This is a genomic window from Variovorax sp. GW821-FHT09D07 (assembly GCF_059416345.1).
In genome coordinates this window covers 1-114,411 of sequence record NZ_JBWKOY010000005.1, presented here as the reverse complement: position 1 = coordinate 114,411, position 114,411 = coordinate 1, and the positions used below count along the sequence as shown (strand labels likewise).

The 114,411-nt window shown below is 69.3% G+C and carries 94 protein-coding genes (1 of these 94 only partly in view); 70 read left to right on the top strand and 24 right to left on the bottom strand.

All coding sequences use genetic code 11. The features are described from left to right. Window positions 1-907: the 3' portion of a tRNA adenosine(34) deaminase TadA gene (gene tadA / locus AC07OX_RS19275; RefSeq protein WP_495261581.1), read on the top strand. 209 nt of this gene lie to the left of the window's left edge; the window shows 907 of its 1,116 coding nt (coding positions 210-1,116); its start codon lies off the left edge, out of view; the stop codon is at window positions 905-907. After that, window positions 904-1,881 carry an LD-carboxypeptidase gene (locus tag AC07OX_RS19270; protein ID WP_495261580.1) on the top strand — a complete coding sequence of 326 codons (978 nt, stop codon included), beginning with the start codon at window positions 904-906 and terminating at the stop codon, window positions 1,879-1,881. The genes tadA and AC07OX_RS19270 overlap by 4 nt, the downstream gene beginning before the upstream one ends. Before the next feature lie 52 nt (window positions 1,882-1,933). On the opposite strand, the gene AC07OX_RS19265 is transcribed toward AC07OX_RS19270, so the two are convergent. Beyond that, window positions 1,934-2,269, bottom strand: coding sequence for a hypothetical protein (locus AC07OX_RS19265; protein WP_062480058.1), 336 nt, complete (start codon window positions 2,267-2,269; stop codon window positions 1,934-1,936). Window positions 2,270-2,600: 331 nt separating this feature from the next. Between AC07OX_RS19265 and AC07OX_RS19260 the strand changes: the two genes are divergently transcribed. The 3 genes from AC07OX_RS19260 to AC07OX_RS19250 all read left to right on the top strand — a co-directional run bounded on the left by AC07OX_RS19260 (window position 2,601) and on the right by AC07OX_RS19250 (window position 4,437). Continuing rightward, the gene (locus tag AC07OX_RS19260; protein WP_062480056.1) at window positions 2,601-3,548 is read left to right on the top strand and encodes an adenylate/guanylate cyclase domain-containing protein; all 948 of its coding nucleotides are present in this window, start codon (window positions 2,601-2,603) and stop codon (window positions 3,546-3,548) included. Window positions 3,549-3,670: 122 nt separating this feature from the next. Next, window positions 3,671-4,021 (top strand): hypothetical protein, encoded by a 351-nt coding sequence (locus tag AC07OX_RS19255; RefSeq protein ID WP_307583582.1) that lies wholly within the window; start codon window positions 3,671-3,673, stop codon window positions 4,019-4,021. A 185-nt stretch (window positions 4,022-4,206) separates the two neighbouring features. After that, entirely contained in the window at window positions 4,207-4,437 is a 231-nt protein-coding gene (locus AC07OX_RS19250) for a hypothetical protein (RefSeq protein WP_070060568.1), read from the top strand. A gap of 19 nt (window positions 4,438-4,456) precedes the next feature. Here AC07OX_RS19250 and AC07OX_RS19245 read toward each other — a convergent pair whose 3' ends face one another. The 5 genes from AC07OX_RS19245 to AC07OX_RS19225 all read right to left on the bottom strand — a co-directional run bounded on the left by AC07OX_RS19245 (window position 4,457) and on the right by AC07OX_RS19225 (window position 11,098). Continuing rightward, a complete protein-coding gene (locus tag AC07OX_RS19245) occupies window positions 4,457-4,816 on the bottom strand; it encodes a response regulator (protein WP_095745227.1) in 360 nt (119 codons plus the stop codon). 85 nt (window positions 4,817-4,901) lie between these two features. Further along, window positions 4,902-6,119 carry a hybrid sensor histidine kinase/response regulator gene (locus AC07OX_RS19240; RefSeq protein WP_095745228.1) on the bottom strand — a complete coding sequence of 406 codons (1,218 nt, stop codon included), beginning with the start codon at window positions 6,117-6,119 and terminating at the stop codon, window positions 4,902-4,904. After that, complete coding sequence (locus AC07OX_RS19235; RefSeq protein ID WP_062480044.1) at window positions 6,109-6,723, bottom strand: chemotaxis protein CheB; 615 nt, start codon at window positions 6,721-6,723, stop codon at window positions 6,109-6,111. Before AC07OX_RS19235 ends, AC07OX_RS19240 begins: the two co-directional genes overlap by 11 nt. Then, the gene (locus AC07OX_RS19230; RefSeq protein ID WP_062480071.1) at window positions 6,720-7,550 is read right to left on the bottom strand and encodes a CheR family methyltransferase; all 831 of its coding nucleotides are present in this window, start codon (window positions 7,548-7,550) and stop codon (window positions 6,720-6,722) included. Before AC07OX_RS19230 ends, AC07OX_RS19235 begins: the two co-directional genes overlap by 4 nt. A gap of 47 nt (window positions 7,551-7,597) precedes the next feature. Beyond that, a complete protein-coding gene (locus tag AC07OX_RS19225; protein WP_495261579.1) occupies window positions 7,598-11,098 on the bottom strand; it encodes a response regulator in 3,501 nt (1,166 codons plus the stop codon). A gap of 141 nt (window positions 11,099-11,239) precedes the next feature. On the opposite strand from AC07OX_RS19225, the gene AC07OX_RS19220 reads away from it, so the two are divergent. The 7 genes from AC07OX_RS19220 to bioD all read left to right on the top strand — a co-directional run bounded on the left by AC07OX_RS19220 (window position 11,240) and on the right by bioD (window position 18,879). Continuing rightward, the gene (locus tag AC07OX_RS19220; protein ID WP_495261578.1) at window positions 11,240-13,579 is read left to right on the top strand and encodes an ATP-dependent DNA helicase; all 2,340 of its coding nucleotides are present in this window, start codon (window positions 11,240-11,242) and stop codon (window positions 13,577-13,579) included. After that, a complete protein-coding gene (locus AC07OX_RS19215) occupies window positions 13,557-14,174 on the top strand; it encodes an alpha-ketoglutarate-dependent dioxygenase AlkB (protein ID WP_447743900.1) in 618 nt (205 codons plus the stop codon). The genes AC07OX_RS19220 and AC07OX_RS19215 overlap by 23 nt, the downstream gene beginning before the upstream one ends. Then, window positions 14,171-14,761, top strand: coding sequence for a DUF4304 domain-containing protein (locus AC07OX_RS19210; RefSeq protein WP_495261577.1), 591 nt, complete (start codon window positions 14,171-14,173; stop codon window positions 14,759-14,761). The genes AC07OX_RS19215 and AC07OX_RS19210 overlap by 4 nt, the downstream gene beginning before the upstream one ends. 114 nt (window positions 14,762-14,875) lie before the next feature. Beyond that, a complete protein-coding gene (locus tag AC07OX_RS19205; RefSeq protein ID WP_495261576.1) occupies window positions 14,876-15,187 on the top strand; it encodes a plasmid stabilization protein in 312 nt (103 codons plus the stop codon). A 299-nt stretch (window positions 15,188-15,486) separates the two neighbouring features. Further along, entirely contained in the window at window positions 15,487-16,911 is a 1,425-nt protein-coding gene (locus tag AC07OX_RS19200; protein ID WP_495261575.1) for an adenosylmethionine--8-amino-7-oxononanoate transaminase, read from the top strand. Then, entirely contained in the window at window positions 16,895-18,127 is a 1,233-nt protein-coding gene (gene bioF, locus AC07OX_RS19195) for an 8-amino-7-oxononanoate synthase (protein WP_495261574.1), read from the top strand. Before AC07OX_RS19200 ends, bioF begins: the two co-directional genes overlap by 17 nt. After that, window positions 18,124-18,879, top strand: a complete 756-nt coding sequence (gene bioD / locus AC07OX_RS19190; RefSeq protein WP_495261573.1) for a dethiobiotin synthase — start codon at window positions 18,124-18,126, stop codon at window positions 18,877-18,879. Before bioF ends, bioD begins: the two co-directional genes overlap by 4 nt. Here bioD and AC07OX_RS19185 read toward each other — a convergent pair. Next, window positions 18,862-19,914, bottom strand: a complete 1,053-nt coding sequence (locus AC07OX_RS19185; protein WP_354347019.1) for an aldo/keto reductase — start codon at window positions 19,912-19,914, stop codon at window positions 18,862-18,864. The genes bioD and AC07OX_RS19185 overlap by 18 nt on opposite strands. A 236-nt stretch (window positions 19,915-20,150) precedes the next feature. On the opposite strand from AC07OX_RS19185, the gene AC07OX_RS19180 reads away from it, so the two are divergent. Continuing rightward, window positions 20,151-21,134, top strand: coding sequence for an AraC family transcriptional regulator (locus tag AC07OX_RS19180; RefSeq protein ID WP_062482185.1), 984 nt, complete (start codon window positions 20,151-20,153; stop codon window positions 21,132-21,134). Window positions 21,135-21,295: 161 nt separating this feature from the next. Then, the gene (locus tag AC07OX_RS19175) at window positions 21,296-22,528 is read left to right on the top strand and encodes a class I SAM-dependent methyltransferase (RefSeq protein WP_495261572.1); all 1,233 of its coding nucleotides are present in this window, start codon (window positions 21,296-21,298) and stop codon (window positions 22,526-22,528) included. A 21-nt stretch (window positions 22,529-22,549) separates the two neighbouring features. Here AC07OX_RS19175 and AC07OX_RS19170 read toward each other — a convergent pair whose 3' ends face one another. Then, a complete protein-coding gene (locus tag AC07OX_RS19170; RefSeq protein WP_062482179.1) occupies window positions 22,550-22,756 on the bottom strand; it encodes a dodecin in 207 nt (68 codons plus the stop codon). Between the two features lie 176 nt (window positions 22,757-22,932). Between AC07OX_RS19170 and AC07OX_RS19165 the strand changes: the two genes are divergently transcribed. The 15 genes from AC07OX_RS19165 to AC07OX_RS19095 all read left to right on the top strand — a co-directional run bounded on the left by AC07OX_RS19165 (window position 22,933) and on the right by AC07OX_RS19095 (window position 40,027). Further along, on the top strand, window positions 22,933-23,133 hold the full coding sequence (locus tag AC07OX_RS19165; RefSeq protein ID WP_062482175.1) for a hypothetical protein: 201 nt from the start codon (window positions 22,933-22,935) through the stop codon (window positions 23,131-23,133). Between the two features lie 125 nt (window positions 23,134-23,258). After that, window positions 23,259-24,266 carry an LLM class flavin-dependent oxidoreductase gene (locus tag AC07OX_RS19160; RefSeq protein ID WP_495261571.1) on the top strand — a complete coding sequence of 336 codons (1,008 nt, stop codon included), beginning with the start codon at window positions 23,259-23,261 and terminating at the stop codon, window positions 24,264-24,266. Between the two features lie 34 nt (window positions 24,267-24,300). Then, window positions 24,301-25,641 carry an LLM class flavin-dependent oxidoreductase gene (locus tag AC07OX_RS19155; protein ID WP_495261570.1) on the top strand — a complete coding sequence of 447 codons (1,341 nt, stop codon included), beginning with the start codon at window positions 24,301-24,303 and terminating at the stop codon, window positions 25,639-25,641. Continuing rightward, the gene (locus AC07OX_RS19150) at window positions 25,641-26,861 is read left to right on the top strand and encodes a M20 aminoacylase family protein (protein ID WP_495261569.1); all 1,221 of its coding nucleotides are present in this window, start codon (window positions 25,641-25,643) and stop codon (window positions 26,859-26,861) included. Before AC07OX_RS19155 ends, AC07OX_RS19150 begins: the two co-directional genes overlap by 1 nt. Continuing rightward, window positions 26,858-27,394, top strand: coding sequence for a GNAT family N-acetyltransferase (locus tag AC07OX_RS19145; RefSeq protein WP_159271875.1), 537 nt, complete (start codon window positions 26,858-26,860; stop codon window positions 27,392-27,394). The genes AC07OX_RS19150 and AC07OX_RS19145 overlap by 4 nt, the downstream gene beginning before the upstream one ends. Continuing rightward, window positions 27,391-29,208 carry an amino acid ABC transporter permease/ATP-binding protein gene (locus AC07OX_RS19140; RefSeq protein WP_495261568.1) on the top strand — a complete coding sequence of 606 codons (1,818 nt, stop codon included), beginning with the start codon at window positions 27,391-27,393 and terminating at the stop codon, window positions 29,206-29,208. The genes AC07OX_RS19145 and AC07OX_RS19140 overlap by 4 nt, the downstream gene beginning before the upstream one ends. 38 nt (window positions 29,209-29,246) lie before the next feature. Beyond that, window positions 29,247-30,170, top strand: a complete 924-nt coding sequence (locus AC07OX_RS19135; RefSeq protein WP_495261567.1) for an ABC transporter substrate-binding protein — start codon at window positions 29,247-29,249, stop codon at window positions 30,168-30,170. A gap of 12 nt (window positions 30,171-30,182) precedes the next feature. Next, complete coding sequence (locus AC07OX_RS19130) at window positions 30,183-31,109, top strand: ABC transporter substrate-binding protein (RefSeq protein ID WP_495261566.1); 927 nt, start codon at window positions 30,183-30,185, stop codon at window positions 31,107-31,109. Between the two features lie 19 nt (window positions 31,110-31,128). Then, window positions 31,129-32,172: an LLM class flavin-dependent oxidoreductase gene (locus AC07OX_RS19125; protein WP_487847004.1), complete on the top strand. Its 1,044-nt coding sequence runs from the start codon at window positions 31,129-31,131 to the stop codon at window positions 32,170-32,172. Window positions 32,173-32,291: 119 nt separating this feature from the next. Further along, on the top strand, window positions 32,292-33,242 hold the full coding sequence (locus AC07OX_RS19120; RefSeq protein WP_495261565.1) for a sulfurtransferase: 951 nt from the start codon (window positions 32,292-32,294) through the stop codon (window positions 33,240-33,242). Window positions 33,243-33,369: 127 nt separating this feature from the next. Further along, window positions 33,370-34,581, top strand: a complete 1,212-nt coding sequence (locus AC07OX_RS19115) for a YeeE/YedE family protein (protein ID WP_495261564.1) — start codon at window positions 33,370-33,372, stop codon at window positions 34,579-34,581. 165 nt (window positions 34,582-34,746) lie between these two features. Next, complete coding sequence (locus AC07OX_RS19110) at window positions 34,747-36,336, top strand: ABC transporter substrate-binding protein (RefSeq protein WP_495261563.1); 1,590 nt, start codon at window positions 34,747-34,749, stop codon at window positions 36,334-36,336. 7 nt (window positions 36,337-36,343) lie between these two features. Beyond that, the gene (locus AC07OX_RS19105; protein ID WP_495261562.1) at window positions 36,344-37,309 is read left to right on the top strand and encodes an ABC transporter permease; all 966 of its coding nucleotides are present in this window, start codon (window positions 36,344-36,346) and stop codon (window positions 37,307-37,309) included. Between the two features lie 19 nt (window positions 37,310-37,328). Continuing rightward, window positions 37,329-38,270 carry an ABC transporter permease gene (locus AC07OX_RS19100; RefSeq protein WP_354346998.1) on the top strand — a complete coding sequence of 314 codons (942 nt, stop codon included), beginning with the start codon at window positions 37,329-37,331 and terminating at the stop codon, window positions 38,268-38,270. Continuing rightward, window positions 38,267-40,027 (top strand): dipeptide ABC transporter ATP-binding protein, encoded by a 1,761-nt coding sequence (locus AC07OX_RS19095; protein ID WP_495261561.1) that lies wholly within the window; start codon window positions 38,267-38,269, stop codon window positions 40,025-40,027. The genes AC07OX_RS19100 and AC07OX_RS19095 overlap by 4 nt, the downstream gene beginning before the upstream one ends. 7 nt (window positions 40,028-40,034) lie before the next feature. Here the strand turns inward: AC07OX_RS19095 and AC07OX_RS19090 are convergent, their stop codons facing one another. From AC07OX_RS19090 to AC07OX_RS19080, 3 genes are read right to left on the bottom strand one after another with little or no spacing between them, the layout of a single operon-like run. Continuing rightward, window positions 40,035-41,933 (bottom strand): esterase/lipase family protein, encoded by a 1,899-nt coding sequence (locus AC07OX_RS19090; protein ID WP_495261560.1) that lies wholly within the window; start codon window positions 41,931-41,933, stop codon window positions 40,035-40,037. Then, window positions 41,930-42,943 (bottom strand): Lnb N-terminal periplasmic domain-containing protein, encoded by a 1,014-nt coding sequence (locus AC07OX_RS19085; RefSeq protein ID WP_495261559.1) that lies wholly within the window; start codon window positions 42,941-42,943, stop codon window positions 41,930-41,932. Before AC07OX_RS19085 ends, AC07OX_RS19090 begins: the two co-directional genes overlap by 4 nt. A gap of 60 nt (window positions 42,944-43,003) precedes the next feature. Beyond that, window positions 43,004-45,697: a bifunctional acetate--CoA ligase family protein/GNAT family N-acetyltransferase gene (locus AC07OX_RS19080; RefSeq protein WP_495261558.1), complete on the bottom strand. Its 2,694-nt coding sequence runs from the start codon at window positions 45,695-45,697 to the stop codon at window positions 43,004-43,006. A gap of 319 nt (window positions 45,698-46,016) precedes the next feature. Here AC07OX_RS19080 and AC07OX_RS19075 point away from each other — a divergent pair, with 319 nt between their 5' ends. The 17 genes from AC07OX_RS19075 to AC07OX_RS18995 all read left to right on the top strand — a co-directional run bounded on the left by AC07OX_RS19075 (window position 46,017) and on the right by AC07OX_RS18995 (window position 75,993). Next, the gene (locus tag AC07OX_RS19075) at window positions 46,017-47,378 is read left to right on the top strand and encodes a homoserine dehydrogenase (RefSeq protein ID WP_495261557.1); all 1,362 of its coding nucleotides are present in this window, start codon (window positions 46,017-46,019) and stop codon (window positions 47,376-47,378) included. 115 nt (window positions 47,379-47,493) lie between these two features. Then, window positions 47,494-47,925: a type II secretion system major pseudopilin GspG gene (gene gspG, locus AC07OX_RS19070; protein WP_307638249.1), complete on the top strand. Its 432-nt coding sequence runs from the start codon at window positions 47,494-47,496 to the stop codon at window positions 47,923-47,925. 69 nt (window positions 47,926-47,994) lie between these two features. Beyond that, window positions 47,995-48,945 (top strand): type II secretion system minor pseudopilin GspK, encoded by a 951-nt coding sequence (gspK, locus tag AC07OX_RS19065; protein WP_495261556.1) that lies wholly within the window; start codon window positions 47,995-47,997, stop codon window positions 48,943-48,945. After that, a complete protein-coding gene (gene gspL / locus AC07OX_RS19060; RefSeq protein ID WP_495261555.1) occupies window positions 48,942-50,138 on the top strand; it encodes a type II secretion system protein GspL in 1,197 nt (398 codons plus the stop codon). Before gspK ends, gspL begins: the two co-directional genes overlap by 4 nt. Continuing rightward, on the top strand, window positions 50,135-50,740 hold the full coding sequence (locus tag AC07OX_RS19055) for a type II secretion system protein M (RefSeq protein ID WP_495261554.1): 606 nt from the start codon (window positions 50,135-50,137) through the stop codon (window positions 50,738-50,740). Before gspL ends, AC07OX_RS19055 begins: the two co-directional genes overlap by 4 nt. Next, window positions 50,737-53,343: a type II secretion system secretin GspD gene (gene gspD / locus AC07OX_RS19050; protein ID WP_495261553.1), complete on the top strand. Its 2,607-nt coding sequence runs from the start codon at window positions 50,737-50,739 to the stop codon at window positions 53,341-53,343. Before AC07OX_RS19055 ends, gspD begins: the two co-directional genes overlap by 4 nt. Further along, complete coding sequence (gspE, locus tag AC07OX_RS19045; RefSeq protein ID WP_495261552.1) at window positions 53,340-54,782, top strand: type II secretion system ATPase GspE; 1,443 nt, start codon at window positions 53,340-53,342, stop codon at window positions 54,780-54,782. Before gspD ends, gspE begins: the two co-directional genes overlap by 4 nt. Before the next feature lie 6 nt (window positions 54,783-54,788). Then, complete coding sequence (gene gspF / locus AC07OX_RS19040; protein WP_495261551.1) at window positions 54,789-55,994, top strand: type II secretion system inner membrane protein GspF; 1,206 nt, start codon at window positions 54,789-54,791, stop codon at window positions 55,992-55,994. Window positions 55,995-56,158: 164 nt separating this feature from the next. Beyond that, window positions 56,159-57,382: a substrate-binding domain-containing protein gene (locus AC07OX_RS19035; protein ID WP_495261550.1), complete on the top strand. Its 1,224-nt coding sequence runs from the start codon at window positions 56,159-56,161 to the stop codon at window positions 57,380-57,382. Between the two features lie 222 nt (window positions 57,383-57,604). After that, the gene (locus tag AC07OX_RS19030) at window positions 57,605-58,825 is read left to right on the top strand and encodes a substrate-binding domain-containing protein (protein WP_495261549.1); all 1,221 of its coding nucleotides are present in this window, start codon (window positions 57,605-57,607) and stop codon (window positions 58,823-58,825) included. Window positions 58,826-58,952: 127 nt separating this feature from the next. Further along, the gene (locus AC07OX_RS19025; protein WP_495261548.1) at window positions 58,953-59,678 is read left to right on the top strand and encodes an STN domain-containing protein; all 726 of its coding nucleotides are present in this window, start codon (window positions 58,953-58,955) and stop codon (window positions 59,676-59,678) included. Further along, the gene (locus AC07OX_RS19020) at window positions 59,675-60,223 is read left to right on the top strand and encodes an RNA polymerase sigma factor (RefSeq protein WP_493192360.1); all 549 of its coding nucleotides are present in this window, start codon (window positions 59,675-59,677) and stop codon (window positions 60,221-60,223) included. Before AC07OX_RS19025 ends, AC07OX_RS19020 begins: the two co-directional genes overlap by 4 nt. A gap of 11 nt (window positions 60,224-60,234) precedes the next feature. Continuing rightward, window positions 60,235-61,227, top strand: coding sequence for a FecR family protein (locus tag AC07OX_RS19015; protein ID WP_495261547.1), 993 nt, complete (start codon window positions 60,235-60,237; stop codon window positions 61,225-61,227). Window positions 61,228-61,295: 68 nt separating this feature from the next. Continuing rightward, window positions 61,296-61,637, top strand: a complete 342-nt coding sequence (locus AC07OX_RS19010) for a FecR/PupR family sigma factor regulator (protein ID WP_495261546.1) — start codon at window positions 61,296-61,298, stop codon at window positions 61,635-61,637. Further along, window positions 61,628-74,599 carry a filamentous hemagglutinin family protein gene (locus tag AC07OX_RS19005; RefSeq protein ID WP_495261545.1) on the top strand — a complete coding sequence of 4,324 codons (12,972 nt, stop codon included), beginning with the start codon at window positions 61,628-61,630 and terminating at the stop codon, window positions 74,597-74,599. The genes AC07OX_RS19010 and AC07OX_RS19005 overlap by 10 nt, the downstream gene beginning before the upstream one ends. A 126-nt stretch (window positions 74,600-74,725) precedes the next feature. After that, window positions 74,726-75,361 (top strand): RNA polymerase sigma factor, encoded by a 636-nt coding sequence (locus AC07OX_RS19000; RefSeq protein ID WP_447743973.1) that lies wholly within the window; start codon window positions 74,726-74,728, stop codon window positions 75,359-75,361. A gap of 14 nt (window positions 75,362-75,375) precedes the next feature. Further along, window positions 75,376-75,993: a transposase gene (locus AC07OX_RS18995; protein WP_495261544.1), complete on the top strand. Its 618-nt coding sequence runs from the start codon at window positions 75,376-75,378 to the stop codon at window positions 75,991-75,993. Between the two features lie 13 nt (window positions 75,994-76,006). Here the strand turns inward: AC07OX_RS18995 and AC07OX_RS18990 are convergent, their stop codons facing one another. Beyond that, the gene (locus tag AC07OX_RS18990; RefSeq protein WP_495261543.1) at window positions 76,007-76,438 is read right to left on the bottom strand and encodes a type II secretion system protein N; all 432 of its coding nucleotides are present in this window, start codon (window positions 76,436-76,438) and stop codon (window positions 76,007-76,009) included. Window positions 76,439-76,597: 159 nt separating this feature from the next. Between AC07OX_RS18990 and AC07OX_RS18985 the strand changes: the two genes are divergently transcribed. The 3 genes from AC07OX_RS18985 to AC07OX_RS18975 are packed head-to-tail and all read left to right on the top strand — an operon-like array spanning window position 76,598 to window position 78,067. Beyond that, window positions 76,598-77,086, top strand: coding sequence for a prepilin-type N-terminal cleavage/methylation domain-containing protein (locus tag AC07OX_RS18985; RefSeq protein WP_495261542.1), 489 nt, complete (start codon window positions 76,598-76,600; stop codon window positions 77,084-77,086). Beyond that, a complete protein-coding gene (gene gspI / locus AC07OX_RS18980) occupies window positions 77,076-77,441 on the top strand; it encodes a type II secretion system minor pseudopilin GspI (RefSeq protein ID WP_495261541.1) in 366 nt (121 codons plus the stop codon). The genes AC07OX_RS18985 and gspI overlap by 11 nt, the downstream gene beginning before the upstream one ends. Beyond that, window positions 77,438-78,067, top strand: coding sequence for a type II secretion system protein GspJ (locus AC07OX_RS18975; RefSeq protein WP_495261540.1), 630 nt, complete (start codon window positions 77,438-77,440; stop codon window positions 78,065-78,067). The genes gspI and AC07OX_RS18975 overlap by 4 nt, the downstream gene beginning before the upstream one ends. 6 nt (window positions 78,068-78,073) lie before the next feature. On the opposite strand, the gene AC07OX_RS18970 is transcribed toward AC07OX_RS18975, so the two are convergent. Genes AC07OX_RS18970 through AC07OX_RS18955 form a run of 4 tightly spaced genes read right to left on the bottom strand, consistent with a single transcriptional unit; the run spans window position 78,074 to window position 80,588 of the window. Further along, the gene (locus tag AC07OX_RS18970) at window positions 78,074-78,775 is read right to left on the bottom strand and encodes an MOSC domain-containing protein (RefSeq protein WP_495261539.1); all 702 of its coding nucleotides are present in this window, start codon (window positions 78,773-78,775) and stop codon (window positions 78,074-78,076) included. Then, a complete protein-coding gene (locus AC07OX_RS18965; protein WP_495261538.1) occupies window positions 78,772-79,464 on the bottom strand; it encodes a glutamine amidotransferase in 693 nt (230 codons plus the stop codon). The genes AC07OX_RS18970 and AC07OX_RS18965 overlap by 4 nt, the downstream gene beginning before the upstream one ends. A gap of 22 nt (window positions 79,465-79,486) precedes the next feature. Then, complete coding sequence (locus tag AC07OX_RS18960; protein WP_095745254.1) at window positions 79,487-80,038, bottom strand: redoxin family protein; 552 nt, start codon at window positions 80,036-80,038, stop codon at window positions 79,487-79,489. 1 nt (window position 80,039) lies between these two features. Beyond that, a complete protein-coding gene (locus AC07OX_RS18955; protein WP_495261537.1) occupies window positions 80,040-80,588 on the bottom strand; it encodes a carboxymuconolactone decarboxylase family protein in 549 nt (182 codons plus the stop codon). 95 nt (window positions 80,589-80,683) lie between these two features. Here AC07OX_RS18955 and AC07OX_RS18950 point away from each other — a divergent pair, with 95 nt between their 5' ends. Next, window positions 80,684-81,568: a cupin domain-containing protein gene (locus tag AC07OX_RS18950; protein WP_495261536.1), complete on the top strand. Its 885-nt coding sequence runs from the start codon at window positions 80,684-80,686 to the stop codon at window positions 81,566-81,568. 4 nt (window positions 81,569-81,572) lie between these two features. On the opposite strand, the gene AC07OX_RS18945 is transcribed toward AC07OX_RS18950, so the two are convergent. Both AC07OX_RS18945 and AC07OX_RS18940 read right to left on the bottom strand, forming a co-directional pair. After that, window positions 81,573-82,760 carry a M20 aminoacylase family protein gene (locus AC07OX_RS18945; RefSeq protein WP_495261535.1) on the bottom strand — a complete coding sequence of 396 codons (1,188 nt, stop codon included), beginning with the start codon at window positions 82,758-82,760 and terminating at the stop codon, window positions 81,573-81,575. Then, window positions 82,757-83,755 (bottom strand): tripartite tricarboxylate transporter substrate binding protein, encoded by a 999-nt coding sequence (locus AC07OX_RS18940; protein WP_062472854.1) that lies wholly within the window; start codon window positions 83,753-83,755, stop codon window positions 82,757-82,759. The genes AC07OX_RS18945 and AC07OX_RS18940 overlap by 4 nt, the downstream gene beginning before the upstream one ends. Window positions 83,756-83,886: 131 nt before the next feature. Here AC07OX_RS18940 and AC07OX_RS18935 point away from each other — a divergent pair, with 131 nt between their 5' ends. Further along, window positions 83,887-84,774: a LysR family transcriptional regulator gene (locus tag AC07OX_RS18935; RefSeq protein WP_095745258.1), complete on the top strand. Its 888-nt coding sequence runs from the start codon at window positions 83,887-83,889 to the stop codon at window positions 84,772-84,774. 12 nt (window positions 84,775-84,786) lie between these two features. Here the strand turns inward: AC07OX_RS18935 and AC07OX_RS18930 are convergent, their stop codons facing one another. Further along, on the bottom strand, window positions 84,787-87,105 hold the full coding sequence (locus AC07OX_RS18930) for an ATP-binding protein (RefSeq protein WP_495261534.1): 2,319 nt from the start codon (window positions 87,103-87,105) through the stop codon (window positions 84,787-84,789). Window positions 87,106-87,155: 50 nt separating this feature from the next. After that, the gene (locus tag AC07OX_RS18925) at window positions 87,156-87,833 is read right to left on the bottom strand and encodes a response regulator (protein WP_495261533.1); all 678 of its coding nucleotides are present in this window, start codon (window positions 87,831-87,833) and stop codon (window positions 87,156-87,158) included. A 394-nt stretch (window positions 87,834-88,227) separates the two neighbouring features. On the opposite strand from AC07OX_RS18925, the gene AC07OX_RS18920 reads away from it, so the two are divergent. From AC07OX_RS18920 to AC07OX_RS18895, 6 genes are all read left to right on the top strand, one after another. After that, window positions 88,228-88,890, top strand: coding sequence for a DUF1120 domain-containing protein (locus AC07OX_RS18920; protein WP_495261532.1), 663 nt, complete (start codon window positions 88,228-88,230; stop codon window positions 88,888-88,890). 135 nt (window positions 88,891-89,025) lie between these two features. Further along, window positions 89,026-89,688, top strand: coding sequence for a DUF1120 domain-containing protein (locus tag AC07OX_RS18915; protein WP_495261531.1), 663 nt, complete (start codon window positions 89,026-89,028; stop codon window positions 89,686-89,688). 263 nt (window positions 89,689-89,951) lie between these two features. Continuing rightward, window positions 89,952-90,668 (top strand): fimbria/pilus chaperone family protein, encoded by a 717-nt coding sequence (locus tag AC07OX_RS18910; protein ID WP_495261530.1) that lies wholly within the window; start codon window positions 89,952-89,954, stop codon window positions 90,666-90,668. 2 nt (window positions 90,669-90,670) lie between these two features. Continuing rightward, window positions 90,671-93,268 carry a fimbria/pilus outer membrane usher protein gene (locus AC07OX_RS18905; RefSeq protein WP_495261529.1) on the top strand — a complete coding sequence of 866 codons (2,598 nt, stop codon included), beginning with the start codon at window positions 90,671-90,673 and terminating at the stop codon, window positions 93,266-93,268. Window positions 93,269-93,291: 23 nt separating this feature from the next. Then, a complete protein-coding gene (locus AC07OX_RS18900; RefSeq protein WP_495261528.1) occupies window positions 93,292-93,837 on the top strand; it encodes a DUF1120 domain-containing protein in 546 nt (181 codons plus the stop codon). A gap of 87 nt (window positions 93,838-93,924) precedes the next feature. Continuing rightward, a complete protein-coding gene (locus AC07OX_RS18895; RefSeq protein ID WP_495261527.1) occupies window positions 93,925-94,797 on the top strand; it encodes a winged helix-turn-helix transcriptional regulator in 873 nt (290 codons plus the stop codon). Between the two features lie 16 nt (window positions 94,798-94,813). Here the strand turns inward: AC07OX_RS18895 and AC07OX_RS18890 are convergent, their stop codons facing one another. Beyond that, window positions 94,814-95,776, bottom strand: a complete 963-nt coding sequence (locus AC07OX_RS18890; protein WP_062472868.1) for a LysR family transcriptional regulator — start codon at window positions 95,774-95,776, stop codon at window positions 94,814-94,816. Between the two features lie 199 nt (window positions 95,777-95,975). Here AC07OX_RS18890 and AC07OX_RS18885 point away from each other — a divergent pair, with 199 nt between their 5' ends. From AC07OX_RS18885 to AC07OX_RS18850, 8 genes are all read left to right on the top strand, one after another. After that, the gene (locus AC07OX_RS18885) at window positions 95,976-97,307 is read left to right on the top strand and encodes an MFS transporter (RefSeq protein ID WP_070060608.1); all 1,332 of its coding nucleotides are present in this window, start codon (window positions 95,976-95,978) and stop codon (window positions 97,305-97,307) included. Window positions 97,308-97,357: 50 nt separating this feature from the next. Then, on the top strand, window positions 97,358-97,912 hold the full coding sequence (gene uraD / locus AC07OX_RS18880; protein ID WP_062472872.1) for a 2-oxo-4-hydroxy-4-carboxy-5-ureidoimidazoline decarboxylase: 555 nt from the start codon (window positions 97,358-97,360) through the stop codon (window positions 97,910-97,912). Beyond that, window positions 97,905-98,420 carry a hydroxyisourate hydrolase gene (locus AC07OX_RS18875; protein WP_495261526.1) on the top strand — a complete coding sequence of 172 codons (516 nt, stop codon included), beginning with the start codon at window positions 97,905-97,907 and terminating at the stop codon, window positions 98,418-98,420. Before uraD ends, AC07OX_RS18875 begins: the two co-directional genes overlap by 8 nt. Window positions 98,421-98,468: 48 nt before the next feature. Continuing rightward, window positions 98,469-98,804, top strand: a complete 336-nt coding sequence (uraH, locus tag AC07OX_RS18870) for a hydroxyisourate hydrolase (RefSeq protein ID WP_062472877.1) — start codon at window positions 98,469-98,471, stop codon at window positions 98,802-98,804. Window positions 98,805-98,823: 19 nt separating this feature from the next. Beyond that, a complete protein-coding gene (locus tag AC07OX_RS18865) occupies window positions 98,824-99,315 on the top strand; it encodes a nucleoside deaminase (RefSeq protein ID WP_070060610.1) in 492 nt (163 codons plus the stop codon). Between the two features lie 100 nt (window positions 99,316-99,415). Next, window positions 99,416-100,027, top strand: coding sequence for a TetR/AcrR family transcriptional regulator (locus tag AC07OX_RS18860; RefSeq protein ID WP_157755062.1), 612 nt, complete (start codon window positions 99,416-99,418; stop codon window positions 100,025-100,027). A 53-nt stretch (window positions 100,028-100,080) separates the two neighbouring features. After that, window positions 100,081-100,530 (top strand): nuclear transport factor 2 family protein, encoded by a 450-nt coding sequence (locus AC07OX_RS18855; RefSeq protein ID WP_495261525.1) that lies wholly within the window; start codon window positions 100,081-100,083, stop codon window positions 100,528-100,530. Window positions 100,531-100,630: 100 nt separating this feature from the next. Further along, window positions 100,631-102,328 (top strand): long-chain fatty acid--CoA ligase, encoded by a 1,698-nt coding sequence (locus AC07OX_RS18850; RefSeq protein WP_495261524.1) that lies wholly within the window; start codon window positions 100,631-100,633, stop codon window positions 102,326-102,328. Here the strand turns inward: AC07OX_RS18850 and AC07OX_RS18845 are convergent. Further along, on the bottom strand, window positions 102,320-103,258 hold the full coding sequence (locus AC07OX_RS18845; RefSeq protein ID WP_495261523.1) for a LysR family transcriptional regulator: 939 nt from the start codon (window positions 103,256-103,258) through the stop codon (window positions 102,320-102,322). The two genes, AC07OX_RS18850 and AC07OX_RS18845, sit on opposite strands and share 9 nt — an antisense overlap. 139 nt (window positions 103,259-103,397) lie before the next feature. Between AC07OX_RS18845 and AC07OX_RS18840 the strand changes: the two genes are divergently transcribed. Further along, on the top strand, window positions 103,398-103,805 hold the full coding sequence (locus AC07OX_RS18840; protein WP_492685657.1) for a RidA family protein: 408 nt from the start codon (window positions 103,398-103,400) through the stop codon (window positions 103,803-103,805). Between the two features lie 359 nt (window positions 103,806-104,164). Here AC07OX_RS18840 and AC07OX_RS18835 read toward each other — a convergent pair whose 3' ends face one another. Further along, entirely contained in the window at window positions 104,165-104,446 is a 282-nt protein-coding gene (locus AC07OX_RS18835) for a putative quinol monooxygenase (RefSeq protein WP_495261522.1), read from the bottom strand. Window positions 104,447-105,300: 854 nt separating this feature from the next. Here AC07OX_RS18835 and AC07OX_RS18830 point away from each other — a divergent pair. The 4 genes from AC07OX_RS18830 (at window position 105,301) to AC07OX_RS18815 (ending at window position 112,014) form a co-directional block, all read left to right on the top strand. Beyond that, complete coding sequence (locus tag AC07OX_RS18830) at window positions 105,301-107,322, top strand: hypothetical protein (protein WP_495261521.1); 2,022 nt, start codon at window positions 105,301-105,303, stop codon at window positions 107,320-107,322. Between the two features lie 95 nt (window positions 107,323-107,417). Continuing rightward, window positions 107,418-108,320, top strand: coding sequence for an ATP-binding protein (locus AC07OX_RS18825; RefSeq protein WP_495331130.1), 903 nt, complete (start codon window positions 107,418-107,420; stop codon window positions 108,318-108,320). A gap of 3 nt (window positions 108,321-108,323) precedes the next feature. Then, a complete protein-coding gene (locus AC07OX_RS18820; protein WP_495261519.1) occupies window positions 108,324-110,147 on the top strand; it encodes a hypothetical protein in 1,824 nt (607 codons plus the stop codon). Further along, entirely contained in the window at window positions 110,125-112,014 is a 1,890-nt protein-coding gene (locus AC07OX_RS18815) for a site-specific integrase (protein WP_495261518.1), read from the top strand. Before AC07OX_RS18820 ends, AC07OX_RS18815 begins: the two co-directional genes overlap by 23 nt. Before the next feature lie 348 nt (window positions 112,015-112,362). Here the strand turns inward: AC07OX_RS18815 and AC07OX_RS18810 are convergent. Beyond that, a partial coding sequence (locus tag AC07OX_RS18810; protein WP_495331128.1) for a YadA family autotransporter adhesin occupies window positions 112,363-114,411 on the bottom strand: 2,049 nt, incomplete at its 5' end.

Below are 114,411 nucleotides of genomic sequence, written 5' to 3'. Positions count from 1 at the left end.
CGCCGCGCTCGGCAACTACCGGCTCGACGGCTGCGAGCTGTTCGTCACGCTCGAGCCCTGCGCGATGTGCGCGGGCGCGATGCTGCATTCGCGGCTGGCGCGCGTGGTGTTCGGCGCCGCCGACCCCAAGACCGGCGCCGCAGGCTCGGTGCTCGATCTCTTCGCCGAGCCGAAGCTGAACCATCACACGCGCGTGCAGGGCGGGGTGCTGGCCGACGAGTGCAGCGCGCTGCTGCAGCGCTTCTTCCAGCAGCGCCGCAGCGTCGCGCGCGCGCAGGCAGAGCCGCTGCGCGACGATGCCCTGCGCACGCCTGCTGAACGCTTTGCCGCGCTCACCGATTTCGAGTTCGCGCCGCATCACATCCAGGACCTGTCGCTGCTGCAGGGCTGGCGCCTGCACTGGATTGACGAGACCGGTCCGACCGGCAGCGACGGCCGCGTGGCCGATTGCCTGTGCCTGCATGGCCCAGGCGAGTGGGGCTACTTCTTCCGCCACCTCGTCGGCACACCCGGCCTGCGCACGCTGGTGCCTGACCTTGTCGGCTTCGGCAAGAGCGACAAGCCTAAGCGCGAAGCCACGCACCGACTCGAATGGCACCGCGACGTGCTGCTGGCCTGGCTCGACCAGATCCATCCCGAACCGCTCGCGCTGGTGCACAGCGAGGCGGGCGGTGAACTGGCTGCATTGCTGCAAGTGGCAGCACCGAGCCGTTTCGTCGTGGGCCTCATTGCACCCGACAGCGGCATGCGTGCGAAGGACGCCTGGCGCGCGCCGTTCCCCGACCGGGGCTACGAAGCCGCGCTGCGCGCGCTCGGTCCGCGTGCCGCATCGGGCGGGCCCACGGCCGCACAGGCCGCCACCCTGGCCCGGCAGATCCGGGACGCAATGGGATACTCGACGACGTGACGTCCAAACATATCTACATCTATTCCCCCTCCAGTGCCATCCGCGACAAGGCCGCCTTCCGGCGTGGCGTGGCGCGGTTGAAGGCCCTGGGCCATGAAGTCGAAGTCGATGAAGCCGCGCTCTTGGCGCACCAGCGTTTCGCGGGCGACGACGCCACGCGGCTCGCCGCCATCTCGCGCGCGGCCGCCAGCGGCGCCGACGTGGCGCTGATCGCGCGCGGCGGCTACGGCCTCACGCGCATCCTCGACGCGCTGCCGTACAAGGCGCTGGCCAAGGCCATCGACAAGGGCACCGAGTTCGTCGGCTGCAGCGACTTCACGGCCCTGCAGAACGCACTGCTGGCCAAGAACGGCGCCGTCACCTGGTCGGGCCCCGCGGTCGGCGAAGACTTCGGCGCCGAAGGCGGCGCCGACGACATCATGGAAGCCTGCTTCGACGACCTGTTGAGCGGGCAGGGCGAAGGCACCGGCTGGCGCATGCCGGCGCGCGACGCCGAGCTCAAGGTCAAGCCGATCGAAGACGCCGTGCTCTGGGGCGGCAACCTCTGCGTGCTGACCAGCCTGCTCGGAACGCCGTACTTCCCGGTGGTCGACAAGGGCGTGCTCTTCATCGAAGACACCAACGAGCACCCGTACCGCGTTGAACGCATGCTCGACCAGCTGAAGCTCGCGGGTGTGCTGGCGCGCCAGAAGGCCGTCGTGTTCGGTCAGTTCACGGGCGTGCGCAACATCGCCGGCTACGACCGCGGCTTCGGCATGAACACGGTGATCGACCGGCTGCGTTCAAGCCTGAAGAAGGTGCAGGTCATTGCCGGCCTGCCGTTCGGGCACGTGCAGACCAAGGTGCTGCTGCCGGTGGGTGCGAAGGTGGCGCTGGCCGCCGAGGGGCGCGACGTGTTCCTGGTGTGGGGCCATCGGCATGGGCACCATGACCATGCTCACCACGGTCACGACCATCACGGCCACGACCATTGAGCCAGCACGCAGGCGGCCACCGGTGCCGCTGCGATGCCGGCCGATCAGGACATCACTGGTTGGTGAAACGCTGATGGACGCGCGGGCCCATCGAGCCGGGCAGGCCGCCCTTGAACATGCTGTTGATTTCTTTCATCTGGCGCCGCGCGGCCGATTCGCCGTCGATGGCGCTCAGCGCCACCATCACGTCCTGACGCAGATACCAGAGGGTCTCGACATCGACCGCAAAGCGCACGCGTTGGCTGACACGCTGGATCGATTGGCCACCGCGGCCCTGGAGCACCGACAGCATCGCCGTGCGGATGCGCCCGAGCTGACTTTCCGCAACCTGCCGCGAGCCCAGGCCGGGTACGTTCAGGAGCTGAAAAAGGCGGCGAAAGAGCAGCATGTCACGAAAAGCGTATTGCCGGGAGCTGAGACGGTCGCTACCTTAAGCCTCAGTTCGCCGGGACACAAGATGTGAAACACCGTTTCTTGTTTGCAAACAACAAGCTTTAGCGGTCTCTTTTGTTGTCATTTGAATTTTGAGCGCAAAAGTATTAAAAAACTTTGGCATTCATCTGCACGATGCGCCAAGCTGGCCCCGTCGATGCAGCGTCAACAAGAAGCTTCTGCGGATCGTTCCTTGCATGTGAAGGCGCATGTCGGGGAAACTTCTCGCAGGAGCGGCGAAAGGTCCAGAGCAACATAACCAGCGCTTGCCGCCAAGAAAAAACAGTATGGGTGTCAATTCCACAGTCGTTTTCGCGGACTTGACCGGAAGTACCAGGGTCTTCGAGGCCATGGGGAATGCACGTGCCACCGAGACCGTGACGCGGCTGACCCAATGGATCGGACGCGTGTGCGAGGCCCACGGCGGCCGGGTCGTGAAATCGCTGGGCGATGGCGTGTTCGCCATCTTCACCAGCGGCGCCGCCGCCACGCACGCGGTCATCGAATTGCAGCGCTACCACCAGAAGCGCCTGGCCGGCTGGCCCGTGCCGCTGCGCATGGCGCTGCAGATCGGCGTGGCCAGCGGCGACGTGGTCGAGGTCGAGGGCGACTGCTTCGGCGACGCCGTCAACCTGGCCTCGCGCCTGAGCGACCTGGCCGGGCCGGGCCAGATCTGGGTCACCGAGGCGGTGATCCAGCAACTGCACGAAGGCGCCGTGCAGCACCGCGACCTCGGGCCGATCAGCATCCGCGGGCGCACCGAGATGTCGATCGTCCACCGCATCGACTGGCAGGAAGACCTCACGAGCTTCCTCACCGTGCCGGCCGCGCTGCTGCCGGCGCGCCTGCCCGATTCCACCTTCGGCCGCATCGAACTCGCATGGCTCGACGTGCGCTCCATGTTCCGCATCGACCAGCTGCCCATTCACCTGGGCCGCGTGGGCGACGCGCAGTTCGTGGTCAACGACCCGCGCGTGTCGCGGCTGCATGCGCGCATCGAGGAGCGGCAGGGCAGTTGCGTGCTGATCGACGTCAGCACCTACGGCACCTGGGTGCGCTTCCACGGCAACGGCGGGCCGAGCCACGAGATCGCGCTGCGGCGCGACGAGTGCGTGCTGCACGGCCGCGGCGAGATCGGCCTGGGCGCGCCGCTGAGCGATTTCAGCGCGCCGACCATCGCCTTCAACACGACGGGCGACGACGTGATGCTGTCGCGCCGGGCCATCGTGAACTGAAGGCCGACTGGGAATCCCGTTCACGTTTGGCAACCAGCTGGTGCGCTTCGTGGTGCACCACGCAGGGACATGTGGCGTTGCAGGACCACGCCGGCGCCGTTCGCGCCAGGCCTGGAGCCACCATGCATTCCCCAAGTGATTCTTCCGTTTTCAGATGGGCCGCCGTTGCCGCGATCGCGGCCGGCGCGCTGCTCGCCACGGGTGCCGCCAGCGCGCGCACGAGCTGGTCGGTGCAGATCGGCACGCCCGGTGCGGTCTATGCGCCGCCGTACTACGTGCCGCCGCCCGTCTATGCGTACCCGGCCCCGATCTACTACGAGCCGCCACCGCCGCGGGCCTACTACCGCCCGCCGCCACCCGTGTACTACCGGCCGGCCCCGATCTACGTCCCGCCGCGCGGGCGCCTGTACTACGGTCCCGGCTATCCCTACCGTGCGCCGAACGATGACGACGACGATGACGACCGCGATTGACCCGCCGTCCGCAAGCTTGCAGGCATGCCAATTCTTGGCGTGAACTCTGACGAAAACGTCACATTCAGTCACATTTGTAAGATCAAAGAATTCATTTCATGCCTGCAGGAGGGTTCGGGCCTGGGGCATGACACTTGCCTCGGATCGTTCAACAGGCGCGCAGAGTGCCGAAGGAGCGACAAAAAATGCAGACCAGCGTTCGGCCTTTCACCGATGTCGAGGCCGCCATTGCGGCGGTGGAGGCCCTGGACGGCGAACTCCGTAAGTTCGAGCTGGCCGTGGGGGACAACCTCCAGGACAGCATCGGCCTGCAGATGGCGCAGATCACCGACCGTGCACTCGCACGCGGCTGGGAGCCCAGCGGCTTCATCCAGAAGGAAGGTTTTCGCCTCTACCGCTACCGCGCGATGCGCTGAAGGGCGACAGAAGGCCGGGTCAGCTGGGCGCGAGGATGCGCTCGAGCGCCCCGATGTCGATGGGCTTTTGCAGGTGGTGGTCGAACAGCACCTCGCCCGGCGCCGCATTCGCCGCGTCCCGCTCCGAAAAACCAGAAATCGCCACCAGCAGCCGCGGCGTGCCTTCGGCGGCGGTGGCACGCAGCCGGCGCGCCACCTCGGTGCCAGGGAAGTCGGGCAGGGTGAGATCGATCAGCGCCGCGTCGAAGCGCTCGCCGGCCGCCGCGTCCAGCGCCTGTTGCGCCGTGTAGGTGCAGCGGGCGGTGTGATCCTGCAGCGTCAGCAGCTCCCGCAGCAGGTCGGCCGCGGCCTCGTTGTCGTCGACGATCAGCACATTCACAGTTGTTTTCTCTCGGCATCCATTGATTGCGATCCCGCAGTATCGACGCTGTGCCTACCGGAATCCGTAACAGAGGCCTTGTTTGTTACTTCCCGCTGTCGGCCGAGGCGGGCGGCGGCTGCAGCGGCAGCTCGACGAAAAAGCGCGCGCCGTGGCCCGGCGTGCTCTCCACGCCGATGCGGCCCGCGTGCAGGCTCACGATCTTGTGCGTGATGTACAGCCCCAGGCCCAGGCCGGCCGCGTGCTTGCGGCTGACGTCGGTACGTTCGAACTGCTCGAAGATGCGCTGGTGGTCCTCGGGCGAGATGCCGATGCCCTGGTCGCGCACGCTCACGACCGCGTGGTCGCCGTCCTGGCGCACCGTCATCTCGACCGGCTTGCCGCCGCCGTAGCGCAGCGCGTTGGTCAGGAGGTTGGTCAGCACCTGTTCGATGCGGAACTCGTCCCACACGCCGCGCAGCGCGGGGGGCGCGTCCAGGCTGATGGTGCAGCCCGCGGCCTCGGCCTGGTGCCGCAGGTTGTCGACCACGGCGCGGGCCAGCTCGGCCAGGTCGACCGGCTTGGTCTGGATCGACAGCGCGTCGCGGCGCAGCCGCGTCACGTCGAGCATGTCGTCGATGAGCCGCACCATGTTGCGGATCTGCCGCTGGTCGCGCTCGATCATGGTGGGCAGCTTCTCGGGCGAAAAGCTGTCGAGCTTGCCCTTGGACAGGTGCAGCTGCCGCAGCTGCGCCTCCAGGTAGAGCGTGTTCAGCGGCGTGCGCAGCTCGTGCGACACCATCGACATGAAGTCGTCGCGCATGCGCACCGCGCGCTCCAGCTCGCGCTGCGTGTGCTGCAGCTGCTGCACCAGCTCTTCCTGCTTGCGGTGCGCGGCGGCCAGCGATTCCATTTCGTGGCGCAGCGCCTTGCGGTGCTGGTGCAGGTCGACGAACACGCTCACCTTGCTGACCACCGCGTGCGGATCGAGCGGCTTGTGCAGGAAGTCGACCGCGCCGCTTTCGTAGCCCTGGAAGGCGTAGTTCATCTCGCGCCCGGCGGCGCTCACGAAGATGATCGGGATGTGCCGCGTGCGCTCGGTGCCGCGCATCAGCTCGGCCAGCTCGAAGCCGTTCATGCCGGGCATCTGCACGTCGACGATGGCGAGCGCGAATTCGTGCTCCAGCAGCAGCGCCAGCGCGGCCTCGGCCGAACCGGCGCGGTACACCAGCCGCCCGGGCGCGCGAATCAGCGCCTCGAGCGCCAGCAGGTTCTCGGGCAGGTCGTCGACGATCAGCAGCTTGCTTTCGACCTCAATGGGCATGGGCGGGCTCCAGTAGCTGCAGCAGGATGCGCAGGTCGCGCAGCCGAAGCACGTGGTCGGGGGCGTGGCGCGCAATGGCGGCGAGGGGCATGGTGGGAACCAGGGCTTCTTTCGGGTCTTGCACGGCGGTGAGTCCGCCGGCGCGGTGGATGCGCAGCAGGCCTTCGGCGCCGTCCTCGTTGGCGCCGGTCATGAGAAAACCGGCCACCGACGGCCCGTAGGCGTCGGCGGCCGAGGCCATGAGCACGTCGATGGACGGGCGCGAGAACAGCACGGGCGGCTCGCAGCTCAGCGAGAAGCGCCGCCCGCGTTCGATCGACAGGTGGTAGCCCGGCGGCGCGAAGTACAGGCAGCCATCCACCAGCGGCATCTTGTCGAGCGCCTCGTGCACGGGAATCGGCAGGCGCTGCGCGAAGATCTCGGCCAGGTGGCTCTCGTGCGATTCGGGCAGGTGCAGCACCACCGCCATCGGAATGCGCCAGTTGGCCGGCAGGCCGTCGAGCACCGCACTGAGCGCGTCGATGCCGCCGGCCGAGGCGCCGAGCACCACGGCCTCGACGCGGCGAACCGGAAACGGACGGTGCTGCGTGCCGGCGCGCTTCATGCGACCTTGCGGTAGATGCGCTCGGCGCGCGCGTGGGCGTCGAAGCGGTCGGCGTAGCCCGAGAAGTCGATGCTCTCCTTGGAGCCCAGGCCGAGAAAACCGCGGTGCGACAGCGACTCGTGGAACAGCCCGAGCGCGCGGTCCTGCAGCTGGCGGTTGAAGTAGATCAGCACGTTGCGGCACGACACCAGCTGCGTCTCGGCGAACACGCTGTCGGTGGCCAGGCTGTGGTCGGCAAAGATCACGTCGGCGCAGAGCGACGGGTCGAAGCGCGCGGCCTCGTAGGCGGCGGTGTAGTAGTCGGAGAACGCGCTCAGGCCGCCCGCGCGCTGGTAGTTGGCCGTGTAGCCGCGGATGGCCTCGAGCGGAAAGATGCCCTGGCGCGCCTTTTCGAGCGAGGCCGGGTTGATGTCGGTGGCGTAGATCTGCGTGCGCTCGAGCAGGCCTTCCTCGCGCAGCAGGATGGCCAGTGAGAACACCTCTTCGCCCGTGCTGCAGCCCGCGACCCACACCTTGACGGAAGGGTAGGTGTGCAGGATCGGCACCACGTGCCGGCGCAGCGCCAGGAAGTAGGCCGGGTCGCGGAACATCTCGCTCACGGGAATCGTCAGGAACTGCAGCAGCTGGCCGAACAGCGCCGCGTCGCGCAGCACGCGGTCCTGCAGCGCCGAGATGCTGGGCAGCTCGAGCTGCTCCAGCGCATACAGCACGCGGCGCTTCTGCGAGGCCGTGGTGTAGTTGCGGAAGTCGTAGCTGTACTTGAGGTAGATCGCCTCCATCAGCAGGCGCAGCTCGATCTCGGTGTCGCTCAGCGGCTGGGGCTGCATGGGGGCGGTGGCCGGGTCCTGCAGCGCGGCGGGCAGGGGCTTGCGGGTCACAGGCGCTCCATCTTCGGCATCCACACGCGCAACAGCGAGAACAGGCGCTCCAGGTCGACCGGCTTGGCCAGGTAGTCGCTGGCGCCCGCGGCCAGGCACTGGTCGCGGTCGTCCTTCATGGCCTTGGCGGTGATGGCGATCACCGGCATCTTCGCGAAGCGCGGGTCGGCGCGCAGGCGGCGCGTGGCTTCCAGACCGTCCATCTCCGGCATCATCACGTCCATCAGCACGAGGTCGATCTCGCTGACCTGGTCCAGCCGCTCCAGCGCCTCGCGGCCGTTGCGCCCGATCTCGACCGTGGCGCCGCGCTGCTCCAGCGCGCTGGTGAGCGCGAAGATGTTGCGCACGTCGTCGTCCACCAGCAGGATGGTGCGGCCCTCGAAGATGCGGTCGCGCCCGCGCGCCGTCTTCAGCATGCCCTGGCGTTCGCTGGACAGCGAGGCCTCCACCTTGTGCAGGAACAGCGTCACCTCGTCGAGCAGACGTTCGGGCGAGCGCGCGCCCTTGATGATGATCGAGCGCGAGTAGCGCTGCAGCTCGGTTTCTTCGTCGCGCGTGAGGTTGCGCCCGGTGTAGACGATGACCGGCGGGAACGACACGATCTCTTCCGCCGCCATGGCCTTGAGCAGCTCGCTGCCCTGCATGTCGGGCAGCCGCAGGTCGGTGATCATGCAGTCGAACACGCGCGTGCGCAGCAGCGCCAGCGCCTCTTCGCCGGAGCCGACCGCGACGATCTCGATGTCGTCGTCGCCGATCAGCCTGATCACGCTCTCGCGCTGCAAGGCGTCGTCTTCCACCAGCAGCACGACCTTGACCTTCTGCGTGAGCTTTTCTTCCAGCCGGCCGAACACCTTGGTCAGCTCCTCGCGCGTGGCCGGCTTCAGCGCGAAGCCGATGGCGCCCATGTGCAGCGCGGCGGCCTGCGCGTTGTCGGCAGCCGAGACCACGTGGATCGGGATGTGGCGCGTGTGCGGCGAGTCCTTGAGCTTTTGCAGCACGTCCAGGCCGGTGCTGTCGGGCAGGCGCATGTCCAGCAGGATCGCGTCGGGCACGAACTGCGTGGCCAGCTCGAAGCCGTCGGCCGCACCGTGCGCCACCAGGCAGCGGTAGCCCAGCTCGTGCGCCAGGTCGTACAGGATGTGGGCGAACTGCGGCTCGTCCTCGATCACCAGCACGCGGCGCACCTGGTCGCGCGGGATCGAGCGGTCGTCCGCGAAGCGCGGGGCCGGCACCACGGGCGCCGGGGCAGGGGGCGCGAGCGGCGGCGGCGACAGCACGGCGGGTGCATGCGAGGGCGAGGCGCTCGACACCGACCGCAGCGTGCCCACCGGCACGGCCGGCGCCGGCATCGCCTGCGGCGCGCGCGGCGGCAGCTGCAGCGTGAAGGTGCTGCCCTGGCCGGCCTCGCTCTTCACCGTCAGCGAGCCGCCCAGCAGCTGCGTGAGGTCGCGCGAGATCGACAGGCCCAGCCCCGTGCCGCCGTAGCGCCGGCTGGTGGTGCCGTCGGCCTGGCGGAAGGCCTCGAAGATCAGCTCGTGCTGCTGCGGGTCGATGCCGATGCCCGAGTCGTGCACCGCAAAGGCCGCGCCGCCGTCGGCCGTGGCCGACACCGTGAGCGCCACCTCGCCGCGCTCGGTGAACTTGATCGCGTTCGACAGCAGGTTCTTCAGGATCTGCTCCACGCGCTGCCGGTCGGTGACCAGCAGGGCCGGCGCGTCGGGCCGCAGCTCCAGGCGGAACTCCAGGTTCTTGTCGGTCGCGAGCGGGCGGAAGGTGCTTTCCAGGCTCTGGGCCAGCTTGTCGAGCGGCACCTCCTCGGGCACCAGTTCGAGCTTGCCGGCCTCGACCTTGGCGATGTCCAGGATGTCGTTGATCAGCACCAGTAGGTCGTTGCCCGAGGCGTAGATCGATTCCGCGAACTTCACCTGCTCCAGCGACAGGTTGCCCTGCGGGTTGTCGCCCAGCAGCTTGGCCAGGATCAGCGCGCTGTTCAGTGGCGTGCGCAGCTCGTGCGACATGTTCGCGAGGAACTCCGACTTGTAGCGGCTGGCGCGCTGCAGTTCGTCGGCGCGGTCTTCCAGGTCGCGCTGCACGCGGCGCAGCGCGGTGTTGCGCTGGTCGAGTGCTTCGGTGCGCTCCGACAGCTGGCTGTTCGTCTGCTCCAGCTCGGCCTGCTGGTTCTCCAGCATGGCCTGCGAGGCGCGCAGGGCGCGCGACTGTTCTTCGAGCTCTTCATTGGCGGTGCGCAGCTCTTCCTGCTGCACCTGCAGTTCCTCGTTGAGCTGTTGCGTTTCGGCCAGCACGTCCTGCAGCTGCTCGCGGTAGCGCGCCGCCGCCAGCGAAGTGCCGATGTCGTCGGCCACGAGGTCGAACAGTTGCTCGCTGCGCGCGTCGGGCGTGCCCGGCAGGCCGAGTTCGAGCACGCCGTTGACGGCGCCGTCGGCCGCCACCGGCAGCAGCAGCACGGCCTTGGGCGCCATTTCGCCGAGGCCGGAGTTGACCTTCAGGTAGTCGGCCTGCACCGGGTCGATCAGCATGCGGCGCTGCTCGGCCGCCGCCTGGCCGACCAGGCTTTCGGTGGGGGAGAACACCTGCGGCGAGGCTTCGGCTTCGCTGGAGAAACCGTAGCTCGCGGCGCGGCGCAGCGGCCCGTGGCGTTCACGCACATAGAGGGCACCGACCGAGCTGCCGAGGTGGCGCGAGAAGAACGCCAGGATCTTGCGGCCCATGTCCGGCGCGCTGAGTTCGCCGACCAACTCGCCCACCAGCTCGGTCTGCGCATTGCGCAGCCAGGCCTCTTGCGACAGGCGCTCGGCGTGCGCCGCCTGTTCGCCCAGCACCACGTCGTAGCTGTCGGACAGCCGCATCAGCTGCCGACGCCCGAAGAACGCCACCAGGCCCGAGTACACCAGCGTGAAGAGAAGGAACAACCCGACCACCCACCAGCTCGTGCGGTTGGCTTCGGTGTTGCGCTGGAAGCGCAGCGTCTGCTCGGTGTCCATGAAGGCCGTGAACTCGGCGCGCAGGTCGTCGGTCAGGCGCTTGCCGCGGCCCAGCCGGACGGTGGCCTGCGGATCGATGCCGTTGCGCCGCGCCTCGATCATTTCCCGCGCGAAGTTCAGCCACGACTCCTGCAGACCGACGATGCGGTCGACACGCTCCACCTGCTGGCGGTTGTCCGACACCTGGCGGCGCAGCGCGTCGGTGTCGGCCTTCAGGCGCGGCAGGGCGGACTGGTAGGGCTCGAGAAAACTCTCCTCGCCGGTGATCAGGAAGCCGCGCATGCCCGTTTCCATGTCGATGGAACGGCGTTGCAGTTCGCTGGCGGCGCGCGTGACCTGGTCGGTGTGCTCGACCCAGCTCAGGCTCGTCAGCAGATACAGGATCAGCGCGACGAAGGCCACGGCGCCGATCAGTCCGCCCAGCAGCGGCAGCTTGAGGTTGCGGCTGAGCAGGCGGTCGAATTCGACGGGGTCGATCGCGGAGGGAGTTTTCATGAATGCATTTGTAAGCAAAACTTGTCAAGTCTTGCCGAAAAAGCTCATTTGACCTGTCGGAGAAGGCCTCGATACCGATTTGTGTGACGTATTGCCGCATTCGGCGCTCGCTATACTGTGATTTCATCCAGTATCGGCAGCATGCCTTCCGACCTCCATTCCGCTCCGTCAGCCGCCGTTTCGGCGGCGCACGTCGTGTCCGTCAAGGCCTTGTGCGCCTTCGGCGCGAAGGCGGGCGATCTCGACCTGCGCTTCGTGCCCGCGCCCAGCGCGCTCGAAGGCATGGCCGGCCACGCGCTGGTGCAGGCCCGGCGCGGTGGCGACTACCAGAGCGAGGTGCCGCTGGCCACCACCTGCGGCACGCTGCGCGTGCGCGGCCGGGCCGACGGCTACGACCCCGCGCAGGCGCGGGTGGAAGAAATCAAGACCTTTCGCGGCGACTTCGACGCCATCCGCGCCAACCACCGCGCGCTGCACTGGGCCCAGGTGCGCTGCTACGGCTGGATGCTGTGCGCGCAGGAAGGGCTCGAGCACCTGACCGTCGCGCTGGTCTACCTCGACCTGGCCAGCGGCGACGAGACGGTGCTCGAAGAGCAGCACACGCGCGACACCCTGCGCACCCACTTCGAGGCTCTGTGCGCCTGCTACAGCGACTGGGCGCAGCGCGAGGCCGCGCACCGCGGCGCGCTCGACGACGCGCTGGCGCAGCTCGAATTTCCCCATGCCGACTTCCGCACCGGCCAGCGCGAACTGGCCGAGGCGGTCTACCGCGCCGCCGTGGGCGGGCGCTGCCTGCTGGCGCAGGCGCCCACCGGCATCGGCAAGACGCTGGCCACGCTCTTTCCGCTGCTCAAGGCGCGCGCGGCGCACAAGCTCGACAAGGTGTTCTTCCTCACCGCGAAGACCTCCGGCCGGCCCGTGGCGCTCGACGCCTTGCGCGTGCTGGGGCAGGGCGGCGCGCACCGGCCGCGCGTGCTCGAACTCGCGGCCCGCGAGAAGGTCTGCGAGTACCCCGACCGCGCCTGCCACGGCGAGGCCTGCCCGCTGGCGCGCGGCTTCTACGACCGCCTGCCGGCCGCGCGCGCCGAGGCCGCGCAGGTGAGCTGGCTCGACCGCGAAGCGCTGCGGCGGGTCGCGCTCGCGCACGAGGTGTGCCCCTATTTCCTGGCGCAGGAAATGACGCACTGGAGCGACGTCGTCGTCGGCGACTACAACTACTACTTCGACGGCAGCGCCTTCCTCTTCGCCAGCATGAAGGACGCGAACTGGCGCGTGGCCGTGCTGGTCGACGAGGCCCACAACCTGCTGGAGCGCGCACGCGGCATGTACACCGCCAAGCTCGAAGGCGCGGCGCTCGAAGAAGCGCACCGCGCCGCACCCGCCGCCGTGCGCGGCCCGCTGGCGCGGCTGTTCCGCGAATGGGACACGCTGCAGCAGGCGCAGACCGCCGGCTACGACACCGCCGACGAGATCCCCGAGCGCTTTTTACGCACGCTGCAGGCCGCCAACACCGCGATGGCCGAGCACTTCGCCGCCACGCCCGATGCGGCGCAGGGGCCGCTGCAGCGCTTCTTCTTCGACGCGCTGCACTTCGCGCGGCTGGCCGAGGTCTTCGACGACCACTCGGTGTTCGAGCGCACGCTGGGCGCCACGCAGGAACAGCGCGGCCTGGCCATCCGCAACCTCGTGCCCGGGCCCTTCCTCGAAGGCCGCTTCGCGGACGCGGTGTCGGTCACCTGCTTCTCGGGCACGCTCGCGCCGTTCGCGTTCTACCGCGACGCGCTCGGCCTGCCCGAAGACACGGCGCTGCTCGACGTCGAATCGCCTTTTCGCGGCCAGCAGCTGCGCGTGGAGGTGGCGACCGGCGTTTCCACGCGCTTTCGCGACCGCGCCGGCTCGCTGCGCCATGTGACGGACATCATCGGTGCGCAGTTCGAACGCCTGCCCGGCAACTACCTGGCCTTCTTCAGCAGCTTCGACTACCTGGACAAGGCCTGCGCCGCGTTCTCGCTGCGCCACCCCGGCGTGCCCGTGTGGACGCAGACGCGCGGCATGCGCGAAACCGACCGCCACGATTTCGTGGCGCGCTTCGAAGAAGGCGGGCAGGGCATCGGCTTCGCCGTGCTCGGCGGTGCCTTCGGCGAGGGCATCGACCTGCCGGGCAGCCGGCTCATCGGCGCCTTCGTCGCCAGCCTGGGGCTGCCCCAGTACAACGAACTCAACGAGATCACGCGCGAGCGCATGCAGTCGCGCTTCGGCAAGGGCTACGAGTACACCTATCTCTACCCGGGCCTGCAGAAGGTGGTGCAGGCCGCCGGCCGCGTGATCCGCACCGAGGCCGACACGGGCGTGCTGCACCTGCTCGACGACCGCTTTGCGCGCGCCGAGATCCGCGAGCTGCTGCCGCGCTGGTGGCATGTGCAGCTGGCCGGGGAGGCCGGGCAGGCCGGGGAAAACGATGCGCGCCACCCGACGCCTTGAGCACGCCGGCCAGCCCGACCTGTTCGGCGAGGCGCCCGTGGCGGCCATCGAGGGCCTGCGCTACGAAGCCGGGTTCCTGTCGCGCGACGAGGAGGCCGGCCTGCTGCGCATCGTGCAGGGCCTGCCGCTGAAGGAGATGCGCTACAAGGAATACACGGCGCGCCGGCGCGGCACCAGCTTCGGCGGCAGCTACGACTTCGACACCAACCGCCTCAAGCCCGGCGCGCCGCTGCCCGAGGCGCTGCACCCGCTGCGCGCGAAGGCCGCCGCCTGGGCCGGCCTGGCGCCCGAAGACCTCACCCACGTGCTGATCGCCGAGTACCGCCCCGGCACGCCGCTGGGCTGGCACCGCGACGTGCCCGACTTCGAGGACATCGTGGGCGTCTCGCTGTGCGGCGACGCGGTGATGCAGTTCCGGCCCTACGTGCCGGGCGCGCCCGCGTCGGGGCCGGCCGCGCTCGATGTTCTCGTCGAGCCGCGCTCCGTGTACCTGCTGCGCGGACCGGCGCGCTGGGCATGGCAACATGCCATCGCCCCGACCGAGGGCCTGCGTTATTCGATCACCTTGCGTACCCGGAGACCCCGCGCGCCATGAACCGCACCACCTTCCTCAAGCTGCTCACGCACCACCTCTTTCCCGTGCTCAAGGCCGAAGGCTTCCAGGGTTCGGGCCAGACGCTGCGGCGCATCGACGGGCCGGTGATCCACGTGTTCAACGTGCACGGTGCGAGTGGCGGCAAGGCCTGCTACCTGAACCTCGGCGCGCACCTGGACTTCCTGCCGCCCGAGGGCGGAACGCCGGTGGCGCCCGAGGCGCTCGAAGAATCGCACTGCGTGTTCCGCGACCGCCTGGACCCACCGCCCGGCGCCGCGTTCGGATGGGCCTATGGCGAGACGAAAGAACAGGCCGAGGAAAACGTCGAATTCATCGTGAGCGAGTGGGAAGGACCGGGGCGTACTTTCTTCACACGGCATGGCAGCTATCCGCAGAGCTTCGAACAGATGCTGCGCGAGACCGACCCGCACCAGATCCATGCACGCAACGCCTTGCACTTCGCACGGATCGCGGTGCACCTGGGCGACCGCGCACGGGCACAGGCGCTGGTCGAGGCGGGGCTGGCGCGGGCGCCGGAACGGGCCACGGCCCTGAAGGCCGACCTCGCGAACGTGCTGTCGGCCTGAGCGCGCACGACAGACTGCGCTGACGCGCAGCGCCTGCCTCTTCCGACTCACGGCACCGCACGGGCGGCCAGCATGAAGGCTTCTTTCATCCCATTTGATTGAAGGAGCGCAGACATGCCAAGAGGCGACAAGTCGTCGTACACGGACAAGCAGAAGCGCAAGGCCGAGCACATCGAGGCAGGCTACGAGCACCGCGGCGTGGCCAAGGGCGAGGCCGAGCGCCGCGCCTGGGCCACGGTGAATGCCGAGAGCGGCGGCGGCAAGAAGAGCGGTTCGGGCCGCGGCCGGCCCGAGAACCATGCGCCGTCTCGCAAGGGTGGTCGCCTCGGAGGCGCCGCAGCGGCACACCGCACGGCCGCCGAACGTTCGGCATCCGCCAGGAAGGGCGCCGCCACGCGCAAGCGCAACGCCGAGAAGCGCGGCTGAAGCCGGTTGCGAATACCAGCCATATCTTCTGTCCGAAAAGCGGAATCCACCCACCGCACACCCTGAAAAGCGGACATTCCTTCGCCATCTGTGACGGCAGCCGGACAACTTGCATCGGCCCCGCGCCGACGCGGCCCCGCACGAAGTCGCCAGCTTGCGCGACGTTGGCCTGAACGCACGCGCTACGCCGCCCAACCTCGGTCATTCCGCCTTCTTCTTGCGCGCGTTCCGGGCGTTTGCCGGGGCACGTTCGCGTCGATACGATCCGCCGCCTTGCCCTCCCAGAAAGGAACGCGCGGGTGCCTCCCTCGAACGTTTTCTCCCCCACGACCGCGCCAGCCGTCGCAGGTGCCCACGCCGGCGCCAACGCCGACTGGCAACAGCGCAGCCGCCGCCACGTCTGGCACCCCTGCACCCAGAGCATCCGCCTCGAGGTCGCGCCGCCGCTGCCCATCGCGAGCGGCGAGGGCGTCTGGCTGACCGACCACGAAGGCCGGCGCTACCTCGACGCCACCAGCTCGTGGTGGGTCAACCTGTTCGGCCATGCGCACCCGGCGATCAATGCCGCGCTCAAGGCGCAGCTGGACACGCTGCCGCACGTGATGCTCGCCGGCTGCACGCACGCGCCGGCGGTCGAGCTGGCCGAGCGGCTGGCGGCGCTCACGGGCCATGCGCTGGGCCATTGCTTCTATGCCTCCGACGGCGCCTCGGCCGTGGAGATCGCGCTCAAGATGAGCTTCCACGCCTGGCGCAACGCGGGCCGCGCCGGCAAGCGCCGCTTCGTCGCGCTGCGCGGCGGCTACCACGGCGAGACGCTGGGCGCGCTGCACGTCACCGACGTGCCCGTGTTCCGCGATGCCTATGCGCCGCTGCTCGCCAGCGCGCACCTCGTGGCCTCGCCCGATGCGCGCGCCGCCCGGCCCGGTGAAGACGCCGCCGCGGTGGCGAACCGCGCCGCCGACGAGCTCGAGGCGCTGCTGGCCGCGCAACACGACAGCATCGCCGCCGTGATCGTCGAGCCGCTGGTGCAGTGCGCCACCGGCATGGCGATGCACGATCCGGCCTACCTGCGCCGCGTGCGCGCGCTGTGCGACTGCTTCGGCGTGCACCTGATCGCCGACGAGATCGCGGTCGGCTGCGGGCGCACCGGCACTTTCTTCGCGTGCGAGCAGGCCGGCATCTGGCCCGACTTCCTGTGCCTGTCGAAAGGCATCAGCGGTGGTTACCTGCCGCTGGCGCTGGTGATGACGCGCGAGGCCATCTACCAGGGCTTCGTCGACGACGACGCTACGCGCAGCTTTTTGCATTCGCATTCCTACACCGGCAACGCGCTGGCCTGCCGCGCGGCGCTCGCCACGCTCGATCTGTTCGAGCAGGAAGACGCGCTGGCCCGCAACCGGGACCGCGCCGCGCGCCTGCTGGCACGGCTGCGCGAGGGGCTCGCCGGCCAGCCGATCGACCACCTGCGCCAGCGCGGAATGATCACGGCCTTCGACGTGCGCGAGCCCGGCGCGCGCTTTGCCGAGCGCTTCCACCTCGCGGCGCGCGACCACGGCCTGCTGATGCGGCCCATCGGCGCCACCGTGTACCTGATGCCGCCGTACGCCATCGCCGACGACGAGATCGACCAGCTCGTGGACGGCACGCTCGCGACGCTCGAAGCCGTCACCACCGCATCCGGCGCCCGCGCCGACGAAGGAGCCCGCGATGCTGCGCTTGCTTGAACGCCTGCAGGACGAGATCACCGCGCTCGACGCGCGCTCGCTGCGCCGCCGCCGGCAGATCGCGGAGACCGCCTGCGCGCCCGAGCAAATCCTCACGCTGGCCGGCGCCGCTGCGCCGCGCACCATGCTCGGCTTCAGCAGCAACGACTACCTGGGCCTGGCCGCGCACCCCGCGCTGGCCGAGGCGCTGGCCGAAGGCGCGGCGCGCTACGGCACGGGCAGCGGCGGCTCGCACCTCATCCTGGGCCACTCGCGCGCCCATGCGCAGCTCGAGGAGCGGCTGGGCGAATGGATGGCGCCGCACATTCCCGAGGCGCGCAGCCTGTTCTTCTGCACCGGCTACATGGCCAACCTGGCGGTGCTGTCGGCGCTGGGCGACGGGGAGGCGGTGATCTTCTCGGAGACGCTGAACCACGCCTCGCTGATCGACGGCGCGCGGCTGGCCCGCGCCCGCGTGGAACGCTACCCGCACTGCGACCTGCAGGCGCTCGACGCGCAACTGGCGGCCTGCGACGCGCCGGTTAAGATCATCGTGAGCGACGCCGTCTTCAGCATGGACGGCCACATCGCCCCGGTCGCGGGCCTGCTCGCACTGGCCGAGCAGCACGACGCCTGGCTGGTGATCGACGACGCGCACGGCTTCGGCGTGCTCGGCGCCACCGGGCGCGGCGCGCTGCAGGCGCTGGCGCTGCGCTCCGAGCGGCTGGTGCTGATCGGCACGCTGGGCAAGGCGGCCGGCGTGTCGGGCGCCTTCGTGGCGGCGCACCGCACGGTGATCGACTTCCTGGTGCAGCGCGCGCGGCCCTACATCTTCACCACGGCCGCGCCGCCGGCGGTGGCGCATGCGCTGCTCACCAGCCTGGCGCTCATCGAGGGCGAGGAGGGCATGCGCCGCCGCGCCCAGCTGCGCGCCCGCATCACCCAGCTGCGCACCGGCCTCAGGCAGGTGCTGCCGGCCGACGGCAGCGCCTGGCTGGCCGATTCGCCGACCGCGATCCAGCCGCTCATCGTGGGCGACAACGCGCGCGCCATGCAGACCATGGAACGGCTCGACGCGCACGGTCTGCGCGTGGGCGCGATCCGTCCGCCCACGGTGCCTGCCGGCACCGCGCGGCTGCGCATCGCGCTGTCGGCCAGCCACACCGAGGCCGACGTGGCGCGGCTCATCGGCGCGCTGGGTGAGGCCCTGGCCGAACCGTGGCCGGAGGCGGCATGACGACGGCAGCCGCTGCGCAGCGCCGCTGGTTCGTCACCGGCACCGACACCGGCGTGGGCAAGACGCTGGTGAGCAGCGCCATGCTTGCGCTGCTGGCCGCCTCGGGCCTGCGCGCGGTCGGCATGAAGCCGGTGGCGGCGGGGCTCGATGCCATCGACGGCGAATGGCGCAACGAAGACGTCGAGCGCCTGCAGGCGGCCGGCAACGTCGACGCGCCGCTGGCCTGGCGCTGCCCCTACGTGCTGAAGGCGCCGATGTCGCCGCACCTGGCGGCGCGGGAAGAGGGCGTGCAGGTCGCGCTGCCCGTGCTGCTCGATGCCTTCGAGCGGCTGTCGGCGCAGGCCGATGCGGTGGTGGTGGAAGGCGTGGGCGGCTTCTGCGTGCCGCTGGGCGACGACCTGGACACGGCCGACCTCGCGGTGGCGCTGGGCCTGCCCGTGATCCTCGTGGTCGGGCTGCGGCTGGGCTGTCTCAACCATGCGCTGCTCACCGCCGAGGCGATCCGCGCGCGCGGGCTGGTGCTGGCCGGCTGGGTCGCGAGCGTGGTCGAGCCGCAGATGCTCTCGCCCGAAGGCAACCTGCAGACGCTGCGCGCCCGGCTCGGTGCGCCGCTGCTGGGCGTGGTGCCGCACCTGGCCGAGCCCTCGGCGGCGCGTGCCGCCGAACACCTCGACCTGCGCGCGCTGCGGGCCAGCGCGGCCCATGCCGCGCGTCGCACCGAGGCCCCGCTCGTGTCAGCCGCGACGGCCTGAATCGGCCAGCCGCTGGGCGCGCACGCCGCCCTGACGCGCCAGCATCCAGCCCGGGTACTCGGGCGCCAGCGCGCTGGCCTTGTCGATCGCCGCGAGCTCGTCGGCCGTGAGCCGCACCTCGGTGGCGGCGATGTTGTCGTCGAGCTGGTCGATGCGCTTGGCGCCGACGATCACGCTGGTCACCACCGGCTGGTGCAGCAGCCAGGCCAGGGCGATCTGTGCCACCGACACACCGCGCGGCTCGGCGAACTGGCGCATGAGGTCGATGCAGTCGTAGGCGCGCTCCACGTTCACCGGCGGAAAGTCGAAGCTCGCGCGGCGGCTGCCTTGCGCGGTGGCGGTGTGGCGGTCGACCTTGCCGCTGAGCAGGCCGCCGGCCAGCGGGCTCCAGACCATCAGGCCGAGCTGTTCGCTGCGCAGCATCGGCACCAGCTCGCGTTCCAGGTCGCGCCCGGCCACGGTGTAGTAGGCCTGCAGCGACTCGAAGCGCGCGAGCCGGTCGCGCTCGGCGATGCCCAGCGCCTTGGCGATCTGCCAGGCGGCCCAGTTCGACACGCCCACGTAGCGCACGTGGCCCTGGCGCACGAGGTCGTCGAGCGCGCGCACCGTTTCCTCGATGGGCGTGATCGGGTCGATGCCGTGGATCTGGTACAGGTCGATGTGGTCCAGCTGCAGCCGCTTCAGGCTGGCCTTCACGCCGTCCATGATGTGGTAGCGCGAGGCGCCGGCTGAGTTCACGCCCTTGCTGCCGGTTTCGCCCAGCACCTTGGTGGCGACCACCACGCGGTCGCGCGGCACCTTCAGGTTCTTCAGCGCCTGGCCGGTGATGGTTTCGGACAGGCCCTCGGAGTACACGTCGGCCGTGTCGAGGAAGTTGATGCCGGCGTCGAGCGAGCGGCCGATGAGGCCTTCGGCCTCGCCTTGCTGCAGCTGGCCGATGTGGTCCCAGATGCCTGGCGCGCCGCCGAAGGTCATCGTGCCGAGGCAGAGTTCGGAAACCAGGAGGCCGGTGCGGCCGAATTGGCGGTATTGCATCGAAAGTTGTCCTTTGGGTGGGGAGGGGCCGTCCGGCTGTCAGGAATGCCGGCGGTTGCGAAAAAGTATCCCGCCGGCGCGCCCCGGCGGGCGAGCGCGTTTCTGCAAAGTCTTTGCCTATTTCTCCAGACCTCGTGCGCAGGCCGTGCGAAGGAGAGGATGCGACGCTAAGCTGCGGGCAGCCCAATCCTCCATGGCCGCTACCGCGGCCGCTCCCCTTTGTCAGAGGCCTACCCATGTCTGATGAAACCCCCGACACCGCCACCGTCCTCGCCATGCCGATGCCGCTGGAACCCGAACTCGATGCCGCCCGCGAAGAGCTGGTGCAGCTCATCCGCCACATCACGCGCGGGCAGGACGGCACGGTCGAATGCGCCGTGCCCGGCCTGCAGGTGCACTGCATCAGCAAGCCCGACGGCCCCAAGCACGGCTTCGCGACGCCGGCGCTGGGCCTCATCGCGCAGGGCTCCAAGCGGATCATCGTGGGCGACGACATCTACGTGTACGACCCCATGAACTACCTCGTCACCTCGGTCGACCTGCCGGTGTGCGGCCAGGTGTGCGTGACCAGCGAGAACGAGCCCTACCTGGGCGTGCGGCTGGAGCTGGCGCTCGACGAGATCGGCGATCTCATCGGCGACGAGAAGCTGCCGGCCAAGGCCAACGCGCCGGCCTCGCGCGGCATGTACGTCAACCGCATCGCCATGCCGGTGCTGGAGCCCGTGCTGCGCCTGCTGCGACTGCTCGACACGCCCGAGGACATTCCGATCATGGCGCCGCTCATCAAGCGCGAGATCATGTACCGCCTGCTGGTGAACGGCGAGGGCGCGCGTCTGCGCCAGATCGCGCTGCACGACAGCCACACGCAGCGCATCGCGAAAGCCATCAGCGCGCTGCGCACGAACTACGCGCAGTCGCTGCGCGTGGAAGACATGGCGCGCGCGGTGCACATGAGCGTGTCGTCGTTCCACCACCACTTCAAGGCCGTGACCGCGATGAGCCCGCTGCAGTACCAGAAGCAGCTGCGCCTGCAGGAGGCGCGCCGCCAGATGCTGATCGCCGGCACCGACGTGGCCAGCGCCGCACACAACGTGGGCTACGAAAGCCCCTCGCAGTTCGCGCGCGAGTACGGCCGCATGTTCGGCGCGCCGCCGCTGCGCGACAAGCGCCGCTGGCTCGGCGAGGCCGGCAACGACGCGACCTCGATGGAAGCCGCGTAGGCCGCCTGGGGCCCGCGCGAGGGGCTTTTCAACATAGCACCTGCCGCGATTTCTTGCGTCGTCGTGGAAATGCAGGTTTCGCAAATTCTCGCTATCGTTTTGTTCGCTGCAGCACCCGTCCGCCCGTGGAGGCGGGACTACTCAACAACTCGGAGAGATGCATGCTTTGGGAAAAGAAGCTGGCGCAGTGGAGCGCCGCGGTCCGCGCACGGGCCAACCTGCCCGCGCGGCTCACCTTGTGGGACGGCCAGTCCTACGACTTCGGTGACTTCAGCGGACCGGCGGTCACGCTGCACGTGAAATCGCCCGCGGCGCTGTCGCTGATGCTGCAGCCCACGCTCGACAACCTGGGCGAGGCCTACGTCAAGAGCAAGATCGACATCGAAGGCAAGCTCAGCGACGTGATCGACATCGCCTACGGCCTGGCGAAGAACTCGCTCGACAAGCCTGGCGGCGCGCTGCAAAGCATGGCCCGCTACTTTGCGCACACCAAGTCGTCGGACAAGAAATCGATCGAGTACCACTACGACGTGTCCAACGCGTTCTACCAACTCTGGCTCGACGCGAACATGGTCTATTCGTGCGCCTACTTCGAGAACGGCGACGAAGACCTGGCCACCGCGCAGCTGAAGAAGATCGACCACATCCTCACCAAGATCGAACTCCAGCCCGGGCAGACGCTGCTCGACATCGGCTGCGGCTGGGGCGCGCTGGTGATCCGCGCGGCGCAGAAGTTCGGCGCGCGCTGCGTCGGCGTCACGCTGTCGCAGAACCAGTTCGACCTCGCGACCGAACGCGTGAAGGCCGCAGGCCTCGCAGACCGAATCGAGATCCGCCTGCAGGACTACCGCGACGTGACCGGCCAGTTCGACCGCATCACCAGCGTCGGCATGTTCGAGCACGTGGGCCGCAAGAACCTGCCCGAGTACTTCAAGCGCGTGCAACAGCTGCTGGCCGACGACGGCATCGTCATGAACCACGGCATCACCTCGTCCGACCCCGAGGGCGGCGGCGTGTCGTACGGCGGCGGCGACTTCATCGACCGCTACGTGTTTCCCAACGGCGAGCTGCCGCACATCAGCCTCGCGCTGCAGGCCATGCAGCAGGGCGGGCTGGAGGCCTTCGACGTGGAGAACCTGCGCCGCCATTACGCGCAGACGCTGCGCCACTGGAGCGACGCCTACGAGGCCCATGCCGACGAGGCGCGCGCGCTGGTCGACGAAGAAAAATTCCGCATCTGGCGCATCTACCTCGCGGGCTGCGCCTACGCCTTCGAGAACGACGACGTGGCGATCTACCAGATCGTGGGGCGCAAGGCGGGCAGGGCGGCAAGCACGCTCCCGTGGTCGCGCCGCTATATCTACGACGGCACGTCGGCGTTGCGCAGCGCCTGAGCGGCCGGGGCCGCGCGGCGGCTACTCGAGCGTGAAGCCGATCTTCACCGTCACCTGCCAGTGCGCGACCTTGCCGTCGACCACATGGCCGCGCGTCTCGGTGACGGTGAACCACTGGATGTTGCGCACCGTCTCGTGCGCCTTCGCGATGGCGGTCTGCACCGCGTCCTCGATGCTGGTCTTGGACGAGCCCGTCAGCTCGAGCGACTTGTAGACATGGTTCGACATGGCGGCTGCTCCTTGGGTGGTTGCGTGCCCATCGTAGCCATCGCAGGGGGCGCGAGGCAACACCTTTGGGCGCGCGGATGCGATGCAAAACGCATCAGGACATTCGCAATCCGTCGTTGGCAACGGCGGGTGCGCTTCGCAGAATCGGCGGCATCGAACCAGGGAAACCGCCCGCCATGCCACTGCACACCGTCGCTTCTTCGTCCCCGGCCGCACAGGCCCGCCATGTCCTTGCGCTGACCGCCATCGCCTGGTGCATCGCGCCGGCGTCGCCGCATGAAGTGGCACGCCGCGCGCCGCATGGCCACGTGCCGCTGCGCGTGCGCAGGCGGCTGCACGCCACGGCCGTGGCAGCCCTTTTGCCCTATGCATGGTGAGGCGCGGTGAACCGCGCGACCCCGCAGATTCCAGATATCGATAGAGGAATTCAGCGCAAACGGCCCGCGTGATGGCTCGCAGAATTTGAAGCACACCCGCTTCCACTGCGCCATCGCCGAACACCGTGTCCTACTCGCTCTCCCTGCTCGACAAGAGCCTGATTCCCGAAGGTGCCGACGCCGCGCAGGCGTTCCAGCACACCATCGCGCTGGCCCGGCGCGCCGAACGGCTGGGCTACCGCCGCTACTGGCTGGCCGAGCACCACGGCAACCGCACCTACGCCGGCTCGGCGCCCGAGGTGCTGGCCTCGCACCTGCTGGCCAAGACCTCGCGCATCCGCATCGGCACCGGCGGCGTCATGTTGCAGCACTACAGCCCGTTCAAGGTGGCGGAGACCTTCAAGGTGCTGGCCTCGCTGGCGCCGGGCCGTGTCGACCTGGGCATCGGCAAGGCGCCGGGCGGCCTGCCGCTGACCAGCAAGGCGCTGCAATCGCTGCACGACCCGGTGAAGGCGAAGGCCCTCGATTTCGAAGCGCGCCTGCGCGAGCTCGATGCGTTCCTGCACGACGGCGTGCCCGCCGACCATGCGCTGGCCGGCGCGGTGGCCACGCCGTTCCCGCCGGTGGCGCCGCAGCGCGTGCTGCTCGGCGGCAGCCCCGAGAGCGCGCTGCTCGCGGCGCGGCAGGGTTGGCAGTTCGTCTATGCGGGTCACTTCAACGGCGACCCCGTGAACATCGAGCAATCGATCGACGCCTACCGCGGCGCAACCGGCCGCGCGCCGCTGCTCGCGCTGTTCGCCTTCGCCGCCGAGACGCACGACGAGGCCGCCGAGCGCGTGGGCGCGCTGCGCAGCTTCCGCGTGACCTTGCCCACGGGCCAGAGCGTGAACCTGCCCAGCCTCGAAGCCGCCGCCGAGTTCGCGCGGCAGGCCGGCGTGAGCGACTACCGCACCGAGGAGCGGCGCCCGCATGTCATCGCCGGCACCGGCGACGAGGTGCGCGACGCACTCGAAGCCCTCAGCGCGCGCCACGGCATCGAGGAGTTCGTGATCGACATCCCGGTGGCGGACTTCGGCGCGCGTGCCACGGCGGTCGAGCTGCTGGCGCAGGCCCGCGAACCCGCGCTGGCCTGAGTCTTTTCTTTTTCCCACCACAAGAACGATCGTCATGAGCAACATCCAGTTCGGCGTCATGCTGCAAGGGGCCGGCAGCCACATGAATGCCTGGAAGCACCCGGGCGGCCCGGCCGATGCCAGCGTCAACCTCGACTTCTTCATCCGCAGCGCGCAGAAGGCCGAGGCCGCGGGCATCGCCTTCGCGTTCGTGGCCGACGGGCTCTACATCAACGAGAAGTCGATCCCGCACTTTCTCAATCGCTTCGAGCCGATTTCCATCCTCTCGGCGCTGGCCGCCGTCACCACGAAGATCGGCCTGGCGGGCACCATCTCCAGCTCGTACAGCGATCCGTTCACGGTGGCGCGGCAGTTCGCCTCGCTGGACCTCATCAGCGGCGGGCGCGCGGGCTGGAACGTGGTGACCACGCCGCTGGAAGGCAGCGCGAAGAACTACAGCCGCGCCCACCCCGAGCACGCGCTGCGCTACGAGATCGCCGACGAGTACCTGGCCGTGACGCAGGGCCTGTGGGACAGCTGGGACGACGACGCCTTCGTGCGCGACCGCGAGAGCGGCCGCTTCTTCGACCGCGACAAGCTGCACACGCTGGACCACAAGGGCCGTTTCTTCCAGGTGGCGGGGCCGCTGAACATCCAGCGCTCGCCGCAGGGGCAGCCGGTGATCTTCCAGGCCGGTTCGTCGGACGCGGGCATCGGCCTGGCGGGCAAGTACGCCGACGCGGTGTTCACGCATTCGCCCTCACTCGAAGACACGCGTGCGTTCCTCAAGCAGGTGAAGGCCAGCGCCGTGGCGCAGGGGCGGCAGGCCGGCGACGTGAAGATCTTCCCGGGCATCGGCCCGGTGGTCGCTGCCACCGAGGCGGAGGCCGAGGCGAAGTACCTCGCCATCCGCGAACTGCTGACGGTCGAGGAGGCGCTGGCCTACCTGGGCCGGTTCTTCGACCACCACGACTTCAGCCAGTACCCGCTCGATGCGCCGTTTCCCGAGCTGGGCGAGATCGGTCGCAACAGCTTCCGCTCGACCACCGACCGCATCAAGGCCAATGCCAAGGCCAAGGGCCAGACGCTGCGCGAGGTGGCGCTCGAAGTCGCCACGCCGCGCACGCAGTTCGTGGGCACGGGCGAGCGCATCGCCGACGAGATCATCCGCTGGGTGGACGAGGGCGCGGCCGACGGTTTCATCCTCGGCTTCCCGGTGCTGGGGCAGGGCCTGGACGACTTCATCGAGTTCGTGATTCCGGCGCTGGAGGCGCGCGGCCGCTACCAGCGCACGCTGCCCGGCCAGACGCTGCGTGACCACCTGGGCCTGCCGCGCAAGGCGAGCCGCCATGCCGCGCCGCAGGGCGGCGCCACCGCCGAGCGCAAGGCCGCCTGATGGGCGCCGCGCTGCCACGACCGGCCCTCAAGGACATCCACCGCGTCGAATCCACCATTGCGGGCTACGGCGACGAGTTCATTGCGCTGCGGCGCGACATCCACCAGCACCCTGAGCTGTCGTTCAAGGAGCACCGCACCTCGGCCCTCGTGGCCGAGCGGCTCGCGGCCTGGGGCTACGAGGTCACGACGGGCCTCGCCGGCACCGGCGTGGTGGGCACGCTGCGGCGCGGGCCGGGGCGCAGCCTCGGCATCCGCGCCGACATGGACGCGCTGCCGATCCAGGAAGCCACGGGCCTGCCGTACGCCAGCGAGAACGCGGGCGTGATGCACGCCTGCGGCCATGACGGCCACACGGCGATCCTGCTCGCGGCGGCGCGCTTCCTGGCCGAGGCGGGCAGCTTTCGCGGCACGCTGCACCTGATCTTCCAGCCCGCCGAAGAACTCGGCGCGGGCGCCAAGAAGATGATCGACGAGGGCCTGTTCACGCGCTTCCCGTGCGACGCCGTGTTCGGCCTGCACAACTGGCCCGGCGTGGGGGCAGGGCACGTCGGCTGCGTCACCGGCCCCGCGATGGCGGCCATCGACCAGGCCCACATCACGGTGCGCGGCAAGGGCGGCCACGGCGCACAGCCGCACGAGACGGTCGACCCCGTGGTCGCTAGCGCGCACCTGATCGCGGCACTGCAGACCGTGGTGTCGCGCAACGTCGATCCGCTGGACATGGGCGTGGTCACGGTCGGTTCCATCCATGGCGGCGAGGCCTCCAACGTGATTCCGAACACGGTCGAACTCAAGCTCACGGCACGCTCGTTCAAGCCCGAGGTGCGCGCACTGTTGGCGCAGCGCATTCCCGCGCTGGCGCGGGCGCAGGCCGAGAGCTTCGGCGCGCAGGCCGAGGTGGACTACCGGCCGGGCTTTCCGCCGGTGGTCAACCACGCCGAAGAAACCGCCTTCGCGCGCGCCGTGGCGCTGGACACCTTCGGCGCGCAGCGGGTCGACCCGGCCTTCCGCCCGCGCACCGCCAGCGAAGACTTCGCCTACATGCTGCAGGCGCGTCCCGGCAGCTACGTGTTCTTCGGCAACGGCGAGAGCGCCTCGCTGCACAGCCCGCGCTACGACTTCAACGACGCGATCCTCGCGCCCGCGGCCGTGTACTGGGCCCGGCTGGCCGAGCGCTTTCTTTCCGCCGACGGCGACACCCAGGAAACCACCCCATGAGCGAACAGTTTCTCTACACCACGCCGTTGGACCCGCTGGCCCGGCCGTTGATCGAGGGGCTTACCTTCGAGTACGACAGCCGCTACGGCGACGTGCTGCGCGAGCCCGGCGCGCCGCGCGAGATCGACCGCTACGCGCCCGAGGTGTTCGCGCCGCCGCACGGCAACTTCGTGCTGCTGCTGCGCGACGGCGTGGCGATCGGCGGCGGCGCCTTCATGCGCCACGACGAGCGCACCGCCGAACTCAAGCGCGTGTGGACGCACGGCGCGCTGCGCCGCCAGGGCCTGGCCAGCCGCGTGCTGGCCGAGCTGGAGGCGCAGGTGCTGCGCCAGGGCTACGAGCGCATCTACCTCACGACCGGCTTTCGCCAGCCCGAGGCCGTGGGCCTGTACCGCAGCCATGGCTACACGGCGCTCTTCACCGACGACGCCGACCCCGAGACGCCGCGCAAGCTGCCGTTCGAGAAGCACCTGGCGCAATGGGCCACGCAAGGCCGCGCCGGTGCGGCGCTGAGCGAGGCGGTGTCGCGATGAACACGACCACCGTGCTCGACGCCGGTCCGGAGCCTCGTACCCCCACGGCACCCCTGCGCCGCAGCGATGCGGCACCGCCCGCCAAGGGCGACTACTCGCACTTTCGCATCGTCCCCGCGACCTACCCGGCGCGCACCGTCGGCACCGTCTTCGCGGTGGCGGTGATCGGCCTCGTGCTGCATTCGGTGCTCACCAACCCGCGCTGGGGCTGGCCGGTGTTCGCGCAGTGGTTCTTCTCGGAGCCGGTGCTGGCCGGGCTGGGCCGCACGCTGCTGCTCACGGCGCTGGGCGCGGTGCTGGGCTTCTTCTTCGGCACGGGGCTGGCGCTGGCGCGGGTGTCGCGCTCGCCGCTGCTGGCGCGGCTGGCCTGGGTGTTCACCTGGCTCTTTCGCTCGGTGCCGGTGATCGTGCTGCTGCTGATCATCAACAACCTCGGCTACCTGTACGAGACCGTGTCGCTGGGCGTGCCGTTCACCGACCTCACGTTCTTCTCGTACCCGACCACACAGCTCATCAGCCCCTTCGTGGCGGCGCTGCTGGGCCTCACGCTGAACCAGGCGGCGTTTGCCTCGGAGATCGTGCGCGGGGGCATCCTGTCGGTGGACCAGGGGCAGCTGGAAGCAGCAGCGGCGCTGGGCCTTTCGCGCCGGCGCCAGGCTTCGCGCATCGTGCTGCCGCAGGCCATGCGCAGCATCCTGCCGACGGCCTTCAACGACATCATCGGGCTGGCCAAGGGCACCTCGAACCTCTACATCCTGGCGCTGCCCGAGCTGTTCTACACGATCCAGATCATCTACCGGCGCAACCTGGAAGTGATTCCGCTGCTCATGGTGGCGACCGTGTGGTACCTCGTGATCCTCACGGTGCTGTCGGTGGCGCAGCACTACATCGAGCGGCATTTCTCGCGCGGGGCGCTGCGCCATGCGCCGCGCTCGTGGCTGGGCGGCGTGGTGCACGGGCTGTGGGCGCGGGGCAGGGCGCCGGCCGTGGTGCCCGTGTCGGCACCGGCGCCGGTGCCCGCGCAGGTGCCGCGCTGGAACGGCTCGCGCGCCCCGGGCGGCGAGGTGACGATCCACGGCGTGTCCAAGCGCTTCGGCGCGCTGCAGGTGCTCGACGACGTGACCTTCACCGCGCCGCGCGGCAGCGTCACCGTGATCCTCGGGCCGTCGGGCTCGGGCAAGTCGACGCTGCTGCGCACCATCAACCACCTGGAGCGCGTGGACGACGGCTTCATTGCCATCGACGGCGAGCTCATCGGCTACCGGCGCGACGCCGACACGCTGTACGAGCTGCACGAGAAGGACATCCTCGCGCGCCGCGTCGACGTGGGCATGGTGTTCCAGAACTTCAACCTGTTCCCGCACCTCACGGTGCTGGAGAACATCGTCGAGGCGCCGCAGTCGGTGCGCGGCCTGCCGCGCGCCGAGGCCGAGGCGCTGGCCACCGACCTGCTGGCCCGCGTCGGCCTGGTCGACCGCAAGGACGCCTACCCGCGCCAGCTCTCGGGCGGGCAGCAGCAGCGCGTGGCGATCGCGCGGGCGCTGGCGCTCAAGCCCAAGGTGCTGCTGTTCGACGAGCCCACCTCGGCGCTCGACCCCGAGCTGGTGGGCGAGGTGCTCGCGGTGATCGAGGAGCTCGCGAGCTCCGGCACCACGCTGGTCATCGTGACGCACGAGATCGGCTTTGCCCGCGAGGTGGCCGACACCGTGGTCTTCATGGAGCAGGGCCGCATCCTCGAGACCGGCACGCCCGAGCAGGTGTTCAACGCGCCGAGGCACCCGCGCACGGCCGAATTCCTAGCCAAGGTGCTCTGAGTTTTTTTCTCTTTCTCTTTTCCAACCGACCGCTTTTCATGACCCATCGACGCCTTCTCCTGTCCGTTCTCCTGGCGGCCTTGCTGCCGATCGCCGCCACGGCCCAGACCGCCCCGGCGCCCGACCTGAGCCCCGAGCAGCCCGGCCGTCCGCGCGCGCAGAAGATCGACGAGGCCGTGCGGCTCGCGAAGGACTTCAAGTTCCTGAAAGAGGGCGTGCTCGTCGTGGGCACCACCACCGGCCGGCTGCCGTTCGCGGCCTACGCCATCGACACGAAGACGCCCGTGGGCAACGCGCCCGACATCGCGCAGCTCGTGGCCGACAGCCTGGGTCGCAAGCTGGAGCTGGTGTCCACCGCCTGGGCCGACTGGCCGCTGGGCCTGCAGTCGGGCAAGTTCGACGTGGTGGTGTCCAACGTGACCGTGACCGAGGAGCGCAAGGAGAAGTTCGACTTCTCGACCTACCGCAACGACCAGCTGGGCATCTACGTGAAGTCGGACAGCAAGCTCGGCGCCATCAAGGAGCCCAAGGACATCGCGGGCCTGAAGCTCATCGTGACGGCCAGCACGAACCAGGAGCAGATCCTGCTGCGCTGGAACAAGCAGAACATTGCCGCCGGCCTCAAGCCCATCGAGATCCAGTACTACGACGACGATGTGGTGCAGCGCCTGGCCATCCAGTCGGGCCGTGCCGACGCGTACGTGGGCCCCAACGCCATCGCGGCCTACGAGGCGCGCGACGGCAAGACCCGGCTCGCGGGCCTGGTGTCGGGCGGCTGGCCGCTCAACGCCGAGATCGCCGTCACCTCGCGCAAGGGCTCGGGCATTGCCGAGGCCGTGACGCTGGCGCTGAACACGCAGATCAGGAACGGCAACTACGGCAAGGCGCTGTCGCGCTGGAACCTGGCCTCCGAAGCGATCGAGGTGGCGCGCACCAACCCGCCCGGCCTGCCGAAGAACTGAGGGGAGGGGACCATGTCGCTCAAGAGAAAACTGGGGGCGCTGGCCGCCCTCGGGCTGATGGCGTTCGCGCCGGCGCATGCCGCCGACACCTTCGATTTCAGCCCCGAGCAGAAGGGCCGCCTGCACACCGGCAAGGACGCCGAGGCCGTCAACGCCATTCCACCGAGCTTCAAGTTCGTGAAGGAGGGCGTGCTGACCATCGCCATCGCGCCGTTCGCGCCGCCGATCTCCACCTACGCCACCGACGCGAAGACGGTGGTGGGCTTCGACCCCGACTTTGCCCACCTCATCGCCGAGGCGCTGGGCCTGAAGCTGGAGCTGCGGCCCGTCGCCTGGGCCGACTGGCCGCTGGGCCTGAGCTCGGGCAAGTACGACGCCGTGATCTCCAACGTGGGCGTGACCGAGCAGCGCAAGGAGAAGTTCGACTTCTCGACCTACCGGCTCGGCCTGCACGGCTTCTACGTGCGCACCGACAGCGCCATCCAGTCGATCAAGGAGCCGAAGGACGTGGCGGGCCTGAAGCTCACCACCGGCGCGGGTACCAACCAGGAGCGCATCCTGCTCGAATGGGACCGGCAGAACGTGGCCGCGGGCCTGAAGCCGGTGTCGATCCAGTACTACGACGACGATGTGACGCGCTGGCTGGCGGTGACGACGAAGCGCGTCGATGCCAACTTCAACCCCAACGCACCGCAGGCCTACGAGGCCGCGAAGAACGGGCAGCTGCGGCTGGCCGGCACCGTGAACGCGGGCTGGCCGCTGAAGTCGGACGTGGCCGTGGCCACGCGCAAGGGCAGTGGCCTGGCGGTGGCGCTGAGCACCGCGGCCAACAACCTGATCCGCAACGGCACCTACGCCAAGGCACTCGCGCGCTGGCGCCTCGCGGAAGAGGCGCTGCCGAAATCGGAGGTCAACCCGCCGGGGTTGCCGAAGTTCTGACCCTGCGAGCGACACGACCATGACCATCCACCACATCGGTTTCCTCACGCCCGGCAACTACGACGAGGCCGACCCCCACGCCGGCCTCGAGGCCGCGCTGCGGCTGTTCGAATTCGGCGAGCGGCGCGGCTTCGACAGCGCCTGGGTGCGCCAGCGCCACCTGGAGCGCGCCGTGTCGTCGGCGCCGACCTTCCTGGCCGCCGCCACGCAGCGCACGCGCCGCATCGAACTCGGCGCGGCCGTGATCCAGATGGGCTACGAGAACCCGTTCCGGCTCGCCGAAGACCTGGCCACCGTCGACGTCCTCTCGCGCGGGCGCCTGCAGGTGGGCCTGAGTGCGGGCGCGCCGCCGCACGGTGCCTTGCTGGGCGGTCGCTTCCAGGACGCACCGCCGGCCACGGTCGACTTCACGCACAAGCGCGTCGCGCGGCTGCGCGCCAACCTCGAAGACGTGCTGCTGGGCGACGAGGACACGGTGGTCGAATCGGCCGGCGGGCGCGTGCGTCCGCGCGTGCAGCCCTATGCGCCCGGCCTGGTCGGGCGGCTCTGGTACGGCGGCGGGTCGCTGCGCTCGGCCGAATGGGCGGGGCGCAACGGCTTTCACCTGCTGCTGGGCAACGTGCTCACGGGCGAGACCACCGACGACTTCCTCGAAGCGCAGACCGGGCTGGTCGAACGCTACCGCGCCAGCGAAGTGCCGGGCGCGCGGCGCGGGCGGATCGCGCTGGGCCGCGTGATCGTGCCGCTCGATGGTGCCGATGCCGCCACGCGGCGCCGCTACCGCGCGTTCGCGGCAGGCCGCGTCGAGCGCACGCTGTCGCCGCAGGGCGAGCGCCGCACGCTGTTCGCCGGCGACCTCGTGGGCAGCGCGGATGAGATCCTGGAGCGCCTGCACCGCGACCCGGTGCTGCCGCTGGTGAGCGAGCTGCGCGTGGAGCTGCCCTACAACTTCGACAGCGAGGCCTACGAGCAGATCCTGGACGACCTGGCGGTGCGCATCGCGCCCGAACTGGGCTGGCGCGTGCGCGCCGAGCTGCCGCACAAGGAAGTCGCGCTCGCCTGAGCCTCAGACGCTTTGCGCATGCGCTTATCGCAAACGCTTCGTTGGTGATCGCGGGTGGCCTGCCTAGAGTTCGCTCTGAACTGTTTCTGATGTCTTCCATTCAACACAAGGAGTCCCGCATGTCGATCTTCAGCAGATGGTGGCGCGCCGCGTCCCTCGCCACGCTGACCTTCCTGGCCACCGCACCGTCGGCCTTCGCGCAGGCCTCGGCCGACGGCAGCGGTCCGCTGGTCTCGACCGACTGGCTCGAGAAGAACCTGCGCAACCCGAAGCTGCGCGTGATCGAGGTCAGCGTGAACCCGGGCCTGTACGAGCGCGGCCACATTCCGGGCGCGGTGAATTTCTCGTGGCACAACGACCTCAACGACCGCGTGCGCCGCGACATCGTGAGCCAGGCCGAGTTCGAGAAGCTGCTGTCGACGGCCGGTGTCGACAAGGACACCACCGTGATCCTCTACGGCGACACCAACAACTGGTTCGCCGCCTGGGGCGCCTGGGTGTTCGACCAGTACGGCGTGCAGAACGTGAAGCTGCTCGACGGCGGACGCAAGAAGTGGGAGGCCGAGAACCGTGTGCTCGACAACCGCGCGCCCGAGCACGTCGCCACGCGCTTCAAGGTGACGCAGCCCAACCCGCAACTGCGCGCGCGGCTGGCCGACGTGCTGGCCGTGGCCGAGGGCCGCTCCGACGCGAAGCTGGTCGACATCCGCTCGGCCGACGAGTACAGCGGCAAGATCTTCGCGCCGGCCGGCGCCGCCGAACTGGCGGTGCGCGCGGGCCACGTGCCCGGCGCGGTCAACGTGCCCTGGGGCCGCGCGGTGAACGAAGACGGCACCTTCAAGTCGGCCGCCGAGCTGAAGGCGATCTACGCGGCCGTGGGCATCGACGGCAGCAAGCCGGCCATCACCTATTGCCGCATCGGCGAGCGCTCGAGCCACACCTGGTTCGCGCTGCACAAGATCCTGGGCTACAAGAATGTGCGCAACTACGACGGCTCGTGGACCGAGTACGGCAACGCCGTCGGCGTGCCGGTCAACAACCCGGCCGGCACGGTGTGGGCGTCCAAATGAATGAGTTGAGGTGAGATGAGTTCGAGGTGAGTCGGCGTTGGAGGGACCTCGCGGCCTCTCTGATGAGCGACATTGGGCGAGCCCTCGGGCTCGCTTTTTTTTGGACCCAAGAAAGAGGAACCAGGGCATGTCCGCTTCGTCAATCCATGCGGCGCCTGCGCCGCTTTCTCGCACGGGCTTGGCCGCTGCTGCCGTCGTGTTGCTGCTGATCGCAGCCGGCGTGCACCTGCTCGGCGAGCGCAGCGGTGGCCGCGCGCTGGCCTTCGCGCTCGGGCTGGGCGCGGTGCTCGGCGTGGTGCTGCAGCGCTCGCGCTTCTGCTTCTATTGCCATGCGCGCGACTACTTCGAGGGCGGCGACGCACGCGGCCTGCTGGCCATCGTGGCCGCGCTCGCGGTCGGCACCGTGGGCATGCACGTCGTCATGACGGGCTGGCTGCCCGTGCCGCAGCCGGGGCGATTGCCGCCCGATGCGCACATCGGGCCGGTCAGCGGCGCGCTGGTGCTTGCGGGGCTGGCGTTCGGCGCGGGCATGGTGGTGTCGGGCTCGTGCATCAGCGCGCACTGGTACCGGCTGGGCGAAGGCTCGCCGACCGCGCCCTTTGCGCTGCTCGGTGCCGGCGCGGGATTCCTGTTGGGGTTCAGCAGCTGGAACTGGCTCTACAGCGCCACCATCGCCACCGCGCCCGTGGTGTGGTTGCCGCATCACCTGGGCTATGCGGGCTCGGCGGCGCTGCAACTGGCCCTGCTCGCGGCGCTGAGTGCCTGGCTCTGGCGAAAGCTGCCGGCGGGCGAGGCACCGTCGCCCACGCCGCGCCGCTTCATCGACGCCGCGCGCCGCCTGCTGCACGGGCGCTGGCCGTATGCGTGGGGCGGGCTCGCGGTCGGTGCGATCGCCGTGATCGTGGTGCTGCGGCTGCGTCCGCTGGGCGTGACGGCGGCGCTCGGCAGCGCCGCGCGCGACTTCGGCAACGCGCACGGCTTGCTGCCGCAGCGCCTGGACGGGCTCGACGGTTTCGGCGGCTGCGTCACGGCGGTGGTCGAAAGCCTCTGGCAGACGCCCAACGCGTTGCTGGTCGGCGGCCTCGTGGCCGGCGCGCTGGCCGCGGCGCTCGCAAGCGGCCAGTTCAAACCCGCATGGCCCACGGTGGGGCAGGTCGTGCGCGGCCTCAACGGCGGCGTGCTGCTGGGGTGGGGCGCGATGACCGGGCTGGGCTGCACGGTCGGCAACCTGCTGTCGGGCACGATGGCCGGTGCGCTGTCGGGGTGGGTGTTCGGCGCGAGCGTGCTGCTGGCGGTGTGGGGTGGATTGCGATTGAAGCGGCTGGCGACGAGGGCGTAGCGCTCGGTTCATCGTCACGCGGCAGACACCGCATTTCCATATGCGGTGTCCTTCTTTCGGGACGGCGCGGGGCAGGGCACAGTCCCTCACGCACAGGCACAGGACAACGCCGCCCCGCGCGGTCGTCCGCCTGTCTTCTCTTCCAAAGAACACCCGAGGGATTCCATGCTCCGACCACTCCTGACCGCGGCCCTGCTGGCCGCCGGCCTGCTGCACGCGCCTGTTGCCGCCGCCGAAACCGTGCGATGGGCACGCAGCGCCGACCCCGCCACGCTCGACCCGCACGCGGTCAACACCGGCACCAACTTCGGGCTGCTGCACCAGATCTACGAACCGTTGATCCTGCGCGGCGCCGACAGCAAGCTGCAGCCCGCGCTCGCCACCTCGTGGAAGCTCACGGCCGACCCGACGGTGTGGGAGTTCAAGCTGCGTCCCGGCGTCAAGTTCCATGACGGCGCGCTGCTCACGGCCGACGACGTGGTGTTCTCGCTGCAGCGCGCGCAGGCGCCGAGCTCGGCGCTCAAGTCGCTGCTGTCGTCGGTGGCCGAGGTGAAGAAGGTCGACCCACTCACGGTGCAGGTCAGGACCAAGGGCCCGAACCTGATCTTCCCGAACAACCTCACGAACCTCTTCATCCTCAACGAGGCCTGGGCGAAGGCGAACAAGGCCGAGCAGTCGCAGGACGTGGCGAGCAAGACCGAGAACTTCGCCACCCGCAACGAGAACGGCACCGGCCCCTACGTGCTGGCCTCGCGCGAGGTCGATGCGCGCACGGTGCTCAAGCAGTTTCCGCAGTACTGGGGGCGCGGCCAGTTTCCGCTGGACGTGACCGAGCTGGTCTACGTGCCGATCAAGTCGCCCGCGACGCGCGTGGCCGCGCTGCTGTCGGGCGAGGTCGATTTTGTTCAGGACCTGCCCGCGCAGGACGTGGGCCGCCTCAAGGCCGACAAGCGCCTGCGCGTGACCGAAGGGCCCGAGAACCGCTCGATCTTCCTCGGCCTGAACGTGGGCGCAAAGGAGCTCAAGTACGCCGACGTGAAGGGCAAGAACCCGCTGGCCGACCCCAAGGTGCGCGAGGCCATCGGCCTGGCGATCGACCGGGACGCGATCAAGGCGGCGGTGATGCGCGGGCTGTCGAATCCCTCGGGCATCATCGCGCCGCCGTTCGTGCACGGCTACGAGAAGGGCTTCGCGGCCTACCCGAAGGCCAATGCGGTGCAGGCGAAGAAGCTGCTGGCCGAGGCCGGCTACCCGAACGGCTTTGCGATCACGCTGCACACGCCGAACGACCGCTACGTGAACGACGAGGCCATCAGCACGGCGGTGTCGGGCTTTCTCGGGCGCATCGGCATCAAGACCACGGTGGCGGCGCGCCCGATCGCGCTGCACAGCACCGCCATCAACTCGGCCGACACCGACTTCTACCTGTTCGGCTGGGGCGTGCCGACCTACGACTCGGCCTACATCTTCGACTACCTGGTGCACACGCGCGGCAAGGACGGCCGCGGCCCGACCAACGCCACCGGCTACAGCAACGCCGAGGTCGACGCGCAGATCGCGTCGCTGGCCGCTGAGAGCGACAAGGCGAAACGCGACGCCACCATCAAAAGCATCTGGCAGACGGTGCAGAAGGAGCGCATCTACATCGCGCTGCACGACCAGGTGCTCAACTTCGCCTCGACCCCGAAGCTGGACATTCCGGTCAGCCCCGACGGCAGCGTGTTCTTCAAGAACGTGAAGGTGGCGAAGCCCTGAGCACACCATGTGGGTTCATCTCTTGCGCCGGCTCGGCCAGTCCGTGCTGGTGCTGCTGGCGGTGTCGTTCGTGTCCTTCCTGGTGTTCCGCCACATCGGCGACCCGACCATCAGCCTGCTCGGCGAAGACGCCACGATCGAAGAACGCGCCGCGCTGACGGCCGAACTGGGCTTCGACCGCCCGGTGCCGGTGCAGTACCTGCGCTACGTCGGCCACGCGCTGCAGGGCGACCTGGGCGTGTCGTACCGGCTCAAGCGGCCAGTGGTCGAACTCATCGCCGAGCGGTTGCCGGCCACGCTCGAACTGGCGCTGGTGGCGGCCGTGTTGGCGGTGGCGGGCGGCGTGGCGCTGGGCGTGTACACGGCGATCCGGCGCGACAGCGTGGCGAGCCGCGCGGTCATGGCGGTGTCGCTGGTCGGCGTGTCGCTGCCTACCTTCCTGATCGGCATCGGGCTCATCTACCTGTTCGCGGTCGAGCTGCGCTGGCTGCCCTCGTTCGGGCGCGGCGACACGGTGCAGCTGGGCGGCTGGAGCACCGGGCTGCTCACGGCCTCGGGCTGGGCCGCGCTGCTGATGCCCGCGCTGACGCTGGGCCTGTACAAGCTGACGCTGATCATGCGGCTGGTGCGCGCCGAGATGCTGGAGGTGCTGCGCGCCGACTACATCCGCTTCGGCCGCGCACGCGGGCTGCGCGAGCGCGACCTGAACTACGGCCATGCGCTGCGCAACACGCTGATCCCGGTCATCACCATCACGGGGCTGCAGATCGGCTCGCTGGTGGCCTTCGCCATCGTCACCGAGACGGTGTTCCAGTGGCCGGGCGTGGGGCTGCTGTTCATCACGTCGATCCAGGGGGTGGACGTGCCGGTGGTGGCGGCCTACCTGCTGCTGATCGCGCTGCTCTACGTGGCGATCAATTTCATCGTCGACCTGCTGTACGTGCTGGTCGATCCGCGCCTGCGACGCGCCTGACGCCTTCTTGCTTTTCCGAATGACGCTTCCTTCTCCGACCGGCGCCCCCGCGCCGCGCCGCTGGCGCAACGCCGAGTCGCCCGTGCTGCGCGCGTTTGCACGCTCGCGCACCGTGCAGCTGGCCGCCTTCGTGCTGCTGCTGGTTGCCCTGGCCTCGCTGTTCGCGCCGTGGATCGCGCGGCAAGACCCGTTCGATCCGGCCGTGCTCGACCTGATCGACGCCTTCACGCCGCCGGGGCAGCAGGGCGCCTCGGGCGCGTTCTACCCGCTGGGCGCCGATGACCAGGGACGCGACGTGTTCTCGGCCATCCTCTACGGGCTGCGCATGTCGCTGCTGGTGGGCGTGAGCGCGGTCGGGCTGTCGCTGGTCATCGGCGTGCCGCTCGGGCTCGCGGCCGGCTATGCGGGCGGCTGGTTCGACACGCTGGTGATGCGCGTGGCCGACGTGCAGCTGACCTTTCCGGTGCTGCTGGTCGCGCTGCTGATCTTCGGCATTGCGCGCGGCCTGCTGCCCGAGGGCTACCGCGACGACATGGCGGTGTACGTGATCGTGGCGGCCATCGGGCTGTCGGAATGGGTGCAGTACGCGCGCACGGTGCGCGGCGCCGTGATGCTCGAGAAGCACAAGGACTACGTGGCCGCCGCGCAGATCATCGGCCGCTCGCGCACCGGCATCCTGGTGCGGCACATCCTGCCGAACCTGCTGGCGCCGGTGCTGGTGATTGCCACCATCAGCTTCGCGCTGGCCATCGTGGCGGAATCGACGCTGTCGTACCTGGGCGTGGGGCTGCCGCCCACGCAGCCGTCGCTGGGCACGCTGATCCGCATCGGGCAGGGCTTTCTGTTCTCGGGCGAGTGGTGGATCCTGCTGTTTCCCGCGCTGGTGCTGCTGGCGTTGGCGCTGTCGGTCAACCTGGCGGGCGACTGGCTGCGGGACGCCTTGAACCCGAGGCTGCAATGAGCGCGCGCGACCCATCGCCATCGCCCCGCGGCGAAATGCCCGTGCTGCGCGTGCGCGGGCTGAATGTGGCCTTCGACACGCACCGGGGCACGGTGCAGGTGCTGGGCGGCGTCTCCTTCGAGATCGCGCCGGGAGAAATCCTGGGCGTGGTCGGCGAATCGGGCGCGGGCAAGTCGATGGTCGGCGCGGCTGTCATCGGGCTGGTGCCGCCGCCGGGGCGCATCGCGGGCGGCACGGTCGAGCTGCACGGCGAGCGCATCGACACGCTGCGCGGCGAAGACATGCGCCGCGTGCGCGGGCGCCGCATCGGCAGCGTGTTCCAGGACCCGCTGACCAGCCTGAACCCGGTCTACCCGATCGGCCGGCACCTCATCGAAACCATCCGCACGCACCTGCCCGTGAGCGAGCAGGAGGCGCGCCGGCGCGCGCTGGCGCTGCTGGCCGACGTGGAGATTCCCGACCCCGAAAGCCGCATCGACCAGTACCCGCACCAGTTCTCGGGCGGCATGCGCCAGCGCGTGGCGATTGCGCTCGCGCTGTGCGCCGAGCCGCAGCTGCTGATTGCCGACGAGCCCACCACCGCGCTCGACGTGTCGGTGCAGGCGCAGGTGATCCGCGTGTTCCGGCGCGTCTGCCGCGAGCGAGGCACGGCGGCGATGCTCATCACGCACGACATGGGCGTGATCGCCGAGGCGGCCGACCGCGTGATGGTGATGTACCAGGGCCGCGTGCTGGAGACCGGCCCGGTGCGCCAGGTGCTCGATCACCCGCGCGAGCCGTACACGCGCGCACTGATGGCCGCGATTCCTTCGGTGCACGACAGGCTGCATCGGCTGCCGGTGCCCGAGATCGGCGCGGACATCGCCGTGGCCGCCGCGTTGCCGCCCGCGCAGGCCGAGACCGTGGCGCCGCCGGCCGACAGCCCGCCGCTGATCCGCGTGCAGGGCCTGTCGCGCGCGTTCGATCTTTCGGCCGGCTGGCTCGTGCGCACGCTCGCGCGCCAGCCGAAGAAGGTGCTGCACGCAGTCGACGGCGTGAGCTTCGACATCGCGCGCGGCCGCACCTTCGGGCTGGTCGGCGAATCGGGTTCGGGCAAGTCGACCGTGGCGCGCATGATCGCCGGCCTCACGCGGCCCACGGCCGGCACGGTGCATTTCGACGGCATCGACCGCTGGGGCGACGCCGCGCAGACGGCCGCGCTGCGCCGGCGCTTCCAGATGATCTTCCAGGACCCGCATGCCAGCCTCAACCCGCGCTGGCGCGTGGATCGGCTCATCGCCGAGCCGGTCGAAGTGCTGGGCCTGGCCGCCAGCGCCGACGAAACCGCCGAGCGCGTGGCCCAGGCGCTGCGCCGCGTGCGCATGTCGCCCGACGACGGACGGCGCTACCCGCACCAGTTCTCGGGCGGCCAGCGCCAGCGCATCGCCATCGCGCGGGCCTTGGCCAGCCAGCCCGAGTTCATCGTCTGCGACGAACCGACCTCGTCGCTCGACGTGTCGGTGCAGGCCCAGGTGCTGAACCTCATGCGCGACCTGCAGGACGAGTTCGGCCTGACCTACCTGCTGATCAGCCACAACCTCGCGGTGATCCGCCACATGTGCGACGACGTGGGCGTGATGCAGCGCGGGCGGCTGGTGGAGCAGGGGAGTGCGGGCGAGGTGCTCGATGCGCCGAAGCATGCGTATACGCGGGCGCTGATGGCAGCGGTTCCCGACATGCGGCACGCACCAGCCGCGGCCGTGCTCGCCACGGCATGAAGTGCCCTCAGGGCACGCGCTGCAGCTGCTCGCGCAGGATGCGCCGGATCTCCAGAATCGCCAGCGGGTGCTCCTGCACGCTGTGCGCCGACGGAATCACCAGCTCCGACACCGCGCCGTCGAGGTGCGCGCTGGTGTAGGGCACGATGCCGTCGCTCGACTCGGCCAGCGGCAGCCCGGGCGTGTCGTTGCCGATGATCGAGTGGTAGCGTACCTTCGGGCTCAGCGGCAACCCGGACGACAGGCGCACGAACGCATCGCGGTCGCTGAGGTTGTCGATGCTGTTGGGAATGCGCAGCGGACCCATGTCCTGCGAGCTGGGCGCCACGCGCATCAGCTCGCGCGAGATGTCGTTGAGCTGACCCAGCATGGCCACCGGCAGCGTGATGAGGTTGGCCACCCAGCGCGAGATGCGCTTGTTGGCGAACGAGGTGCCGCGGTGCGGCGAGGCGATGAAGATGGCGTCGCTGACCTGGGGCAGCGGCTCGAAGCGCAGGTAGGGCCCCAGCCCTTCCTCGATGCGGCGGCGCTGGGCGGCCGGCATGGGGTAGCCCTCGCGCAGCGCGTCCCACAGCACGTCGCCCGACGACGACACCAAAAGGCGCGAGAGCACGCCGCCCATGCTGTGGCCGATGAGCGTGAGGTTGCGCGAGGCCTCGGCGCGGCCCTGCGGATCGAAGTGCGCCAAGGTCTGCGTGATGGCTTCGCGGATGGCGAGGTTGTTCAGCGGCAGCGGCGCGTTGGTCGGGTAGTACACCTGCCAGATCTGGTAGCGGCGGCGCAGCGTCTCGTCGCCGAGCACTTCGTTCGCCACGTTGATCCAGGCCTCGGGGCTGCTGGCCAGGCCGTGCAGCATGACGATGGTGCGGCGCTTCGGGTCGTAGGGCTGCATCAGGTAGATGTGCGGCCGGGTCAGGCCCTCGGCGCCGCCGAACAGGCTGCGCAGCGCCTGCAGCGCGAAGTCGGAGCGAGCGAGCCACAGGCCGTAACCCGAGGTGAAGTTGGCGGCCAGCGGAATCTCTTCGCCGGCCAGCCGGATCGTGCTGGTGCGGTAGGGGTCGAACACGGCGATGCGCAGCGTGCGCGTGGCCAGCACGTCTTGCAGCGTGGCGCCGTCGAACTGCAGCAGCGCGGTGAGGGCGGGGAAGGGCGTCTCGCTGAAGGGCGGGGCGTCTTCGTCGGCCTGCGCCGCGGTCGGGCGGTCGTCGCCCGCGGCGACCAGCTCGGCGCCGAAGCCGTCGCGACGGTAGATGTTGCGCAGGCCCGAGAAGGTCAACGAGGCGGCGGGAATCAGCTCTTTGGGCGGGGGCGCGTCGGGCGCGAGCTGCAGCGCCGACAGGTCGGCGTCGATGCGCCAGCCGCTCACCTGCGGAATGGCGGCCACCGACATGTCGCTCTTGCGGTAGCGGCTGAACAGGCCGGTGATGGCGCGCTGCACCGCGTAGTTGTAGTAGTCGCGCACCTGCGTCTGGCGGTCTTCGAAGGCGCGGTCGCGCGGCTTGCGCGCCGTGTGGAACAGGTAGGCGTAGGCGTGGCGCGCGGTTTCCAGCCAGGCCTCGATGGCCTCGGGCGCCATGGGCTGCGCGGCAGAGCCGCCGTCGCCGCCCGCCAGCGCGAGCTGCAGCCACACCTCGGACAGCGCCGACATGCGTTGCTCGTCGTTCAGGCCGGCGGAGGTGGCGAGGTTCTGGCGGCAGGCGCGGCCGTCCTTGCGGCACTGGTCGGCGTCGGAGCCGATGACGCGCAGCACCTCTTGCGCCGAACTGCTGAGCTGGCCGGTGGTGAGCACGTCGCCGCGCCGCTGCGCCAGGTAGTCGGCCGGCGAGATGGTGCCGACCGTGACGCCGGCGCAGCCGGTGAGCAGCGACAGCGCCAGCAGCAGCGCGGGGAAGCCGACGCGCCTCATGGCGCCACGCCCGGCAGGCCGTTGCGGATCGCCTGCGAGAAGTTCACACCGGGTTGCTGGTCCGTGGCGATGGCCCGGTCGGTGATGCGGCCGCCGGCGCGCAGCGCCTCCATGCTCAGGCCGGGCGTCAGGCCGCCCACGTCGTGCAGGTACTCGGGCAGGTAGCCCGAGGCCAGCAGGCGGTAGTCCATCGGCAGGCCGGGCACGACGTGCCGGGCGAGGCTGTAGACGATGGTCGTGCAGTTGGCGGTGAGCGTGTTGTAGAAGCTCGGCGCACGCGCCAGCGCATTGGCCTCGCCCACGTAGCCCAGGAACAGCGATCGCATCTCGGCCTGCGGCAGCCGCACGCGGTACATGTAGACGTCTTCGCCGCGCACGTTGGTGCGCACGCGCAGGATGTCGTGCTCGTCGGCGGCCACGAGGCTGTTCTCGAACTGCTTGAAGAAACCGCCGCTGGACGAGAAGCTCTCGCCGCGTTCCTTGCGGATCTCGATGGAAAAGGTGACGAACTGGCCGTCGTCGAAGCCGAAGGAGACCAGTGTGTGGGCGATGGCCGGGCCGGTCCAGTACGACAGCGACACGTCGACCGAGCGCAGGCGGTCCAGGTCGTAGCGGCGCGTGTCCCAGCGCACGGTGTAGTCGGTGTCGCTGCGCCAATCGAAATTGCGCACGTTCTCCATCGTGACCACGTTGCCTTCGACGCGCGGCTTCAGGTGGCGCGCCACGTCGTCGGCCCATTCGCGATGCTGCGAGGGCGCGATGGTGCCCCACCACTCGAGCAGCACGACGAAGCCGATGGCGTAGGCCAGCAGCGAGCGGCCGGCCTTGCCGCGCCACAGCAGCACGATCGCCGCCAGGCCGAAGAGGCCCCACAGCACCATCGCGCCGACCTTGACCGGCAGCGTCGCGGGCAGCTGGTACCAGAGGGCCGCGCAGGCCCAGGCGGCCGACAGCAACACGGCGAGGCTCACCAGCAGGCGGCCGAGGGAGCGCAGGAGGATTCGGAGCATGAAGAAACGCGGAGGTGGAGGGCGGCCGATTCTCGTCGAGTTGCAGCCGCCGTCGTCGGGCTACAGCGGGTAGGTCACGAGCTTGAAGTCCGGGTCCTCGGGGAAGGACTTCACCGAGAAGCCCAGCCGCCGCACCAGCTTGAGCATGTCGGGGTTGCCGGCCAGCACCAGCCCGTCCATCTCGGAAAGGCCGCGGTCGCGCGCCACGTCGATGATGCTTTCCATGAGGCGCGAGCCGATGCCTTTGCCGCTGAACTCGTCGGCCACCACGAGCGAGAACTCGCAGCTGGTCTGGTCGGGGTTGGTGATGTAGCGCGACACGCCCACGATGCGCTCGGTTTCGAGCACGGTGCCGTCGGGCGCGGTGCTGCGTTCCATCACGGTGGCGACCAGCGCCATCTCGCGGTCGTAGTCGATGAGCGTGAAGCGCGACAGCATCGACGGTGGCAGCTCGTGGAAGCGCGAGACGAAGCGGAACCAGCGGCTCTCGGGCGACAGGCCCTGCACCAGCGCCTGCAGCATCTGCGCGTCGTTCGGATGCACCGGCCGCACGACGTACGCGCCGCCACCGGGCAGCGGCCATTCGCGCCGGTAGCGCGCGGGGTACGGCATGATGGCCAGGTGCTGGTAGCCGTTGCCCACCGGGCCCGCCACGGCCTGCGTGCTGCTGTCGACCACGATGCGCGCATCGACCGACACCGCGCCGTGTTCGTCCACGATGATGGGGTTGATGTCCATCTCGCGCAGCTCGGGCAGCTCGCACACCATTTCGGACACGCGCAGCAGCACGTCCTCGATGGCCTCCATGTTCACGGCGTTGGCGCCGCGCCATTCGCCCAGCGTCTCGGCCACGCGCGAGCGCTCGATGAGGTGGCGCGCCAGGAACTGGTTCAGCGGCGGCAGCTCCATGGCGCGGTCGTTCATGAGCTCGATCATGGTGCCGCCCGCGCCGAAGACGATCACCGGGCCGAAGGGCTGGTCGGTGACCAGGCCCACGTAGATTTCGCGTCCGCGCCGCGCGCGCACCATCTTCTGCACGGTCACGCCGTTGATGCGGGCATCGGGCGCCAGGCGCGCCACGCGCTCCATCATCTCCAGGTAGGTGTCGCGCGCGCTGGTGCCGTTCATCACGTTCAGCGCCACGCCTTCGACGTCGGACTTGTGCGAGATGTCGGGCGAGTCGATCTTCAGCGCCACCGGAAAGCCCAGCTGCGTGGCGATCATCATGGCCTCGTTGGCGCTGCGCGCGAGCAGGGTGCGCGTGATCGGGATGTGGAAGCACGACAGCAGCGACTTCGACTCCATCTCGGTCAGCACCTTGCGCCGCTCGGCCAGCACGCTTTCAATGAGCAGGCGCGCGCCGTCGATGTCGGGCTTGGCCAGTGCCGACAGCGGCGGCGGTGTCTGCTGCAGCAGCTGCTGGTTCTGATAGAAGGCCGCGATGTTGCCGAAGGCGCCCACGGCCGCCTCGGGCGTGCGAAAGCTCGGGATGGTGGCCTCGGCCAGCACGGCCCGCGCATTGCCCACCGAGGCATCGCCCATCCAGCACGACAGCAGCGGCTTGGGCATGGGGCGCGGAATGTCGGCCAGCGCGCGCGCCGTGGCGGCCGCGTCGACGCCGGCCTTGGGCGAGAAGATGGCGAGCACGCCGTCGATCTGGCTGTCGGCCGAGGCGGTGTCGATGGCGGCGCGAAAGTGCGCGGGCGTGGCGTCTTCCGACAGGTCGATGAGGTCGGTGAGCGACGCGAGCGCCGGCAGCGACGGCTGCAGCGAGCGCTGCGCGGGGGCAGAGAGGCGGCCCAGGTCCAGGCCGATCTCGTTGATCCAGTCGGCCGCGAGCACGCCGGGGCCGCCGCCGTTGGTGACCACGGCCAACCGCTTGCCCACCGGCCGGTAGCGCGAGGCCAGGCACTTGGCGGCCGAGAACAGCTCGACGAAGGAGCGCACCCGCACCGCGCCCGCGCGGCGCAGGGCGGCGTCGAACACGTCGTCGCTGCCCACGATGGCCGCGCTGTGCGTCTGCGCGGCCTCGTTGCCGGCCGGCTTGCGGCCGGCCTTGAGCACCACCACCGGCTTGGCGTGCGAGGCCGAGCGCAGCGCGCTCATGAAGCGGCGCGCATCGGCAATGCCTTCGAGGTACACGATGATGCTGTGCGTGCTCGAATCGTTGGCCAGGAAATCGAGCACCTGCGGAATGTCGACCGAAGTGTGCGGGCCGAGCGACACCACGCTCGAAAAGCCCACGCCGTTCTGCCGCGCCCAGTCGAGCATCGAGGCCGTGAGCGCGCCCGACTGCGACACCAGCGCCAGCGGCCCGGTGCGCGCGAGCGGGCCGGCCACGCTGGCGTTCAGGTGCAGCGGCGGGCGCTGGAAGCCCAGCGAATTCGGGCCCAGCAGGTGCACGCCTTCGCGGCGCGCGATCTTGCGCCACTGCGCGGCCTGCTCGGCGGCGATGCCGGTGGAGATGACCACCGCGGCCTTGCAGCCGATGCGGCCCGCGATCTCGAGGGCGGCCGCCACGTCGTGCGGCGCCAGCGCGATCAGCGCCAGGTCGGCATGCGTCTGCGCCAGCTCTTCGAGCGTGCCCTGGGTGCGCACGTCCAGAAAGCGCAGCGTGCCGTCGAAGCGGTCGGCCCGGAAGGCTTCGCGCAGCGTGCGGCCCAGGGCGGTCTGGCCGCCCGGATCGCTGGGCTGGCCGACGAAGGCCACGATCGACGCCGGGGCGAACAGGGGGGTCAGGAAATGCTTGTCCATGCCCTAGTTTGCCCGGATCGGGGCGTGCCGCAAGCACCGCGTGTACACTCGCCGGCTCATGTCGTGCCTTTCACTTTCCCCCGTTGCAGCATCCAGCGCCGCCGTTGTCGGCCGCACGATGCCGTTCGCCGCCTGCGTGCGAACAAGCGACGCAGTGAATGCACGAATGATTACCACCATGACCGCCGCGGCCCCCTGAGCACGCGCAGGGTGGCCGCTCCGGCAGCCACCTGGTGTCTCTTCTCCCGAATGAACGAAACCCAGCTGGCAGCTGGGTTTTTTTGTTTTTGTCCTGTTCGTTCGTTGTTTGGAGAAGCCCATGTACCGCGATCCCGTCTCGTCCTTCCTGCCCCAGCCCAGCCACCCTGCGGCCATTCGCCCCCTGCGCGTCGGCATGATCGGCATCGGCACCGTGGGCGCGGGCACCTTCCGCGTGCTGGCCCGCAACCAGGACCTCATCGCCGCCCGCGCCGGGCGCGGCATCGAGGTGACGGTGGTGGCGGCGCGCAACCTCGCGCGCGCCCAGAGCATCGTGGGCGAGGGCGTGGCGCTCACGGCCGACCCGATGCAGGTCGCCACCGACCCCGATGTCGACGTGGTGGTCGAAGTGGCCGGCGGCACTGGCCCGGCGCGCGACTGGGTGCTGGCCGCCATTGCGCACGGCAAGCACGTGGTCACGGCCAACAAGGCGCTGCTGGCCGTGCACGGCCCCGAGATCTTCGCCGCCGCCAGCGCGCACGGCGTGGCCGTGATGTACGAGGGCGCGGTGGCGGTGAGCATCCCCATCGTGAAAGCGTTGCGCGAAGGCCTCACGGCCAACCGCATCGAGTGGGTGGCGGGCATCGTCAACGGCACCACCAACTTCATCCTGAGCAAGATGCGCGACGAGGGCCTGGAATTCGGCGATGCGCTCGCGCAGGCCCAGGCGCTGGGCTATGCCGAGGCCGACCCGGCCTTCGACATCGAGGGCGTCGACGCCGCCCACAAGACCGCGCTGCTGGCCGCCAATGCCTTCGGCATGCCGGTGCGCTTTGCCGATGCGCAGGTCGAGGGCATCACCGCGCTGCAGCGCGTGGACGTGGCCTGCGCCGAGCAGCTGGGCTTTCGCGTCAAGCTGCTGGGCGTGGCGCGCCGACGTGAAGAGGGTGTGGAACTGCGCGTGCAGCCCGCGCTGGTGCCCGCCACGCACCTGCTCGCGCAGGTGAACGGCTCGATGAACGGCATCATGGTCAAGGGCGACGCGGCGGGCGTCACGATGTACTACGGCGCGGGCGCCGGCTCGGAACAGACCGCCTCGGCCGTGATCGCCGACCTCGTCGACGTGGCGCGCCTGGACGGCACCCACGCCGGCCAGCGCGTGCCGCACACGGGCTTTCATGCGCATGCGGTGCGCGAACTGCCGGTGCTGCCGCGCGCGGCCGTGCGCAGCGCGCACTACCTGCGCGTGCCGGTGCAGGCGGCGACCGACATCGCGGCCGTGGCCGAACTGCTGGCCGCGCAGCGGCTGCCGGTGCGGCAACTGGTGTTGGCGAACGGGCCGGCGGATGCGGCGCCGCAGGTGCTGGTGATCACCGAATCGGCGTTGCAAAGCGCGGTCGATCTCGCCTTGCACTCGTTGCAGACGAGCCCGGTCGTGGCTGGCCCGGTGATCGCACTGCGCGTCGAAACGCTGGACGACTGAGGGCCCGTCACCGAACTCCCGAGGATTTTCAATCGGACTGACATGCGCCGCTGCGAGGATGGCCCGCAGTGCTCGTCGTTGTCCTTGTGAAGTCTTTTCCCGGGAGTTGTGGAACATGGCCGCCCGTTCAATCCGTCGCCGTGCCGAGCGGGCCTTCACCCTCATCGAACTGATGGTGGTGCTGGTCATCATCGGCGTGCTCGCCGCGCTCATCGTGCCGAGCCTGATGGACCGCCCCGACCAGGCCCGCGCCACCGCGGCCCGGCAGGACGTGGCCGCGATCATGCAGGGGCTGAAGCTCTACCGTCTGGACAACGGCGCCTACCCCAGCGCCACGCAGGGCCTGCGTTCGCTCGTCGAGAAGCCGGCCACCGGCAAGGTGCCGACGAACTGGCGCACCTACCTCGAACGCCTGCCTCAGGACCCGTGGGGCAACGCCTACCAGTACCTGAACCCCGGCACGCACGGCGAGGTCGACGTGTTCTCGCTGGGCGCCGATGGCGAGCCCGACGGAGAAAAAGCCAACGCGGACATCGGCTCCTGGTAGCGCGGGAACGGCACCGTGGGCGCGATGGCAGGGATCGGAACAGGCCGCCGGCAACGGCGCATGCGCGGCATGGCGGTGATCAGCGCCTTGCTGATCGTCGCGGTGATCGCCGCGCTGGCAGCCGCGCTGCTCGGGCGGCAGTCGGCTTTCATCCGCACCACGCAGGGCGAGCAGTCGCGCGTGCAGGCGCGCTGGCTGCTGCGCGGGGAACTGGGTGCGGCGCAGCGGCTGCTGCGCGCCGAGGCCGTGCGCGAGCCGACCACACGCCTGGACGGCCTGTGGACCCGGCCGTTCGCCGGGCCCGTGGCGGGGCAGGTGGCCGCCGAGGGCGCGCGACTGCTCAGCGAGATCAGCGACGAGCAGAGCAAATTCAACCTGCGCAACCTCGTGGACCGGGGCCGCATCGACCCGGCCGAAGCGGCCGTGTTCCAAAGGCTTTGCACGATGACGGGCGTCTCGCAGGCCCAGGCGCAGGCGCTCATGCGGCGCGTGGTCGGCAGCATCGCCGACCCCGAGGGCGAAGCCGCGCAGACGATGCCCGATGCGGCGGCCGACACCATGGCCGCGACGCTGGGCCTGCCGCCCGAACTGCCGCGCGCCCCGCAGGCCCCGCGCCCGCGCGTGCTCGAAGACCTGCTGGCCGTGCCGGGCGTCGATGCCGGCGTGATCGCGCGGCTCGCGCCTTTCGTCACGCTGCTGCCGGCGCGCACCTGGATCAACGCGAACACGGCCAGCGCCGAACTGCTCGCGGCCGGCGTGCCCGGGCTGGCGCTGGACAAGGCGCGTGCGCTGCTCGCCGCGCGCGACCGCGGCCAGTGGTTCATCAACCGCGGCGACTTTGCGAACCGGCTCCAGATGCCCACGCTCGACGAGCGTGACGTGCGCATCGGCATCGACAGCAACTGGTTCCGCGTCGCCAGCGTGCTCGACACGCCGCGCACGAAGTTCGTGCAGATGGCGCTGCTGCAGGACGACAAGACCCGCGTGCCGCGCGTGGTCTGGCTGCGGGAGGGCGTGTGAGCGCACTGAAGGTCGATCGCCTGCGCCTGCAACTGCAGCCCTGGCCGGGCGAGGGCGAAGCCGATCCCGTGGACGCCGAGGTGCACTGCGGCTGGCGCGCCGCCGATGGCCGGTGGCACGACGGCGGCGCGCTCGCGCTGGGGGCCGTGGCCGGCCGCTTCGAGGCGCGCCATCTCGAGGTCGCGCTGGCGCCGGGCGAGGTGGCGCTGGCGAGCTTCGCGCTGCCCCCGCTGACCGGGCGGCACCTGCATGCGGCGGTGCTCGGGGCCATCGAGCCCTGTGCGTTGCAGCCGATCGACGCGCTGGCGGTGGGCATCGGCCCGCGCGGGGCCGACGGCACGGTGCCGGCCGCCTGGATTGCGCGCGACGCGATGGTGCGCTGGCTGGCGCTGCTGCGGCGGCACGGCATCGCGCCGCGCGCGCTGTGCCTGCCGACCGCCTTCCTGCCGATGCCCACCCAAGGCTGGACTGGCCTGCAGCTGGACCGCTGGCTCGTGGTGCGCACCGGCGCTGGCGCGGGCTTCATGCAGGCGCTGCCGCACGGCGCGGACCGCGACACCGCGCTTGCGGCGCACGTGACGACCGGCGAGGCGGCGTCGCCGGCCGTGCACTGGCTGGCGCAGGGGGAGGGCGACCCGGCGCGCTGGTCGGGCGAGGGCTGGCGCTGGGCGCTGTCCGCAAGCGACCCCGCGCAGGCGCATGCGGGCGTGGCGGCGCTGCTGCGGCCGGCGGCCTTGTGGGGCTGCATGGCCGCGCTCGTGTGGACAGCCGGCCTCCAGGTGCATGCCCACCGGCTGGCGACGCAAGGCCAGGCCTTGAAGCGGGAGATGGCCGCGCGGGTCAAGGCCGCGTTTCCCGAGCTGCCCGTGGTCGTCAACCCGGTGCAGCAGGCGCGCCAGCAGAAGGAGGCGCGGGCGGGCCAGGCACCGCAGGCCGCGGTCGGCGGCGACTACGCGGCGCTGTCGCGCGCGGCGGTGGGCTTGCTCGCGCAGCTGCCGGCCGGGCAGGTCCAGGCGCTGCACTACACGGCGGGCGAGCTGCGCGTCCGCTGGCGCGAGGGCGCGGCGCCGAACACCGAGGCGCTGCGCGTGCTGCAGGCGCAGGCGCGCGAGCGAAGCCTGTCCGCCGACCCGGAGGCCGGCGCACTGCGCATCACGCCGGCCACGGCCCGCGCAGAGAAGGACACCCCGTGAACCTGTCCCGAAGGGGTGGCGTCCTCCTCGACCCCGCGCGGCGGATGGCACGCGAAGCGATCGGGCGCTGGCGTGGGCTTCCCGCACGCGACCGGCTCGGCGCGGGCGTTGCGCTGCTGTTGGTGGTGCTCGCGATCCTGTGGCTGGGCCTGGCCCGTCCCGCGCTCGACACCGCCGCGCGCTGGCAGCGCGACCTGCCGAAGCTGCGGGCCCAGTCCGCCGAACTCGACACGCTGCTGGCCGATGTGCCCGGCGCCCACGCGGCGACCGATACAGCACAGGGCGGCATAGACGCCGCCCTCGACCGCGCCGGCCTGCGCGGCCGTTACCGCCTGCACGACGCCGTGGCCGACGGGCCGCCGGCGGCCGGGAGCCCGGCGCAGCCCACGCGCGCATGGCGCGTCGAGTTCCCGGAGCCCGTGCCGGCCGCGCAGGTGTTCGCCTGGCTCGTGGCGGTCTCGGCGCGCCGCGACCTCGAGGTCACGCGGGCGCAGCTGGAGCGCATCGACAGCACTGAAGACGACAGCGAGGGCACGCCGCAGGGCCGCGTGCGCGGCGCGGTGGCGCTGCAGTCCACACAACTCACCAAGGATGGCCAGTGACACGAGATCGAAACGGCGCGGCCCTGCGCCGATGGACGGCGGCATGCTGCCTGGGTGTGTTCGCGATCGCCGCCAGCGCCGCGACCCCATCGCCACCTGCCAAGACCGCGCCGCGTGCCGGTGCCGAAGAGCGCGTGGTGCTGAACTTCGTCGATGCCGACATCACCTCGGTGGTCTCGGCATTGGCGCGGTTCCTGGGTCGCAACTTCCTGTTCGATCCGCGCGTGAAGGGGCAGATCACGCTGGTCTCCGAAGGCGAGGTGCCGGCCGCCACCGCCTACGGCATGCTGGCTTCGGCGCTGCGCATGCGCGGCTTCGCGATCGTCGACGTGGGCGAGGTGAGCCGTGTCGTGCCCGTGGCCGACGCGAAGCAGCAGGGCGGATCGGTCAACGCGCGCAGCCCCGGCGGCGGGCTCGCGACGCGCACCTTCCGGCTCAACTACGAGAACGCCGAGGCGATGGTGCCGGTGCTCAAGCCGCTGGTCGCAGCCGAGAACAGCATCGCGGCCTACGCCGCCAACAACACGCTGGTCGTCACCGACTACATCGACAACCTCGAGCGGCTGGCACGCATCATCGAGAGCATCGACACGCCCACCGCGCTCGACGCCCAGCTGGTCAAGCTGCGCCACGGCATCGCGACCGACATCGCCGCGCTGGCCACCGAGCTGCTCGAAGGCAGCGGCGAAAAAGGTCGGCGCGACATCGTGGTGCTGGCCGATCCGCGCTCCAACAGCATCGTGATCCGCTCCAGCAGCCCGGGCCGCACGGCGCTGGCACGCGAACTCATCGGCAAGCTCGAGAGCGCGCAGGGCGACCCGGGCAACCTGCATGTGGTCTACCTGCGCAATGCGCAGGCGGTGCACCTGGCGAACGTGCTGCGCGGGCTCCTCACGGGCGAATCGGGCGAGCAGACCGCCACGGGCGGTGGCGGCAGCTCGGTGCGTGCCGCGCTGGGCGCGGGCGGCATGCTCGGCGGGGCGGGGGCTGCGAATGGTGGCGCGGCCAACGGTGCGTCAGCCACTGGCAGCCCGCCCGCGACCGGCGGCGCCACGGCAAGCACCGCCGGCAAGTTCGGCGGCCTGCGCGGCACGGCCGGCGCCGCCAACGGTCAGGCGCAGGGCGCGGCGGGCGGCACCGGCAGTGCATCCACCGCGTTCTCCAGCGGCGGTGTCACGGTGCAGGCCGACGCCACCACCAACACGCTCATCATCGCGGCGCCCGACCCGATGTACCGCAGCCTGCGCAGCGTGATCGACCTGCTCGACCAGCGGCGCGCGCAGGTGCTGGTCGAAAGCCTGATCGTCGAGGTCACCGAGCGCGACGCGGCCGAGCTGGGCATCCAGTGGATGGCGGGCGGCAACAACGGCCGCGTGCGCGGCGGCACCAACTTCGGCGGCGCGGGCCTCAACGCCAATGCGCGCACCACCATCGACGCCATGCCGCGCGGCCTGAACATCGGCGTGGTCGACGGCACCATCAACCTGCCCGGCGTGGGCGAGGTGCTCAACCTGAAGGTGCTGGCGCGCGCGCTGCAGGCCAAGGACGGCGCCAACATTCTCTCGACGCCGAACATCCTCACGCTGGACAACGAGCCGGCCTCGATCATGGTCGGCAAGACCGTGCCCTTCGTGAGCGGCCAGTACATCACCAACGGCAACAGCAGCACCAACCCGTTCCAGACCATCCAGCGCGAGGACATCGGCCTGAAGCTCAACATCCGGCCGCAGATTTCCGAGGGCGGCACGGTCAAGCTCGACATCTACCAGGAGGTGTCCAGCATCGACGAGCAGACCTCGGGCGCGGCCGGCATCGTCACCAACAAGCGCGCGCTCGATACGAGCATCCTCGTGGACGACGGCCAGATCATGGTGCTGGGCGGGCTGATGGAAGACAGCGTCGCCAACGGCACCGAGGCCGTGCCCGGCCTGGGCTCGCTGCCGGTGCTGGGCAACCTGTTTCGCTACGACAAGCGCCAGCGCGTCAAGACCAACCTCATGGTGTTCCTGCGGCCCTACGTGATCCGCGACGCCAACGCCAGCCGCGGCCTCACGCTCGACCGCTACAACTTCATGCGCCTGCAGCAGGGCCGCGCGCGCCCGATGGCGCACGGCCTGCTGCCCGACAGCGGCGCACCGTTGCTGCCGCCGGCCGACGTGCCCAGCCTGCGCGCTCCGGGATCAGCGCCCGAGGTCGACCTGCGCCCCCAGAGCTGGGAGCACACGCGCGAGCAGCCACCGCCGCCCACCGCCACGGCCAGTGCGGTGCGCCAGGCACCGGCCGCTGCGCCGCCGCCACCCCCGACGCAGCGCTCGCGGCTGCCGACAGGCGTGACGGTCGAGTCCGACCCCGCCGCGCTGTACGGCGGCGTCAACGACAAGGTCACCGTGGTGCAGTTCGCCGACACGAAGACCGAGCAGGAGGCGCTGCGCATCGTGCAGCGCGTGCGCGTGAGTGGCATCGGCGCCTACATCGTCGGCGGCCCGGGCGGGGAGGGCGCGATGGTGCGCGTGGACGTGCCGCGCGAGCCGCAGGCCGTTGACAACGCGGTCGCCGTGCTGCGCGAGCTGGGCTACCGGCCCGAACGGGTGGTGATGCCATGAACACGGCCCGCACCGACACCGTCTTGCCCCAGGCCTGGGCCCGCAGCCAGCGCGTCGCGGTGCAGCGCGACGGCGAGGCGGCCTTCCTGGCGGTCAGCCCGCGCACGCCCGGCTGGGCCGTGGTCGAGGCGCGCCGGCTGCTGGGCGCGCTGCCGCTGCGGCAGGTGGGCGACGACGACATGGAGCGCCTGCTCGCCGAGCGCCAGGCCGAATCCGGCGACGCCGCCTCGGTGGTGGGCGCGGTGGAGCAGCAGGTCGACCTGGCGCGGCTGATGCAGGACATCCCGGCCGTCACCGACCTGCTCGACGCGCAGGACGATGCGCCCGTCATCCGCATGATCAACGCGCTGCTCACGCAGGCCGCGCGCGACGGCGCGAGCGACGTGCACCTCGAATCCTTCGAGACCCATTCGGTGGTGCGCTTTCGCGTCGACGGCACGCTGCGCGACGTGGTGACGCCGCGCCGGGCGCTGCATGCGGCGCTGATCTCACGCATCAAGATCATGTCGCAGCTCGACATCGCCGAAAAACGCCTGCCGCAGGACGGGCGCATCACGCTGCGCGTGGGCGGTCGGCCGATCGACGTGCGCGTGTCGACCGTGCCCACGGCGCATGGCGAGCGCGCCGTGCTGCGGCTGCTCGAGAAAGACGCCGGCCGGCTGCGGCTCGAGCGGCTGGGCATGGCGCCCGACACGCTGGCCGAACTCACGCGGCTGGTGCGCCAGCCGCACGGCATCGTGCTGGTCACCGGCCCCACGGGCAGCGGCAAGACCACCACGCTGTACGCCGCGCTGGGCCAGCTCGACCTGGGCACCAGCAACATCCTCACGGTGGAAGACCCGGTGGAGTACGACCTGCCCGGCATCGGCCAGATTCCGGTGCACGCCAAGATCGGCATGACCTTCGGCGCGGCCCTGCGCGCCGCGCTGCGGCAGGACCCCGACAACCTCATGATCGGCGAGATCCGCGACCTGGAAACCGCGCAGATCGCCGTGCAGTCCTCGCTCACGGGCCACGGCGTGCTGGCCTCGCTGCACACCAACGACGCGGTGTCGGCCGTCACGCGCATGGCCGACATGGGCATCGAGCCCTTCCTGCTGTCGTCTTCGCTGCTGGGCGTGCTGGCGCAGCGGCTGGTGCGCTGCCTGTGCCCGGCCTGCAAGGCGTCGCGCGTGCAGGACGACGGCCGCACGGTCTACGTGCCCGTGGGCTGCGCGGCCTGCGGCCACTCGGGCTTCAAGGGGCGCACCGGCATCCACGAACTCTTCGTGGTGCATGACGATATCCGGCGCCTGATTCACGAAGGTGGCGACGAGCAGGCCATGCGCGCCGCCGCCGTGCGCCACGGCATGCGCTCGATGCGCGAGGACGGCCAGCGCTGGGTGCGCGAGGGCGTGACCACGGCCGAGGAAATCCTGCGCGTCACGCGCGACAGTTGATCCGCCATGGCACGGTTCCAGTACGAAGCGGCGAACGTAGCCGGCGAGGTGCAGCGCGGCAGCGCCGAGGGTGAATCCGCACGCGCCGTGCGCGCCCAGCTGCGCGAACGCGGCCTGACACCGCTCGGCGTCCGCGAGCAGGCGGCCAGCGGCGGTGCGCTGGCCTGGCTGCAACCGAGGCTCGGCGCGGCCGACCTGTGCTGGGCCACGCGCGAACTCGCGAGCCTGCTGGGCGCGCGCCTCACGCTCGAAGCCGCGCTGGTCGCCACCATCGAGCAGGCCGAGCGCCGCCATGTGGCCGAAGCATTGGGCGCGGTCTGCGACGGCGTGCGCGCCGGCCTTCGGCTGGCCGACGCGCTGGGCGAACGGCCGCGCGACTTTCCGCCGATCTACCGCGCACTCGTCAGCGCCGGCGAAGACTCGGGCGACCTCGCACGCGTGATGGAACGGCTGGCCGACTACCTCGAGAACCGCGACACCCTGCGCGGCAAGGTGCTCACCGCCTTCATCTACCCGGCCATCGTCGGTTTCGTGTCGCTGTGCATCGTGGTCTTCCTGCTGGGCTATGTCGTGCCGCAGGTCATCGGCGCGTTCGCGCAGGCGCGCCAGGAGCTGCCGGCCATCACCCGCGTCATGCTGGCCGCGAGCGCCTTCGTGCGCGAGTGGGGCTGGCTCACGGCCGGCGTGTGCGCGGGCGCCGGGTTGCTCGCCCGCGCCGCGCTGCGCGATGCGGGACGGCGGCTGCGCTGGCATGCGGTCGTGCTGCGCCTGCCGCTGGTGGGGCGCTATGCGCTGGGCGTGGACACGGCGCGCTTCGCGTCCACGCTGGCGATCCTCATGGACGCGGGCGTGCCGCTGCTGCGCGGGCTCGAGGCCGCGCGCCAGACCCTGGGCAACGACTGGCTGCGCCGCTGCGCGCTCGAGGCCACGGGCCGCGTGAAGGAGGGCGCGCCGCTTGCGGCGGCGCTGAAGGCACAGAAGATTTTTCCGTCGAACCTCGTGCACCTGGTGGCCAGCGGCGAGAAGACGGGAGCGTTGGCGGCCATGTTCGAGCGCGCGGCACAGAACCTCTCCCGAGATCTGGAGCGCCGCGCGATGCGCCTGACCACGCTGCTGGAGCCGCTGATGATCCTCGCCATGGGAGGCGTGGTCATGGCCATCGTGCTCGCGGTGCTGATGCCGATCATGGAAATCAACCAGATGGTGCGCTGAATGTTCGGGAGCTTGGCGCACGCCGACGCCTCGTTTCGCGCGCATTCACGGGTGCGTGTTCCCGAGCTTTTTTCGGGTGGCTGTCACCTCGCGAACGCACCATCGATCCTGTCGCTGCACAGGCGACACGAGTCAAATTTTCTGGTCCCTTCAAAGGAGTTTCCATGCGTGCAAAGTTCAAGTCGGTCGCCCTGTCGGCCGTGATGATGGCGGCCCTCGCGGCCGCCGGCGCCGCTTCCGCCCAGATCGCCGTCGGCGGTGGTGCGACCCTGCCCGAAGTGCTCTATGACGACATCCTGCCCAGCGGCGTCGGCTTCACCGACTTCAGCTACACCGGCACCGGCAGCGGCGCCGGCAAGACGGGCTTCGTCAGCAACAGCGCGACCGCCTTCCGCAACGAGTCCGTGAGTGGCACACCGGCCTGGGCCGCCGGTCAGTCGGTGCACTTCGCAGGCAGCGATTCCGCGCTGACCCAGGCGGAGTTCAACACCTATACCGCCAACGCCGCCGGTGCCACCGGCTGGGGCCCGATGATCCAGGTGCCCGCCGTGGCCACCTCGGTGCTCATCCCCTACAAGCGCGCCGGCATCGCCGACCTGAACCTGACCGACGCCAAGATGTGCGCCGTCTTCAGCAACAAGACCGGCGGCCAGACCTGGGGCCAGGTGCGCGGCACGGCCGACACGACGACCGTGAAGGTGGTCTACCGCACCGACAACAGCGGCACCACCGAGCTGCTGAGCCGCTACCTCGTGGCCGCCTGCCCGGGCGCCGGCTTCACGGTGTCGAACAACTTCGCCACGGTGGTGGGCGGTGCGCTCTCGCCGGCCAACGTGATCCCCTCGCACTGGGTCGGCGTTGCCGGCAGCAGCGGCGTGTCGGGCGCTTTCGGTACCGACGGTCGCGTGGGCTACCTCAGCCCCGAGCCGAACTACACGGGCGCGAGCAACGCGGTCGTCGCGAAGATCAACAACGTGCTGCCGGTCGCCAGCTCGATCCGCAACGCGCTCGCCAAGCAGGTGCTCCCGAACGGCCCGGCGGCCAACCCGCTGAGCTGGGTGCCCGCCTACGTGATGCCGGCCGCCGGCACCGAGTACCCGATCTTCGGCACCACCAACCTGCTGTTGAACCAGTGCTACAAGGACGTCACGATCCAGACCAAGGTCAAGAACCTGCTGACGGGCCTGACCGGCACGACCTACGACGCCAAGATCGAAACCGGCCCCAGCTCGCACAACTTCGTGGTGCTCCCGAACGGCACGTCGCCGGGCACGCCGCCGGCCGCCAACAACAACTGGAAGGCCGTCATCGCCGCCAACTTCCTGAACCCCGCCAGCTCGCTGAGCATCGGCTACGCCAGCGTCTGCAACGGCAAGGGCCGTCCGTAAGTTACTGATCGGTGCGGCCTGAGCGGGCCTTGCCCGTTCGCCGACCGGAGGCCCCGTGGAACGGTTGCGTTTTTGCGTGGCCGGGCCCCGGGGCTTTCTCCTGCCATGGGCTATCTGGGTGCCTTCGCTCCGATATGCCGGTCGTCCGCAAGCAACGCGTGCAGCCGTGGGCCTTTCCTGGCGCAACGGAAGGCACTTTCGAGACCTTTCATTGGAGTTTTCATGCATTCAAAGATCAAGTCGACCGTCCTCTCGGCCTTGATGGCGGCGGGCCTGCTGGCGACTGGCGTCACTTCCGCCCAGATCGTTGTAGGTGGCGGTTCGACTCTTGCCGAGTTGTTCTATGACGACCTGCTGCCTAGCGGCATCGGCCTCACCAATTTCAGTTACACCGGAACCGGCAGTGGCGCGGGCAAGACGGCCTTCATCAACAACAACGCGACCGCCTTCAAGAACGAGTCGGTATTCAACGGAGTCAACTGGCCCGGCACCCAGTCGGTGCACTTTGCCGGCAGTGATTCCGCGCTGAGCTCGGGCGAGCTGTCGACCTACAACACCAACGCCGCTGGTGCCACCGGTTGGGGCCCTCTGATCCAAGTGCCCGCGATAGGGACGTCGGTTTTCATTCCCTACAAGCGAGCCGGTATCAGCGACCTGAACCTGACGGACGCGAAGATGTGCGCCATCTTCCGTAACAGAGCAGGGGGCCAGACTTGGGGCCAAGTGCGCGGAACGGCCGACAACACAACGATCAAGGTGATCTACCGCACGGACCCCAGTGGCACCACCGAACTGTTGAGTCGCTACCTTGTGGCCGCCTGCCCGGATGGAGGTTTTGTTGTTTCCAACAGCTTTGCCACCATGGTGGGGGGCGCACTCTTTCCGCCGAATGTCATTCCCAACCATTGGATCGGTGTCACTGGGAGTGATGGTGTGGCAGCAGCCTTGGTTCTCGACGGCAGGATCGGCTATCAGAGCCCGGACCCGATGTATACCGATTCAAGCAACGCAGTCATTGCCAGGATCAACGGCCATCTGCCAGTCTCGAGCTCGATCCGCAACTCGCTGGCCAAGCAGAGGGTTCCGAAGGGCCCATTGGACAACCCATCGAACTGGTTGCCCGACTACGTAATGCCAGCCCCAGGCACCGAGTACCCCATCTTTGGAACGAGCAACCTGTTGCTGAACCAGTGCTATCAAGACGCTGCGATCCAGACCAAGGTGAGGAACCTGCTGACCGCGCTGACCGGCACAACCCACGACGCGAAGATTGCCGACCACAACTTCGTGGTACTGCCGGACGGCACTTTGTCGGGCACGCCCCCCGCAGGGAACAACAACTGGAAGAAAACCGTTTCCATGGTCTTTCTGAACCCCACCAGCTCACTGAGCATCGGCCACCCCAGCGTCTGCAACGGCAAGGGCCGTCCATTGAGCAACTGATCAATGGGTGTTGAGCCGCTGGATGTCATGCGTGCGTCACCGTCGATCACTACCGTGACCACGGCCTTCCGCAGTCCCGAGGGCGCGGAAGAACGAAGTCACCCAGGAGCCTGTGCGTCCCACCGGTATGAGAGCGAACGCGGCATCGGTCCGTGCCCTGGCACTGATCGGGTGCCTGGCCTGGGGCGTGGGCGTGCAGGCGCAGCAGCCACCCGAGCCGGAGGCTCGGACGGCATCGGCAGCGCGCCGGGCGTTCGACATCGCACCGCAGCGGCTGGGCGATGCGCTCGATGTCTACAGCCGGATGACCGGCCTGGACATCCTGATCGACGGCGAGCACGCGCAGCGGCGGTCGGGCGCGGTGCGCGGCACGCTGAGCGCGGCCGAGGCACTCGACGCGATGCTGGCCGGCACGGGCATGGAGGCGCGCCATGCGAATGCGGGCTCGGTGGTGATCCGCGAGGCCGCCGCAGGGCCGAAGGAGGCGGGCCTGTCGCCGGAAGCGGCGGGCCTGGAGGGGTCGGGTTTCAACGAAGGGGATGTCTTGCATCAAGCCTATGCCGCACAGGTCCAGCATGCCTTGCGTGGCGCCCTGTGCGATACGACGCAGACGCGGCCGGGCAGCTACCGCCTCGCGCTGCAGCTGCACCTGGACGCGCGCGGTGCGGTGGATCGCTTTCGCCTGCTGAGCACCACCGGCGAGCCCGACCGCGATGCCGCGGTGCGGTTCAAGGTGCAGCGGCTGTCGGTCGGCGCGCCGCCGCCGCCGTCGCTGCCGCAACCGCTCGTGGTGCTGCTGTTGCCGGAAGGGCCGGGCGCACGCACCGATTGCACGCCGCCGGTGGCGCCATGAGCGAGAGCCTGGCCTCCACGCTGCGCGCGCGCATGGTCGCGCGCTATGTCGAGCTGCGCGGCAAGCTCGAACGCATCGTCGGTTCGCGCGACGACGCGGCCGACGCCATGCAGGAAACCTGGCTGCGGCTCGCGGCCATGGGCGACGCGGGCACGGTGCACAACGCCGATGCCTACCTGCTGCGCATGGCGGCCAACATCGCGACCGACGGCTACCGCCGGGACAGCGTGCTGCTGGTGCGCGGCGAGATCGATGCACTGGTGCACCTGGTGGACGAAGCGGGCGACCCCGAGCGCATCGCCAGCGCGCGCAGCGACGTGCAGGCGCTGAGCGATGTGCTGGCGCGCATGCCGGCGCGGCGCCGCGAGATCCTCGTGGCCGCGCGGGTCGAGGGGCTGCTCAACAGCGAGATCGCGCTGCGCTTCGAGGTGTCGCTGAGCACCGTCGAGAAAGAACTGCGCGCGGCACTGGATTACTGCAAGAAGCATTTGCCGGACGTGGACGCGGTGCAGCGCGGCCATTTTTCCGGGCCGAGACACAACTGATGATGAGCGCCATGTCTTCCCCCGATACCGAAACGAGCATGCTGGAGCGCCAGGCGCGGGCCTGGTGGGAGCGCCTGCATTCGGGCCAGGCCACGCGCGCGGATGCCGATGCGTTCAAGCAGTGGGCCGCGTTGAGTGCCGCGCACGCGCAGGCGTGGCGCGAGCTGATGCGCGTGTGGTCCGCGCTCGATCCGCTGCTGGCCGAAGAAGCCGCACGACAGGCCGAAGCCGCACGCTCACGCACGCGGGCCTACCGCTTCTGGCCGGCGCTGTCGAACACGCTGCATTCGCCGGGGCGCCGTGCTTTCCTTGGCGGTGCGGTCGCGGCCTCGGTGACCGCGGGCGTGCTCGCGGTCGATCCGCCGCTGGGCCTGTGGCCGTCGGTCGGCGAGCTGACGGCCGACTACAGCACCGCGACCGGCGAGCAGCGGCAGGTGGCGCTGGGCGAGGGCGTGAGCGTGCGCATGAACACGCAGACGCAGATCAACCGCCTGCAAGGCGCGCGCGGACTGGCGCTGGTCGCCGGCGAAGCCGAGATCGCGACCGCCGGCGAGGCCGAACTGTTCGTCGAAGCCGGTGGCGGCCGGCTGCAGGCGCGCGGGGCGCGCTTCAACATCCGCCACACCGGGCCCGAGGTCTGCGTGACCTGCCTCGACGGCCGCGTGCTGGTGTCGGTGAACGGGCAGCAGCGTTCGGTCGAGGCGGGCCGGCAGGTGGTGTACGACCCCAGCGGGCTGCACGAGGTGGTGCGCGCCGACCTGGCGAACGTGAGCACCTGGGGCACGGGCGTGCTGTCGTTCGACGGCACGCCGCTGGCCGAGGTCATCGCGGAGATCAACCGCTACCGGCCGGGCCGGATCATCCTGCGCAACGAGGCGCTGGGCCGCGTGGCGGTGCGCATGCAGCTGTCGCTGCGCAGCATCGACAACGCGCTGGCGATGATCCGCGAGCTCTACGGCGCGAAGTTGCGCAGCCTGCCCGGCGGCATCGTGCTGCTGAGCTGAATTTCTGACGCATCGCGAGCAGCCCGCAAAAAGTTTACGGGTTGCATCGCGCAGGCTCGTCATGGGGTATGCAACCGACGCCTCATGACACCCGCCTGAGCGACGAAGCGCTGGCCTGGGTCGTGCGCCTGAACCGCCTGCATGGCAGCGAGGCCGAGGCGCAGGCGCTTGCGGGCTGGTGTGCACGCAGCGCGGCGCATGCGCGGGCCTGGCGCGACGCCTTCGCGCTGTGGCAGTTGCTGTTGCCCGCGGCCTGCCAGACCCGGCCGTTGCCTGCCCCTCGATTCCCGTCGATCGCCCGCGCGGCGAACGACATCCATGTGTCCGCGCGCCGTCCGGGTTCCCGGGCGGCGTTCGACCCCACCGTTTCTCCCTTCGCGCCGTTCCGCTTCCGCTCATCATGGTCCTGAATCCGCACGCCCATTCTTCGCGCCGACGCGCCGTTTCGACCGAGGGCGAGCTGCGCCTCACGCCGCTGGCGCGTGCGCTGACCGTGGCACTGGCCACCGCGGGTGCGCTGGGCGTGGCCCAGGCGCGGCAGGCGTTCAGCCCCGCCTGGTTCGCCGACAAGGGCGCGGCGCAGGCCGGCGCCGTCCAGAGCGGGCGCCTGCCGAACGGCATGCCGGCGTCGAGCCTCACGAACCCGGGGCTGCAACAGCAGCAGGCGAATGCGCAGTTGCAGCGTTCGATCAGCAACCTGAACCTCGCGGCACAGGCTATCGCGGCGCAGCAGGCCGCCCAGGCGGCGGCGCGCGAGGCCGCGCGCAACACACCGTCGTCGGTGCCCGACGGTCTCACCGAAGGCGGCCTCGCGGTCGACAAGAACAGCCTCACGGCCGGCTGGCACAACGCCAACAGGCCCGAGCAGACGCCGTCGGCCGACGGCCGCACGCACGTGGCGATCCAGCAGACCGGCGACCGTGCGGTGCTGAACTGGGAGACCTTCAACGTCGGTCGCAACACCACGGTCGAGTTCCGCCAGCAGGCCGACTGGGCCGCGCTCAACCGCGTGAACGACCCGAAGGCGCGGCCCTCGCAGATCCAGGGCCGGATCAAGGCCGACGGCACGGTGCTCATCGCCAACCGCAACGGTGTGGTGTTCAGCGGCACCAGCCAGACCGACACGCGCAACCTCGTGGCGGCCGCCGCGCACATCAGCGACGACCAGTTCAAGGCACGCGGCATCCACAGCGCCCGCGCGGGCGAAGGCTACGCGCCAAGCTTCACCGATGCACAGGGCGCGGTGAAGGTCGAGGCGGGCGCGCAGCTCACCACGCGCACACCGGCCTCGGTGACGCAGGGCGGCGGCTACGTGCTGCTGATGGGCAAGGAGGTGCACAACGCCGGCACCGTCACCACGCCGCGCGGGCAGGCGCAGCTTGCCGCGGGCGACTTCTTCATCGTGCGCCCGGGCCAGGGCACGGCCGAGAACACCTTCTCGACCACGCGCGGCAACGAGGTGGCGCCGCAGTTCCTGCCCGACAGCACAGCGGGGCAGGTGAGCAACACCGGCCTGCTGCGTGCGCCCGAGGGCGACATCACGCTGGCCGGGCGCAAGGTGGTGCAGGACGGCGTGGCGCTGGCCACGACCACGGTCGACACGCGCGGCACGATCCATCTGCTGGCATCGGCCGCCGATGCGAAGAGCAGTGTCACCGTCACCGGGCGCGCGCTCAACGCGGTGCTGCTCGACACGCAGGACGGCCGCACGGCGCTCGACAGCCAGCGCAGCGCACTCATCAACGAGTCGGCCAGGCAGGACGTGCTGCGCCGGGGCGCTGCATTGGGCGCGTTCGACAACCTCGCGCAGCTCAACGACCGGCGCGACCTGTCGCGCATCGAGATCGTCTCGGGCGGGGGCGTGCTGTTCGAAGGTGCTTCGACCACGCTCGCCACCGGCGGCCAGATCGCGGTGAGCGCGGGCCGCCAGGGCGGGCGCAGCACCGTGGCCGACGGTGCGCGGCTCGACGTATCGGGCGCTGTGGGCGTGCGCGTGGCCATGGCTTCGAACAACGTCGAGATCAACATCCAGGGCAACGAGCAGCGCGACGCGCCGGTCAACCGCGACACCACGATGCTCAACAACAGCAACGTGTGGATCGACCGGCGCAAGCTCACGCGCGTGGCCGCGGGCACCGGCGGCTACGACGGCGAGCGCTGGTACACGGCGGGCGGCCTGCTGGAGGTGGGCGGCTACCTGGGCCTGCAGGGCCACGGCATCGGCGAATGGGCGGCGCAGGGCGGCCACGTGGTCTTCACGGGCGCCGAGGTGGTGACGCAGGCGGGATCGAACATCAACCTCTCGGGCGGCACGCTGGACGTGCAGACCGGCGTCATCCGCCAGAGCTGGCTCAAGGGCCGCGACGGGCGGCTGTACGAGGCGTCGAGTGCGCCGGCCGACATCGTCTACACCGGCGTCTACAAGGGCTTCGAAGACGAACACAAGCGCTGGGGCGACAAGACCACGGGCTACTTCTACAACCCGCTGATCGGTCCGCAGCAGCGGCTCGAGAACGGCTACACGGTGGGCCGCGACGCGGGCCGCCTCGAAGTGGCGACGGGCGCGGCGGTGCTGCGCGGCGACATCACGGCCACCGCCTACCAGGGGCCGGGGCAGGGCACGAAAAGCGACGCCGCACTTGACGGCTACGCGCAGTCGCACGCTGCGGCGGCCCGCGCGGGCCAGCTCACGCTCGGCAACGACCAGATCGTCGGCTTCAACGACGACCCCGTGAAGGGCGCGGTGGGCATCTTCCGCCAGCTGGTGCCGACGCTCGATCGCATCGTGTTCGCAGACGGTGCGGCAGGCGCCGACACGGCCAGGCTCGGGGCCGGCGACCCGCTGCCCGCCGCCGACAAGGAGGCGCTGCGCCTGGACAGCCGGCAGCTCAGCGGCTTCGGCCTGGGCGCGCTCGTGGCCGTGGCCGGCAAGGAGATCGCGGTGGACGGCGCGCTGGGCGTGGCACCGGGCGGGCGCGTCGCGCTGCACGCGACGACGGTGGCGGTGCGCGGCGACCTGACGGCGCGCGGCGGCCAGATCATGTTGGGCAACGTGGTGCGCAGCGCCACCAACGTGGGGGGACCGGGCGAGGTCAGCGTGCCGCTGGCCGAGGGCACGCCGCCCGAGGCCATCGGCGTGCGTGTCGCGCCCGGCGTGACGCTCGATGCGCGCGGGCTGTGGAGCAACCTGCAGATGGACCCGTCGGGCAGCAGCGGCCTGCCGTACCTCGACGGCGGCGCGGTGCGCATCCGCACCACGGGCGCGATCGACCTGGCCGCAGGTTCGCTGATCGATGTTTCGTCGGGCGGCGCGGTGCTGGCCAACGGCAAGACGCGCGGCGGGCGCGGCGGCGATGTGGACCTGCTGGCGGACAGCCACGCCACGGTGGCGACCCACGGCCTGTTGCATGCGGATGGCGACATCCGGGGCTACGGCGTGAGCGGTGGCGGCACATTGCGGATGGCGTCGGGCACGGGGGTGGTGATCGGCGGCACTGTGCCGGGTGGCGATGGGCAACTGTCAGCCGGGCAGGCCGCGCCGACCGACTTGATCCTGCTGCAGGACTACCAGGTGCGCGCGGGCGACGTCCTGCCGGTTGACTACCACTACCAACGCACGCGAGCCTTACCCGGAGAAGCTCTGGGATCGCAGCCGCTCTTCGATGATGGTGCGAACGCCGTCACCATCGCGGCGGATTGGAGGCTGCCCCGACCGAATGGGCCGCGCGGAGGGTACTCAGTTACCGCCATCGTGAACGGCGAGTCAAGGGTCTTTCGTTCGAGGGGCGTCGAGGAAGGCGAGGAACCCGCGACAGTGCCTGCGGGCGCCAGGATTGTGGGAATTTCCAATGTCGTCGAATTTCCCATCATCTTTGTCGTTCCCGCTGCCGTCTTCCCGAATGGGCTGAGCGTCGCTGAACAAACGGCAACCGTCGTCGCAGGCCGGGTTGCGCCTGCCGATTTCATCATCGCGAACGGAACACAGGTAGCCGCGGGTACGCGCTTCCGTGAACCGGTGAGCACCCTCGCGAGCATCGCCATCGACAGCGGTATCTTCCAGTCGGGCTTCTCGCGCTACGACATAAACGGGCACCTCGGCCTGGTCGTGGCCGACGGCGCGAAGCTCGACGTGCGCATGCCGGTCTACCGCTTTGCGCCCGCCGTTGCAGGCGGCAGCGAGCCCGATCGCGCGCTGGCGCTGTGGATGCCGCCGCTGTGGACCGAAGACCCGGTGCGCGGTGTGCTCGCGCAGCGCGGCGGTGCGAGCCTGCAGTTGCATGCGGCTGTCGACAGTGGTGTTGCCACGGTGTCGCGGGCGCCGGTCGATGTGCGCCCGGGCGCGGAAATCACGGTCGATGCAGGCCAGTCCATCGGCCTGCGCGGCCGCGAGATCACGGTCGACGGCCTGCTGCGCGCGCCGGGCGGCACGATCAGCCTGGAGGGCAGCGGGTTGCCGGGCGAACCCGGCCAGCCCGGGTTGGTGTGGATCGGCGAGCGCGCCGTGCTCGACGTCTCGGCGCGGGCTGCGGTGGCGCACGACAACTTCGGTCGGGCCTACGGCCAGGTGCCCGATGGCGGCACGATCCGCATCGGTGGCGCATTCGATTGGGAGCAGGGCAGCAGGACCCGGGCACCCGAAGCCTTCGTCGTGGTTCGACCGGGCGCGCTGCTCGATGCGTCGGGCACGCGCGCGGACCTCGATCCCGGCGCGGGCGGGCCGCGCGGCATGACCTCGCCGGTGCCGGTGGCGAGCAATGGCGGCACCATCGTCCTCTCGTCGAGCCAGGGCCTCTACCTGGACGGCACGCTGCGTGCGGCGGCGGGCGGCGCGGGCGCTGCAGGTGGCACGCTGGCCGTTGCGCTCGAATCGGCGGTCTATCCGGGCGCGCTCACCACGGGCGAATTGCTGCGGCACCGCGAGATGGTGCTGGCCCAGACGCAAGGCGACAGCCCGCTCGCGACGGCGACCTCGCGGTTCGACGCACGACAACTTCTGCGCACAGGTACGGGCCGGATCGGCGTGGATCGCATCGAGGCCGGGGGCTTCGACAACCTGTCGCTGCTGGTTCACGGACCGTTGAGCTTCGACGGCAGCGTCACGCTGAACCTGGGACAAAGCCTGCGCTTCTACGCGGCGTCCTATGCCCACAGCGAGACGGCCGCAGCGGGTACATCGGTGTCGCTGAGCGCACCGTATGTGCGGCTTGCGGGTGTGCGCAGACCCCCCGCCCCCATCGAGATGCCGGAGGGCTCGGTCATGCCCGAAGCCGGCTGGGCACAAGGCCCCTCCACCCAGGCGGGCGATGGCACCTTCGCTGTCTCTGCCGACCTGATCGACGTGCGCGACCGGGTCGGCTTCGGCGCCCACGCCGACGTCAACCTGGGCACGGCACGCTACACGGTGGATCGGCGCGGCTTCGGCGACGTCGAGATCAGCAGCCGGGGCGACATCCGCCTGCTGGGCGGCGGCCAGAGCGAGGGGCTCTCGAGCGAGTCCACCACCGAGTTGTCGACCAGCGGCCGGATGACGCTGACTGCCGCGCAGGTTTATCCGGCGACAGGTGTTGGGGCCCAGATCCTGGCCGGCGTGATGCCACGAGACCCCGCCTCCGGCGAGGCGCCGCGCTTTGCCGAGGGCAGTGTGCTGGCGATCCGCCGCCAGGGCGATGGCGAGGTCGCGATGCCGTACGCGGCGTTCGGCAGCCTGAGGCTCGGCGCCGAGACCATCGAGCAGGGCGGTATCGTGCGCGCGCCGCTGGGGCGCCTGCTGCTGGGCTCCAACACCAACAGCGGTGAAGTGGCCGAGCGGGTGACGCTGCTCGCAGGCAGCGAAACCTCGGTGAGCGGTGCGGGTCTGCAGATGCCCTATGGCGGCACGGTCGACGGCCTGATCTATCGCTACGGCGGGCTGGCCGTGACACAGGACGCAGCGGGCGGCATGGTCGGTGCAGCCATCGTCGGGCGCGGCATCGGCTTCAACGCCCGCCATGTCGACGCGCAGGCCGGCTCGCTGCTCGACCTGTCCGGCGGCGGCACGCTGTCGGGCGCGGGCTTCACCACCGGCCGGGGCGGCTCGGTCGACGTGCTGGCCACGCCGCTCGCCAACGCGAACCCCTTCAACGCCTACAGCGACCGCCGCAGCGGCGTGTACGCCATCGTCCCCGGCAGCGCGGCCAGCTATGCGCCGGTGGCGCCCGAGGCGGGCTTCGGCACACCGGCGGTGGGGCAGCAGGTCACCCTTCCGGCCGGCGTGCCCGGCCTTCCGGCCGGGACCTACACGCTGATGCCCTCGACCTATGCGTTGCTGCCCGGCGCCTTCCGCGTGGAGATCGGCGCGGGCGACCGCATCGGCCTGGCGGGCGTGACCGGGGTGGGCAACGGCTCGTATGTCGCGCCCGGCTACCTGGGCGTGGCCCATACCGCGATCCGCGAGACGCTGCCGAACCGCCTGGTGCTCACGCCGGGCACGCAGGTGCGCGCGCATTCGAGCTACCGCGAGACCGACTACAACACGTTCATGCGCGCGGACGCGGCGCGCCAGGGTTTTGCGCGCGGCATGCTCACGGTCGACGCGAAGACGCTGGACGTCTTTCTGGCCAAGCCCACCGACACCGACACGAACCGCCTGGGTTTCACCTTCGACGGCCGGGTGCGCCTGGACGCGGCGCCCGGCACCGACGGCTTCGGCGGCACCGTGAACGTGCGCGGGCTGGGCGAGGTGCTGGCCGAAGGGCAGACTGCCGCCACCGGCCTGGCCGGTTCGTCGGTGCGGGCCGACGAACTCAGCAAGCTGCATGCACCACGGTTGGTGCTCAATGGAGGCATCTTCGTCGAGTACGGCCAGAAAGGACGACTGGCCACGATCGGCGGCGACGGCAGCCTGGTGGTGCGCAGCGGCGCGCGCCTGTCGGCGGGCGACATCGTGCTGGCGAGCAGTCCCGGCTTCGTGGGTGAGCAGCAGATCGTCATCGAGGAAGGCGCCTCGCTCAGCACCCTGGGCCAGAAGGCGTCGGGTTTCGACTCGAGCGCGGGCTATGTGTTCACGGGCATGTCGGTGCTGGCGCTGTCGAACGGCTGGTTGAACCTGCAATTGGGTACGCCGCCGGCCGATGTGCCGTATTCCGTCGGCCTCCATGTCGGCCAGTGCGTGACAGCCTCGTGCAGCGGCACCACGCAGCTGGTGTCCGAGGGCACGCTGGCCATCGCCACGAACGGTGCGCTGACGCTGGCCGACAACGTGTCCTACGGCACGCGCAACCTGTCGCTCGCGGTGGCGGCGGTCAACCTCGGCGAGGACGCCGCCATTGCGGCGGCAGGTGCCAACGGCCGCCTGCCGCTGGGCCTGGCGCTGAACCAGGCGCGGCTGGACCGCCTGCTGGCGGGCAACACGGCCATCGGCGCGCCGGCGCTCGAGACTTTGATCTTCAACGCGCGCGACGCCGTGAACATCTTCGGCGCCGTGAAGCTCGACGCCAGCGGCCTCGACCGGCTGGTGTTCGGCACGCCGGCGATCCACGGCTACGGCGCGGCGGGCGACGTGGCCGCGATCCGGGCGGGCGAGTTCGTCTGGTCCGGCTCCGACGCCGTGCCCGGCGCGGCCATGGCCGACCTGCTGGGTGCGGGCACGCTCGACATCGGCGCCCGCACCATCGTGCTGGGCCACGGCCCGTATGCACAGCCCAGCGGCCAGGCCACCGATGCGCGCCTTGCGCTGGGCTTTGCCGACGTGAAGCTGAACGCCAGCGAGCGTGTCACTTCGAGCGGTCGCGGCACGCTCGCGGTGCACCAGCGCCAGGGCGCCTACACGCCGGGCGAGGGCTATGCCTACGAAGGCGGCAACCTCGCGGTGGTGGCGCCGGTGCTCACGGGGCAGGCGGCCTCGACGATGCGGATCACCGCGGGCGGCGACATCACCGTGGCCGTGCCCGAAGGCGTGGCGCCCGGCACGAGCGACGCGCTGGGCGCGACACTGGAACTCAGGGGGAAGCGCGTCGGGCTGGAGGGCAGCATCGTGCTGCCCTCCGGCCGGCTGGTGCTGGCGGCGACCGACAACGTCACGCTCGGCACGGCCTCGCGCATCGACCTGTCGGGTCGCACCGTGACGCTGTTCGAGGTGGCGAAGGACAGCGCCGGCGGCGAGCTGCTGATGACCAGCGCGGCCGGCCACATCACGCAGGCGACGGGCGGCCTCATCGATGTGTCGGCGCGCCGCCAGCGCGGCGGCACGATCGAGGCCGTGGCGCTGGGCGAGGGCGCCGGCCATGTCGCGCTGGACGGCGCGCTGCGCGGCGCCACCAGCGGCAGCTACGACGCGGGCGGCACGCTGGTGCCCTACGACGCGGGCGAGCTGACCGTGCGCGCCCGGACCCTGTCCGACTTTGCGGGCCTGAACCAGCGGCTCAACGACGGCGGCCTGTTCGGCGCGCGGCGCTTCCAGATCAAGCAGGGCGACCTCGTGGTGGGCGACGGCGTGAAGGCGCGCGAGGTGTCCATTGCGCTGGACGGCGGCAGCCTGCGCGTGGACGGGCGCATCGACGCGAGCGGCGTGCAGGTCGGCACCATCCGGTTGGCCGCGGCGGGCGACCTGCGCGTGAACGGCACGCTGGACGCGCACGGCACCGGCCTGCGCGTGGACAGCGCGGGCCGCATCATCGACAGCCCGAACCGCGCCGTGGTCGACCTCACGAGCCGCGACGGCACGCTCACGCTGGGCAGCGGCGCACGCATCGACCTGCGCGCCGGCACCGACGTGCCGGTGGGCACCCGCGCCGGGCAGAACGACGGCCGCGCGCGCGGCACGCTCGACCTCAATGCGCCGCGCCTCGGCGCGGACGACGTGGCCGTGGCGGTCGAGGGCACGCCGGTCATCACGGGCGCGAAGACCGTCGCAGTGAATGCCTTCCGCACCTACGACGACGCGCCGCTGGCGCCGACGCCCGACGTGACGGGCCACAGGCCCCAACTGATCACGCAGAAATTCCTCGACGAGATCGACGGCCACAGCGTCGCCTTCATCGACAAGGCGCTGGTCAATGCCTCGCTGTCGGCACGCCTCGCAGGCCTGGGCAGCTACCACCTGCGCCCGGGCGTGGAGATCGTGAGCGACCGGCTGAACAACCCGAACGGCGACCTCACGGTGGACGGCGACCTCGACCTCTCGGGCTACCGCTACGGCCCCGCGGCCCACCGCGGCGATCCGGCGCGGCGCGGCTTCGGCGAGCCCGGCAAGCTGGTGATCCGCGCGGCCGGCGCACTCAACGTGCACGGCAGCATCAACGACGGCTTCGCGCCGCCGCCGGCCACGCCGGACGACGTGGGCTGGATGCTCGCCGAAGGGCGCTACGCCGGCGGCGCCGTCATCGTGCCCATCGACGGCGTGACGCTCGACACCGGCACCCGCTTTCCCGCGGGCGCCACCCTCAACTACAGCGTGGCCGTGAACCCCACCACGCTCCCCGCCGGCACCGTGCTGCCCGTGGACGCGGTGCTGCAAGCGCCGTGGAGCCTGCCGGCCGGCACCGTGGTCGCGGCCAACATCTACCGCCCCGACGGTTCGCTGGCCCATGCCGCCGGCTCGGTGCTGGCCACGGCCGTGACGCTGCCGTCCGAGACGCGACTGGGCGCCGGCACCGCGCTGCGCTCGCCGGCCTCGGTGGGCGCGCTGACCTGGCCCAAGGGCGTGGAGCTGCCGGTGGAGATGACCATGGCCGGCCCGCTGCAGCTCGCGCGCGGCGCGCTGATTCCGTCGAACACCTTGCTGGAGCTGCCCGGCAACACGCCGGTGCAGCTGCGGCCCACGGTCGATGGCGTGCAGGGGCGCAACTGGGCGATCGCCCCGATGCTGGGTGAAGGCGCCACCTCGTGGGACCTGCAGCTGGTGGCGGGTGCCGACCTCGGCGCGGCCGACCGCCGGGCGACGCGGCCGGATTCGCGCGCGGCATTGCAGCTGGCCGACGCGCACAGCGTGTTGAAGTTCACGATCGAAATGGGCCCCGGCAACGGTCCGCCGGTGTGGGCGCCGGGCAACTGGCTGGGTCGCCCGCCCGGCACACCGGTCGATCCCGAGGACCTGTGGTGGTGCGACATCGGCGCCGGCCTCTGCGTGCCCGGCGGTGGCCAGGAACGGGCTGTCGGCGCGCCGAACACGCCCGCCTTCAGCGTGCTGCGCACCGGCACCGGCGACCTCGAACTGCTGGCAGCCGGCGACCTGCGGGTGCGTTCGCCCTTCGGCGTGTACACCGCCGGCACGGCCACCGCGACCGAGGCGGGCCACAACCGCCCGCGCGGCACCAACGCCGACGGCCTGCTGGGGCCGCAGTCGCCGCTGACCGACTACAACGGCGCGCTCTCGGCCTACCGTGCGTGGTACCCCGACCAGGGCGGCAACCTGCTGATCGCGGCGGGCGGCGACCTCGTGGGTCACATCGTCTCCGATGAACGCTCGAGCGTGCTGGCCGGCAACTGGCTCTGGCGGCAAGGCTCGGGCACGGCGGGCATCGACAGCCCGATCCCGAGCGCATGGTGGATCAACTTCGGCGCCTACGTCGGCGGCATCCCGGTGCCCGGCACGTTCACCCCGCCGACGCTGGCCGGCTTCACAGGTTTCGGCACGCTGGGCGGCGGCAACCTGAGCGTGCGCGTGGGCGGTGATGCGGGGGCCATTGCACCGCGCACGCCGCAGCCACTGGTGAACTCGCAGGACAGGCCCAGCAGCGGCGGGCTCGTGCTCGCCGTGGCGAGCACCGGCCGCGTCGGCGCGGATGGTGCCCTGACCCTCACGGGCGGCGGCGACATCGACATGCGCGTGGCCGGCGCCCTGAACCCGCACCGCGCGCTCAACGGGGCCGCGGAGAACCTCGTGCTGACCGGCGCCATCGCCAACCTGCGCGGCAGCACTGACGTGCGCGCGGCGTCGATCGGCAGCCTGGGCCTGCAGTACCTGTCGAGCAATTTCAACCTGAGCGACCCGATCGACACGCGTGCCATCGATCCCTTCAACCCGACCTTTGCCGACGCGCGCGGCGGCATCAACCTGCTGCCGGGCGACGCAACGATGCGCCTGAGCACGCGCGGGGACCTGGTGCTCGGCGCCGCGGCCGACCCCGGGCGCGTTCCGACGCCGAACACCTCGGCCTTCAGCGTCGGCGGCACCGGCTACGACGGAGGCGGGCAGGGCTGGTTCAGCCTGTGGAGCGACCGCAGCGCGATCGACCTGCTGTCGGCGGGTGGGCACCTGACGCCCGTGATGGCACGCCGGGACAGCGCCGACTTGACACTGAAGACGACTTCACCCGACGCATGGATCGTCTATCCGGGTATCTTTCACGCCGTCGCGTTGACGGGGAACATCTACGCCGGCTACGCGGCGCTGCCGCAAACACGCTACACCCCCGACACACTGGGCTACGGGCTGACCCTAGCGCCTTCCGCGCGCGGCGAATTCGAGATGCTGTCGGGCGGGTCGATCTACGCGGGCCGTCTCGCCATGGGCATGTCGGGCACCGGCACGCCGCTGCCGACGCCGTTCAATCCCGCATTCGTTGGACTTTTCGAAGACCAGTTCATCCGCGAAATTCGTGTCTCCAACGTCTCGCCCATGAGTCCGACGATGCTCACTGGGGGATTCAACAGGACTTCGCTGTTTGCCTTCGGCCCGAACACGGCAGCGCAGCCGCTGGCCCGCGACGTGGCAGCACCGCCCGTTCGCTTCTATGCGGCCAGCGGTGACATTGTCGGCCTGCGCACTGGCGAAACCCTGACCCTGCCCGACGGCAGCGCGACCTGGTACCAGGCCGCCGGCCCGGTCTGGATCAAGGCCGGCCGGGACATCGTCAACACTGGCGATGCGCCGGGCACGTTCTGGGGGGAGGTTCCGACCGAGCTCCCGAACATGCGTTCGCGCGGCAACCTCATCGTCCACCAGCAGCCCACCGACGTCTCGGTGATCTCCGCGGGCCGCGACATCCTCTACGCCAACGTCGACATCGCCGGCCCCGGCACGCTCGAAGTCTCGGCGGGCCGGCACCTGCGACAGGAAGACCGCGGCGGCATCACCTCGATCGGCCCCATCGTGCCCGGCGACACGCGGCCCGGCGCCTCGGTGGCGCTCATGGCCGGCGTGGGCGCGCAAGCGGCGACGCAGGGGCTGGACATGGTGCCGGTCCGCGCGCGCTACCTCGACCCCTCGAACCGCGCCGAAACCGGCATGCCGCTGGCGCAGCAGCCGGGCAAGGCCGCGAAGACCTACGAGGCCGAACTGGCCGCGTGGCTGAAGGCGCGCTACGGCTTCGACGCCGGCACCACCGCGCAGGCGCTCGCGTACTTCGACGCACTGGCCCCGGCGCAGCAGCGCATCTTCCTGCGCGAGGTGTACTACGCCGAGCTGCGCGAAGGCGGGCGCGAGTACAACGACGCGGACGGTCCGCGCCAGGGCAGCTACCTGCGCGGGCGCGAGATGATCGCCACGCTGTTCCCGATGCGCGCAGCGCTCGACGGCGACATCACCATGTTCGGCGGCTCGGGCGTGCGCACGCAGTTCGGCGGCGACATCGACATGCTCGCGCCGGGCGGCAGCATCATCCTGGGCGTGCAGGGCGCGGTGCCGCCAGCCACCTCGGGCGTGCTGACGCAGGGGCAAGGCAACATCCGCTTCTTCAGCGAGGGCAGCCTGCTGCTCGGGCTGTCGCGCATCATGACCACCTTCGGCGGCAGCATCCTCGCGTGGTCGGAGAAGGGCGACATCAACGCCGGGCGCGGCGCCAAGACCACGGTCGTGTTCACGCCGCCCAAGCGCGTGTACGACAACGTCGGCAACGTCGAGGTGTCACCGCAGGCCCCGAGTTCCGGCGCGGGCATCGCGACGCTGGCGCCCATCGCCGAAGTGCCGCCGGGCGACGTCGACCTGATCGCGCCGCTGGGCACCATCGACGCGGGCGAGGCGGGCATCCGCGTGTCGGGCAACGTCAACGTGGCCGCGCTGCAGGTGGTAAACGCCGCCAACATCCAGGTCAAGGGCGAATCGGCCGGCCTGCCGGTGGTGGCCTCGGTGAACGTGGGCGCGCTGACCAACGCCAGCGCCGCGGCCTCGCAGGCCAGCATGGCGGCGCAGGACGTGATGCAGCGCGAACGCGCGGCGGCGCGCCAGGCGCTGCCGTCGGTGTTCACGGTGCGCGTGCTGGGCTTCGGCAACGAGCCGGTCAGTGGAACCGGAAGCAACGGTGCACAGGCGCCGGCCGACAGCGCCAAGGCCGCCACGACCGCCGCCAGCTACAACCCGCGCAGCGTGATCCGCGTGCTCGGCGGCGGTGGCAGCCTGCCGCCGGCGATGAGCCGGCAACTGACGGACGAGGAGCGCGCCAACCTGCAACGCTGAACGCCCCGTCAAGCCCGCGCCCCGGCCGACGGGCGCCCGTGTTCCTTCCCTTGTTGTCCCAGGCCTGGCCGCTGCCGCCACCGGAGAGTCCGGGGGCGGCGCGGCGGGCGCTCAGCGAAACCGACCATGACTCCCCATCCTCACGCCTTGCGACGCGCCCCGGACCGGTTCTCCTCGATGCGGCCTTCGGTCTGGCGCCTGATCGACGACCGGGTTGCGCTGCCTGCGCTGCGCCCGGCCCCACGGCCGGTGGCGGCGCCGACGCCGGGCGTGCAGCTGCAGCAGCACCTCGTGGCACAGTACGCGCCGCTGCAACGGCGCCTCGAACGGCAGCTCGGCTGCGCGGACCTCGCCAGCGAATGCCTGCACGAGGCCTGGCTGCGGCTGGGCGAATGCACGCTGCAGGAGGTACCTGCGAACCCCGACGCCTACGTGTACCGCGTGGCGTCCAACCTCGCGATGGACCGCATCCGCGCACGCAAGCGCTGGCAGGGCGTGAGCGCGGAGGGCGCCGACCTCGAGGCGATGGCCGACCCGCGCCCCGGTCCGGCGCAGATCGCGCAGGCCCGCTCGGACGTCGCCGCCGTCGACCGCGCCATGGCGCGCCTGCCGCAACGCCACCGCTCGGTGCTGCTGGCGCTGCGCTGGCACGAGATGTCGCGCCAGGAGGTGGCCCGGCGCCAGGGCACGACGGCGCGGCGGGTCGACACCACGCTGCGGCAGGCGCTGGCCGAATTGCGCCGCGACGGCGCGGCAACGTGAAGGGAGCGAACGAGATGAAGTGGATGTCGCCGTTGCGGGTCACCATGCAGGAGCTCGATGCCCGGCTCTCGAAGATCGTCGAGCGCGCGCGCGAAGGCCCCGTTGCGGTCAACCGCTACGGCTCGCCCTGGGTCTGGATCGTGAGCCACCAGGCCTGGGTGCAGGCCGACAACCTGCGCGCGCTGGTGCCGCAGAGCCACCCGCTGGTGGCGCTGCGCGACCAGGTGGAAGACACGCTGCGCTGCGAACGCACGCTGCTGGCCGAGCTGGAGCGCCAGCACGGCGGCACGGTCGATGCCGCGACGCTGTTCAAGAGCCTGATGCTGCAGATCATCTATTCGCTCGAAGATGCGCAGAAGGTGCACGAGAGCCTGGCCTACAACATGCTCTTTCGCTGGTTCGTGGGCTTCGAGCGGTTTGCCGACGAGCTGCCCGCGCGCGCTGCCTTTGCGCGCGAGCTCGAAGCCTTCGGCGGCGATCCGCGTGCGGTGCGCGTGGTGACGCGGGCGCTGTCGGGCGCCTTCCTGCCGGAGTCGGGCGACGGCGATTTCCGCGTCAACCGCGGGCTGCTGCATGCGCTGTCGAACTGGGCCTCGGCGCCGGATGCGCGCCCGCGCGAAACGGCGCCCTGAGCGCCGCGCAGGTTCAGGGCGCGGCGCGCACGATGCCGGGCGCCGTGGGCAGCACCGGCGCGGCGATGCGCAGCGAGGTGCCGGCCTTGTCGACCGTCACCGCATCGGCCTCGATGCCCGCGAGCGTGAGCGCGCGGCCCAGCGCATCGCCGACCCGGTAGGGCTGCGGCGCGCCGTCGTTCACCGACAGCACGGCCACACCGGCCTGGCCCGCGCCCTTGATCAACCCCTTGACCGCGATGTTCGCGCGGACCTCGCCGGGCCCGAACCAGGCGGCGAGCGCATCGGCCGTGGGATCGGCGACAGCGGCCTGTGCGGGCGCGGCGCGCACCGGCGGCGCGGCCGGCGTGAGCAGCCGGCCCCAGGTCACGACACCGGCCACGACCAGCGACAGGCCCGCGGCATGAACGAGAAGGCGGGCGGAAGGTGGCGTGAAGGGGCGCATGGTGAAGGGCGGTCAGCGGGCCGCGAGGGCGGCGGGCACCCCCTGTGTCTATCACGCGGGCGTTGGGGTTTCGTGTCAGCACGGCGTTTCATCGCGGCATCACGCAGCCTGCCTAGCATCGGCCGCATGGCGTGTTTCCACGACGGGACGACGAGCGGCATGCGACCACGCACGGGCGGGGAGCGCGGCTTCTCGCTGATCGAACTCATGATCGTGCTGGTCATCGTCGGCATCGCCACCGCCGCGATCAGCCTGGGCATCGCGCCCGACCCCGCGCAGGAACTGCGGCGCGACGCACGCGAGCTGGTGCGGCACCTGGCCGTGGCGCAGAACGAGGTGCGCGTGGACGGCCGCACGATCGCGTGGCAGGCCGATGCCGAGGGCTACCGCTTTGCGCGCGGCACCTGGGTGCAGCGGGGCGGCAGCGCGATCCCGCAGGTGACGACGCTCGGCGCGCTCGACACCTTCGCGGCCGACGACGAACTGCGTCCGCGCGGCTGGCGCGTGGGGCCGGTCGAGGTCGTGCCGGCGGGGCCGGTCGTGCTCACGTCGGAGCCCGTGGGCGCGAGCTGGCAGCGCGAACTGCGGCATGGTGCGGCCACGGTGACGGTGACGCGGGATGCGTCAGGAGCCTTCCATGTGCGCTAAAGCGCGCGGTTTCACGCTGATCGAAATCCTCATCGCGCTGACCATCGTGAGCATCGCGCTGGCCGCGATCGTGCGCGCCTCGAGCCTCACCATCGGCAACCTCGGCCTGCTGGAGCGGCAGTCGCTGGCGATGCTGTCGGCGGGCAACCAGCTGGCGGAGCTGCAGCTGGGCGGCGCGCCCACCACGCCGGGCGTGTCGCGCAGCGAGTGTCCGCAGGGCGGCATCCGCTTCGTCTGCCGGCTGGAGGTGGGGACCGTGGTCGATGGCTTGCGGCCCGTGCGCGTGCAGGTCTACGCGGCCGACGACGAAGACCGGCTGCTGGCCACGCTGCACACGCGCAGCGCACCGCCATGAGGCCGATGCAGCGCGGCTTCACGCTGGTCGAGGTGATGATCGCCATCGCGCTCATGGCCGTGCTCGCCGTGATGTCCTGGCGCGGCCTGGACAGCGTGAGCCGCGCGAACGACCAGCTCGAGGACCGCACCGAGCGCGTGGCCCGGCTGCTGCGCGCGCTGGACCAGTTCGAGCGCGACGTGGCCTTGCGCGCGACCACCGAGCTGCCGGCGCCGGCGGCCGCATCGGCGAATCCTTCGGCCGCCATGCCGCTGCTGCCAGTGGCGATGCAGGCGCGCCAGCCGAACGGCGCGCCGTTCGTGGTCGAGATCGTGCGCACCGCGCCCGCCGCACCCGGGCAGTGGCAGCGCGTGCAGTGGTGGGTGCGCAGCGATGTGCTCTACCGCGCGGCGGGGCCCGTGTCGGCCGTGTTCCCGCTGCAGGCGCCACAGCCTGCGGACCGGGTGGCGGTGCTCGACGGTGTCGCCATCTTCCAGCTGCGCGCCTGGGAGCCCGGCCTGGGCTGGCGCCGCCTGCCCGGCGTGGCGCCGGCGCGCGCGCCGGCCACCGGGGTGGAGCTGCTGCTGACGGTCTCGGCGGGCAACGATGCCGCGGCGCGGCCGTTCCGGCGCGTGCTGGCGTTCTGAGCCGCGTCAGGCCTCAGGTGCCCGCAGCCGCGGCTCCCAGTCTTCGACGCGCCCCGCATCCACCCGCTTGCGAAACGTGGCGCGCCAGCGCTCGGCCAACGCGGGCAGGGCGGCGGCCCGTTCCCATTCGGGGGCGAAGCGCGCGTCGCGCGAGAACAGCAGCGCGATGAGGCGCGACAGCGGCCACTCGGGATGCGGGCGCTCCACGCGCGTGGCCAGGGCGCCGGCCCGTACCCAGCCGGGCTCGAGCACGCGGTAGTACCAGCCCGTGCAGCCGCGCGCCTGCATCTCGCGCGCCATGCCGGGCCTGCCGAAGTGGGCATCGAGCTTCCAGCAGGGCTGCCGGCCCTGCGACACCTGCACCCGCGCGTCGCCGAGCTGCACCACGTCGCCGATGCACACGGTCGATTCGTCCCAGCCCGTGGTCGAGATGTTCTCGCCGAAGGCGCCCGCGTGCGCCAGCTGTTCGGTGCAGTGACCGCCCGCCGCCCAGCCGGCGTAGTGCTCGCGCGGGTAGTGGTGTACGGCCTTCTCGACACCGCCGTGGATGCGCAGGTCGGCCTGCGCGTCGCCCTGCAGGCCGGTGGGCGACAGCCACAGCGCATCGGCCGTCGGCGTCTTGCGGATACCGCTGCGCGTGCGGCCGTCGGGCAGCAGGGCCACGGGGCCGACCAGCAGCGCGTCGATGGGCAGGGCGGGCTGCGTCATGCGAGCTGAGCCAGCCATGCGGTCAGCATGCGCGTCGCGGCATCGGAGCGCACCTCGGCCAGCTCGGCGCTGCGGGCGCGCAGCGCGGGGATGTCGATGCCGGCCGCGGCCAGTTCGTGGTGGTGCCCGATGAGCCAGGGCTCGATGCGTGCGGGGTCGGCCTCGGGGTGGAACTGCAGCGCGAGCGCATGGCGGCCGTGGCGGAACGCCTGGTGCGGCGTGCGTGCGGTGCTCGCCAGCAATTCGGCGCCGGGCGGCAGGTCGAAGGTGTCGCCGTGCCAGTGCAGCACGGGTTCGCCGTCCAGCGCCGCGAGGCACGAGGCCCGGCCCGCCGCGCTCAGGTCGACCGGCGCCCAGCCGATCTCCGTGTGCCCCGACGGGGACACGCGCGCGCCGAGCGCGCGGGCCATGAGCTGTGCGCCCAGGCACAGGCCCAGCGTGGGGCGCCGCAGCGCCAGCCGTTCGCGCAGGCCGGCGATCGCTTCGGCGAGCCAGGGGTAGGTCGCCGTGTCGTACGCCCCGATGGGGCCGCCGAGCACCACGACGAGGTCGGCGTGGCGCCATTCGTCGGCGCTGAGCGCTGACGGGCCCGCTTGCCGGTAGTCGATGGCGTGGCCGGCGTGGGTGAGCACGTTCGCGAAGCGCCCGAGGTCTTCGAAGGCGAGGTGTTGCAGGGCGATGCATGGCATGCGGCGAGTGTCCTTTCTTCTTTCAGGCGCGGCAGGCGGTGTCGTCGCAGGGGCCGTCTGGCGACGCATCGTCTGCAGGTTGTGCAATGAGGTGCGCGGGCGCCTCCTCGGCCGCGAGCTGCCCGATGGCGGCGCCCAGCGCCATGTCGTCGATCAGGCCGAAGTGGCTCATGCGCAGGCGCCCCTGCCGGTCGACCAGCACCGTGCTCGGCGTGCCCTGCCACTGGTAGTCGCGCATCGTGGCGGGAATGCCGCCGGTGGGCGAGGGCTGGTCGATGCCGATGGGAAAGCCCAGCCGGTACTCGCGCACGAAGGCGTCGAGTGCGGCCGGCGTCATGACGTCGTGGTGCTCGAACACCGAGTGCAGGCCGATCACCGCGACGTCTTTCGCGGCGAACAGTTTCTGAGTCTTCTTCGCCTGCGGCAAGGCGTGCGACACGCAGGCCGGGCACAGCATCTGGAACGCGTGCAGCACCACGACCCGGCCGCGCAGCGACGCGAGCGTGACGGGCGCATCGGTGTTGAGCCACTGCGCGACCTGCAGCTCGGGTGCCTCGGGGCGCGGCCAGGCCATGTCAGGCTGCCTCGGTGCGCAGCTTCACCTGCGGGAAATCCACCGGCACCTGGAACGCCACGTTCACGTAGTTGGTGAACAGGTTCAGCGCGACGTGGGCCAGGATCTCGACGATGTGCCGGTCGTCGAAGCCCACGGCGCGCAGGGCCTGCACGTCGGCGTCGCTGACCTGGCCGCGTGCATCGACGAGCTTGAGCGCAAAGCGCAGCGCCGCCGCCGTGCGCGGGTCGGCCGATTCGCCGGCCTGCGCGGCGGTCACGTCGGCGGCCGACACGCCCGCCTTGCGCCCCAGCGCGGTGTGCGCCGCAAGGCAGTAGTGGCAGGCGTTGCGGTCGGCAACGGCCACGGCGATCTGCTCGCCGAGCTGCGCCGGAATGACGCCGCCGCCGAGTGCACCGAACGATCCCCAGAGGCTGCGCAGCGCCGCGGGCGAGTTGGCGACGGCGCGGAACATGTTGGGCGTGGCGCCGAAGGCACCGTGGATTTGAGAGAGCAGAACCTGGGCGTCGCCGGTGGCGGCGGTGTCGGTGACGAGGTTGACGCGGGGCATGAAGACTTCCTTTCGGTGATGACGATGCAAGCAGTGTCTTCCCGCAATCCGTATGATTTGAACGCTTTCATCCATTCAACATACCTTTTCGTCCAATGCCGAGCGCACCGCCCCCGCCGCCCATCGACAGGCTCTCGTCCCTGCTCGAACGCTTCCGTGTCCGGGCCCACCTGTTCCACACGGGGCCGCTGTGCGGCGTGACGCACTTCGCGGCGAAGGAAGGGCGCAGCTTCCTGCATGTGATGCAGCGCGGCGAGATGGTGGTCACGCATTCGGCGCCGTCGGTGCGTTCGGCCGGCGTGCCGCGCAAGCTGGTCGTGAAGGAGCCCAGCCTGCTGTTCTACCCACGCCCACTGGCGCACGACTTCCACAACGCGCCCACCGAAGGCTCGGATTTCGTCTGCGCCACGGTCGACTTCGACGGCGGCGAGGCGCACCCTCTGGTGCGCGCCTTGCCGCCGCTGGTGCTGCTGCCACTGCATGCGGTCGACGGCCTCGAAGCTTCGCTGGCGCTGCTGTTCGCGGAAACCGGGCGCGTGCTGTGCGGGCACCGCCTGCTGGCCGACCGGCTGTTCGAGGTGGTGCTGATCCAGCTGCTGCGCTGGCTGCTCGACCATCCGCAGGAGAGCGGCGTTCCCGCCGGCCTGCTGACGGGCTTGGGCGATCCGCAGCTGGCGCGCGTGCTGGTCGCGCTGCACGAGCGCCCGGGCGAGCCGTGGCCGCTCGAACAGATGGCCACGGAGGCCGGCATGTCGCGCAGCGCGTTCGCCGCGCGCTTCAAGTCGGTGGTGGGCGCGACGCCCGCCGACTACCTGGCGCAGTGGCGCCTGACGATCGCGCAGGCCGAGCTGCGCACGGGCGCGTCGGTCAAGACGATTGCCGACCGCCTCGGCTACGCGAACGCTTCGGCGCTGTCGCGCCTGTTCGCGCAGAAGGTGGGCGTGTCGCCGCGCGAATGGCTCGCGCGGCAGTCTTCTTGAACGTTCAGTTCGCGGCGCGCAGGAAGCGCTCGGTCAGCAGCACCCAGTAGGCGCCGCCCACAGCAACGTTGCTGTCGTTGAAGTCGTAGCCCGGGTTGTGGACCATGCAGGCGCCGTGCGCGTCGCCATCGCCATTGCCGATGAGCAGGTAGCAGCCGGGCACGCGCTCCAGCATGAAGGCGAAGTCTTCGCTGCCCGGCAGCGGCGGCGTCTGCCAGGTGACCTGCGCCGGGCCCACGAGCTCTTCGGCCACGGTGCGCGCAAAGGCGGTTTCTTCGGGTGTGTTGACCAGCACCGCGTAGCCGGGCCGCCAGTCGATCTGCGCCTGCACGCCGAAGCTCTCGGCCTGCGCGGCCACCAGCGCCTTGATGCGGGTTTCGATCTTCTTGCGCACCTCGCGGTCGAGGGCGCGCACGCTGACCTCGAGCACCGCGCCTTGCGGGATCACGTTGTTGGCCTTGCCCGCATGGATGGCGCCCACCGTGACCACCGCCATCTGCAGCGGATCGATGTTGCGCGAGACCACGCTCTGCAGCGCCATCACGATGCTGGCCGCGGCCACGATGGGGTCGGCCGCGCGGTGCGGCATGGCGCCGTGGCCGCCCACGCCGGTGAGCGTGACGGTGGCGTAGTCGGACGAGGCCATGGCCGGGCCTTCGCGCATCGCCAGCCGGCCCTGCGCCATGCCGGGCATGTTGTGCATCGCGAAGATGGCGTCGCAGGGGTAGCGCTCGAACAGGCCGTCGTCGATCATGCGCACCGCGCCGCCGCCGCCTTCCTCGGCGGGCTGGAAGATCAGGTTCAGCGTGCCGTCGAAGCGCCCGCGTTCGGCCAGGTGCTGCGCTGCCGCCAGCAGCATCGCCGTGTGGCCGTCGTGGCCGCAGGCATGCATCACGCCCGTGTGTTCGCTGGCGTAGGCCAGGCCCGTGGCCTCGTCGATGGGCAGGGCGTCCATGTCGGCGCGCAGGCCGAGGCGGCGCGTGCCGTTGCCGCGCACCAGCCGGCCCACCACGCCGGTGCCGCCGATGTGGCGCTCGACGGTGTAGCCCCAGGCCTGGAGCTTTTCGGCCACCAGCGCCGAGGTGCGGTGCTCGTCGAAGCCGAGTTCGGGGTGCTGGTGGATGTCGCGGCGGATGCCGATGAAGGTGTCGGCGCTGGCGTGCAGGTCGTTCAGGAGGGCGGTGGTGCTCATTGGGGTTCCAGTCGGATGGACTTGGCGATGTCGCGGTAGCGCGCGGTCTCGGCTTCGTAGAACTTCGCCGATTCGGCCAGCGTCGTCTGCGGCGAGGCCAGCTGCGTCTGGGCGGCGAGCTGCTCGCGCACGCTCGTTTCCTTCAGCGCCGCGCCGACGGCCTGGTGCAGCTTCTGCACCACGTCTTCAGGTGTGTTCTTGCGCACGAAGAAGCCGCTCCAGGTCTTGTAGTTGACGTTCTTCAGCTCCTTGCCTTCGCTGGCGGTGGGCACGTTCTTCAGCAGCTCGGAGCGCTGCCCGCCGAGCTGGCCGAGGATCTTCAGCCGGCCCTGGTCGGCCAGCGCGCCCATGGCGGCGCTGTAGACCAGCACGGCAAAGTCGACCTGGCCGCCGCCGATGTCCTGCAGCAGCGGCGCATTGCCCTTGTAGGGCGCGTGCATGAGCTTCACGCCGGTGTCCAGCTGCACCTTCTCGAGGATCAGGTGGTACAGCGAGCCGATGCCCACGCTGCCGTACGACAGCGGCTTGTCGGGCGACTTGCGCGCCAGCGCAATGAGCTCGTCGACGCTGTTGGCCGGCAGGTCCTTGCGGGCAACGAAGACCATCACGGCCTCGGCCACCGGGTGCACCATGCGGAAGTCTTCGGCCTTGAGCTTCACGGCCGCATTGGCCAGCGGCGCAAGAATGATCTCGTTGGGCGAGCCCTGGAAGAGGTAGTAGCCGTCGGCCGGCGCGGCCAGCACCTTCTGCGCGGCCATGGCGCCGCTCACGCCGCCCAGGTTTTCCACGACCACCTGCTGGCCCAGCGCCTTGCCCAGCGGCACGGTGAAGATGCGCGCGGTGGCGTCCGAGGGGCCGCCGGCCGGGTAGGGAACCATCAGGTTCACGGGCTTGGCGGGAAAACCGTCGGCACGGGCAGGGCCCGCGGCCGCCAGCATCAGCCCGCAGCCGAGCAGCAGTGCGGATCGGAAGAGCGAAGTCGTCGTCAAAGTCATGTCTCCTGGGGTGGTGCCGGCTCGTGAGGCCGGATGCAGGGGAATGCTAGGAGCGGCCCGACGCAACGTCCAATGCATTGTTGGCTGCATTAGCATGAGTTCAATGCATTCATGAAAACGAGGTTTTCGCCATGACGCTGGTTCAACTGAGGCACCTGATTTCGCTGGCCCACACGGGCTCGTTCAGCCAGTCGGCGCAGGCGCTGCACCTGACGCAGCCCGCGCTCAGCCGCAGCGTGCGCGCGCTCGAAGACGAGCTGGGCATGCCGCTGTTCGACCGCATCGGCCGGCGCAACGAGCTCACGGTCTTCGGGCGTGAGGTGCTGGAGCGCGCGCGGCTCTTGGTGTCGGAGGCTGAGGCGCTGCGCGACCGCGGCCGGCAGATGCGAGAAGGCGAGGGCGGCACGGTGCGCATCGGGCTGGGCTCGGGGCCGGGCGCGCTGCTGATGACGCCCTTCCTGCTGCACATGGCGACGCACCATCCGGCCGTGCGCACAGTGATCGCGCGCGGCAGCACCGACCTGCTGGCGCAGGCATTGCGCGAGCGCAGCCTCGATGCGCTGGTGGTCGATGCGCGCGCGCTCAAGCCCGCGCCCGACCTGGTGCTGACCCACGTGTACGAGCTGCGCGGCGCCTTCCTGTGCCGCCGCGGCCATCCGCTCACACGGCTGCGCAAGGGCGTGAGTTTCGAGGCGGTGCAGCGCTACCCGATCGCCTCGACGCCGCTGAGCGACGAGGTGGCGCGCGGGTTGGTCGAAACCTACGGCCCGCAGGCACATCCGGCCAACTGCGTGACGCTGCAGTGCGAGGAACTGCCCAGCATCGCCGACGTGGTGCGCCAGAGCGACACGGTGCTGCTCGCGGTGCACGAGTCGGCACCCGACCTGGTCGAGTTGCGGATGGAGCCGCCGATGCGCGGCACGGCGCGCTTCGGGCTGGTGACCTTGCGCCAGCGCACCGAGGCGCCGGCGCTGGCGATTCTTCGGCGGTTGATGAAAGAACGGATGGCGGGAGCGTAGGGCGCCGTCTGCTCAGGACGCCGCCTGTGCCGACAGCGCAAGCTGGAGTGCGTCCAGCAGGTCCGCCACGCGCATGTGGTCCGAAGCGGTTTCGCCGCGGGCGATTTCCTCCAGTGCATCGGCGGGCGCTGCCACGGCCGCAGCGTCGACCATCAAGGCCGCGCCCCTGATCCGGTGCGCATGGTGCGCCGCACTCGCGGTATCGCCCGCAGCGAACGCCCGGCGCAACGCCGCAAGGTCTTCCGCCATGGCCTCGTGAAACTGCGGCGGCAAGGCCGTGTCGGCACGTTGCGGCGACGACGGCGCCCCGCCCAGCCAGAGCTGCAGCATGCTCGACAGTTCGTCCAGCCGCAGCGGCTTCTTGAGCACGCCGTCCATCCCGCTTTCCATGCATTCGTCGAGGTGCGCCGAGTCGGTCGCGGCCGAGATCGCGATCACGGGCAGATGGGTGACGCCGGCCTCGCGCTCGCGCTGTCGGATGTGGCGCGTTGCTTCGTAGCCGCTCATCCCCGGCATGTGGCAGTCCATGAGCACGAGCGCAAAAGGATGTGGCGGCGCGAGCGCGGCCAGTGCCGCCGCGCCGTCGGCTTCGATCCGGGCGTCGTAGCCCAGCATGCGCAACTGCTCCGCGATGATGAACTGGTTGCCTGGATGGTCCTCCACGACCAGCACGGTGGCCGCAGGACTGGAAGACGGTTTGCCATGCGTCGCAGCGGCATCCTTGGACAGTTCTTGTGGGGGCGATACAAGCTTCACCGGCAGGGCGAACTCGACCGAGGTGCCCGCACCGAGGCGGCTGGTCAACCGGATCTCGCCGCCCATCAACTCGACCAGCTCCTTGCAGATGGTCAGCCCCAGGCCGGTGCCGCCAAATCGCCGCGTGGTCGAGTTGTCGGCCTGCGAATAGGCATCGAAGAGGGTGGCCTGCTGCGAGGGCGCAATGCCGATGCCGGTGTCGCTCACCGTGACCGTCAGCAGGCCGTTCATGTCGCCATCGTCCAGAAGCTCCAGCGTCACGTCGATGCGCCCGCGCTCGGTGAACTTCACCGCATTGCCCAGCAGGTTGAGCAGCACTTGCCGCAACCGCGTGGGGTCGATCAGCACCTGCCGGCCCGACGGGTTGTGCGTGCGCACCGCGATGACCAGCGGCTTGTCCTGCGCGTTCACGCGCGCCACATGCGCCACCTTCTGTGCCAGCGCGTCGACGTCGGTGGGCACCAGTTCCAGCGCGAGGCGCCGGGCGTCCAGCTTGGAGAGGTCGAGCACATCGTCCAGCAGCGACAGCAGGGCTTCGGCGGCCGCCGAGGCGGTGCGCGTGAAGCGCTTCTGGCGCGCATCCAGCGGCGTGTGCGCCAGCATCTCGATGGAGGCCAGTACCGCGTTCATGGGCGTGCGGATCTCGTGACTCATGACCGCCAGGAAGTTCGACTTGGTGCGCTCGCTCTTCTGCGCGGCGCGCTGCGCCACGCGGGCGCGCCAGGCGAACCAGCCGAGCAGCACGACGCCGCCGAGCAGCAGCAACAGCTGCGGCAGGCGGTAGCGCACGATCGACAGCAGCGAGGGCTCGCCGAAGTCGGTCTGCTCCAGCCACCGGTCGTTCATCTGGCCGGTCTCCGCCGCCGAGAGGCTGGCGAGCGACTTCTTCACGATCGAATGCAGCAGCGGCAGGTCGGCGCGAACGCCCATCTGGGCCACGTACAGGAGATCGCCGATCGTGCCGGAGATGCTCAGCTGGCGCGCATGCCTGCGGCGCATCATGGGCAAAAACACCGCATCGGAGCCGATGGCGGCGTAGGCCTCGCCGGTGATCACCGCATCGAGGCTTTCCATCGGTTCGCTGGTGGGCAGCACGCGCACGCCGGGGTAGCGCTCGGCGAAGACATGGGCGTAGGTGCCCCCGCCGCGCACGGCCGCCACCTTGCCGTCCAGGTCCTTCATGTGCAGGACAAAGGGGGCGTCGGTGCGCGTGACGATGATCGTCTGCGCCACGAAGAAGGGATCGGTCAGGCGCAGCCGGGCGCCGACCTCGCGCGTGGTTCGCTGGGCGCTGGCGTTCGGGAACATGTCGACCTTGCCGTCGAGGAAGGCCTGCTGGGCTTCCTGCCAGTCGGGGGTGGCGTGCAGCTCGAAGCGCAGGCCCGACTTGCGGGCGACCGCGTCGAGGTACTCCGCGATCAATCCCTTGTAGCGGCCGTGCTCGATGGACTCCAGCGGGCTCAGCCGCGTGTCGGCGGCATAGCGCACGACGGGGTTGGCCTTCATCCAGCGCTGTTCCTCGTCGGTGAAGAGGGGCTGGGCCTGCGCCCAGGCGGGGCCGGCGGGGAGGGCCATCGCGCCGCACATCGTCCACCGGGCCGCTCGCCCGAGAGCGCGCCAGGGATTCATGTCTTGTCCAGCTGGTGGCGGATCTTGAACAGCTCGTTGTCCGTGCGGATGCCCAGCTTGCGGAACGCCGCGTGTTTCTGCGTGCTGATGGTGTTCACGTTGCGGGAGAACTTCGCGGCGATCTGCGTGACCGACAGGCCTTCCAGGCAGCAGCGCAGCACCTCGCGCTCGCGCGGGGACAGCTGCGGGTTCTTCGTGAGCGCCTCGGCGTCGGTGTGGGGCGACGCGGCCTCGGAAAGGGTGGCGATGTCCGCCGCCATGTCGGGATGCAGGTGGATGCGGCCCTTGCTCACCGTGCGCACGGCCGCCACGAGCTCGTCCAGTTCCTGGTTCTTGCCGACATAGCCGCGCGCGCCGGCTTTCAACGCCAGTGCCACGGTGGCCGCGCTGTAGTGCGCGGAGATGACGATCGTCCGGCTGCGCGGATGCCGGACCTTCAGCGCCCGCAGGAGGTTGAGCCCGTCGATGTCCGAAGGCCCGAGCGAGAAATCCACGAGCACGACATCCGCCGCCACGGTGGCCAGGGCATCGAGCAGTTCGCGGCTGGTGGCATGGCTGCCGACCACCGACAGGTCGGGCTCGTCCGCCAATCTGGCGATCAGGCCATGCCGGACGACCGCGTGGTCGTCGAGCACCATCAGGCGAAGCGGCTGCGCGGCGAGGTGGTGTGCCATGAGGACCCTCCCAGTGGGCGGATCGTAGGCGGCTCGCCCCCACGTCGACACCATCACAACGAGGGGATGCGCGAGCCCGCGCCGCCTCGGGTTCGAATTTTCGAACGATCCCTAAGTCGACCTCCCGGCTTTTCGTTGTATTTCTATATCGGGAAAAGCACCCGAAAAGAACAATCCATCGGAAGAAAACACGCCGCCGCTCACACGCTTTTCGTGCGCACTTTCAAGGGCACTCGCTGCAAGAGGCGCAAGGCCCTTGCAACGCGAAACCCGACGCATCGGCGGTTGGATTGGGTTCGTTGCGGTGCAGTCAAACGCATCGTTTCGAGGCCATGGGTGGGTTTCAACGAATCCTTCGTTGAACCTTTTTTTTGAAGTTCTTGAGGACATACCAGTGAAGAAAATTGCAACCCTTGCCGCTGTCACCTGCGCGGCTGCCGTGATGTTCGTGCCCGGCCAGGCGAGCGCCGAAAGCGCCGAGCTCCGGATCGCCGGCACCATCATTCCGGCCGCCTGCACGCCCGTTTTCACAGGCGGCGGCGTGGTCGACTACGGCAACATTCCCTCCGGCTCGCTGAATCCGACGGCCCAGACCACGCTCGCGGACAAGTCGACCCAGCTGACGCTGACCTGCGATGCGCCTGTGCTGTTCGGCTTCAAGGTGATCGACGAACGCGCTGCGACGGCGGTCGCCGCGTTGGAAACCATCCCGGGGTATGCCACGAATGCGAAGTTCGGCCTGGGCGCTGTGGATGGCAAGAACATCGGCGCCTATTCGTTGCAGATCACGAAAGAGACGGCCGATCAAGGCAGCACCAAACACATCAACAGCGTGGACGGCGGCGCCACCTGGTCGGACTTTGCCGGCGGCATGACCGGCGACGGCGGCACGCTCGTTGCGTTCGCCGCCAATGCCACGGGAACGGTGCCAGGCGCCCACACCGCCATCACGGCCGACATCCGTGTGGTGACCGCCATCGACAAGGGCAGCAACCTGCCGCTGACCCAGCAGATTCCGCTGGATGGCCTGTCGACGTTCGAACTCGTCTACCTGTAAGCGGCGGCTGACGAACAGCCCGTCGATCCATCTCCATTCTTGTTTCCTCTGCCGTCAAGGGCAGCGTTTCGGGATGGGGAGGATCTCAACGAATCCTTCGTTGAAACTTTTTTTGAAGTTCTTGAGGAAATACGTGTGAAGAGAATTGCAACCCTCGCCGCCTTCGCTGGCGCGGCCGCCGTGGTGATCGCGCCTGTCCCGGCGAGCGCCGAAAGCGCTGAACTGCGGATCACCGGCACCATCGTTCCGGCCGCTTGCACGCCCGCCTTTGCAGGCGGTGGCGTGGTCGACTACGGCACGATCCCCGCCAGCTCGCTGAACCCGACGGCCCAGACCACGCTTGCGCAAAAGTCGATCCAGCTGAGCATGACCTGCGATGCGCCTGCGATGTTCGGCTTCAAGGTGATCGACGAACGCGCAGGGACCGCGGTCACTTCGCTGGCAACGGTTCCGGGGCTTACTGAGAAGGAGAAGTTCGGCTTGGGTGCGTCGGATGACAAGAACATCGGCGCATATTCGTTGCAGGTTGTGAGTCAGACCTCCGATGGAGGCTTCTCGCTTTCCCTTGCGAGCGAGGACGGCGGAATCAATTGGGGGTTCCTTGGCATGAGGGGCCTGAAGGGTGAAGGGAATCAACTTGTTTCATTCAGCAAGACCCAGTCGAATCTGCCGGCTGCCAGCAGGTCTGTCACGGCCGATATCCGTGTGACGACCGCCATCGACAAGAGCAGCAACCTGCCGTTGACCCACGCGATCCCGCTGGATGGCCTGTCGACCTTCGAACTCGTCTACCTGTAAGCCACACGGCTGTATCGGGCGGTCCTTCCGCCCGATACAGGGTGGTGCCGGGCAGGGCGCCTGGCGCAACCCTTTCCAGGACATCCCGTTCTCGAGCCCTCTGCGGCATTGAGCACCGGCCGGCATCGCGTCCGGACCGTTCGGGATCGACGCGGTGCCACGGCTGGCGAACAGCCCGCCGGTCCCTCCCCATTTTTGATTCTTCTCGAAAGCGCCCCTTTCGAGACGGCGGACGCGCTCGTCCGACCACAGGAAAGAGAACCGTGAACTTCATCCCCGCCAGATTTGTTTTCGTACTGTCTGTCTCGACCGCGCTGATCGCGGGCCTCGCCCCGCTGCCGCTGCATGCCGCGGGCATGCTGCCGGAGACCTCGGTCGTCATCGTCAACGAGCGCGATGGCGAAGCCAGCATCAACGTCAGGAACACGGACGCCAAGCCGGCGCTCATGTTCACGTCGCTGACGGGCATTCCCGGGGACGACGACGCCCTGCTGATCGTGACCCCGCCGGTCGCCCGGGTCGAGCCGGGCGAAACGCAGCTCGTGCGTTTTCTGCTGCAGACCAAGGAGCCGCTGAAGACGCAACGCCTGCGGCGCGTGATCTTCGAAGGCATCCCGCCGAAGAACACGGAACCGGGCCTGCGCGTGACCATGAACGTGCGCCAGAACCTGCCGGTGCTGATCCACCCCAAGGGCCTGGCCAAGGACGACCAGCCATGGAAGCGACTGAAGTGGTCGGTCGGGACCGGCACGCTGCGCGTCGTGAACGACAGCCCGTACGTGGTGCGCATGGCCACCGAGGTCCAGTTGCTGCCGTCGACCGCGACGGTCGAGTTGCCACGCCCCTATGTGCTGCCCGGTGAGACGGTGGAAGTGCCCCTGCCGGCCGCTGCGAAGGGGGCCGCCACGGTGCGGATGGTGCCTGCGACGGTGTATGGCTTCACCGTGGCCCGCTACGACGTCAGGCTCGCGGCGCACTGACGATGGCTGGGTTGTCCTTCCGCACCGCGGCCCCGGCGGCCGCCCACCGGCCGCGCGGGCGCGCCCCGGACCGAGTTCACCGCCGCTCGCCGGTGGCTGCGGCCGCCATGGGCGGGCGCACGAAAGGCGCTTCGGTCGGCCTGCCTGCGGCGCTCTGCGTGCTGCTGGTGTCTCCCTCGGCCTTTGCGCTGGCCGGCGAGGAGCGCGCCGACGCCCTCGAGCAGTTCATCAAGGAGAAGCAGGTCGCTGGCTTCGACCAGGACGTGCTCAAGCAGCGCGGCATCGATCCGAAGCTGGCGGACTACTTCCGGCATGAAGCCCGCTTTCGCGCCGGGACGAGCGTGGTGACGCTGTTCGTCAACGGCGAGCGGCGCGGGCTGGTGCCCGCCACCTTCGATGCGGACGGCCGCCTGTGCTTCGACGAAACGCTGCGGGACAAGGCCGGCCTCGTCACGGCCCGCGGGGCGGGAGACGCAGCTGCGGGCGCCACGGCCTGCGATGAATTCCAGCGCCAGTTTCCCAGCACGATCGTCGAGCTGCGCCCCGGCAGGGACGAGGTCCGCCTCATCGTGCCGACCGACGCGTTCCGGGCCCGCGAGCGGGCCGACACCTTCAGCAGCGGCGGCGTCGCCGGCCTGCTGAACTACGACCTGCTGACGATGGACAGCCGCCATGCCGGCGGCACCAGCAGCTTTCATTCGCTGGGCACCGAGGCCGGCTTGAACGTCGGCGACTGGATCTTCCGCAGCCGCCAGAGCTACACCTCGAACAACGGCAAGGAGAAGCTCCAGCACCTGTATGCCTACGGCCAGAAGACGCTGACCGGCTTGGGCGCCACGGTGCAGGGCGGCCAGATCACCATCGCCAGCTCGATCTTCCCGGGCGATCCGATCCTGGGCGTGCAGATCGTCCCGGAGGAGGCCCTGCGCGCGGACGCACGCGACAACGGCGCCGTGGTCGAAGGCATCGCCCACACGCAGGCCCGCGTCGAGGTGCGGCAGAACCACGCGCTCATCTACTCGACGGTCGTCCCACCGGGGCCGTTTTCGCTGACGGGCCTGCCGCTGCTCAGCGGCGCGAGCGACCTGGAGGTCACGGTCATCGAGGCCGACGGCTCCCGCCGGCCGTTCACGGTGCCCGCCGCCGCCCTGGGCGCGACCGCGCTTCGCACGACGGCGGGCTATTCGTTCGCGGTCGGCCGCTACCGCCCGTACAGCCACGGTGAGCGCCAAGACAAGCCCTGGGTCGCGACCGGCACCGGCACCTGGGCCCTGGACAAGCGCACGCATCTGACGGCGGGTGCCATGGTGGCTTCGCGCTACCAGGCCGCGGCATGGGCCGTGAATCGCATGGTGGTGCCGGGCACGATGGCGGGGTTTCGCCAGGCCGTGTCCAACGCCACAGGGGAGGGCGTGCGCGGCACGCAGGTCAACGCGTCGGTGAGCAGCGTGATCTCGCCCGCCTTGTCGGCGTCGGTGAGCGCCACACAACAGACCCGGGGCTATCGCGACCTGGCGGACACGGTCGACCCAGACCTGTTCGACACCGGCTGGACGCGCCAGCGCCACAAGGGCCAGTACACGGGCTCCATCGGTTGGACCCACGCAGACCTCGGCGGTTTCCGGCTGGCCTATTCGGCCTCGTCGAGCTTCGATGGACGCCACATCCAGCGCGTGATCGGCTCGTGGGTGAAGTCGTTCGCGCACGCCACGGTGTCGCTCAACGTGGAACGCAGCACGGGCGACCTCGGGCGCTTCGACAACCGGCATGCGGCCTATGTCACGGTGAGCATTCCGCTGGGCTCGAAGACGGTGAAAACGTACGTCAACCGCTACGACGATCGGACCCGCGCCGGCGTCACGCTCAACGAGCGCATCAACGACACCGCGAGCTACCAGGTCTCGGCCGAGCGGGACAGCCGCGACGGGCGCAACGACTTCGCGGCGCGCCTGAGCCTGCTGCCGCGCTACACGCAGGTCAACCTGGGCTTCTCGCGCAACGGCGCGAGCACCACCTACAGCGGGCAACTGCAGGGCGGCATCGTCGCCCACAAGGACGGCATCACGTTCTCGCCGTACCCCGTGCAGGACACCTTCGGCATCGTCTCGGTGGGGGGCGTGTCCGGCGTCCGAATCGGCACGCCGCAAGGCCCGGTGTGGACCGATGCGTGGGGGCGCGCGGTGGCCCCGCAGCTGTTCCCGTACCACACGAGCCGGCTGGAGATCGCGACCCGCTCGCTGCCCCGCAACGTCGACCTGGTGAATGGCTACCAGGAGCTCGATGCGGGCCGCGGATCGGTGAACCACATCCGCTTCGGCGTGGTCAACGCCCGCCGGGTGCTGCTGAAAGCCGTCGGTCCCGCCGGGCAGGCGCTCGAGAAGGGTGGGGCGGTGGTCGATGGCGACAACCAGTACGTCACCTCGGTCGTGGACGGCGGACAGGTCTTTCTGCCCGACGTGCGGGACGGCGCGGACCTGCGGGTCACGCTGTCGAACGGGGACAGCTGCCGGCTCGCGTTTTCGCTGCCGCAGACACCCGACACCTCCGCCTACTTTGAATCGGCCGATGCCACCTGCACGGCCATGGAAGCACACCAATGATCACGATGAAAAGCCTGCGCCGAATGAGCGCGACGTTCGGCATGGCACTTGCCGCGCTGGCAGCAACGCCGGCGCATGCACAGGCCTCGGCACGCTGCGACGCGCAACTGAGCGAGTCGCTCGTCGACTACGGACGTATGACCCGCGCACAGCTGCTGGAGCGCCAGCCCGACCCCGCCCGGGCCTCGCTGGGCAAGCACCTCGTGACGCTCACGGCGGTATGCGCCGAACGCACGGCGATGGCGCTGTCGTTCCAGGGCGCGGCAGCGGACGACTCAGGCTTCCGGTTTGCCGGGAACGGCCGCTTCACCCTGCGGATCGTGCAGGCGCAGCTCGACGGCAAGCCGGTTCGCCTGGCCGGATCGCACGCGGACGCCACGAACTCGGCCCCTTCATCGCTCCTTCGGCCCGGCGACCGGATGTCGCCCATGGACGGCGCAGGCCTGGCCCAGGGCCAACGCCTGACGGTCCAGCTCGAGATCGAGCCCTTCGTGGGAGTTGCTGCCACGCGCGTGGGTGCCGAGAGCACCTGGGAAGGCGCGGGGCGTTTCGAAGTTCTGAGCCGCTAGCCCGTCATCCGGCGCACAGGCAACCCTGTCGACTTGCCCACAAGGCGAGTCGACATCCGATCCATCCATCCACCTCTGGAGTGATCCTTGAAGCAGAGTCATTGCCCCCTCCACACCGCCACCCCTTCCACGCTGCGGCTCCCCATCACGTGGGGCGAGACCGCGTGCGCCACCATTGCGGTGATCGACCCGGAGCTGCGGCCCCGACAGCAGATGGGGCGGGCCATCCGCAGGCTCGGCCATTGGCCGCTGGTCTTCACCAGCGCACTGGAATTGATGCAGGCGTGCCGCTACCTCCACCTTCGCTTCGACGCCGTGGTCGTGGCCTGCCCGGTGGACGCCGGCGCCGCGGGCGCACTGATCGCCCAGGTGCGGGAGCAGGTGGGTCCAGAGTGCCCCCTGGTCCTGAGCGGCAGCAAGCGCGGCCTGCGCGAGTTGGCAGTCCTGCATGCGCGCGAATCCGACCACGTGGAGGTGACGCCGTCTTCGTTCGAAGAGGCGTACCTGCTGATGCGGTGCTTCCTGCAGTGGCACCGGGCACGGGTGGCGGGCCAGTTCGTCGAATGGGGTGCGTTCCGCTTCGACCTGTCCGCGGACAGCGCGCAGGTGGCCGGCATCCGGGTCGAATTGACGCCCAATGAGTTCGACCTGGCCATCGTGCTGTTCAGGAACGTCGATCAGGTCCTGACCCACCACGCACTGCGCGCGCTGGTGTGGGACAGCGGCCATCGCTGCGGCTCCGGGGTGCTCTCCACGAACGTGTGCGGCCTGCGCCGCAAGCTCGGCCTGGGCGCCGGACGCCATGGGCTGGAACTGCAGGCCGTTCCGGGGCAGGGCTACCGGCTGAGCACCACGGCCAGCGCGCCGGAAGAGAACAGGCGCCGGCAGCGGGAACCCGTCCGAAGGGCAGGGGAACGCGCGTGGGGGAGCGCAGCCGCTGCGCCGGGTTCGGCCGCCTGAGCGAAAGGCAATCAGCCTAGGCGCTTGCTGGTGCGGCAGCTTCCGCCGCATCGGGCCGCGCCAGCCCCGACGCCACCGCCGCCAGGATGCCGCGCAGCCAGCGGTGCGCCGGCTCGTGCTGCGAGCGGTCGTGCCACAGCTGGTAGAAGCGCATGCGCGGAAAGCCCTGCGGCGCGGGCACCGCCACCAGCGGCAGCGTGTGCACGAACTGCATCGCGAAATGGCGCGCGGTGGTGAAGACCAGGTCGGTGCCCACCAGCAGGTGCGGTGCCACGGTGAAGTAGGGCACGGCAATGCAGGCCTCGCGCGTCTGGCGCAAGGTGGCCAGGTGCGTCTCGACCACGCCGCGCTGCGACGCCGCATACGGCGTGGGCACCACGTGGCGCGCGGCGATGTAGCGCTCCATCGTCATGGCGCCCTTGGCGGCCAGCGGGTTGTTCTTGCCCATGAGGCACATCAGGTCGTCCTCGAGCAGCAGCGACAGGTGCAGCCGGTCGGGCGGCTGCGGCCAGTTGCCGATGACGATGTCGAGCTCGCCCTGGGCCAGCGCGCGCTCGTAGTCGTAAGTGACGCTCAGCGGGTGCACCACCAGCCGCGCATGCGGCGCCTCGGCGCGGAACCGCGTGGTCACGTCGGCCAGGAAGCTCATCGCCAGGTAGTCGGGCAGCGCGAGGTGGAAAGTCATTGCGCTGGAGGCGGGCTCGAACTGCTCGGGGCCCGAGAGCATGCGGTCGATTTCGAGCAGTGCGCCGCGCGCGCGGTCGCGCAGCTGCAGCGCCCGCTCGGTGGGCACCATGCCGCTGCGCTCGCGCACCAGGATGGGGTCGGCGAACACCTCGCGCAGCCGGCGCAGGGCGGTGCTGATGGCGGGCTGGGTCTGGTTCATTCGCACCGCCACCCGGGAGACGCTGCGTTCGGCCACCAGGGCGACCAGCACGCGCAGCAGGTAGGTGTCGACGGGAGCGTGGGAGCGTGACATGGCGGAGAAAAAGGCCTCTGGGGGCGTTGCCGGCGGCAAGACCATCATGGCAAACCGTTATGCCGCACATTCTAGAGAGCGTGATCCGGGGCCGCGATATCTGCCTACAGTTCGCCACCAGCGGGAACGGCAGCCGCAAGCGGACCCACAGAAGGTCCCAGGCGGCGCGTCCCGTCCACACCTAGAAATGGAGACAACCATGAGCATGGACGCCACGATGGCGCCAGTCCGGGAACACACCGCCACGGCGGAACTGGACGGCATCTACCGCAAGATCATCTTCCGCCTGATTCCCTTCCTGATGCTGCTGTGGGTGCTGGCCTGGATCGACCGGGTCAACATCGGCTTCATCAAGCTGACGATGCTGGACGACCTGAAGTGGAGCGAGGCGGCCTACGGGCTGGGCGCGGGGATCTTCTTCCTGGGCTACTTCTTCTTCGAGGTGCCCAGCAACCTGCTGCTGCAGAAGATCGGCGCCAAGAAGACCATCATGCGCATCACGATCGGCTGGGGCCTGACCTCGATCGCCACGATGTTCGTGAAGAGCACCGAGATGTTCTACCTGCTGCGCTTCCTGCTGGGCGTGTTCGAGGCGGGCTTCTACCCCGGCATCATCCTGTACCTGACCTACTGGTTCCCCGACAGCCGGCGCGCCAAGGCCTTCGGCATGTTCATGTCGGCCTCGGCCTTCGCGGGCGTGATCGGCGGGCCGCTGGCCGGCACCATCATGAACAACATGCATGGCGTGAACGGCTGGGCCGGCTGGCAATGGGTGCTGCTGCTCGAGGGCATTCCCTCGGTGCTGGCCGGCATCGCCACCTACTTCTATCTGACCGACCGGCCCGAGCAGGCCCACTGGCTCACGGCGCGTGAACGCCAGCTGGTGCACGACGACCTGGAACGCGACCGCAAGACCCTGGGCCACCGCGAGCACAGCATGCTGGCCTCGCTGAAGAACGGCAAGTTCTGGCTGCTGATCCTGATCTTCTTCTGCATCATCGCGGCGAACTCGTCGCTCACCTTCTACGGCCCGACACTGGTGAAAGAGATCGGCTTCACCAACCCGCTGACCGTGGGCTGGATCATGGCCGGCGCCTACCTGTGCGGCGCGGCCGGCATGATCTGGAACGGCTTCCACTCCGACCGCCACCAGGAGTCGCGCTACCACTGCGCGCTGGCCGCGGCGCTGGGTTCGGGGGCCTTGCTGGTGGTGGCGCTGTTCCTGCGCCAGAGCCCGGCCCTCGTGCTGGCCGGCCTCACGCTGGCCATCGTCGGCACCATGAGCGCCATCCCCGTGTTCTGGCAGATGCCCAACCGCTTCCTGGCCGGCACCGCGGCCGCCGGCGGCGTGGCGCTGATCAACTCGATCGCCAACCTCGCGGGCTTCGGCGCGCCGTGGATGCTGGGCCTCATCAAGACCGCCACCGGCAGCCTCGCTCCTGGCCTGTATGTGGTCGCGGCGGTCGAGATCTGCGCCACCGTGCTGATCCTGCTGTTCGTGCCGCGCCTGCACAAGACGCCCGCGCGCTGATTCCTTCCACCCCTTCGTCCGACTGTCTGAATACAAAGGAGATGCTCTCCATGCCTTCCCACGCCCATCGTTTCGATCTCCAGGCGCTCAACGCCATGGACTGCGACGCGTTCGTCGCCGCACTCGGGCCGACTTTCGAGAACTCGCCCTGGGTCGCACGCTCGGCCTGGTCGCTGCGGCCCTTCGCCACCATCGACGCGCTGCACGAAGCCATGCTCGACGTGGTGCGCCGCGCACCCGACGCCCAGCAACTGGCGTTCCTGTGCGGCCACCCCGAGCTGGCGGGCCGCGAAGCCCAGGCCGGCACGATGACCGTCGAGTCGGTCGGCGAGCAGGGCAGTGCGGGCCTGAACGCCCTGAGCCGCGAAGAGATGGCCGAGATCCAGCGGCTGAACCGCGTGTACCGCGAGCGGCACGGCTTTCCTTTCATCATCGCGGTGCGCCGCAGCACCAAGGGCCAGATCTTCGAGGCGCTGCGCAGCCGCGCCGCCGAGTCCACCGAAGCCGAGCGCCGCGCGGCGCTGACGCAGATCGGCCTCATCACCCGCGGGCGCATCGACACGCTGCTGGGTGCGTCCACCTCCCAAGGAGCGGTCCATGCCTGAGAAAGAAATTTCCCTGCCCGCACGCCGTCGCTTCGCGCTGTCGGGCCTCGCGCTCGGCGCCGCAGCCCTGGCGCCTCACGGTGCTGTTGCACAGACAACGGCCGCACCCGTCGGCCCGGCCCAGGCCAGCGGCCCCATCGTGCTGCACGGCGTGAGCCCGCGCCTGACCGTGCACGCGCTCGACACCTTCCACGGCGCCGCGGCGACCGGCCTTCGCATCGATTTCTCGGCCCGCGAAGGCGACGGCTTCAAGCTGCTGCGCACCGTGACCATGAACGGCAACGGCCGCTCCGACGAGCCGCTCTTGATCGGCGACGGCTACCGCGCCGGCGACTACGAGCTGCTGCTGCACGTGGACGAGTACTTTGCGCGCAAGCAGTCGCGCCTGCCCACGCCGCCGTTCCTGTCGAAGCTGCCGGTGCGCATCCGCGTGGCCAACGTGGCCGAGCGCATCCACCTGCCGATCCAGTTCGGCCCGTGGAGCTACACCTACTCGCGCGGCAGCTGACCAAGCAGGCCCCGTTCGTTCCCATCGTCCGCAAGGAGTTTTGTTCTCATGACCGGCATCACCACCCACGTGCTCGACATCACCACCGGCCGCCCGCTCGTCGGGCTGAAGGTCGACCTCTACGACGTGGCGACCACGCCGCCGACGCGCCTGAACAGCACGCGCACCAACGCTGACGGCCGCACCGACGCGCCCATGCTGGCCGCCGCCTCGGCGCGCACCGGGCAGTTCGAGCTGCAGTTCCACGTCGGGGACCACTTCAAGGCGGCCGATGCGCTGTCCGACGTGGTGCCCGTGCGCTTTGCCATCGCCGACGCCGCGCAGCACTACCACGTGCCGATGCTGTGCGCCCCCTGGTTTTTTTCCACCTATCGCGGCAGCTGACCGCGGGAGCTTTTGCTGAATGACCACATCCCATGACCCCCACGCAGGCGCGTACCTGCTCGACTCCATCCGCCTCGCCATGGGCAACATCCGCGAACGCAAGACCTGGCCCTTCGGCGCCGTGATCGCGCGCGACGGCAAGGTCATTGCCACCGCCGTCAACGAGGTGGACGCCCTGTGCGACCCCTCGGCCCACGCCGAGATGCAGGCCGTGCGCGCCGCCGCCAAGGCCCTGAAGAGCACCGACCTGTCGGGCTGCACCGTGTACGCCAGCGGCTACCCGTGCTCGATGTGCCTGACGGCGATGTACCTGTCGGGCGTGAAGGAGGTGTTCTACGCCTACTCGAACGAAGACGGCGAACCCTTCGACCTGTCGGCCGCACGCGGCTACGTCGAGATCGCCCGGCCGCTGGAGCAGCGTGAGATGAAGCTGCATTCGCTGCCGGTGCGCGATGAGGCCGATGAGGACTTGTACGAGGCGTGGCACAAGGTGGCGCAGCCGGCGGGTTGAGCCAGAGACAGCGCTGCGCCCGGGCCTGCCGGGCCGATGCTGCGTGCCATACTGCCCGCGTGTTCACGTGGCGCAGCAGCCATCGAGGAGAAAGACGCACATGGTCCAGCAGGCCAAGCGCAGCGCAACCACCGTCGGGGCCATCCTCGCCTCGGCGCGACAGCTGTTCATAGAGCGGGGGTTCGCGGCCGTCAGCATCGACGACATCGCAGCTGGTGCAGGGATCGCCAAGGGCGGCCTGTATCACCACTTCCGCGCCAAGCACGATGTCTTCGAGGCCGTGCTCGATGCGGTGCAGGCCGAGCTTGCAGCGGAACTCGGCACACGCATCCAGCGCATCGAAGGGCACCGTTCGCCCCACACCATCGCGACCAACCTGCGCATCTACCTCGAAGCGGCCACGCAGGAAGGCCTGCGCCAGCTGATCCTGGTCGACGGGCCCGTGGTGCTCGGCTGGGAGCGCTGGCGCGGCATCGACGACCGCCACTTCATGGACTCGATCCGCACCGGGCTGGTGGCCATCATGCCGGCGGGCACGCCACCCGAAGAGATCGAGGCCGCCACGCGGCTCATCGCCGGCGCGGTGGCCGAAGCGGCGCTGGCCTGCGGGGCGGCGCAAGACCCGATGGCCGCCGTGCAGCTGCACTGCCGGTTGCTCGAGACCATGCTGTGCGGGCTGCAGCAACACGGGTCGGATTCACACCCGGATTGACAAACCGACTTTGAGTCGGTAAATTTTCTCCATCGCATCCGATGGAGACAGACATGGCGTTTCCTGGCAAGACCGATCCCGCCGACCCCGCCCAGGGGACCGAAGCGTTGTTCGCGCGCTACCACGTCGGATGGGAAACACGCGACCCCGACCGCATCGCGTCGCTGCATTCCGAAGACACGACCTACTGGCTGCACGACGGCTCCGCGCCGGTGCGCGGGCGCGAGGCGCTGCGCCAGTACTGCGTGGGCGTGTTCGCCCGTTACCCCTTCAGCTTCGAACTGCGGCGCAGCCTGTTCGGTGCACGCCACTGGGTGCTGGAGTGGGTGATGGTGCTGCCGCTGAAGGACACGGCAGGGCAACCGTTCACCGCGCGCGTCGAGATGCTCGACGTGGTCGACGTCAACGACGCCGGCGAGGTGACGCGCAAGGACGTCTACATGAACGGCGCCCAGTCGCAGGCCGCCTTTGCGCGCGCGGGCATCGCGCCCGGCCAGCCGTAGCCGTCTCGTTCTTGAAGCATCGCTCCCGCTTCCGGCTTGTTGGAAGCGGGCAGGGCGCAGCCACGCCCAACGACCGGTTACCACCCACCAGGAGCACGCCATGCACACCCGCCCGCATCACACGTTCTGGCCCCGGCGCCTGCCCCGCGCCTTGCACGCGGCACGCACGCCGCTGTGGGACAACCTCGCGGTCAATGCCCGCCGCTTTCCCGACAAGGCGGCGCTCATCTTCATGGGCCGCACGCTGAGCTACGCGCAGCTGTGGGCTGCCGTCGAACGCCTGTCGGCCGGCCTGCATGCGCTGGGCGTGCGCCCCGGCGACCGCGTGCTGCTGGCGATGCAGAACTGCCCGCAGCTGGTGATCGCGCATTTCGCGATCCTGCGCGCCGATGCCGTGGTGGTGCCGGTCAACCCGATGAACCGCGCCGAGGAGCTGAAGCATTTCATCGTCGATCCCGATGCGCAGGTGGCGATTGCAACGGCGGACCTCGCGGTCGAGCTTGCGAAAGCCAGCGACGCCCTGCCGCAGGCGCAGCAGCTGCGCCACCTCGTCGTGACGCAGTTCACCGATGCCTTCGACCCGGCCGCGCTGTCGGAACAGGACATGCCGGCAGCCTGGGCGCCGTGGCTGCTGCCGCGACGTGAGCTGCCGACGCTGGCCGGTGGCGCGGTGCATGCGTGGTCCGACTGCCTGGCCTGCGAAGCAGCGCCGCCCGTGGCCAGCGCCGATGCGGACGCACTGGCCCTGTTGCCTTACACCAGCGGCACGACCGGCCTGCCCAAGGGCTGCATGCTCAGCCACGCGAACGCGATGCACAACGCGATGGCCATCAATGCCTGGGGCAACGTGACGCCGCAGAGCATCCACCTCGTGGCCGTGCCGATGTTCCACATCACCGGCATGGTCGGCGTCATGCACGCGGCGATGCAGGTGGGCGCCACGGCCGTGCTGATGCCGCGCTGGGACCGCGAACTGGCGGGCCGGCTGATCGCCACGCACCAGGTCACGCACTGGGCCAACATCCCGACCATGGTCATCGACCTCTTGGCCAGCCCGAACGTGGCGCGCTTCGATCTGTCGAGCCTGGTCGCCATCGGCGGCGGCGGGGCGGCGATGCCGCAGGCGGTGGCGCAGCGGCTGTTCGAGCAGTACGGCCTGCGCTACGTCGAGGCCTACGGCCTCACCGAAACCGCCGCGCCCTCGCACTACAACCCGCCCGACGCACCCAAGCTGCAGTGCCTGGGCATCCCGTTCATGAGCACCGACGCGCGCGTGATCGACCCCGACACGGGCCGCGAGGTCGCGCCGGGAGCGCAGGGCGAGATCGTGATCCACGGGCCGCAGGTCTTTGCGGGCTACTGGAAACGCCCGGCGGACACTGAGGCTGCTTTCGTCGAGATCGACGGCCAGCGCTTCTTCCGCTCCGGCGACATGGGGCATGTGGACGGGGAGGGCTACTTCTTCGTCACCGACCGGCTCAAGCGGATGATCAACGCGAGCGGCTTCAAGGTCTGGCCGGCCGAGGTGGAAGCGCTGATGTTCCGCCACCCGGCGATCCAGGAGGCCTGCGTGATCGCGACCCGGGACGCCTACCGCGGCGAATCGGTCAAGGCGCTGGTGGTGCTCAAGCCTGAGCAAGCGCCGGTGAGCGCGCAGGACATCATCCACTGGTGCGGAGCGAACATGGCGGCGTACAAGGCGCCGCGCGTGGTGCAGTTCGTCGACGCGCTGCCCAAGAGCGGCAGCGGCAAGGTGATGTGGCGCGCGCTGCAGGAAGCAGAGGCTGCGTCAACGTGAAGCCGACGGGCCCGGGCGAACGACGACCGGCGCATGCTGCGCCATCAGCCCGGCGACCCACTCGATGAACGCGCGCAGCTTGGCGCTCACATGCCGGTTCGGCGCGAACGCCACGTACAGCGGCATCGGATCGAGCTGCCAGTCTTCGAACAGCGGCAGCAGTTCGCCGCGCGCCCGGTGCGGCGCGGCCATGTAGTCCGGCAGCCAGAGGATGCCCAGGCCCGCCAGCCCCGCGGCGAGGTAGGCGTTGCCGTCGTCGACCGAGAGCACGTAGCGGCCCTGCACGTCGACGCGCTCGTCGCCCCGGCGCATGGCGTACGGAAAGGTCTTGCCGTGGCGCGACCACAGGAAGCCGACGATGCGGTGGTGCGTGTCTTCCAGCTCGCGCGGGTGCGTCGGCGTGCCGGCCAGTTCCAGGTAACTCGGCGTCGCGTAGACCCCGAGCTGCAGGTCGCCCACGCGGCGGGCCATGAGCGAGGGGTCGGTGAGTTCGCCGCCGCGCACGACGCAATCGACGTTCTCGCCGATCACATCGACCATGCGATCGCTCACGCCCATGTCGAGCTGGATGTCGGGGTAGCGCGCATGGAAGGCCGGCAGCGCGGGCACCAGGATCATGCGGGCCAGCGGGCTGGGCACGTCCACGCGAAGGCGGCCGCGGGGCAGGGCGGTGGCACTCGACAGGCTGGTCTCGGCGTCGTCCAGGTCGGCCAGCAGCCGCACCGCACGCTCGTAGTACGCCGCGCCATCGGCCGTGACGTTCACCTTGCGCGTCGTGCGATTGAGCAGCTTCACGCGCAGCCGCGCCTCCAGCTGCTGCACCAGCTGCGTCACGCTGGTCTTGCTCATGTGCAGCGTGTCGGCGGCCTTGGTGAAGCTGCCGGCTTCCACCACGCGGGTGAAGGCCTGCATTGCATCGAAACGGTCCATGGGAGGGCTCCTGCGGGACGTGTGCCGTGATTGTTTGGGATCTGCAAACAGTGATTGTTGGCTTTGCCCGTTTATCGATGGCGCATGGCTTCCTAAAGTCCCTGCATCGTCCTCACTCACCGCAGAAAGAAAGCACCTTATGGCCTCACGCGACGTCGTTTTTCCACCTGGGCGCCAGGCGCTCTATGACCGCAACCGCTATTCGCCAGCCGTTCGCTCCAACGGCTTCCTGTTCGTGTCGGGACAGGTCGGCAGCCGCGAAGACGGCTCGCCGGAACCTGAGCTGGAAGCGCAGGTGCGGCGCGCCTTCGACAACCTGAACGCCATCCTGAAAGCCGCGGGCTGCACCTTCGACGACGTGGTCGACGTGACGGTCTTCATCGTCGATCCAGAATCGAACTTCGAAACGATCTGGAAACTGGTGCCCGAGTACTGGGGCGAAGCGCCGCACCCGACGCTGACCGGAATCGGCGTGACGTGGCTCTATGGGTTCCAGTTCGAGATCAAGGTGATTGCGAAGCTGCCGGATGGGAGCACGCTGAGTTGATTCGACTCTGGGCTACTTCGCTCTGACCTGAAATGAAGGGCTGGGCGAAGTGCCAAGGCTGGAGGGGCATTGGGCTCGGGTCGAGGAGTGCCCAGGTTCTCAGGTTCACCGTCCATGTTCAAAAATGTGTACTCGAAGAATCACTACTAAGTAGTTGATTTATAAAGAAACGAGAGTTCAACCGATACGGATTCGTCGAACGCTTTTTTTCATGAAAGTGTTCTCAACATGTCGCTTTCGCAAATTGTGTTCGCGAGATGTCGCAACAACTCTGCAGGGATGCCTGTTAGGTCATCAACTCGCCCGCGAATGCTCTTGAGCTTCCACGTCTCTAGACGCTCGGCGTCAACAAAGAAAAGTTAGAGGACTTCACTCAAGAAGACTGGCTGGAGGGAACGCGCCAACAACTCATCCAAGCGCGCCGCAAACGCTTGAAAGAAGGGCATCTTGCAGAGTTCATCGAGTACAGCTCTGCCTGTGAACACTTCCCGCATGTAGGAGGTGCCCGGCGCATCTGACTGTTCTAAGAGCGTGTAGTCGAAGGAGTCAGGCTCTCGGCGGGCTGCTTGCTCGTTCAGCCAGGCTGGCGGTAGCGCTGCTGCTTCACTTGCTATCGCAATCTGTGCGAGCGCGGTGATCACCGCCAATCTCTACTTTGGCGGGGTTCGGGCGTCGCAGTTCAGCCCACAGGACAGAAGGCGACGCTTGTCGAGCGTGCGCCACGCGGCATGCTCCACGCGTGCAGCGCCTCGTTGACGCCGAGCGACACGTCTAAATTCCGAAAACAAACTAATTAGTGAAATCTCGAAGTTGGAGCCAATGGAAGGAATTATTTCACGCAATTGAAAATAAAATTTCCTGATATTTTGTGGTCTCAACTTAATTGACAACTCAATGGTAAATCGAACCAACGCTTTTGAGGTCTGCTAGAGCTGCCGGCCTCGGTCGATCATTTGATCTTTGCGGTTCTTTGGGCTTGAATCCCCGGTTCTTCAACAACCGCCACAAGCCCGATCATGTAACCAATGCAGAAACCCCGGACTGTTACAGCAGCCGGGGTTTCTTAAAGCTCACTCTGAACCCACTTCGATAAATGGATGCTTTGAACGATACGCTTGAAAAAGCGTGGCGTCAAGGGCAGGGGGGAGGCTTTTCCGGGACTTGTTCCGCATTGATATGACCGCGTCGGCCTATTGCAATGCGACCCGTCAGTTCTCCCCGTCACTCGCCCGCGGACTTGCCGCGACAAGCGCGCGCCTCCCTATCCCCCGAGCCGAATGCATTAGTCGCCGAGGCCCCCGCTCAGGGGCATGACACATCGGGCCCCGAGAGAGAGCTCCTGTCTAGGCAGCACAGTCCCACAGAGGTCGGGGAGGTTCTTTGCAAAAAAAAATCATCGCGTCGTAGCGACGCCAACGCTTTTTTTCCAGGGCGCCATCTGGTTGGAATTACCGACCAGCCTGACTTCAATCCGGATTTCTGGCCGGATCTTGAAGTGAGTGGCCTCGATCAAGCAAAACTTGATACTTACCTGAAAAGAAAAAAGGCCATCCGCCTCTTTTTCGAAGGCGCCAGCTCCCGAGCGCTTCAAATGGCGTCAGGTCTCGGCACGACCTGGATCAATCGCCTCATTCGAGAGCGATGCATGCTCATTCACCCGGATGGGCGCATCTACGGCTGGCGGGGACTGGTCAAATATTCAAGGATCGCGAGCTATACCCGAAAAAAGAAAGTGAAGGCAGATGTCGGTGGACGAGGATGTGCCGGAGCAATGCGTTCGTTATTGCTGACTGAGCCTGATCTTGACCGGCGATTCACGAATTGGATTTTAAAATCCGCGGTTGCCGGTGAGCTCGGCGAAGTCAATAGGCCGTTCCAGCGAATCTGGAAGTGGTTCTTGAAGGAACTTCAAAAGCTCGGCTACGAGGTTCGTAACGAATGGCCATTTACCACTGAGGCCCGGGGTTATCAGGCCGTGCGGAATCACGTGAGGCGCGTGCTGGATTCGAACCCCCGCAAGGCGGCGCGCGTGGTGGGCGGCAAGCCCTTAGCCGACAAACTGAGCGGCGGCGACGGGGTAGACCGTCCGATCCACCGGGCCTACCAACGGGTCGAAATGGATGCCCACAAGCTCAACGGGCGTTTCTGCATCCTGGTGCCTCACCCGCTCGGCGGCCATGTGCCGACCATCGTTCGGCGCCTTTGGGTGATCGTCATCGTCGACGTCCACACCCGCGCGGTGCTGGGGTATCACCTGAGTCTACGCCCGGAGGTAAACAAGCAGGACGTGCTCCAGACGATCAAGTCGGCACTGACGCGCTGGCAGCGCATGTCGCTGTCAATGGGCGAAGTGAGCTACTTGGACGATGCGGCATTGCCCTCGGGCCACCATGAGCGCTACGTCGGTCTTTGCTGGGACGAAACGAGCGTCGACGGCGCGTTGGCAGGCACGTGCAAGGACGTGAAGGACATGTTGCTCAATGTTGTGGGCTCCACGATGGTCGAACCGTCGCAGGGATGGAGCGCGCGGCGGCTTAAAGATGATCGGCCCTTCATCGAAACATTCTTCCGAATGCTGGGGCAGCGAGGTTTGAATCGCATGTCGAACTCAACGGGGAGCAAGCCTTCGGAAAAAGCCGGGCGCGATCCGGAGCTGGTGGCCCTCAACAGCCAATTCCAGCTTGAGTACCTCGAAGAGCTTCTGGATGTTTTGATCGCCAACTACAACGCAACTCAACACGCGGGTCTGGGTCATCGTTGGCCACTTCAGTTCCTGGACTTCCTGACGACGCGCGAAGACGCGCCCGAGATACGTCGGGCGGATCCTCAACTGCTGAGCGGTCTACTCAGTGTCCGGAAGATCTGCACGGTTAAAGGGGGCTACCGCAAGGGGCGGCGGCCCTATGTCAACTTCTATGGCGCCGCGTACAGCGGCGAGATTCTGGCGGACCGACACGACCTGGTGGGTAAGAAGATCAGTGTTACGAGCCATCTGGACGACGATGCGCGCGTGGTGAAGGCGTCTACGGCGGACGGCTATTCGTTGGGCGTTCTGCGCGCCGCGGCACCATGGCACGGCTTGCCACATTCACTCTCTGTGCGCAGCGCGATCCATACCCTGGTGAACGCACGCAAGTTCCGCATCTCCGCTGGCGGCGATGCGGTTGCATCTTTCATCGAGTTCGTCGAATCGTCCCGCGGAAAGAAGCTGCCGCCGCATCCGGCCTATCTGGCCCTGCGCAAGATTTTGGTCGACGTCGCGCAGCGCACGAACGACGCGGACCTCGACAGCGCTGTCGAAGTGGCACGGGCTCGCCTTGCCGAACGCAACGAAGTCATAGCCAAGGCCGATGCGTCCGGCACCGACGAGGCTGCGCCATCCGCATCCGAATCGATTTCTGAGTCAAGGTCTTTTCCGACGCGACACCCTGCGTCCTCGAAGCGCTCTGACGCGCCTTCGCCCGCCATCAAACCCAAGAAAAAGCTGCCGATGCATCGCATGGCCGCGAACAAGTAGGGCAACGTATGGACAAAAGACTTCCCCGGCACGTCGACAGTCGCCATCCGGTACTGCGTCAGGAGTACGCCGTCTTCACGGCAGCCATAGCTGAGATGGCAACCGTCCTGGGCGATTGGATCGATCAAAAGCAGCCTGGCGGCATCATTCACGGGCCCTCCCGATTCGGCAAGACCAAGGGCGTGAAATGGCATCTGGGCGAGCTGCTGAGTCAGCGCTTCGGCAGGGCCATTCCCCTGTACATGTGGACGCGCCCCCCCGACAGTCAAAACCATGAGGGCGAATTCTGGCGGTCGTTGTTGATCGCCTCGGGTCATCGCTACGCGCTCACCAAGTTACACGTCGGTGATCGAAGGCGCATGCTGCAGGAGCTTTTCATTTCCACCGCTAGAAACTGCGGCTGCAACTTCGTCATTCTGCTGATCGATGAAGCGCAGACGATGACGCTCAGGGAATGGACATGGCTACTCGGACTTCAAAACGCCCTCGACTGGGAGGGCTTCCGTCTGAGCGTCTTCTCGGTGGCCTCGCATCAGCTGGGCTACCAGTACCAACTCATGGCGCGTTCCGATCACGCGCACGTTGCGGCCCGCTTCATGGTGTCGCATTGGCAGTTCCCGGGATTGAGCAGCGAGGAAGAGATCGAGTTCGTGTTGCAGGGCTACGACCTTGCGAGCGAGTGGCCGCAGGGCTCCGAAACGTCCTACCTCGCGCACTTCGCGCCCGATCAGTTTAGCCGCGGAGAGCGGCTATCGCATTGCGCATCAACGGTCTGGCAGGTGATGAATGCGTTGCTGCCGGAGGACTATGGCGGTGAGCCCAATTTTCCGATGCAGCATCTTGCGCGATCCGTCGAGAAGATCCTGATGAATCTTGCAAAGGGGGATGACTGGGAAGAGGGGACAAGCCAGGACGCGTGGCTCGAGGCTTTCGCCGAGACGCGGTTCGCCGATCACATGCGCCTGATCTCCGCTGAACTGCCACGGAAAAGGACCTAGGCGATGGAGTCCCTTGTACTGACCTCGGGCGACAGTCCGTCAATTCTTGGGAAAGCGATCAGCCGAGACCGACGGTATCGCCAGATTGCGTGGACGCCGCACACGATCGCACCCTATGCATCGATGTGGATCACGGCTCAGAGATTCATCGTCTTGAATCACCCGAGCCAACAGGCGTTCGAGCACGACTTTGTACTAAACGACGGGAGCGGCAAGGCGATGTCGTTGGATTGCTCCGTCAACCCAGAACACTCTCTCCGGTTATTGCGCTTTTGCCGGGTAACCGGCGAATCCGTCACATCGTTGAAATGGTCTCAGGTCGGGCAGTATCCATCCAGCCTTCGACCGCTCTTCGGCCGTTTCGTGGTCTGGTGCCGCGCCTGCCTTGCGGAGGCCTTTCACAGCGTTCTCTTTTCACTGGCAGGACTGAACCGCTGCCCCGTCCATGACATTCCGCTCGAGTACCGATGCCGCTGCGGTCTTTCGATACCACACGGAAAGCTTGGGACTTCTTTCCAGAAGCCCGGACACTGCCGGTGCGGCTTTGTGTTCCTCGAGCCGGCTACCGCAAGAGAGCCGAAGCGCAACCCGGCACGCGACGCAGTCCTCGAGGAGCTCACGCGCTGGCTGGAGGCTGCGAGTAGTCGTTTCTGGTTCGAATTACACGATCAGTGGTCGCGTTATCCGAGCATCGAACGCTATCTGGTGCATGCCCAACATTGGGCACAGGCATTCCGTACGCCAAATCCTCCCCTATGCTGGGCGGTTGCCGAACTGCCCGAGTTACAACACGCGCGATGGAACTGCGCGTCACACGAGTTTGGCGGGGAACCGGTGCGGGTGCGGCACGACATCGCCCCCACGCCGGAGTTGGGAGCTGCCAGCGCCGTATTCAAGGCGATCAAGCGGCACCTGCTGCGCCACGTGCTCGCGAGCGAAGCCCGTGGGTGGATCGAGGCGTTCGCCCAGTCCTCGGACGAGACGTACATCCTGCGTCATCTGGCCTCGAGCCCACAGGCGCGGGACGCCTGGTGCCTGCTGCTTTGGTGGCAATCGTGCGTGTGGAGCGTCGGTCTGCGCGACTGGTTCCGGCGCCAAACCTACAGGATGCCGCCGCAATGGGAAATCAGGAATGCCCGCGTACTGCCGTCCGAGACGGCCTTGCATCCGCTGGACATAGCATTCCAGGGTGGCAGTCGGCGTTGGCTACTTCAATGGACGACGGCCGGCAGCCTGTCGATGCTGTGGGTGGCAGCGCGAAGGGCTGTGGCGCTCGCGGTGAGCCGTGCCGAGCCGGTGTGGGGGCGTGGCGCGGTCGGCGAGCGGTTATTTCCTGCCTGGAGCGCCGCCCGCAACAGCGCCGGGAAGCTGGTGTTGTGCATGGACGCACCGGACAGATCCTGCTGGTCCGCGCGCACGCGGACGCCCAAGGCGGCGCGCGCGCAAGGCGCGCGGGACCGGGAAGTTCAGATGCGCACCCGGATCGCGTCGCAGTGTGCACCGGTTTGTGTCTGGTATGACGGGGAAGCACAAACGTGGACGACCGGGCCAGGCGTGGGGCTGAAGGTAGGCGAGGGCGCCCGCCGACGGCGACTCCTAGGCAAGACGAAGTGCTTCTTCGCAATCGTCGCGCTACGGGGGCCAGAGGGCGAGCGATTTGCCGCTCAGAGCCTGTCGCACCCCGTGGCCGCCAGCGCGAACTCCCCCAGGGACGCGATCAACGGGCTGCGCACAGCGTTGACCCGGTGGGTCCGAGAAGGCGCGGCATTCGCGCCGGCTGAGCTGCAAACAATGGAGAAGCCCGATGCGCCGTTCCCAAATCATTGAAGTCCGACAACTGCATCGCGGCCATTTCGCCTTTTTGCGCGCAGTGCTGCAAGGCGTGGATCCGGTTACGAGCTGGAGCGCCTACATGCAAGTGGAAAGTTTGACTGCTACCGACCGCAAGAGCAGGCAGATGGCCGACTGGATTCGTGACGAGTGCGTCGCGGCGGCGAATCGCGACTGCCGGTACCACGTGGCACGACTTCTGCGGCTTGAGCTCGCAGCATTTGGCGGTGCAGATGACGCTGCGAGTATTGGCCACGCGACACACGCATCGTCTTCGGAAGAGCAGTTCGAGATCCTGGCTGCCGGTCGCGTCACTGCGACGCATCAAAGGGCACGCCTCGTCCAACGGCAACTGGATGCGCTTCGAGGCCTCGAGATGCGGGCCCTCGCGCGCATGTCTGCCGAGGATTCGGTGGGCAAGTGGTTGCCCCCGGCTATGGCCAGGCTGCTCGAGAAAGCCGGCATGTCCACCTTGTCGTTGCTGATCGCGCGCATCAAGAACAACGGCGTGCGATGGTGGTCTGACGTGCCGGCGGTGAGCCGGGGGAAAGCCGCTCGGATCGTTGACTGGGTTAGCACGCACGCGCAGGACATCGGCATTCCCTTTGCCTCGGCGCGTCTGGGCGACAACCAGGCCGGAGGCCTAGACCGAAGTGGGCCATCGACGACCCTGGTTCCCTTAGAGCATTTCCTCGTGCCGCGAGAACTTGATGGTCACGACGGTGCATTCCGCGTGCCGCGCGGCGAGTGCCTACTGGCGGCGGACAACGACCGCCAAGCGATCGAAGCTTGGCTTAACGACACACATCACGCCTTGCGCTCTCCTGAAACCATCCGCAGCTACCGCATCGAAGCAGAGCGATTGCTACTCTGGTGCGTCTTGGTCAGGCGCAAGCCCGTCTCCTCCTTGACGCATGCTGATGCGAAGGCCTACAGGGATTTTTTGGTGGATCCGCCGGGCCATTGGTGTGGGTACCGCGGGAGCCGACGTGACTCGCCCCAGTGGCGGCCTATGGAGAAAGGATTGAGCGCGGCTACGCTGGGAATGGCTTTAACCCGCCTTGGTTCCCTGTTCAAGTACCTGATCACTCACCGGTATGTCTACAGCCATCCCTTTCTCGAACCTAAGGCTATCGACAGGGGCCGCAGCGATACCAGCCTGCAGCGAACTCTGACGTTCGCGCAGTGGGATCGAATAGACCGCGATCTGGCTGCAGAACTCGAATTCAAGGCGGCGCATGAGCCGACCAGGCGGCGCGCGCGCGCCATTCGCTGGCTCTACGCTACCGGCATGTCGCTTTCCGAGATCGTCGCCGTGCAATGCGGCGCGCTGCGGCCGATTCGGTTCACCCAGGCTGACGGAACAACCGGTAGCGGCTGGGTTGTCCTTGTCGTGGGCCGGCGCGAACTCATGCGCGAGGTGCCGGTGCCGTCGCAGCTGATAGCAGAACTGGGGGATGAGTTGGCCCGAGCCTATCGGCCACGCGCGCCGACGGATCGGGCAAACGCGCGCGTGCCAATTGTCGGCCGGTTCGGCGCAGCGGACGGAGGGGTCCCACCGGCCTGGACGGCAAGTGGGCTTTACACGTCCATCAAGAATTTCATGGAGGCTTGCGCCGCTCGAATGGAAGGCGAGGATGCGACGCAGGTGCGACTGGCAACTGGCAGGTGGCTACGCAACACGCATGGCATGCACGCTGCCAAAGGGCGGGGTGATAGCGAGAGCAAGCCCGTTCCTGTGCACCACATCGCAGCCGGTATGGGTTGTCGCTCGACGTGGCTGATTTCGCAGCACTTGCAGTCGACTGAGGCGCAACGGCAAGAAGCGATGAAGGACTTCTGGCCGCCAGAGGACTCTGCGTGAACTGCAAGCGTGCCGATGCGCATCGTTCAGCTCAAGAGGGTACTGAGACCACGCTTACCCTTCGTCGGTTGCTGCCAGCGTCTTTATCGCATTGCGCCGAACGGGGCTGCTGCGCCGCATTTTTGCGCGAGCTGGTGAACCAGCTCGCGCTCGATGGAGCGGCGCAGGCAGCGTGCCTCGCCTGCCGCAGCGATTTCTCCCGGCCGACGGCGCCACGGTCTCGAACAAGACCAAGTGCGTCGATGCCGGCGGGCCCGGCGATCAACGCCGCACCCCGGCGCTGCAGGATGCGTCTTCAAGAGCCGTTCAGGTGCCGATCTCCTTTGAGGGCTGCTTGTGCCTACGTGCCTACCATTCGTAGCCGACGCCCATGCCCAGGCTGATCTTCTTGCCGCTGAAGCCGCCGTTGACCTTGTAGACCCAGCTGCCGCCCTCGGTCCGGTACGAATAGCCGAAGGCCACCGCACCATAGCCCGAGTACGAGCCGACACCCAGCGACACGAGGTTCTTGCCCGGCGTCATCGCCTGGGGCAAGCCGGTCATGGCCGTGGCGATGGCCACCCCGCTGTAGGCGATCCGCGCCACTTCGCCCACCTGTCCCTGCAATTGGCTCTGCACCTGGGACAGTTGCTGCATGTTGACCGCGTCGCCCGGCATGATGCCCGGCGCCACGTTGCTGATGCGCGTGCCGCTCGGCGCCTGGCCGTTGCCCAGCGTGACCTGGTTGTAGTTGACCGATCCGTCGGGGTTGGTCGCGTACTGCACGCCGCCGGCAGCGACCGCATTGGCCGTGGCCCTGAGCTGGGCGACATTGGTCGCGTCGCTGTCGGCCGTGCCTGCGGCCACGCCGTTGATCTGGCGGAACTGGCCGTTGGCCGCATCGCCCACCGACACCGCGGCCTGCGTGCTAGTCGTGGCCTTGATGGCCGCTGCCTGCTGCGCGGTCGCGCTGGCCGGGACGTACCCGGCCACGCCCGCGGCGGTGGAGGCCACCGAGCCGGAGCCCAGTGCCACGCCGCCGCTTTGCTGCACTACCGCGCCGAAGCCGATCGCCGTGCCCTTGGAGATGTTCTGCGCTTGGCTCAGCGGCGTGCCGCCAGCATCGGCGCCGTCGCCCAGTGCCACGCCGCCGCCGCCCGCACGGGCATTGGCACCGATGGCCTGCGAGCCCGTGGCGAGTGCGCCGCTGCCGATGGCGATCGCGTTCGCACCGGTAGCCTGCGCCCCGAAGCCCACCGCCACCGCGCCGTCAGCCGTGGCCTTCGCGCCGTTGCCGGCGGCGAAGGAATTGGCGCCGCTGGCTTCGGAACGCGGCCCGATCGCCACCGCCTCCTGGCCGCTGGCCTTGGAGTCGGTGTTGGTCGAGTTGGCGTGGAAGTACTTCGTGCCCTTATCGTTGATCGTGTTGACCGTCGTGCTCAAGCTGCTGATGCTGCTCGTCGCCGAGCTCAGGCCGGACGACGTGGAGGTCGACAGGCTGTTCAGGTTGCTGTTCGTCGTGCTCAGTCCCGACGACAGGCTGCCGACATTGCTGTTGGTCGTGCTCAGGCCAGTGGACAGACTGCCGATGTCAGTCGAGAGACCGTCGATGCGGCTATTGGTCGTACTCAGGCCGCTCGACGTCGAAGTCGAGAGACTTCCCACATTGCTGTTGGTGGTGCTCAGCCCAGAGGACGTGGACGTCGAGAGGCTGCTGACGCTGCTGTTCACTGTGCTCAGACCGGACGAAGTCGAGGTCGAAAGGCTGTCGAGGTTGCTGTTGGTGGTGCTCAGGCCGGTCGACAGGCTGGAGATGCTGCTCGTGGCCGTGCTCAAGCCGCTCGACGTGGAAGTCGACAGGCTGTTCACGTTGCTGTTCGTGGTGCTCAGGCCAGTGGACAGGCTCGAGATGCCGCTGGTCGCGGTGCTCAGACCGCTCGAAGTAGACGTCGACAGGCTATCGATGCTGCTCGTAGCCGTGCTCAAGCCGGACGACGTGGAAGTCGACAAGCTGCTCACGTTACTGTTGGTCGTGCTCAGGCCAGTGGACAGACTGCCGATGTCAGTCGAGAGACCGTCGATACGGCTATTGGTCGTACTCAGGCCACTCGACGTCGAAGTCGAGAGACTTCCCACATTGCTGTTGGTGGTGCTCAGCCCAGAGGACGTGGACGTCGAGAGGCTGCTGACGCTGCTGTTCGCTGTGCTCAGACCGGACGAAGTCGAGGTCGAAAGGCTGTCGAGGTTGCTGTTGGTAGTGCTCAGGCCGGTCGACAGGCTGGAGATGCCGCTGGTGGCGGTGCTCAAGCCCGTCGAGGTCGAGGTCGAGAGGCTGGAGATACTGCTCGTGGCCGTGCTCAAGCCGCTCGACGTGGAAGTCGACAGGCTGTTCACGTTGCTGTTCGTGGTGCTCAGGCC

What these genes read in the sequence shown, in the direction of transcription:
- AC07OX_RS19265 (WP_062480058.1), bottom strand. Translation starts at nt 2,269, where the DNA reads ATGCTGCTCTTTCGCCGCCTTTTTCAGCTCCTGAACGTACCCGGCCTG.
- AC07OX_RS19260 (WP_062480056.1), top strand. Translation starts at nt 2,601, where the DNA reads ATGGGTGTCAATTCCACAGTCGTTTTCGCGGACTTGACCGGAAGTACC.
- AC07OX_RS19255 (WP_307583582.1), top strand. Translation starts at nt 3,671, where the DNA reads ATGCATTCCCCAAGTGATTCTTCCGTTTTCAGATGGGCCGCCGTTGCC.
- AC07OX_RS19250 (WP_070060568.1), top strand. Translation starts at nt 4,207, where the DNA reads ATGCAGACCAGCGTTCGGCCTTTCACCGATGTCGAGGCCGCCATTGCG.
- AC07OX_RS19240 (WP_095745228.1), bottom strand. Translation starts at nt 6,119, where the DNA reads ATGCCCATTGAGGTCGAAAGCAAGCTGCTGATCGTCGACGACCTGCCC.
- AC07OX_RS19235 (WP_062480044.1), bottom strand. Translation starts at nt 6,723, where the DNA reads ATGAAGCGCGCCGGCACGCAGCACCGTCCGTTTCCGGTTCGCCGCGTC.
- AC07OX_RS19230 (WP_062480071.1), bottom strand. Translation starts at nt 7,550, where the DNA reads ATGCAGCCCCAGCCGCTGAGCGACACCGAGATCGAGCTGCGCCTGCTG.
- AC07OX_RS19225 (WP_495261579.1), bottom strand. Translation starts at nt 11,098, where the DNA reads ATGAAAACTCCCTCCGCGATCGACCCCGTCGAATTCGACCGCCTGCTC.
- AC07OX_RS19220 (WP_495261578.1), top strand. Translation starts at nt 11,240, where the DNA reads ATGCCTTCCGACCTCCATTCCGCTCCGTCAGCCGCCGTTTCGGCGGCG.
- AC07OX_RS19215 (WP_447743900.1), top strand. Translation starts at nt 13,557, where the DNA reads ATGCGCGCCACCCGACGCCTTGAGCACGCCGGCCAGCCCGACCTGTTC.
- AC07OX_RS19210 (WP_495261577.1), top strand. Translation starts at nt 14,171, where the DNA reads ATGAACCGCACCACCTTCCTCAAGCTGCTCACGCACCACCTCTTTCCC.
- AC07OX_RS19205 (WP_495261576.1), top strand. Translation starts at nt 14,876, where the DNA reads ATGCCAAGAGGCGACAAGTCGTCGTACACGGACAAGCAGAAGCGCAAG.
- bioF (WP_495261574.1), top strand. Translation starts at nt 16,895, where the DNA reads ATGCTGCGCTTGCTTGAACGCCTGCAGGACGAGATCACCGCGCTCGAC.
- bioD (WP_495261573.1), top strand. Translation starts at nt 18,124, where the DNA reads ATGACGACGGCAGCCGCTGCGCAGCGCCGCTGGTTCGTCACCGGCACC.
- AC07OX_RS19185 (WP_354347019.1), bottom strand. Translation starts at nt 19,914, where the DNA reads ATGCAATACCGCCAATTCGGCCGCACCGGCCTCCTGGTTTCCGAACTC.
- AC07OX_RS19180 (WP_062482185.1), top strand. Translation starts at nt 20,151, where the DNA reads ATGTCTGATGAAACCCCCGACACCGCCACCGTCCTCGCCATGCCGATG.
- AC07OX_RS19175 (WP_495261572.1), top strand. Translation starts at nt 21,296, where the DNA reads ATGCTTTGGGAAAAGAAGCTGGCGCAGTGGAGCGCCGCGGTCCGCGCA.
- AC07OX_RS19170 (WP_062482179.1), bottom strand. Translation starts at nt 22,756, where the DNA reads ATGTCGAACCATGTCTACAAGTCGCTCGAGCTGACGGGCTCGTCCAAG.
- AC07OX_RS19165 (WP_062482175.1), top strand. Translation starts at nt 22,933, where the DNA reads ATGCCACTGCACACCGTCGCTTCTTCGTCCCCGGCCGCACAGGCCCGC.
- AC07OX_RS19155 (WP_495261570.1), top strand. Translation starts at nt 24,301, where the DNA reads ATGAGCAACATCCAGTTCGGCGTCATGCTGCAAGGGGCCGGCAGCCAC.
- AC07OX_RS19150 (WP_495261569.1), top strand. Translation starts at nt 25,641, where the DNA reads ATGGGCGCCGCGCTGCCACGACCGGCCCTCAAGGACATCCACCGCGTC.
- AC07OX_RS19145 (WP_159271875.1), top strand. Translation starts at nt 26,858, where the DNA reads ATGAGCGAACAGTTTCTCTACACCACGCCGTTGGACCCGCTGGCCCGG.
- AC07OX_RS19140 (WP_495261568.1), top strand. Translation starts at nt 27,391, where the DNA reads ATGAACACGACCACCGTGCTCGACGCCGGTCCGGAGCCTCGTACCCCC.
- AC07OX_RS19135 (WP_495261567.1), top strand. Translation starts at nt 29,247, where the DNA reads ATGACCCATCGACGCCTTCTCCTGTCCGTTCTCCTGGCGGCCTTGCTG.
- AC07OX_RS19130 (WP_495261566.1), top strand. Translation starts at nt 30,183, where the DNA reads ATGTCGCTCAAGAGAAAACTGGGGGCGCTGGCCGCCCTCGGGCTGATG.
- AC07OX_RS19125 (WP_487847004.1), top strand. Translation starts at nt 31,129, where the DNA reads ATGACCATCCACCACATCGGTTTCCTCACGCCCGGCAACTACGACGAG.
- AC07OX_RS19120 (WP_495261565.1), top strand. Translation starts at nt 32,292, where the DNA reads ATGTCGATCTTCAGCAGATGGTGGCGCGCCGCGTCCCTCGCCACGCTG.
- AC07OX_RS19115 (WP_495261564.1), top strand. Translation starts at nt 33,370, where the DNA reads ATGTCCGCTTCGTCAATCCATGCGGCGCCTGCGCCGCTTTCTCGCACG.
- AC07OX_RS19110 (WP_495261563.1), top strand. Translation starts at nt 34,747, where the DNA reads ATGCTCCGACCACTCCTGACCGCGGCCCTGCTGGCCGCCGGCCTGCTG.
- AC07OX_RS19105 (WP_495261562.1), top strand. Translation starts at nt 36,344, where the DNA reads ATGTGGGTTCATCTCTTGCGCCGGCTCGGCCAGTCCGTGCTGGTGCTG.
- AC07OX_RS19100 (WP_354346998.1), top strand. Translation starts at nt 37,329, where the DNA reads ATGACGCTTCCTTCTCCGACCGGCGCCCCCGCGCCGCGCCGCTGGCGC.
- AC07OX_RS19095 (WP_495261561.1), top strand. Translation starts at nt 38,267, where the DNA reads ATGAGCGCGCGCGACCCATCGCCATCGCCCCGCGGCGAAATGCCCGTG.
- AC07OX_RS19090 (WP_495261560.1), bottom strand. Translation starts at nt 41,933, where the DNA reads ATGAGGCGCGTCGGCTTCCCCGCGCTGCTGCTGGCGCTGTCGCTGCTC.
- AC07OX_RS19085 (WP_495261559.1), bottom strand. Translation starts at nt 42,943, where the DNA reads ATGCTCCGAATCCTCCTGCGCTCCCTCGGCCGCCTGCTGGTGAGCCTC.
- AC07OX_RS19080 (WP_495261558.1), bottom strand. Translation starts at nt 45,697, where the DNA reads ATGGACAAGCATTTCCTGACCCCCCTGTTCGCCCCGGCGTCGATCGTG.
- AC07OX_RS19075 (WP_495261557.1), top strand. Translation starts at nt 46,017, where the DNA reads ATGTACCGCGATCCCGTCTCGTCCTTCCTGCCCCAGCCCAGCCACCCT.
- gspG (WP_307638249.1), top strand. Translation starts at nt 47,494, where the DNA reads ATGGCCGCCCGTTCAATCCGTCGCCGTGCCGAGCGGGCCTTCACCCTC.
- gspK (WP_495261556.1), top strand. Translation starts at nt 47,995, where the DNA reads ATGGCGGTGATCAGCGCCTTGCTGATCGTCGCGGTGATCGCCGCGCTG.
- gspE (WP_495261552.1), top strand. Translation starts at nt 53,340, where the DNA reads ATGAACACGGCCCGCACCGACACCGTCTTGCCCCAGGCCTGGGCCCGC.
- gspF (WP_495261551.1), top strand. Translation starts at nt 54,789, where the DNA reads ATGGCACGGTTCCAGTACGAAGCGGCGAACGTAGCCGGCGAGGTGCAG.
- AC07OX_RS19035 (WP_495261550.1), top strand. Translation starts at nt 56,159, where the DNA reads ATGCGTGCAAAGTTCAAGTCGGTCGCCCTGTCGGCCGTGATGATGGCG.
- AC07OX_RS19030 (WP_495261549.1), top strand. Translation starts at nt 57,605, where the DNA reads ATGCATTCAAAGATCAAGTCGACCGTCCTCTCGGCCTTGATGGCGGCG.
- AC07OX_RS19025 (WP_495261548.1), top strand. Translation starts at nt 58,953, where the DNA reads ATGAGAGCGAACGCGGCATCGGTCCGTGCCCTGGCACTGATCGGGTGC.
- AC07OX_RS19020 (WP_493192360.1), top strand. Translation starts at nt 59,675, where the DNA reads ATGAGCGAGAGCCTGGCCTCCACGCTGCGCGCGCGCATGGTCGCGCGC.
- AC07OX_RS19015 (WP_495261547.1), top strand. Translation starts at nt 60,235, where the DNA reads ATGTCTTCCCCCGATACCGAAACGAGCATGCTGGAGCGCCAGGCGCGG.
- AC07OX_RS19010 (WP_495261546.1), top strand. Translation starts at nt 61,296, where the DNA reads ATGCAACCGACGCCTCATGACACCCGCCTGAGCGACGAAGCGCTGGCC.
- AC07OX_RS19005 (WP_495261545.1), top strand. Translation starts at nt 61,628, where the DNA reads ATGGTCCTGAATCCGCACGCCCATTCTTCGCGCCGACGCGCCGTTTCG.
- AC07OX_RS19000 (WP_447743973.1), top strand. Translation starts at nt 74,726, where the DNA reads ATGACTCCCCATCCTCACGCCTTGCGACGCGCCCCGGACCGGTTCTCC.
- AC07OX_RS18995 (WP_495261544.1), top strand. Translation starts at nt 75,376, where the DNA reads ATGAAGTGGATGTCGCCGTTGCGGGTCACCATGCAGGAGCTCGATGCC.
- AC07OX_RS18990 (WP_495261543.1), bottom strand. Translation starts at nt 76,438, where the DNA reads ATGCGCCCCTTCACGCCACCTTCCGCCCGCCTTCTCGTTCATGCCGCG.
- AC07OX_RS18985 (WP_495261542.1), top strand. Translation starts at nt 76,598, where the DNA reads ATGCGACCACGCACGGGCGGGGAGCGCGGCTTCTCGCTGATCGAACTC.
- gspI (WP_495261541.1), top strand. Translation starts at nt 77,076, where the DNA reads ATGTGCGCTAAAGCGCGCGGTTTCACGCTGATCGAAATCCTCATCGCG.
- AC07OX_RS18975 (WP_495261540.1), top strand. Translation starts at nt 77,438, where the DNA reads ATGAGGCCGATGCAGCGCGGCTTCACGCTGGTCGAGGTGATGATCGCC.
- AC07OX_RS18970 (WP_495261539.1), bottom strand. Translation starts at nt 78,775, where the DNA reads ATGACGCAGCCCGCCCTGCCCATCGACGCGCTGCTGGTCGGCCCCGTG.
- AC07OX_RS18965 (WP_495261538.1), bottom strand. Translation starts at nt 79,464, where the DNA reads ATGCCATGCATCGCCCTGCAACACCTCGCCTTCGAAGACCTCGGGCGC.
- AC07OX_RS18960 (WP_095745254.1), bottom strand. Translation starts at nt 80,038, where the DNA reads ATGGCCTGGCCGCGCCCCGAGGCACCCGAGCTGCAGGTCGCGCAGTGG.
- AC07OX_RS18955 (WP_495261537.1), bottom strand. Translation starts at nt 80,588, where the DNA reads ATGCCCCGCGTCAACCTCGTCACCGACACCGCCGCCACCGGCGACGCC.
- AC07OX_RS18950 (WP_495261536.1), top strand. Translation starts at nt 80,684, where the DNA reads ATGCCGAGCGCACCGCCCCCGCCGCCCATCGACAGGCTCTCGTCCCTG.
- AC07OX_RS18945 (WP_495261535.1), bottom strand. Translation starts at nt 82,760, where the DNA reads ATGAGCACCACCGCCCTCCTGAACGACCTGCACGCCAGCGCCGACACC.
- AC07OX_RS18940 (WP_062472854.1), bottom strand. Translation starts at nt 83,755, where the DNA reads ATGACTTTGACGACGACTTCGCTCTTCCGATCCGCACTGCTGCTCGGC.
- AC07OX_RS18935 (WP_095745258.1), top strand. Translation starts at nt 83,887, where the DNA reads ATGACGCTGGTTCAACTGAGGCACCTGATTTCGCTGGCCCACACGGGC.
- AC07OX_RS18930 (WP_495261534.1), bottom strand. Translation starts at nt 87,105, where the DNA reads ATGGCCCTCCCCGCCGGCCCCGCCTGGGCGCAGGCCCAGCCCCTCTTC.
- AC07OX_RS18925 (WP_495261533.1), bottom strand. Translation starts at nt 87,833, where the DNA reads ATGGCACACCACCTCGCCGCGCAGCCGCTTCGCCTGATGGTGCTCGAC.
- AC07OX_RS18905 (WP_495261529.1), top strand. Translation starts at nt 90,671, where the DNA reads ATGGCTGGGTTGTCCTTCCGCACCGCGGCCCCGGCGGCCGCCCACCGG.
- AC07OX_RS18900 (WP_495261528.1), top strand. Translation starts at nt 93,292, where the DNA reads ATGAGCGCGACGTTCGGCATGGCACTTGCCGCGCTGGCAGCAACGCCG.
- AC07OX_RS18890 (WP_062472868.1), bottom strand. Translation starts at nt 95,776, where the DNA reads ATGTCACGCTCCCACGCTCCCGTCGACACCTACCTGCTGCGCGTGCTG.
- AC07OX_RS18885 (WP_070060608.1), top strand. Translation starts at nt 95,976, where the DNA reads ATGAGCATGGACGCCACGATGGCGCCAGTCCGGGAACACACCGCCACG.
- uraD (WP_062472872.1), top strand. Translation starts at nt 97,358, where the DNA reads ATGCCTTCCCACGCCCATCGTTTCGATCTCCAGGCGCTCAACGCCATG.
- AC07OX_RS18875 (WP_495261526.1), top strand. Translation starts at nt 97,905, where the DNA reads ATGCCTGAGAAAGAAATTTCCCTGCCCGCACGCCGTCGCTTCGCGCTG.
- uraH (WP_062472877.1), top strand. Translation starts at nt 98,469, where the DNA reads ATGACCGGCATCACCACCCACGTGCTCGACATCACCACCGGCCGCCCG.
- AC07OX_RS18865 (WP_070060610.1), top strand. Translation starts at nt 98,824, where the DNA reads ATGACCACATCCCATGACCCCCACGCAGGCGCGTACCTGCTCGACTCC.
- AC07OX_RS18860 (WP_157755062.1), top strand. Translation starts at nt 99,416, where the DNA reads ATGGTCCAGCAGGCCAAGCGCAGCGCAACCACCGTCGGGGCCATCCTC.
- AC07OX_RS18855 (WP_495261525.1), top strand. Translation starts at nt 100,081, where the DNA reads ATGGCGTTTCCTGGCAAGACCGATCCCGCCGACCCCGCCCAGGGGACC.
- AC07OX_RS18850 (WP_495261524.1), top strand. Translation starts at nt 100,631, where the DNA reads ATGCACACCCGCCCGCATCACACGTTCTGGCCCCGGCGCCTGCCCCGC.
- AC07OX_RS18845 (WP_495261523.1), bottom strand. Translation starts at nt 103,258, where the DNA reads ATGGACCGTTTCGATGCAATGCAGGCCTTCACCCGCGTGGTGGAAGCC.
- AC07OX_RS18840 (WP_492685657.1), top strand. Translation starts at nt 103,398, where the DNA reads ATGGCCTCACGCGACGTCGTTTTTCCACCTGGGCGCCAGGCGCTCTAT.
- AC07OX_RS18825 (WP_495331130.1), top strand. Translation starts at nt 107,418, where the DNA reads ATGGCAACCGTCCTGGGCGATTGGATCGATCAAAAGCAGCCTGGCGGC.
- AC07OX_RS18820 (WP_495261519.1), top strand. Translation starts at nt 108,324, where the DNA reads ATGGAGTCCCTTGTACTGACCTCGGGCGACAGTCCGTCAATTCTTGGG.
- AC07OX_RS18815 (WP_495261518.1), top strand. Translation starts at nt 110,125, where the DNA reads ATGCGCCGTTCCCAAATCATTGAAGTCCGACAACTGCATCGCGGCCAT.